Source organism: Zobellella sp. An-6 (assembly GCF_052487945.1).
Genome location: NZ_CP199259.1, coordinates 55,001 through 168,399 on the forward strand (window position 1 = coordinate 55,001; position 113,399 = coordinate 168,399).

The 113,399-nt window shown below is 62.7% G+C and carries 97 protein-coding genes, 1 tRNA gene, 3 rRNA genes and 1 pseudogene (2 of these 102 running past the window's edge); 63 read left to right on the forward strand and 39 right to left on the reverse strand.

Annotation, left to right across the window (positions count from 1 at the left end):
• The 7 genes from ACT7DK_RS00230 to ACT7DK_RS00260 all read left to right on the forward strand — a co-directional run.
• Positions 1–2,721 (forward strand): 23S ribosomal RNA (locus ACT7DK_RS00230) (it extends 170 nt beyond the left edge of the window).
• Between the two features lie 80 nt (positions 2,722–2,801).
• A 5S ribosomal RNA gene (gene rrf, locus ACT7DK_RS00235) occupies positions 2,802–2,916 on the forward strand.
• A gap of 9 nt (positions 2,917–2,925) precedes the next feature.
• A tRNA-Thr gene (locus tag ACT7DK_RS00240) sits at positions 2,926–3,001 on the forward strand.
• A gap of 16 nt (positions 3,002–3,017) precedes the next feature.
• A 5S ribosomal RNA gene (rrf, locus tag ACT7DK_RS00245) occupies positions 3,018–3,132 on the forward strand.
• Positions 3,133–3,437: 305 nt separating this feature from the next.
• Positions 3,438–4,859 (forward strand): cytochrome c oxidase accessory protein CcoG, encoded by a 1,422-nt coding sequence (ccoG, locus tag ACT7DK_RS00250; RefSeq protein WP_445395169.1) that lies wholly within the window; start codon positions 3,438–3,440, stop codon positions 4,857–4,859.
• Positions 4,860–4,907: 48 nt separating this feature from the next.
• A complete protein-coding gene (locus ACT7DK_RS00255) occupies positions 4,908–5,876 on the forward strand; it encodes a serine/threonine protein kinase (RefSeq protein WP_445395171.1) in 969 nt (322 codons plus the stop codon).
• A 40-nt stretch (positions 5,877–5,916) separates the two neighbouring features.
• Complete coding sequence (locus tag ACT7DK_RS00260) at positions 5,917–6,519, forward strand: thiol:disulfide interchange protein DsbA/DsbL (protein ID WP_445395173.1); 603 nt, start codon at positions 5,917–5,919, stop codon at positions 6,517–6,519.
• 56 nt (positions 6,520–6,575) lie between these two features.
• Here ACT7DK_RS00260 and ACT7DK_RS00265 read toward each other — a convergent pair whose 3' ends face one another.
• Both ACT7DK_RS00265 and ACT7DK_RS00270 read right to left on the reverse strand, forming a co-directional pair.
• Positions 6,576–6,866 (reverse strand): hypothetical protein, encoded by a 291-nt coding sequence (locus ACT7DK_RS00265; protein ID WP_445395175.1) that lies wholly within the window; start codon positions 6,864–6,866, stop codon positions 6,576–6,578.
• 66 nt (positions 6,867–6,932) lie between these two features.
• Positions 6,933–8,444 (reverse strand): YifB family Mg chelatase-like AAA ATPase, encoded by a 1,512-nt coding sequence (locus tag ACT7DK_RS00270; RefSeq protein ID WP_445395177.1) that lies wholly within the window; start codon positions 8,442–8,444, stop codon positions 6,933–6,935.
• Between the two features lie 381 nt (positions 8,445–8,825).
• Here ACT7DK_RS00270 and ilvG point away from each other — a divergent pair, with 381 nt between their 5' ends.
• The 7 genes from ilvG (at position 8,826) to ACT7DK_RS00305 (ending at position 17,384) form a co-directional block, all read left to right on the forward strand.
• Positions 8,826–10,475 carry an acetolactate synthase 2 catalytic subunit gene (gene ilvG / locus ACT7DK_RS00275; RefSeq protein ID WP_445395179.1) on the forward strand — a complete coding sequence of 550 codons (1,650 nt, stop codon included), beginning with the start codon at positions 8,826–8,828 and terminating at the stop codon, positions 10,473–10,475.
• Positions 10,472–10,732: an acetolactate synthase 2 small subunit gene (ilvM, locus tag ACT7DK_RS00280; RefSeq protein WP_445395181.1), complete on the forward strand. Its 261-nt coding sequence runs from the start codon at positions 10,472–10,474 to the stop codon at positions 10,730–10,732. The genes ilvG and ilvM overlap by 4 nt, the downstream gene beginning before the upstream one ends.
• Before the next feature lie 11 nt (positions 10,733–10,743).
• Complete coding sequence (locus ACT7DK_RS00285) at positions 10,744–11,667, forward strand: branched-chain amino acid transaminase (RefSeq protein ID WP_445395183.1); 924 nt, start codon at positions 10,744–10,746, stop codon at positions 11,665–11,667.
• Positions 11,668–11,731: 64 nt separating this feature from the next.
• Positions 11,732–13,582: a dihydroxy-acid dehydratase gene (ilvD, locus tag ACT7DK_RS00290; RefSeq protein ID WP_445395185.1), complete on the forward strand. Its 1,851-nt coding sequence runs from the start codon at positions 11,732–11,734 to the stop codon at positions 13,580–13,582.
• A gap of 5 nt (positions 13,583–13,587) precedes the next feature.
• Positions 13,588–15,141, forward strand: a complete 1,554-nt coding sequence (gene ilvA, locus ACT7DK_RS00295; RefSeq protein WP_445402239.1) for a threonine ammonia-lyase, biosynthetic — start codon at positions 13,588–13,590, stop codon at positions 15,139–15,141.
• A gap of 540 nt (positions 15,142–15,681) precedes the next feature.
• The gene (locus ACT7DK_RS00300) at positions 15,682–16,521 is read left to right on the forward strand and encodes an urea transporter (protein WP_445395187.1); all 840 of its coding nucleotides are present in this window, start codon (positions 15,682–15,684) and stop codon (positions 16,519–16,521) included.
• The gene (locus tag ACT7DK_RS00305) at positions 16,518–17,384 is read left to right on the forward strand and encodes an NAD(P)-dependent oxidoreductase (protein ID WP_445395189.1); all 867 of its coding nucleotides are present in this window, start codon (positions 16,518–16,520) and stop codon (positions 17,382–17,384) included. Before ACT7DK_RS00300 ends, ACT7DK_RS00305 begins: the two co-directional genes overlap by 4 nt.
• A gap of 51 nt (positions 17,385–17,435) precedes the next feature.
• Here ACT7DK_RS00305 and ACT7DK_RS00310 read toward each other — a convergent pair whose 3' ends face one another.
• Genes ACT7DK_RS00310 through hemC form a run of 4 tightly spaced genes read right to left on the reverse strand, consistent with a single transcriptional unit; the run spans position 17,436 to position 21,381 of the window.
• Positions 17,436–18,605, reverse strand: a complete 1,170-nt coding sequence (locus tag ACT7DK_RS00310) for a heme biosynthesis HemY N-terminal domain-containing protein (protein WP_445395191.1) — start codon at positions 18,603–18,605, stop codon at positions 17,436–17,438.
• A 10-nt stretch (positions 18,606–18,615) separates the two neighbouring features.
• The gene (locus tag ACT7DK_RS00315) at positions 18,616–19,713 is read right to left on the reverse strand and encodes a uroporphyrinogen-III C-methyltransferase (RefSeq protein ID WP_445395193.1); all 1,098 of its coding nucleotides are present in this window, start codon (positions 19,711–19,713) and stop codon (positions 18,616–18,618) included.
• Positions 19,700–20,455: a uroporphyrinogen-III synthase gene (locus ACT7DK_RS00320; RefSeq protein WP_445395195.1), complete on the reverse strand. Its 756-nt coding sequence runs from the start codon at positions 20,453–20,455 to the stop codon at positions 19,700–19,702. The genes ACT7DK_RS00315 and ACT7DK_RS00320 overlap by 14 nt, the downstream gene beginning before the upstream one ends.
• Positions 20,452–21,381: a hydroxymethylbilane synthase gene (gene hemC, locus ACT7DK_RS00325; protein ID WP_445395197.1), complete on the reverse strand. Its 930-nt coding sequence runs from the start codon at positions 21,379–21,381 to the stop codon at positions 20,452–20,454. Before hemC ends, ACT7DK_RS00320 begins: the two co-directional genes overlap by 4 nt.
• A gap of 195 nt (positions 21,382–21,576) precedes the next feature.
• On the opposite strand from hemC, the gene ACT7DK_RS00330 reads away from it, so the two are divergent.
• Positions 21,577–24,084, forward strand: a complete 2,508-nt coding sequence (locus ACT7DK_RS00330) for a class I adenylate cyclase (protein ID WP_445395199.1) — start codon at positions 21,577–21,579, stop codon at positions 24,082–24,084.
• Here ACT7DK_RS00330 and cyaY read toward each other — a convergent pair.
• Positions 24,081–24,392 carry an iron donor protein CyaY gene (cyaY, locus tag ACT7DK_RS00335; protein WP_445395201.1) on the reverse strand — a complete coding sequence of 104 codons (312 nt, stop codon included), beginning with the start codon at positions 24,390–24,392 and terminating at the stop codon, positions 24,081–24,083. The genes ACT7DK_RS00330 and cyaY overlap by 4 nt on opposite strands.
• A 72-nt stretch (positions 24,393–24,464) precedes the next feature.
• Between cyaY and lptM the strand changes: the two genes are divergently transcribed.
• From lptM to ACT7DK_RS00375, 8 genes are all read left to right on the forward strand, one after another.
• Positions 24,465–24,587, forward strand: a complete 123-nt coding sequence (lptM, locus tag ACT7DK_RS00340) for an LPS translocon maturation chaperone LptM (RefSeq protein WP_445395203.1) — start codon at positions 24,465–24,467, stop codon at positions 24,585–24,587.
• 11 nt (positions 24,588–24,598) lie between these two features.
• On the forward strand, positions 24,599–25,855 hold the full coding sequence (gene lysA / locus ACT7DK_RS00345) for a diaminopimelate decarboxylase (RefSeq protein ID WP_445395205.1): 1,257 nt from the start codon (positions 24,599–24,601) through the stop codon (positions 25,853–25,855).
• A gap of 9 nt (positions 25,856–25,864) precedes the next feature.
• Positions 25,865–26,692, forward strand: a complete 828-nt coding sequence (gene dapF / locus ACT7DK_RS00350) for a diaminopimelate epimerase (RefSeq protein WP_445395207.1) — start codon at positions 25,865–25,867, stop codon at positions 26,690–26,692.
• Entirely contained in the window at positions 26,689–27,372 is a 684-nt protein-coding gene (locus ACT7DK_RS00355) for a DUF484 family protein (RefSeq protein ID WP_445395209.1), read from the forward strand. Before dapF ends, ACT7DK_RS00355 begins: the two co-directional genes overlap by 4 nt.
• Positions 27,359–28,318 (forward strand): tyrosine recombinase XerC, encoded by a 960-nt coding sequence (gene xerC, locus ACT7DK_RS00360; protein WP_445395211.1) that lies wholly within the window; start codon positions 27,359–27,361, stop codon positions 28,316–28,318. The genes ACT7DK_RS00355 and xerC overlap by 14 nt, the downstream gene beginning before the upstream one ends.
• A 367-nt stretch (positions 28,319–28,685) precedes the next feature.
• Positions 28,686–29,393 carry an HAD-IA family hydrolase gene (locus ACT7DK_RS00365; protein ID WP_445395213.1) on the forward strand — a complete coding sequence of 236 codons (708 nt, stop codon included), beginning with the start codon at positions 28,686–28,688 and terminating at the stop codon, positions 29,391–29,393.
• Positions 29,394–29,585: 192 nt separating this feature from the next.
• Positions 29,586–31,754 (forward strand): DNA helicase II, encoded by a 2,169-nt coding sequence (uvrD, locus tag ACT7DK_RS00370; protein ID WP_445395215.1) that lies wholly within the window; start codon positions 29,586–29,588, stop codon positions 31,752–31,754.
• Positions 31,755–31,788: 34 nt separating this feature from the next.
• Entirely contained in the window at positions 31,789–32,061 is a 273-nt protein-coding gene (locus ACT7DK_RS00375) for a YecH family metal-binding protein (protein WP_445395217.1), read from the forward strand.
• Positions 32,062–32,092: 31 nt separating this feature from the next.
• Here the strand turns inward: ACT7DK_RS00375 and ACT7DK_RS00380 are convergent, their stop codons facing one another.
• The 4 genes from ACT7DK_RS00380 to ACT7DK_RS00395 form a co-directional block, all read right to left on the reverse strand.
• Complete coding sequence (locus ACT7DK_RS00380) at positions 32,093–32,722, reverse strand: LysE family translocator (protein ID WP_445395219.1); 630 nt, start codon at positions 32,720–32,722, stop codon at positions 32,093–32,095.
• A 62-nt stretch (positions 32,723–32,784) separates the two neighbouring features.
• Positions 32,785–33,573, reverse strand: a complete 789-nt coding sequence (locus tag ACT7DK_RS00385; RefSeq protein ID WP_445395221.1) for a helix-turn-helix domain-containing protein — start codon at positions 33,571–33,573, stop codon at positions 32,785–32,787.
• Between the two features lie 4 nt (positions 33,574–33,577).
• Positions 33,578–34,498 carry an EamA family transporter RarD gene (rarD, locus tag ACT7DK_RS00390; protein ID WP_445395223.1) on the reverse strand — a complete coding sequence of 307 codons (921 nt, stop codon included), beginning with the start codon at positions 34,496–34,498 and terminating at the stop codon, positions 33,578–33,580.
• A gap of 100 nt (positions 34,499–34,598) precedes the next feature.
• Positions 34,599–35,063 carry a thioesterase family protein gene (locus ACT7DK_RS00395; protein WP_445395225.1) on the reverse strand — a complete coding sequence of 155 codons (465 nt, stop codon included), beginning with the start codon at positions 35,061–35,063 and terminating at the stop codon, positions 34,599–34,601.
• Between the two features lie 120 nt (positions 35,064–35,183).
• Between ACT7DK_RS00395 and recQ the strand changes: the two genes are divergently transcribed.
• Entirely contained in the window at positions 35,184–37,010 is a 1,827-nt protein-coding gene (recQ, locus tag ACT7DK_RS00400) for a DNA helicase RecQ (RefSeq protein ID WP_445395227.1), read from the forward strand.
• A 92-nt stretch (positions 37,011–37,102) separates the two neighbouring features.
• Here recQ and ACT7DK_RS00405 read toward each other — a convergent pair whose 3' ends face one another.
• Positions 37,103–37,402, reverse strand: coding sequence for a c-type cytochrome (locus tag ACT7DK_RS00405; RefSeq protein ID WP_445402241.1), 300 nt, complete (start codon positions 37,400–37,402; stop codon positions 37,103–37,105).
• 119 nt (positions 37,403–37,521) lie between these two features.
• Between ACT7DK_RS00405 and ACT7DK_RS00410 the strand changes: the two genes are divergently transcribed.
• The 3 genes from ACT7DK_RS00410 to ACT7DK_RS00420 all read left to right on the forward strand — a co-directional run bounded on the left by ACT7DK_RS00410 (position 37,522) and on the right by ACT7DK_RS00420 (position 40,061).
• Positions 37,522–38,955, forward strand: coding sequence for a protein adenylyltransferase SelO (locus ACT7DK_RS00410; RefSeq protein ID WP_445395229.1), 1,434 nt, complete (start codon positions 37,522–37,524; stop codon positions 38,953–38,955).
• A 2-nt stretch (positions 38,956–38,957) separates the two neighbouring features.
• Positions 38,958–39,224, forward strand: a complete 267-nt coding sequence (locus ACT7DK_RS00415) for a DUF3630 family protein (RefSeq protein ID WP_094039449.1) — start codon at positions 38,958–38,960, stop codon at positions 39,222–39,224.
• A 177-nt stretch (positions 39,225–39,401) separates the two neighbouring features.
• On the forward strand, positions 39,402–40,061 hold the full coding sequence (locus ACT7DK_RS00420) for a 7-cyano-7-deazaguanine/7-aminomethyl-7-deazaguanine transporter (RefSeq protein WP_445395231.1): 660 nt from the start codon (positions 39,402–39,404) through the stop codon (positions 40,059–40,061).
• A gap of 190 nt (positions 40,062–40,251) precedes the next feature.
• Here ACT7DK_RS00420 and ACT7DK_RS00425 read toward each other — a convergent pair whose 3' ends face one another.
• Both ACT7DK_RS00425 and elbB read right to left on the reverse strand, forming a co-directional pair.
• Complete coding sequence (locus ACT7DK_RS00425) at positions 40,252–40,827, reverse strand: hypothetical protein (RefSeq protein ID WP_445395233.1); 576 nt, start codon at positions 40,825–40,827, stop codon at positions 40,252–40,254.
• 241 nt (positions 40,828–41,068) lie between these two features.
• Positions 41,069–41,716: an isoprenoid biosynthesis glyoxalase ElbB gene (gene elbB, locus ACT7DK_RS00430; RefSeq protein ID WP_445395235.1), complete on the reverse strand. Its 648-nt coding sequence runs from the start codon at positions 41,714–41,716 to the stop codon at positions 41,069–41,071.
• A gap of 311 nt (positions 41,717–42,027) precedes the next feature.
• Here elbB and polA point away from each other — a divergent pair, with 311 nt between their 5' ends.
• The 9 genes from polA (at position 42,028) to mnhG (ending at position 52,080) form a co-directional block, all read left to right on the forward strand.
• Positions 42,028–44,769 carry a DNA polymerase I gene (gene polA, locus ACT7DK_RS00435; protein ID WP_445395237.1) on the forward strand — a complete coding sequence of 914 codons (2,742 nt, stop codon included), beginning with the start codon at positions 42,028–42,030 and terminating at the stop codon, positions 44,767–44,769.
• Between the two features lie 485 nt (positions 44,770–45,254).
• Positions 45,255–46,085, forward strand: a complete 831-nt coding sequence (gene thiD, locus ACT7DK_RS00440; protein ID WP_445395239.1) for a bifunctional hydroxymethylpyrimidine kinase/phosphomethylpyrimidine kinase — start codon at positions 45,255–45,257, stop codon at positions 46,083–46,085.
• Between the two features lie 294 nt (positions 46,086–46,379).
• Positions 46,380–48,677 carry a putative monovalent cation/H+ antiporter subunit A gene (locus tag ACT7DK_RS00445; protein WP_445395241.1) on the forward strand — a complete coding sequence of 766 codons (2,298 nt, stop codon included), beginning with the start codon at positions 46,380–46,382 and terminating at the stop codon, positions 48,675–48,677.
• Entirely contained in the window at positions 48,674–49,117 is a 444-nt protein-coding gene (locus ACT7DK_RS00450) for a Na+/H+ antiporter subunit B (RefSeq protein WP_445395243.1), read from the forward strand. The genes ACT7DK_RS00445 and ACT7DK_RS00450 overlap by 4 nt, the downstream gene beginning before the upstream one ends.
• A complete protein-coding gene (locus ACT7DK_RS00455; RefSeq protein ID WP_445395245.1) occupies positions 49,117–49,464 on the forward strand; it encodes a Na+/H+ antiporter subunit C in 348 nt (115 codons plus the stop codon). The genes ACT7DK_RS00450 and ACT7DK_RS00455 overlap by 1 nt, the downstream gene beginning before the upstream one ends.
• Positions 49,461–50,963, forward strand: coding sequence for a Na+/H+ antiporter subunit D (locus ACT7DK_RS00460; protein ID WP_445395247.1), 1,503 nt, complete (start codon positions 49,461–49,463; stop codon positions 50,961–50,963). Before ACT7DK_RS00455 ends, ACT7DK_RS00460 begins: the two co-directional genes overlap by 4 nt.
• Positions 50,960–51,433 (forward strand): Na+/H+ antiporter subunit E, encoded by a 474-nt coding sequence (locus ACT7DK_RS00465; RefSeq protein ID WP_445395249.1) that lies wholly within the window; start codon positions 50,960–50,962, stop codon positions 51,431–51,433. The genes ACT7DK_RS00460 and ACT7DK_RS00465 overlap by 4 nt, the downstream gene beginning before the upstream one ends.
• A 4-nt stretch (positions 51,434–51,437) precedes the next feature.
• Positions 51,438–51,713 (forward strand): cation:proton antiporter, encoded by a 276-nt coding sequence (locus tag ACT7DK_RS00470; RefSeq protein ID WP_106729725.1) that lies wholly within the window; start codon positions 51,438–51,440, stop codon positions 51,711–51,713.
• The gene (gene mnhG / locus ACT7DK_RS00475; protein ID WP_210433629.1) at positions 51,703–52,080 is read left to right on the forward strand and encodes a monovalent cation/H(+) antiporter subunit G; all 378 of its coding nucleotides are present in this window, start codon (positions 51,703–51,705) and stop codon (positions 52,078–52,080) included. Before ACT7DK_RS00470 ends, mnhG begins: the two co-directional genes overlap by 11 nt.
• A gap of 42 nt (positions 52,081–52,122) precedes the next feature.
• On the opposite strand, the gene ACT7DK_RS00480 is transcribed toward mnhG, so the two are convergent.
• Both ACT7DK_RS00480 and ACT7DK_RS00485 read right to left on the reverse strand, forming a co-directional pair.
• Positions 52,123–53,271 (reverse strand): response regulator, encoded by a 1,149-nt coding sequence (locus tag ACT7DK_RS00480; RefSeq protein ID WP_445395252.1) that lies wholly within the window; start codon positions 53,269–53,271, stop codon positions 52,123–52,125.
• 224 nt (positions 53,272–53,495) lie between these two features.
• The gene (locus ACT7DK_RS00485; protein ID WP_445395254.1) at positions 53,496–54,497 is read right to left on the reverse strand and encodes a 4-hydroxyproline epimerase; all 1,002 of its coding nucleotides are present in this window, start codon (positions 54,495–54,497) and stop codon (positions 53,496–53,498) included.
• Between the two features lie 137 nt (positions 54,498–54,634).
• Between ACT7DK_RS00485 and ACT7DK_RS00490 the strand changes: the two genes are divergently transcribed.
• The 11 genes and pseudogenes from ACT7DK_RS00490 to ACT7DK_RS00540 all read left to right on the forward strand — a co-directional run.
• Positions 54,635–55,945 carry an NAD(P)/FAD-dependent oxidoreductase gene (locus ACT7DK_RS00490; RefSeq protein WP_445395256.1) on the forward strand — a complete coding sequence of 437 codons (1,311 nt, stop codon included), beginning with the start codon at positions 54,635–54,637 and terminating at the stop codon, positions 55,943–55,945.
• Positions 55,946–55,975: 30 nt separating this feature from the next.
• Entirely contained in the window at positions 55,976–57,439 is a 1,464-nt protein-coding gene (nhaC, locus tag ACT7DK_RS00495; RefSeq protein ID WP_445395258.1) for a Na+/H+ antiporter NhaC, read from the forward strand.
• 67 nt (positions 57,440–57,506) lie between these two features.
• Positions 57,507–58,382, forward strand: a complete 876-nt coding sequence (locus ACT7DK_RS00500) for a dihydrodipicolinate synthase family protein (RefSeq protein ID WP_445395260.1) — start codon at positions 57,507–57,509, stop codon at positions 58,380–58,382.
• A gap of 10 nt (positions 58,383–58,392) precedes the next feature.
• Positions 58,393–59,877 carry an aldehyde dehydrogenase gene (locus ACT7DK_RS00505; RefSeq protein WP_445395262.1) on the forward strand — a complete coding sequence of 495 codons (1,485 nt, stop codon included), beginning with the start codon at positions 58,393–58,395 and terminating at the stop codon, positions 59,875–59,877.
• Positions 59,878–60,028: 151 nt separating this feature from the next.
• Positions 60,029–61,621 carry an ABC transporter substrate-binding protein gene (locus tag ACT7DK_RS00510; protein ID WP_445395264.1) on the forward strand — a complete coding sequence of 531 codons (1,593 nt, stop codon included), beginning with the start codon at positions 60,029–60,031 and terminating at the stop codon, positions 61,619–61,621.
• A gap of 98 nt (positions 61,622–61,719) precedes the next feature.
• Positions 61,720–62,730: an ABC transporter permease subunit gene (locus tag ACT7DK_RS00515; protein ID WP_445395266.1), complete on the forward strand. Its 1,011-nt coding sequence runs from the start codon at positions 61,720–61,722 to the stop codon at positions 62,728–62,730.
• Positions 62,731–62,733: 3 nt separating this feature from the next.
• Complete coding sequence (locus ACT7DK_RS00520; protein WP_445395268.1) at positions 62,734–63,636, forward strand: ABC transporter permease subunit; 903 nt, start codon at positions 62,734–62,736, stop codon at positions 63,634–63,636.
• A gap of 33 nt (positions 63,637–63,669) precedes the next feature.
• Positions 63,670–65,322: an ABC transporter ATP-binding protein gene (locus ACT7DK_RS00525; protein WP_445395270.1), complete on the forward strand. Its 1,653-nt coding sequence runs from the start codon at positions 63,670–63,672 to the stop codon at positions 65,320–65,322.
• A 44-nt stretch (positions 65,323–65,366) separates the two neighbouring features.
• Positions 65,367–66,593: a M24 family metallopeptidase gene (locus ACT7DK_RS00530; protein ID WP_445395272.1), complete on the forward strand. Its 1,227-nt coding sequence runs from the start codon at positions 65,367–65,369 to the stop codon at positions 66,591–66,593.
• Positions 66,594–66,796: 203 nt separating this feature from the next.
• Positions 66,797–67,081 carry a group II intron maturase-specific domain-containing protein gene (locus ACT7DK_RS00535; RefSeq protein WP_445395274.1) on the forward strand — a complete coding sequence of 95 codons (285 nt, stop codon included), beginning with the start codon at positions 66,797–66,799 and terminating at the stop codon, positions 67,079–67,081.
• Positions 67,082–67,174: 93 nt separating this feature from the next.
• Positions 67,175–67,381 (forward strand): annotated as a pseudogene (locus ACT7DK_RS00540) (transposase); the annotation flags it as partial.
• 97 nt (positions 67,382–67,478) lie between these two features.
• Here ACT7DK_RS00540 and rsuA read toward each other — a convergent pair.
• The 3 genes from rsuA to yihA are packed head-to-tail and all read right to left on the reverse strand — an operon-like array spanning position 67,479 to position 69,517.
• Positions 67,479–68,165: a 16S rRNA pseudouridine(516) synthase RsuA gene (gene rsuA, locus ACT7DK_RS00545; protein WP_445395276.1), complete on the reverse strand. Its 687-nt coding sequence runs from the start codon at positions 68,163–68,165 to the stop codon at positions 67,479–67,481.
• A 16-nt stretch (positions 68,166–68,181) separates the two neighbouring features.
• Positions 68,182–68,838 carry a GntR family transcriptional regulator gene (locus tag ACT7DK_RS00550; protein WP_445395278.1) on the reverse strand — a complete coding sequence of 219 codons (657 nt, stop codon included), beginning with the start codon at positions 68,836–68,838 and terminating at the stop codon, positions 68,182–68,184.
• Between the two features lie 37 nt (positions 68,839–68,875).
• Positions 68,876–69,517 (reverse strand): ribosome biogenesis GTP-binding protein YihA/YsxC, encoded by a 642-nt coding sequence (gene yihA / locus ACT7DK_RS00555; RefSeq protein WP_445395280.1) that lies wholly within the window; start codon positions 69,515–69,517, stop codon positions 68,876–68,878.
• A gap of 142 nt (positions 69,518–69,659) precedes the next feature.
• Here yihA and ACT7DK_RS00560 point away from each other — a divergent pair, with 142 nt between their 5' ends.
• The 5 genes from ACT7DK_RS00560 to hemN are packed head-to-tail and all read left to right on the forward strand — an operon-like array spanning position 69,660 to position 73,376.
• Complete coding sequence (locus tag ACT7DK_RS00560; protein ID WP_094039418.1) at positions 69,660–70,277, forward strand: c-type cytochrome; 618 nt, start codon at positions 69,660–69,662, stop codon at positions 70,275–70,277.
• A 50-nt stretch (positions 70,278–70,327) separates the two neighbouring features.
• Positions 70,328–70,990 (forward strand): class I SAM-dependent methyltransferase, encoded by a 663-nt coding sequence (locus ACT7DK_RS00565; protein WP_096780196.1) that lies wholly within the window; start codon positions 70,328–70,330, stop codon positions 70,988–70,990.
• The gene (gene yihI / locus ACT7DK_RS00570) at positions 70,987–71,535 is read left to right on the forward strand and encodes a Der GTPase-activating protein YihI (protein ID WP_445395283.1); all 549 of its coding nucleotides are present in this window, start codon (positions 70,987–70,989) and stop codon (positions 71,533–71,535) included. The genes ACT7DK_RS00565 and yihI overlap by 4 nt, the downstream gene beginning before the upstream one ends.
• Positions 71,532–71,990 (forward strand): DUF2489 domain-containing protein, encoded by a 459-nt coding sequence (locus ACT7DK_RS00575; protein WP_445395285.1) that lies wholly within the window; start codon positions 71,532–71,534, stop codon positions 71,988–71,990. The genes yihI and ACT7DK_RS00575 overlap by 4 nt, the downstream gene beginning before the upstream one ends.
• Positions 71,991–72,005: 15 nt before the next feature.
• The gene (gene hemN, locus ACT7DK_RS00580) at positions 72,006–73,376 is read left to right on the forward strand and encodes an oxygen-independent coproporphyrinogen III oxidase (RefSeq protein WP_445395287.1); all 1,371 of its coding nucleotides are present in this window, start codon (positions 72,006–72,008) and stop codon (positions 73,374–73,376) included.
• 20 nt (positions 73,377–73,396) lie between these two features.
• Here hemN and ACT7DK_RS00585 read toward each other — a convergent pair whose 3' ends face one another.
• Entirely contained in the window at positions 73,397–74,431 is a 1,035-nt protein-coding gene (locus ACT7DK_RS00585; RefSeq protein ID WP_445395289.1) for a substrate-binding domain-containing protein, read from the reverse strand.
• Between the two features lie 339 nt (positions 74,432–74,770).
• Between ACT7DK_RS00585 and ACT7DK_RS00590 the strand changes: the two genes are divergently transcribed.
• From ACT7DK_RS00590 to ACT7DK_RS00600, 3 genes are read left to right on the forward strand one after another with little or no spacing between them, the layout of a single operon-like run.
• A complete protein-coding gene (locus ACT7DK_RS00590) occupies positions 74,771–76,129 on the forward strand; it encodes a uracil-xanthine permease family protein (protein WP_106729745.1) in 1,359 nt (452 codons plus the stop codon).
• A gap of 49 nt (positions 76,130–76,178) precedes the next feature.
• Positions 76,179–77,597: an amidohydrolase family protein gene (locus ACT7DK_RS00595; protein ID WP_445395291.1), complete on the forward strand. Its 1,419-nt coding sequence runs from the start codon at positions 76,179–76,181 to the stop codon at positions 77,595–77,597.
• Positions 77,594–78,301 (forward strand): sulfite exporter TauE/SafE family protein, encoded by a 708-nt coding sequence (locus tag ACT7DK_RS00600; RefSeq protein ID WP_445395293.1) that lies wholly within the window; start codon positions 77,594–77,596, stop codon positions 78,299–78,301. The genes ACT7DK_RS00595 and ACT7DK_RS00600 overlap by 4 nt, the downstream gene beginning before the upstream one ends.
• Positions 78,302–78,566: 265 nt before the next feature.
• Here ACT7DK_RS00600 and add read toward each other — a convergent pair whose 3' ends face one another.
• The 3 genes from add to glnL all read right to left on the reverse strand — a co-directional run bounded on the left by add (position 78,567) and on the right by glnL (position 82,129).
• Complete coding sequence (gene add, locus ACT7DK_RS00605; RefSeq protein WP_445395295.1) at positions 78,567–79,571, reverse strand: adenosine deaminase; 1,005 nt, start codon at positions 79,569–79,571, stop codon at positions 78,567–78,569.
• 83 nt (positions 79,572–79,654) lie between these two features.
• Entirely contained in the window at positions 79,655–81,082 is a 1,428-nt protein-coding gene (gene glnG, locus ACT7DK_RS00610) for a nitrogen regulation protein NR(I) (protein WP_445395297.1), read from the reverse strand.
• Positions 81,083–81,091: 9 nt separating this feature from the next.
• Entirely contained in the window at positions 81,092–82,129 is a 1,038-nt protein-coding gene (gene glnL, locus ACT7DK_RS00615; RefSeq protein WP_445395299.1) for a nitrogen regulation protein NR(II), read from the reverse strand.
• 254 nt (positions 82,130–82,383) lie between these two features.
• Here glnL and slyA point away from each other — a divergent pair, with 254 nt between their 5' ends.
• From slyA to ACT7DK_RS00630, 3 genes are all read left to right on the forward strand, one after another.
• Positions 82,384–82,830, forward strand: a complete 447-nt coding sequence (gene slyA, locus ACT7DK_RS00620; protein ID WP_445395301.1) for a transcriptional regulator SlyA — start codon at positions 82,384–82,386, stop codon at positions 82,828–82,830.
• A gap of 4 nt (positions 82,831–82,834) precedes the next feature.
• On the forward strand, positions 82,835–83,884 hold the full coding sequence (locus ACT7DK_RS00625; protein WP_445395303.1) for an HlyD family secretion protein: 1,050 nt from the start codon (positions 82,835–82,837) through the stop codon (positions 83,882–83,884).
• A gap of 258 nt (positions 83,885–84,142) precedes the next feature.
• Positions 84,143–85,156: a DUF2955 domain-containing protein gene (locus tag ACT7DK_RS00630; protein ID WP_445395305.1), complete on the forward strand. Its 1,014-nt coding sequence runs from the start codon at positions 84,143–84,145 to the stop codon at positions 85,154–85,156.
• An 88-nt stretch (positions 85,157–85,244) separates the two neighbouring features.
• Here the strand turns inward: ACT7DK_RS00630 and glnA are convergent, their stop codons facing one another.
• Positions 85,245–86,654 carry a glutamate--ammonia ligase gene (gene glnA / locus ACT7DK_RS00635; RefSeq protein ID WP_445395307.1) on the reverse strand — a complete coding sequence of 470 codons (1,410 nt, stop codon included), beginning with the start codon at positions 86,652–86,654 and terminating at the stop codon, positions 85,245–85,247.
• Between the two features lie 334 nt (positions 86,655–86,988).
• On the opposite strand from glnA, the gene typA reads away from it, so the two are divergent.
• From typA to ACT7DK_RS00660, 5 genes are all read left to right on the forward strand, one after another.
• Entirely contained in the window at positions 86,989–88,815 is a 1,827-nt protein-coding gene (typA, locus tag ACT7DK_RS00640; protein WP_445395309.1) for a translational GTPase TypA, read from the forward strand.
• A 136-nt stretch (positions 88,816–88,951) separates the two neighbouring features.
• Positions 88,952–89,854 (forward strand): virulence factor BrkB family protein, encoded by a 903-nt coding sequence (locus tag ACT7DK_RS00645; protein ID WP_445395311.1) that lies wholly within the window; start codon positions 88,952–88,954, stop codon positions 89,852–89,854.
• Positions 89,854–90,813 carry a prolyl aminopeptidase gene (gene pip, locus ACT7DK_RS00650; RefSeq protein ID WP_445395313.1) on the forward strand — a complete coding sequence of 320 codons (960 nt, stop codon included), beginning with the start codon at positions 89,854–89,856 and terminating at the stop codon, positions 90,811–90,813. Before ACT7DK_RS00645 ends, pip begins: the two co-directional genes overlap by 1 nt.
• Positions 90,810–91,247: a D-aminoacyl-tRNA deacylase gene (dtd, locus tag ACT7DK_RS00655; protein ID WP_445395315.1), complete on the forward strand. Its 438-nt coding sequence runs from the start codon at positions 90,810–90,812 to the stop codon at positions 91,245–91,247. Before pip ends, dtd begins: the two co-directional genes overlap by 4 nt.
• Before the next feature lie 65 nt (positions 91,248–91,312).
• Positions 91,313–92,203 (forward strand): bifunctional GNAT family N-acetyltransferase/hotdog fold thioesterase, encoded by an 891-nt coding sequence (locus tag ACT7DK_RS00660; RefSeq protein WP_445395317.1) that lies wholly within the window; start codon positions 91,313–91,315, stop codon positions 92,201–92,203.
• A 98-nt stretch (positions 92,204–92,301) separates the two neighbouring features.
• Here the strand turns inward: ACT7DK_RS00660 and ACT7DK_RS00665 are convergent, their stop codons facing one another.
• The 15 genes from ACT7DK_RS00665 to ACT7DK_RS00735 form a co-directional block, all read right to left on the reverse strand.
• On the reverse strand, positions 92,302–94,338 hold the full coding sequence (locus ACT7DK_RS00665) for an AsmA-like C-terminal region-containing protein (RefSeq protein WP_445395319.1): 2,037 nt from the start codon (positions 94,336–94,338) through the stop codon (positions 92,302–92,304).
• A 67-nt stretch (positions 94,339–94,405) separates the two neighbouring features.
• Positions 94,406–96,478: an ATP-dependent DNA helicase RecG gene (recG, locus tag ACT7DK_RS00670; protein ID WP_445395321.1), complete on the reverse strand. Its 2,073-nt coding sequence runs from the start codon at positions 96,476–96,478 to the stop codon at positions 94,406–94,408.
• Positions 96,479–96,573: 95 nt separating this feature from the next.
• Entirely contained in the window at positions 96,574–97,923 is a 1,350-nt protein-coding gene (pssA, locus tag ACT7DK_RS00675) for a CDP-diacylglycerol--serine O-phosphatidyltransferase (protein ID WP_445395323.1), read from the reverse strand.
• Positions 97,924–98,068: 145 nt separating this feature from the next.
• Positions 98,069–99,859 carry an aminopeptidase P family protein gene (locus tag ACT7DK_RS00680; RefSeq protein WP_445395325.1) on the reverse strand — a complete coding sequence of 597 codons (1,791 nt, stop codon included), beginning with the start codon at positions 99,857–99,859 and terminating at the stop codon, positions 98,069–98,071.
• Positions 99,860–99,982: 123 nt separating this feature from the next.
• Positions 99,983–100,891 carry a DMT family transporter gene (locus tag ACT7DK_RS00685; RefSeq protein ID WP_445395327.1) on the reverse strand — a complete coding sequence of 303 codons (909 nt, stop codon included), beginning with the start codon at positions 100,889–100,891 and terminating at the stop codon, positions 99,983–99,985.
• Positions 100,892–100,966: 75 nt separating this feature from the next.
• Positions 100,967–101,185 (reverse strand): hypothetical protein, encoded by a 219-nt coding sequence (locus tag ACT7DK_RS00690; protein ID WP_445395329.1) that lies wholly within the window; start codon positions 101,183–101,185, stop codon positions 100,967–100,969.
• 90 nt (positions 101,186–101,275) lie between these two features.
• Complete coding sequence (locus ACT7DK_RS00695; RefSeq protein WP_445395331.1) at positions 101,276–101,977, reverse strand: glutamine amidotransferase-related protein; 702 nt, start codon at positions 101,975–101,977, stop codon at positions 101,276–101,278.
• A 9-nt stretch (positions 101,978–101,986) separates the two neighbouring features.
• The gene (locus ACT7DK_RS00700; RefSeq protein WP_445395334.1) at positions 101,987–103,150 is read right to left on the reverse strand and encodes an iron-containing alcohol dehydrogenase; all 1,164 of its coding nucleotides are present in this window, start codon (positions 103,148–103,150) and stop codon (positions 101,987–101,989) included.
• A gap of 9 nt (positions 103,151–103,159) precedes the next feature.
• Positions 103,160–104,551: an aldehyde dehydrogenase family protein gene (locus ACT7DK_RS00705; RefSeq protein WP_445395338.1), complete on the reverse strand. Its 1,392-nt coding sequence runs from the start codon at positions 104,549–104,551 to the stop codon at positions 103,160–103,162.
• Between the two features lie 16 nt (positions 104,552–104,567).
• Positions 104,568–105,938, reverse strand: a complete 1,371-nt coding sequence (locus ACT7DK_RS00710) for a glutamine synthetase family protein (RefSeq protein WP_445395340.1) — start codon at positions 105,936–105,938, stop codon at positions 104,568–104,570.
• Between the two features lie 85 nt (positions 105,939–106,023).
• Positions 106,024–107,460 carry an ethanolamine permease gene (gene eat, locus ACT7DK_RS00715; RefSeq protein WP_445395342.1) on the reverse strand — a complete coding sequence of 479 codons (1,437 nt, stop codon included), beginning with the start codon at positions 107,458–107,460 and terminating at the stop codon, positions 106,024–106,026.
• Positions 107,461–107,654: 194 nt separating this feature from the next.
• A complete protein-coding gene (locus ACT7DK_RS00720; protein WP_445395344.1) occupies positions 107,655–108,617 on the reverse strand; it encodes a LysR family transcriptional regulator in 963 nt (320 codons plus the stop codon).
• Positions 108,618–108,732: 115 nt separating this feature from the next.
• Positions 108,733–111,810, reverse strand: coding sequence for a multidrug efflux RND transporter permease subunit (locus tag ACT7DK_RS00725; protein ID WP_445395346.1), 3,078 nt, complete (start codon positions 111,808–111,810; stop codon positions 108,733–108,735).
• A 12-nt stretch (positions 111,811–111,822) separates the two neighbouring features.
• Positions 111,823–112,944, reverse strand: a complete 1,122-nt coding sequence (locus ACT7DK_RS00730; protein ID WP_445395348.1) for an efflux RND transporter periplasmic adaptor subunit — start codon at positions 112,942–112,944, stop codon at positions 111,823–111,825.
• 29 nt (positions 112,945–112,973) lie between these two features.
• On the reverse strand, positions 112,974–113,399 hold the 3' portion of the coding sequence (locus ACT7DK_RS00735; protein ID WP_445395350.1) for a TetR/AcrR family transcriptional regulator. The gene runs 141 nt beyond the window's last position; only the last 426 of its 567 coding nucleotides appear in the window; its start codon lies off the right edge, out of view; its stop codon occupies positions 112,974–112,976.

Consider the following 113,399-nt stretch of genomic DNA (forward strand, 5'->3'; position numbering starts at 1 on the left):
TGCGAGGCGAACCGGGAGAACTGAAACATCTAAGTACCCCGAGGAAAAGAAATCAACCGAGATCCCCTTAGTAGCGGCGAGCGAACGGGGGCCAGCCCTTAAGCAGCATTGGCGGTAGTGGAACGGCCCTGGAAAGGCCGGCCATAGTGGGTGATAGCCCCGTACACCAAACCGCCCTTGTTGTGAAATCGAGTAGGACGGGACACGTGTTATCCTGTCTGAACATGGGGGGACCATCCTCCAAGGCTAAATACTCCTGACTGACCGATAGTGAACCAGTACCGTGAGGGAAAGGCGAAAAGAACCCCTGTGAGGGGAGTGAAATAGAACCTGAAACCGTGTACGTACAAGCAGTGGAAGCCGACTTGTTCGGTGACTGCGTACCTTTTGTATAATGGGTCAGCGACTTACTTTTAGTAGCAAGGTTAACCGTATAGGGGAGCCGTAGGGAAACCGAGTCTTAACTGGGCGATGAGTTGCTAGGAGTAGACCCGAAACCCGGTGATCTAGCCATGGGCAGGTTGAAGGTTGAGTAACATCAACTGGAGGACCGAACCCACTAACGTTGCAAAGTTAGGGGATGACCTGTGGCTGGGGGTGAAAGGCCAATCAAACCGGGAGATAGCTGGTTCTCCCCGAAAGCTATTTAGGTAGCGCCTCGGACTTATACTACTGGGGGTAGAGCACTGTTTGGGCTAGGGGGTCATCCCGACTTACCAACCCCATGCAAACTCCGAATACCAGTAAGTACTATCCGGGAGACACACGGCGGGTGCTAACGTCCGTCGTGAAGAGGGAAACAACCCAGACCGCCGGCTAAGGTCCCCAAGTTCTGGTTAAGTGGGAAACGAGGTGGGAAGGCTCAGACAGCCAGGATGTTGGCTTAGAAGCAGCCATCATTTAAAGAAAGCGTAATAGCTCACTGGTCGAGTCGGCCTGCGCGGAAGATGTAACGGGGCTAAACCAGGCACCGAAGCCGCGGATTCAGAATTTATTCTGAGTGGTAGGGGAGCGTTCTGTAAGTCTGCGAAGGTGTGTCGTGAGGCATGCTGGAGATATCAGAAGTGCGAATGCTGACATGAGTAACGATAAAGGGGGTGAAAAACCTCCTCGCCGGAAGACCAAGGGTTCCTGTCCAACGTTAATCGGGGCAGGGTGAGTCGGCCCCTAAGGCGAGGGCGAAAGCCGTAGTCGATGGGAAACGGGTTAATATTCCCGTACTGACACACATTGCGATGGGGGGACGGAGAAGGCTAGATGGGCCAGGCGTTGGTAGTCCTGGTGAAAGGGTGTAGGTGGTGCGTTTAGGCAAATCCGGACGCACAACACTGAGACCCGAGACGAAGTCACCACGGTGACGAAGTCATTGATGCCCGGCTTCCAGGAAAAGCCTCTAAGCTTCAGATGTGTGTGAACCGTACCCCAAACCGACACAGGTGGTCGGGTAGAGAATACCAAGGCGCTTGAGAGAACTCGGGTGAAGGAACTAGGCAAAATAGTACCGTAACTTCGGGAGAAGGTACGCTGGAGCGGGTGAAGTCCCTTGCGGATGGAGCCTGAGCCAGTCGCAGTGACCAGGTGGCTGGGACTGTTTATCAAAAACACAGCACTGTGCAAACTCGTAAGAGGACGTATACGGTGTGACACCTGCCCGGTGCCGGAAGGTTAATTGATGGGGTTAGCCGCAAGGTGAAGCTCTTGATCGAAGCCCCGGTAAACGGCGGCCGTAACTATAACGGTCCTAAGGTAGCGAAATTCCTTGTCGGGTAAGTTCCGACCTGCACGAATGGTGTAACCATGGCCACGCTGTCTCCACCCGAGACTCAGTGAAATTGAAATCGCCGTGAAGATGCGGTGTACCCGCGGCTAGACGGAAAGACCCCGTGAACCTTTACTATAGCTTGGCACTGAACATTGACCCTACATGTGTAGGATAGGTGGGAGGCTGTGAAGCGGTGACGCCAGTTGCCGTGGAGCCGACCTTGAAATACCACCCTTGTATGTTTGATGTTCTAACTTAGTCCCCTTATCGGGGATGAGGACAGTGCCTGGTGGGTAGTTTGACTGGGGCGGTCTCCTCCCAAAGCGTAACGGAGGAGCACGAAGGTTGGCTAAGTACGGTCGGACATCGTACGGTTAGTGCAATGGCATAAGCCAGCTTAACTGCGAGACGGACAGGTCGAGCAGGTGCGAAAGCAGGTCATAGTGATCCGGTGGTTCTGAATGGAAGGGCCATCGCTCAACGGATAAAAGGTACTCCGGGGATAACAGGCTGATACCGCCCAAGAGTTCATATCGACGGCGGTGTTTGGCACCTCGATGTCGGCTCATCACATCCTGGGGCTGAAGTCGGTCCCAAGGGTATGGCTGTTCGCCATTTAAAGTGGTACGCGAGCTGGGTTCAGAACGTCGTGAGACAGTTCGGTCCCTATCTGCCGTGGGCGTTGGATGATTGAGGGGGGTTGCTCCTAGTACGAGAGGACCGGAGTGAACGAACCGCTGGTGTTCGGGTTGTCATGCCAATGGCACTGCCCGGTAGCTAAGTTCGGAATCGATAACCGCTGAAAGCATCTAAGCGGGAAGCGAGCCCCGAGATGAGTCATCCCTAGAGCTTCGAGCTCTCTAAAGGGCCGTCCGAGACTAGGACGTAGATAGGCAGGGTGTGGAAGCGTAGCGATACGTGCAGCTAACCTGTACTAATGACCCGTGCGGCTTAACCATACAACACCCAAGAAGTGTGAGACCTTGCAGGTCGAGAACGAATTCATCAAAAGACAGCTTTTCCGGATTACCAGTTTATGCCTGGCGGCGATAGCGTTGTGGTCCCACCTGACCCCATGCCGAACTCAGAAGTGAAACGCACCCGCGCCGATGATAGTGTGGCAGCTGCCATGTGAAAGTAGGTCACTGCCAGGCACCCATTTCGCTGATATAGCTCAGATGGTAGAGCGCACCCTTGGTAAGGGTGAGGTCCCCAGTTCGATTCTGGGTATCAGCACCATGATTTTGAAGTTTTGTTTGACTGCGATAGCGTTGTGGTCCCACCTGACCCCATGCCGAACTCAGAAGTGAAACGCATCCGCGCCGATGATAGTGTGGCAGCTGCCATGTGAAAGTAGGTCACAGTCAAACACCTATCCCGAGCCCCGCCTTTGCAGCGGGGCTTTTTCATTTCTACCTGCGCACGTTTTTTCCTGTTGGCACGGACGCTTAACTGATCGCTGTCATGGTGTAAGGCTGGCGTAATGGCCTACCATGATTGCCCCGGTTCAGGGAAACCGATACCGACTCGGAAAAGAGTGATAAAGATCACCTTTTTATATTAGGTTTTGCTGCAAAATGCCGCATAACTCGTATTTTATCTGCAAGTTAACGGGAGGTTACATCCTGTGGGCAGGTAATGCGGTCGCAGTCAGTCAGAGCAATCATGTGAGCATATGAACGATAAAAACCAACAGATTGACATCAAGGATGTCACCGGGGCCGTGCGCTCCCATCGGCCGACGGACGAAGGCCATATCTATGTAAGGGCACAGAAGGGACAGTGGCAGCGGCTGCGCAAGCTGATGGGCTGGTTTTTCATGCTGTTGTTTATCGCCGGTCCCTGGTTGAACTGGGATGGCCGACAGGCAATCCTGCTGGATATTGAGCATCAGCGTTTCCATATTTTCGGTTCCACCATCTGGCCCCAGGATCTGACCCTGCTGGCCCTGCTGTTTATGGTGGCGGCATTCGGCCTGTTTTTTATCACGACTTTTCTGGGTCGGGTCTGGTGCGGTTATCTCTGCCCGCAGACGGTGTGGACTTTCCTCTTTATCTGGTTTGAGGAAAAGCTGGAAGGCAGTGCCAACAAGCGCCGGCAGTTGGACAAATCGGCCTGGGGCTTCAACAAGCTATGGCGTAAAACCGCCAAGCACCTCGCCTGGCTGACGGTTTCCCTGTTTACCGGCTTTACCTTTGTCGCCTACTTCGTACCGGCGGCGGAGCTGGGCATGGGCTTACTGACCTTTTCGGCCAGTTTTTGGGCGGCCTTCTGGGTGCTGTTCTTCGCCTTCTGCACCTACGGCAACGCCGGCTGGATGCGGACCATAATGTGCACCCATATGTGTCCCTATTCCCGGTTCCAGTCGGCCATGTTCGACAAGGATACCTATACCGTCAGCTATGATAGCGAACGGGGCGAGAAGCGGGGGCCACGTGCTCGCAAGGCGGATCCCAAGCAGTTGGGATTGGGCGACTGTATCGACTGCGACATGTGTGTGCAGGTGTGTCCCGCCGGTATCGATATACGCGATGGCCTGCAGTACGAATGTATCAACTGTGGTGCCTGCGTGGACGCCTGCGATCAGACCATGGAGCGGATGGGTTATGCCAAGGGCCTGATCAGCTACACCACCGAACACAAGCTGCGCCACAAGGAGACCCATGTAGCACGGCCCAAGTTGATCGGCTATGGTGTGGTCATGGCGGTGATGCTGGCCGCCTTCGTGTACATGGCATCCAGTATCATGCCGATGGGCATAGAAGTGATCCGGGATCGGAACCAGCTGTACCGCGAGACTACCGAAGGCTTGGTGGAAAATACCTATACTCTGAAAATCATCAACAAGACCCTGGAGCAGGAAACCTATCAGCTGAGGGTTGAAGGCATGGATGATCTGGAGTGGATAGGCCCGAGCGAAGTGACGGTGCAGGCGGGTGAAGTGCTGAGCCTGCCTATCAGCCTGTCGGTGGATCCCTACCTGTTGTCGTCCCCGGTCGGCGATATCACCTTCGTGATGAGCCGCAAGGGGAGCAATCCCGATGATCGCAAGGCCAGCCTGCAGACTGAGAGCAAGTTCTTCAGCTCCGCCCGCTGACCCTTATGGCCGCCGTTACCTGACGGCGGCTTTTTTCCTTGGAGTGATATGAACTACTACCAGCTTACCCCCGATGTGATCACCGATGCCCTCGCCAGCGTTGGCATTTATGTCGATTCGGGACTGATGGCGCTGAACAGCTACGAAAACCGCGTTTACCGCTTCAAGAATGATGAGCAGGGCGTCCTGGTGGCCAAGTTCTACCGTCCGCAGCGTTGGAGCCGATCGCAAATCCTGGAGGAGCACGACTTCCTGCAGGCTCTGGCCACCGCCGGGGTGAGGGTAGCGGTACCGCTGTGCCACGAGCAGGGCTCCCTGTTCGAATATCAGGGGATAGAGTTTGCGGTATGGCCGGCGGTTGCGGGACGCCAGTTCGAAGCGGACAGCCTGGAGCAGCTCGAGGCACTGGGCGAACAACTGGCTCTGTTGCACCAGGTCGGCGAGCGCTTTGCCCTCCAGTCCAGGCCGACGCTGTCGACCGACGACTATTTGCGGCGGGCATACAGGGTGCTGGAGGGTGAGGCCGAGCTGCCCGCCCGCTTGCGGTCAGATTTCCTGGTCTTGTTGCGGCGGGTCGTTGAGCGTGCCGCCGAATTGTACCGGCCGCGCAAGCAGCTGACCCTGCATGGTGACTGTCATGGCGGCAACCTGCTCTGGCGCGACGGGCCCTGGCTGGTCGATTTCGATGACTGCCGCCGGGGGCCGGCGGTGCAGGACCTGTGGATGATGCTCAGCGGCAGCCGGCAGGAGCAACTGGTGCAGCTGGACACCCTGCTGGCCGGCTATGAAACGGTGCGCGAGTTCGATGCGGCGGAGCTGGCCCTGATTGAACCGCTCCGTGCCATGCGCATGGTGAACTACATGGCCTGGTTGGCGGCCCGTTGGTCCGATCCGGCCTTTCCGGCCAACTTTCCCTGGTTTAATACCGAAGGCTACTGGCAGCAGCAGCTCGGCACCCTGGAAGAGCAGTTGTTGCGCCTGGAGGAGCCGCCATTATCCTTGACGTCCTGGAGCTGATTACTTACCTTGAAACGGCCTTTACTGAATGGGATTGTGTATGAAAAAGTTAGTTTTTGCCTTGCTGACTCTGTTGCTGGCTCCCCTGGCCTCTGCCGCGCCGGAATTCAAGGAAGGGGTCGAGTATACGGTGGTGAAGGAAACGGCCAGTAGCAAGCCGGAAGTGACCGAGTTCTTCTCCTACGTTTGTCCCCATTGTTACAGTTTTGAACCGCTGATGAACAAGCTGGCGGAGCGGGTCCCCGAGGCCGACCTGAAGAAAGTACCGGTATCCTTCCTGGGGCGGGAAATGGGGCCGGTGCTGCAGCGGGCCTATGGCGCCGCCGTGCTGCTGGAGGTTGAGGACAAGCTGACCCCGGCGCTCTTCGATCAGATCCACCGCCAGAAGAACATGCCCGCTGACATGGACGACATCAAGGCGATTTTTGTCGCACAGGGCGTCGAAGAAAAAGCCTTCGACGGGGTGATCAACAGCTTTGCCTTGAATGGCATGGTGGCCCAGTACGACAAGGCGGTCGAAAACTTCAACGTACGTGGGACTCCGACCATAGTGGTCAAGGGAAAATATCAGCTGAACATGGGCGAAATCGGTTCGGAAGACCGGTTCTACCGCGTCGTGGAATACCTGTTGTCGGCTGATTGAACCGGATCCCGAGTATCCATTGCTACAAAAAGGCTGCCGAATGGGCAGCCTTTTTGTCAGGGCGTTTTGTGCTTGGCCGGGGGGAGGGTATGGATCCGGGACGCGCCATCCTGATGTTGCCAGTGTTCGCTGGGGAGGTGGAACAGATAGAACTTCTCCCTGTGGGTATCGGTGACAAAGCCCATTCCCTTCAGGGCCAGCTCGTAATGAATGTCCGTGATAAATTCGTGGGTGAAGCGCTGCCGTCCCGATAGTGTGGCCACGTCCTCCTTGGTCAGGTAAACACCCTGTTTCCTGTCCTTGAATTGCCCGTACAGCCAGCCGGCAAACTCCTTGGCACTCTTCATATTGCTTTTCCTGTTATGACACCGCCCTCGTTAATCTATCTCAGTTCCTTATCCAAGGGAATCGACTCACTGTTGCAGCCGGTGCAGCAGCTTGTCCATGGCCCTGTAGCCCAGTGCTTCCACCAGATGATGGCGGGCGATGTTCGGCTCGTCCGCTAAGTCGGCGATGGTCCTGGCCACCCGGATCAGCTTATGCCAGGCTCGGATCGACAGTTTCATCCGATGCAGGGCCTGCTCCAGGAAGATGGCATCCTCCCGGACCAGGGGGCAAAACCGCTCCAACTCGGCGGTACCGAGTCGGGCATTGCTCTTGCCGGCCCGGGCCAGCTGTCGGGCCCGGGCCGCCAGCACGCGATCGCGCACCTGTGCCGAGCTTTCCGCTGGGGGACGCGGGCGGCTGAGCTCGCCGGGTGGCAGCAGCGGTATCTCTACCGACAGATCGAAACGGTCGAGAAAGGGGCCGGAGACCTTGCTCAGGTAGCGGAGTATCTGCTCGGAAGAGCTGCGGCTGCGGCCATCTTCGTAGTGACCGCAGGGGCTGGGATTCATGGCCCCGATCAGTTGGAAGCGGGCGGGAAAGGTGACCCTGTGGGCGGCGCGGGAAATGCTGACGTTGCCGGTTTCCAGCGGCTCGCGCAGGGCGTCCAGCACCCGCCGTTCGAACTCGGTCATCTCGTCGAGGAAGAGCACGCCGTGGTGGGCCAGGGAGATTTCGCCCGGTTTGGGGTAGCTGCCGCCACCGACCAGGGCGACCGCCGAGGCGGAATGATGCGGCTGGCGGAAGGCGCGCTGGCGCCACGCCTTGGGATCCAGGCCGATACCACTGATCGAGCGCACGGCGGCCGCTTCAAGCGCTTCTTCCTCCGACATCGGCGGCAGCAAGCCGGGCAAGCGCCCGGCCAGCATGCTTTTTCCCGTCCCCGGTGGGCCGAGCAACAACAGGTTGTGTTCACCGGCGGCGGCAATTTCCAGGGCGCGCTTGCCGCTTTCCTGGCCGATGACGTCGCTGAGATCGGCGGATGCCGTTTCCATCGTGGCTGGGACCGGCGCGGGAGCGGCGAGTTCGCCCTGCTGCCGCAGCCAGGCGGTAATGGCCAACAAGTGCGGAGCCAGCCGTGCGGGACAGGGGATGATGACACCGGCTTCGCCGGCATTGTCGTCGGGGAGTATCAGTTGGCGCTGACTGTCGCGGGCGGCGAGCACCGCCGGCAGGGTGCCCCGGACCGCCCGCAACTCGCCGGTGAGGGCCAGCTCTCCCAGAAACTCCAGCTGAGTGAGCTGGCCGGCCGGTATCTGCTCCGATGCGGCGAGAATGGCGATGGCGATAGGCAGATCGAAACGGCCCCCTTCCTTGGGCAGATCGGCGGGGGCCAGGTTGACGGTGATGCGCTTGGCGGGAAACTCGAAACCCGAATTGAGCAGGGCACTGCGCACCCTGTCCCGGGCTTCCTTGACGGTGGTTTCCGGCAGGCCGACGATGTTGAAGGCCGGCAGACCGTTGGCCAGGTGGGCTTCGACGGTGACCAGCGGCGCGGTAACGCCCAGGCTGGCGCGGGCAAAAACGACGGCGAGTGACATCCCGGTCTCCATGGTTTTTTATTTTGAACGGTGGTTTTATTTTGGTTTTTTATTCTTGTTTTTATGGGGCGAAACTGGGGTCCCATTTGATTTTGTAAACAATAAAGTCTTGTCTAGTGTAGGGCATTATGCTAGTTCTATAGGCCTGTCGGGTCGGGATGTTCCGGTCCGCCTCTTATTTTTATGGTCGGTATATGAATCTGTTCGTGCGTTTCGTCAGCATTGTCGTGGTCCTAGTGGTGATTATTAAATCACCGCTCGGGGCACTGTGGTCTGACGAAACGTAGAACAACCGGCAGACAACAACGCAAAACCCCCGAGCGACCCGCTCGGGGGTTTTTTTTTAACCGGCTTTGGCAGCAATACAGGGACAGCAACAAGATGAACGGCGCACAGTACATTGTTCAGGCATTGAAACAACAGGGGGTAACCCAGATCTTCGGCTATCCCGGCGGCGCCATCATGCCGCTCTATGATGCCCTCTACGACGGTGGCGTCGAGCACCTGCTGTGCCGCCACGAGCAGGCGGCCGCCCTGGCGGCGGTGGGCTATGCCAGAGCCAGTGGTCAGGTGGGGGTGTGCATGGCCACCTCGGGCCCCGGAGCCACCAACCTGATCACCGGTCTGGCCGATGCCATGCTCGATTCCATTCCCGTGGTAGCCATCACCGGCCAGGTGCCCATGGCGGCGATTGGCACCGATGCCTTCCAGGAGGTGGACGTGCTGGGGATGTCCCTGTCCTGCACCAAGCATTCCTATTTGGTGGAGAACGTCGATGATCTTGGCGATATCATCGCCGAAGCCTTCGAGGTTGCCCGCTCCGGCCGCCCCGGCCCCGTGCTGATCGACGTGCCCAAGAATATCCAGGTGTCCCTGGTGGAGCCCAAGCCGGCATCTCCCTTCGTGGCCGAGCCCAATCCCTTGGATCAGGAGGCGCTGGCGCAGGCCAGGGCGCTGCTGGCGGCAGCCGAGAAGCCGGTACTCTACGTGGGGGGCGGTGTCGGCATGGCCGGCGCCGAGGCGGAGTTGCGCGCCTTTGCCCGCGCTTGCCGGCTGCCGACGGTGACCACGCTGAAGGGCATCGGCACCCTGGATCCGGACGATGAGCTGTTTTTGGGCATGTTGGGAATGCACGGTACAAAAGCCGCCAACCTGGCGGTCCAGCAGAGTGATCTGCTGATCGTGGTCGGCGCCCGTTTCGACGACAGGGTCACCGGCAAGCTGGATGCCTTCGCGGTCCATGCCAAGGTGATCCACCTGGACAAGGACGCTGCCGAATTCGGCAAGGTGCGCCATGCCCACGTGGGCATGGATGCCGAGTTGCGGGAAGTGCTGCCCCTGCTGGGCCGGGGCGAGTTGGATATCGATGGCTGGCGTGAGCAGTGCCGGCGGCTCAAGGCCGCCCACGGCTGGCGCTACGATCATCCGGGCGAGGCCATCTACGCCCCGCTGATGCTCAAGCAACTGAGCGAGGCTTTGGACGACAATGCCATGGTCAGCTGCGACGTGGGCCAGCACCAGATGTGGGTGGCCCAGCACATGCGCTTTACCAGCCCGCGCAACCACCTGAGCAGCGCCGGCCTGGGCACCATGGGCTTCGGCCTGCCCGCCGCCATTGGCGCCAAGCTGGCCCGTCCGGAGCACACCTCGGTACTGGTGTCCGGCGACGGTTCCTTCATGATGAATGTGCAGGAGCTGGGCACCCTCAAGCGGGCCCAGTTGCCGGTGAAGATGGTGCTGCTCGACAACCAGCGCCTCGGCATGGTGCGCCAGTGGCAGGAGCTGTTCTTCGACGGCCGCTACAGCGAAACCATCCTCACCGACAACCCGGATTTCGTGGCCATGGCCGCCGCCTTCAATATCCCCGGTGAAACCATTACCCGCAAGGAAGAGGTTGAGCCCGCCATCCAGCGCATGCTGGCCTCCGACACCGCCTACTTGCTGCATGTCCGTATTTCAGAGGAAGAAAACGTCTGGCCCCTGGTGCCGCCGGGCGTCGCCAACGACCAGATGATGGAGAAACAAGCATGAACCAGCACAATTTGCACATCGAAACCCAGTTCCGCCCGGAAGTGCTCGAACGGGTACTCCGTATCACTCGCCACCGTGGTTTTCGGGTGGACGACATGGAAATGTCCACCTCGGCCGATTGTCAAAGCGTTAATATTAGAGTTACTGTCAGTAGCGAGAGGCCTATCCAGCTTTTGAGCCGCCAGCTTGAAAAACTGATGGACGTGACCCGTGTCGAGGCGCGGTCAATGGAACAACGACTCAGAAAAACGGCTTGAGGAAAACAATAATGTCGACCGCCAACTACATCTGGTTCAATGGAGATATGGTGCCCTGGGACAAGGCCCAGGTACATGTGATGACCCATGCCCTGCATTACGGCTCTTCGGTGTTCGAGGGGATCCGGGCCTACAACACCCCCCAGGGACCGGTGATCTTCCGCCTGGAAGAGCACGTGCAGCGGCTGTTCGACTCCGCCAAGATCTACCGGATGAACATTCCCTACACCAAGGTCGAACTGATGGATGCCTGCCGCGAGGCGGTGGCCAAGAACGGGCTGGACAGCGCCTACCTGCGGCCGCTGGTGTTTATCGGCAACGTCGGCATGGGCCTGAATGCGCCCAAGGACGTGCCCTGCGAAGTGATCATCGCCGCCATTCCCTGGGGCGCCTATCTGGGCGAGGAAGGGCTGGAAAAGGGGGTGGACGTCTGTGTGACTTCCTGGAACCGGCTGGCGCCCAATACCATGCCCACCGGCGCCAAGGCGGGCGGCAACTATTTGTCTTCCCAGCTGATTTCCGGTGAGGCCAAGCGCCATGGCTACGCCGAGGGCATCTCCCTGGACGTGCACGGCCACCTGAGCGAAGGCGCCGGTGAGAACCTGTTCCTGATCAAGAAGGGCGTACTCTATACCCCGCCGGTTACCGCCTGTATCCTGCCCGGCATCACCCGCGACACCCTGATGGCCCTGGCCCGCGAGGCCGGCTATGAGGTGCGCGAGGAAGCCATTTCCCGTGAAGCCCTGTATCTGGCCGACGAGATGTTCATGACCGGCACCGCCGCCGAGGTGACCCCGGTACGCAGCGTGGACGGCATCAGCCTGGGCGAGGGCAAGCGTGGCCCCATCACCGCCGAACTGCAAAAGGCCTTTTTCGGTCTGTTCGACGGCAGCACCCGGGACAAGTGGGGCTGGCTCACCCCGGTAAAAGATTAATCGCATACGGAAAAGGGGCGCGTCGGGCGCCCCTGATGTTCCCACCTTATTTCAGGAGAAAGCAATGCCAAGGTATCGTTCCGCCACCACCACCCACGGCCGCAACATGGCCGGCGCCCGCGCCCTGTGGCGCGCCACCGGCATGACCGAAGAAGATTTCGGCAAGCCGATCATCGCCGTGGTCAACTCCTTCACCCAGTTCGTGCCCGGCCATGTGCACCTCAAGGATTTGGGGCAACTGGTCGCCCGGGAAATCGAGGCCGCCGGTGGGGTGGCCAAGGAGTTCAACACCATAGCGGTGGACGACGGCATCGCCATGGGCCACGGCGGCATGCTCTACAGCCTGCCCAGCCGGGAGCTGATCGCCGATTCGGTGGAGTACATGGTCAACGCCCACTGCGCCGATGCCATGGTGTGTATCTCCAACTGTGACAAGATCACCCCCGGCATGCTGATGGCCGCGCTGCGCATCAACATCCCGGTGATCTTCGTGTCCGGCGGCCCGATGGAAGCGGGCAAGACCAAGCTGTCCGACCAGATCATCAAGCTGGATCTGGTGGACGCCATGATCCAGGGCGCCGATCCCACCGTGTCCGATGAACAAAGCGAGCAGATCGAGCGCAGTGCCTGCCCCACCTGCGGCTCCTGCTCCGGCATGTTCACCGCCAACTCCATGAACTGCCTGACCGAGGCCCTGGGCTTGTCCCAGCCCGGCAACGGCTCCCTGCTGGCCACCCACGCCGATAGGGAGCAGCTGTTCAAGACCGCCGGCCACCGTATCGTCGAGTTGACCAAGCGTTACTACGAGCAGGAGGACGCCTCCGCCCTGCCACGCAATATCGCCACCAAGGCGGCCTTCGAGAACGCCATGGTGCTGGACATCGCCATGGGCGGCTCCACCAATACGGTACTGCACCTGCTGGCCGCCGCCCAGGAGGCGGACGTGGACTTCACCATGGCCGACATCGACCGGCTGTCCCGCCAGGTGCCCCAGCTGTGCAAGGTGGCGCCGTCCACCCAGAAATATCACATGGAAGACGTGCACCGGGCCGGTGGCGTCATGGGCATACTGGCCGAGCTGGCCCGGGCCGGCCTGCTCAAGACCGAAGTCAACACCGTGCTGGGCATGACCCTGGCCGATCAGCTGGCCCGCTACGACATCATGGTGACTCCCGATGAGGCGGTGAAGACCATGTACCGGGCCGGTCCGGCCGGCATCCGTACCACCAGGGCCTTCAGTCAGGACTGCCGCTGGCCGACCCTGGACGACGACCGCGCCGAGGGCTGCATCCGCAGCATCGATCACGCCTACAGTCAGGAAGGCGGCCTGGCGGTTTTGGCTGGTAACCTGGCCCTGGACGGCTGTATCGTCAAGACCGCCGGCGTGGCCGACGACAACCTGACCTTCCGCGGCCCGGCCCGGGTCTTTGAGAGCCAGGACACCGCCGTGGCCGGCATCCTCGGCGGCGAGGTCAAGGCCGGCGAGGTGGTGGTAATCCGCTACGAAGGCCCCAAGGGTGGTCCCGGCATGCAGGAAATGCTCTACCCCACCACCTATCTCAAGTCCATGGGCCTGGGCACCAAGTGCGCCCTGATCACCGATGGCCGCTTCTCCGGTGGTACCTCCGGCCTGTCTATCGGCCACGTGTCGCCCGAGGCCGCCAACGGCGGCACTATCGGCCTGGTGCAGGACGGTGACATCATCGACATCGACATCCCGGGGCGCAGCATAGTGCTGGATGTGCCCGAGGATGAGCTGGCCGCCCGCCGTGCCGCCATGGACGCCAAGGGCGAACAGGGCTGGCGCCCGGTCGACCGCGAGCGGGAAGTATCCTTCGCCCTGCGCGCCTACGCCTCCCTGGCCACCAGCGCCGACAAGGGTGCGGTGCGCGATCGCAGCAAGCTGGGAGGTTGATGTCCATGGCACAGCCGGCATTGAAAGAGGCCGCCGCACCCCGTTCGGCGGCCGAATACCTGCGCAGGATACTGCTGTCGCCGGTGTACGAGGCGGCGCGGGTGACGCCGCTGTCGCCGCTCAAGAAGATTTCCGAGCGGCTGGGGCACCCTGTCTCGCTCAAGCGGGAAGACATGCAGCCGGTGCATTCTTTCAAGCTGCGGGGTGCCTACAACAAGATTGCCCAGCTCAGCCCCGAGCAGCAGCAGAAGGGGGTGATCGCCGCCTCGGCCGGCAACCATGCCCAGGGGGTGGCCCTGTCCGCCGCCAAGCTGGGCATCGACGCCACCATAGTGATGCCGGTGGTGACCCCCGACATCAAGGTGGAGTCGGTGCGCCGCTTCGGCGGCCAGGTGGTGCTGCATGGCAACAACTTCGACGAAGCCTATGCCCACTGCCTGGAGCTGGCCCAGGCCCGGGGCCTGACCCTGATCCCACCCTTCGATGACGAGGACGTGATCGCCGGTCAGGGCACCATCGGCCGCGAACTGCTGGAGCAGGACACCCGCCTGACCCATGTGTTCGTACCGGTGGGCGGCGGCGGCCTGGCCGCCGGGGTGGCGGTGTACATCAAGCAGCTGCTGCCCCAGGTCAAGGTGATCGGGGTCGAGGCCGAGGGCTCCGCCTGCCTCAAGGCGGCGCTCAAGGCCGGGGAGATCGTGAGCCTCGATCGGGTCAGCATGTTCGCCGACGGGGTGGCGGTGAAGCGCATGGGCACCGAGACCTTCCGCCTGTGCCGGGAATACCTGGACGGGGTGGTGACCGTCAGCTCCGACGAGATCTGCGCCGCCCTCAAGGATATCTTCGAGGACACCCGCGCCATCGCCGAGCCGTCGGGGGCGCTGTCGCTGGCCGGGCTGAAGAAGTACAGCCAGGCCGGGGACTATGCCCACGCCCGGATGGCGGCCATCCTCAGCGGGGCCAACGTCAACTTCCACTCCCTGCGCTACGTCTCCGAGCGCTGCGAGCTGGGCGAGAAGCGGGAAGGGGTGCTGGCGGTGACCATTCCGGAGCGCAAGGGCGCCTTTCTGGAGTTTTGCGAGGTGCTGGGCAACCGCATGGTGACCGAGTTCAACTATCGCTATTCGTCGGAAGACAAGGCGGCGCTGCTGGTGTCGGTGCGGCTGTCCGACGGCGATCGGGAGCTGGCGCAGATCATGGCGGAGCTGGAGCAGGCCGGGTACCCGGTAGCCAACATGACCGACAACGATCTGGCCAAGTCCCATGTGCGCTATATGGTCGGCGGCCGTCCACCCAAGCCGTTGCAGGAGCGGTTGTACAGCTTCAAGTTCCCGGAGCAGCCCGGCGCGCTGATGCGCTTTTTGCGCACCCTGGGCACCCACTGGAACATCAGCCTGTTCCACTACCGCAACCACGGCGCCGAATACGGCCGGGTGCTCTGTGCCTTCGAGCTGCCCGACGCGGATCTGGCTTCGTTCGAGAGCCACCTGGCCGAGCTGGGCTACACCTGGTACGACGTCACCCAGGATCCCGCCTACCGGTTTTTCCTGGCGCATTAAACCGAGGGCTCCCGATGGGGGCCCTCTGCTTGATGACTAGAGCACCGGTCAGTTTAAAAATTAACCGGTTGGCTATTTGTTGTCTGTTGCAACGTAGAAAAGAGTCAACAGGGCCACCTCCGCCGACACGCCGCAAGTACGTCCATGTAGGCTCGCACCTGCCATCCCTGGCAGGTGACGGTCGGCGGTGGCCATCCCTGTTGCCTCTTTCCAGCCCCGGCGGAGCCCCCATGGATGGATTTACGGCATGCCGGAGGAGTAGCACCCTTTGGCCGAGGGCCTCTGTCTCGCCAGAATCAACAGTGCCTTCTGGCGTATCATAAGCCGCCTAAGTTTTAAACTATATGGTGCTCTAGCGTCGTCTGATTGTGGTGTCAGCAGGCGCCACCGGGACGATTGGGAGGGCTGTCAACAAACCGGGATTCCTGTCGAGAGTCAACTTAACTCATCCGCAACATTGTTCACAGTAATGTATTGATCAATGTCGGTCCTCCTGCTCTAATTCTCGCCGTTCCCTTTTCCTGTGCAGGAGTGTCCTCGATGGCGCTGTTGTCCGCGATGCTGGCCGGTATCAGCCAGATCTATTTTGTGAATCACCTCCTGGCCGGCCTGCTGATGCTGCTGGCGGTGGCCTGGGTCTCGCCCTGGATGGCGCTGCTGATGCTGCTGGCGGTGGCCGCGGCTACCCTATTGGCCCGCTGGCGGCGCTGGGAGCCGGCGGCCTGGCGGGACGGCCTGTTCGGCTTCAACGCCGCCCTGGTGGGGTTGGCCATCGGCCTGTTCGCGCCGCCCAGCCCCTGGTTACTGGCGCTGGCGATCCTGGGGGGTGCCCTGAGCGCCGCCATCTACGCCGGCCTGCGCCGGCTGGCCGGCATTCCCTGGTATACACTACCCTTCAATTTGCTGGTGCTGCCCTGGCTCTATCTCAAGGGAACCCGGCTGATCGAGGTGCCCGAGGGCCACCAGTTTGCGTTGTCGGCGGTGGGGCAGGTGGTGTTTCTGCCCGACAGCCTGTCGGCCCTGCTGATCTGTGCCGGCCTCTCGCTGGCGGGGGCCGGGCTGTTGTGCTGGGCGGTGATCGGCGGGGTGCTGGCCAGCCTGGTCGCCTGGGGGGTGGGCGTCAACAGCGATGTCATCACCTTCGGCCTGGCCGGCTACAACGGGGTGCTGGTCGCCATCGGCCTGTATTGGCACCGACTGGCGCCGGGCTGGATCCTGGCCGGCATTGTCGCCGCCGGGCTGATGAGTGGCCTGATGCTGCAATTGGGCCTGCCGATGCTGACCATGCCCTTCGTGCTGAGCTGCTGGCTATGTCTGGCATTGCGCCAAGGGATCTGCTATCAGGAAAATAAACGCATTCGCGATAGGGAGAAGGCATGAAACTGGGATTTATCGGGATCGGGCTGATGGGCCAGCCCATGACGCAACGGCTGCTGCAGGCGGGCTTCGAGGTGCGGGTATGGAACCGCAGCCCGGACAAGCTGGCGGCGGTGAAGGCGGCCGGCGCCATCGAAGCGGCCAGCATCGCCGAGCTGGTGGAGCAGGTGGATCTGGTGCTCTTGTGCCTGGCCAACACCGCGGTGGTGGAAGAGGTGGTGTTCGGTGCCGGCGGCGTGGCCGGCCATGGCCGTGCCGGTCAGCTGCTGGTGGACTTTTCCAGTTCGGATCCGGAGGCGACCAAGGCCTTCGCCACCCGGCTGCAGGCCGCTTGTGGCATGGGCTGGGTGGACTCGCCGGTATCCGGCGGCGTGGCCGGGGCCGAGGCCGGCACCCTGGCCATCATGTGTGGTGGTGAGGCGGCGGACATCGAGCGCATTCGGCCCGTGCTCGCCCCTCTGTCCCAGCGGGTTACCCACATGGGACCGGTCGGCGCCGGCCAGGTCACCAAGGTGTGCAATCAGATGATAGTGGGCTGCAACCTGATGGTGCTGGCGGAGATGATGGCGCTGGCCAAGGCTTGCGGGGTGGCGGCGGACAGGATCCCCGAGGCCCTGGCCGGCGGCTTCGCCGACTCCAAACCCATGCAGCTCACCGGCCCGCTGATGGCGGCGGAGTCGGATCCGGATCCCAAGTGGCATGTGCGTACCCTGCTCAAGGATCTGGACATGGCGGTGGCCCAGAGCCAGCGTGCCGGCAGTGCTACCCCCATGTCCGGGCTGGCCGCCCAGCTGATGCGCCAGCACGGCGGGCAGGGCTACCTGGAGCGGGATCCCGCCACCCTGATCAGGCTATACAAGCCGTAATTAAAAAGGGAGCCGCTGTGGCTCCCTTTCTGGTTCAGGCCGGCGGCCGGATCACAGCGCCAGGCTATGGCGGTAGTAGTCGTTGGCCTTGGTCAGATCCTTGCGTTTTTCCGCCAGGCCGGCCAGCAGCACATAGTCGCGGGCGCTGGGCTTGAGCGCCACCGCCTGTTGCAGGTGCTCTTCGGCCTGCTCGGGTTTGCCGTCCTTCAGGTACAGCTGGCCCAGGGCGGAGTGCAGCTCGGGCAGGCTTTCCTTCTTCGCCTTCTTCTCCAGGGTGCTGAGCAGCGGATGGTAGTCGCCCAGCTGCAGCCGGGTCAGGCAGGCCAGCAATTGGGGATCCGTCTGTTTGTCGAGCCCCTCCAGCAGCAGTTGCTGGGCTTCCTTATGGGCCTTGAGTCCGATCAGGCGGTCGCACAGGGGCGCCAGTATGGCGGCCCGGTATTTTTCCTTGCGCGGCAGTGCCTGCCACAGCGTGATCAGGCCCTCGCTGCCATCGTTGCTGGCGGTGCTGTCGAACCAGCCGGCGTAGGCCTGCTGCCGTAGCGCCTGTTTTTCGTCGGCGTCGAGCAAACCTTTGCCGGCCAGCGCATCCAGGGTGGCCAGCAGTGGCTGCCACTCGCCGGTGGCTTGATAGACATCCTTTTGCAGTTTGAGGATGGCCGGTTGGGCGCCGTATTCCTGCTCCAGCTGCCGGACCCCGGCCAGGGCTTGTTCGTACTGGCCCTGCTGGTACTGCAGCCGGGCCTGGGTGATGCCCACCGCCAGGCCGGCGCCCGGGCTCTGCTCCTGGGCCTGGCGCAGGTAGTCGTCGCGCTTCTCTTCAAGACCCTGGGCCTGGGCGGCGGTGGCGGCGTTCAGGTAGTTGAGCAGCGCCAGGTCGTTGCCCTTGGTGCCCTTGACCAGCATCTTCTCGGCGGTGGCGTAGTCTTCCGCCACCAGCGCCTGCATGCCGCTCTGGGTGTAGCTCAGCGCCTTGCGCCGGCGACGGCCCATGAACCAGCCGCGAGTGCGGTGGCTCAGGCCGAAGAGGCGGCCGAGCAGCCATTCGATGAACAGCAGCAGCAGGTAGAACAGCACCGCCGCCACCAGGAAGACGGTGACCGTGGTTTCGATGGTGTAATTGCCGGCGGCCACCAGCACATAACCCTGGCGGCCGGTGAGCTCCGGCCCTATCACCAGGCCGGCCACCAGTATGGCGACGATAATCGCAAGACGTATCATGGTCTCCCCCTTACAGGCCGGTCAGCAGGCGTTGCAGCCGATCGTCCAGCAACTGCTGCAGGCGATCCTGGGCGGTGAATTGCTCGGGATAGTCAACATCGATCTGCTGGCCGCCGAGCTGGTCAATTTGCTCGAGCATGAACTGGCGCACGCTGTCGTCGGCGAAATAGTCCTGCAGCCATTGCCGGGACTGGGCGAGGGCGCTGTCGTACACTTCCTGCTGCTCGCGATAGACCGCCAACTGGGCCTGCAGCAGCTTGCCCTTGAGGTTTTCACTCAGGTACCAGTGCTGCTGGGGTGACAGCAGGGCTTCGACGTTGCCGTCGCGGCGGCGCACCGTCACGAAGTCGTCGCTGAAACTGGCCCAGCTCTTCTTCAGGTTTTCCTTCCAGTCACCGATGTCACCGGACAGGGTGAAGTCCGGCTCCTCGGCCCGGGCCATGATCACCCCGGCGAGTTTGAGCTTGTCGACCTGCTCGTGGATGCTGTTGAGCTTGATCACCAGCCCCTCCCGGTCGACCTTCTGCACCGACTTGATGCCGGCGATGTCTTCCGCCAGGGCCTGGCGGATGGGGATCAGGGAAGGATCGTTGAGGGCGGCCAGGCGCTCGTCGGCGTTGGCCAGCATCATGGCGGCGGCCACCACGTCCTGTTCCAGCCACATCTTGCGGCCGGCCATGCGCACCAGGTATTCGGCTTCTGCCAGCATCCAGTCGTTGGGTCGCTTGTTGTCCAGATCCAGCACCTTGCGTGACAGGCCGTCGAGCTGCTCGGCGGTGGTGCTCTGGCTGTTGATGACGGCGTTGAGCCTGGCGTCCTGCTCGGCTTTGGCGGCCTGCAGGGCGCCTTGCTGCTGGGCCAGTTCGGCCTGCAGCCGGTTCAGCTGCTCGGTCTGGGCCACCGCCTGGTTGTGGCCGTGCCAGTACAGGCCGGCGGTCAGTCCCAGGGCCAGGACGATGGCGACGATGGCCAGTCCCTTGGCGGTGGAAGAAGATGGCTGCGCTTTGGCGGGCGCCGGCGTGGTATCGGCCTGGGCGGGCTCGGCCGCGACGGGGGTGTCGACGCTGCCGGTCAGGGTATTGTCTTGGTTGTCTTTATTGTCTGTCATTCCGTTTCCTCTCATCCAGGGCGGCAATCAGCGCCTGGCTGGATGCACCTTCTGCATTAATGACCTGAGTGAATCCCAGCTCCCTGGCGCTGTCCGCCACCCGGATGCTGGGCACAATCAATAAACGGCTTAGCAGCCACTCCTTTGCCTGGGCGGTCGCCAGCTGGAAAACATGCGTGAGCAGGCCACCGCTGGTGACGATAATACTGTCGACCCCCGCGCTCTGCCAGTTTTTCACCAGGCTGCCGTCCGGATCGGGGCGGTAATGGCGGCGATAGACCTCGCAGTAGTCCACCTGGGCACCGCGTTCGGCCAGGGTGGGGGCTATCAGGTGGCGGCCGCCGTCGCCGCGCAGGATCAGTACCCGGCAACCCGCGAGCCGCTGCAGCCCGGGCAGGGAGATGATGCCTTCGGAACGGGGGTCTTCGGGCACGGTGATGCCGGTGACGCCCGCGGCGGCCAGGGCCCGGCCGGTGGTTTCGCCGACGGCCACGTAGCCACAGGCGGGCCAGGCCAATCCCTGGCGTTTCAGCACATTATCGGCGAAAGTCACCGCCGGTACGCTGACCGCTATCACATAATCCCGGGGCGACACGGTGCCGAGCAGCTCGGGCAGGCGGGGCAACTCGGCTCCTTCACCGAAGCTCAGCAGCGGGCTGGCCACCGGCCTGTGGCCAGCTTCGGCCAGAGCCCGGCACAGGGCCTGATTCTGGGGCTCGGGGCGCACCACCAGCGGCGTCATGAGCGATACACCTCGTCCAGTATCTTGTCGGCGCCGCGGGCCAGCAGTCGCTTGGCCAGCTCGGAGCCCAGGGCTTCTCCCTGGCTGGCCAGGCCGGTGATCTCGTCGAAGATGATCTGGCTGCCGTCGGGCTTGCCGACCAGACCACGCAGCCAGAGCTTGTCTCCTTCCAGTTCGGCGTAGGAGCCGATGGGTACCTGGCAGCCGCCTTGCAGACCCTGGTTCATGGCCCGTTCCGCCACTACCCGCAGCCGGGTGGGATGGTGATCCAGGGGCGCCAGCAGGGCGAGTAGTTCGGGGTCGTCCAGCCGGCACTCGATGCCCACGGCACCCTGGCCGTTGGCGGGCAGGCTCTCGTCCGGGCTCAGCAGGCAGGCGATGCGATCCTCCAGCTCCAGCCGCTTGAGGCCGGCGGCGGCGAGGATGATGGCGTCGTATTCGCCGTCATCCAGCTTGCGCAGCCGGGTCTGCACGTTGCCGCGCAGGGTCTTGACCACCAGGTCCGGACGGCGGGCGCGGATCTGGCACTCCCGGCGCAGGCTGGCGGTGCCGACCACGGCGCCGGCGGGCAGCTGGTCCAGGCTCTGGTAGCGATTGGAGACGAAGGCATCGCGCGGATCTTCCCGCTCGCAGATCACGGTCAGGCCCAGGCCGTCGGGGAATTCCACCGGCACGTCCTTCATCGAGTGCACGGCGATGTCGGCCCGGCCGTCCAGCATGGCCTGCTCCAGCTCCTTGATAAACAGACCCTTGCCGCCGATCTTGGACAGGGGGGTATCGAGCAACACATCACCCTGGGTAGTCATGGGCACCAGCTCGACCTGGATGTGCGGATGCAACTGCTCCAGCCTATCCTTGACATGATTGGCCTGCCACAGGGCCAGCAGGCTCTTGCGGGTGGCGATGCGGATGATGCTGTTTGCCATTTGAGTCTCTTCCTTTGTCCATTAATGCGTCGATATTATCATTCCTGCCGGCGTATTTCAGGGAAGAAAGCTGCGTAGTCAGGATGTTGCGAAAATGTGTCATGGTAGATATTGTTCATTTACTGGCTAATTGTTACCATGATCACACTTTTGACCTGTTCCGGGTCTGTGTCGGTCCAACGAAGGCCTGTACCCTTGCACGCGAATTTTCACCGGCTCGTCGAGCGATGTGACCAGTTTAACCAGCAGAAGCAGGCTCGCGCCCTGGCGGTGATGAGTCGCTACGGCCAGCAGGTATTCCAGTTGCTGCCGGTGCTGTTGCACTACCATCATCCCCTGTTGCCGGGTTACCTGCCCGGGGACGTGCCTGCGGGTGTCTGCCACTTCCAGCCGAATGCACGCCAGCAGGAATTCATCGACGAGCTGTGCCTGGCGGCCAACGGCCATCAAGGTCTGCACAACGAACGCCGGGAAATCTTCGGGCTCTATTCCATGGGCAGCACCTCGTCCATCGGCCAGTGCCGCCATTCGGATCTGGACGTTTGGGTCTGCTACTCCCACCAGATGGCCGCGGAACGGGTCGAATTGCTGCAGCAGAAGTGCCTGCTGATCTCCAAATGGGCGGAGCAGCGCCAGGTGGAGCTTAATTTGTTCCTGATCCCCGACAACAAGTTCCGTACCGACAACCAGCAGTGGGTGCAGGGCGAGAGCTGTGGCAGCGCCCAGCACCTGCTGCTGCTGGACGAGTTCTACCGCAGCAACCTGCGCATCGCCGGCAAGCGGCTGGTGTGGATGTTCGCCCCGGGCAAACTCGGGCCCAAGTACGATCAGTTTGTGGCCGAGCAGTTCGCCAACGGCACCCTCAACACCGACGAATGGCTGGACCTGGGCGGCTTCGCCCGCATCCCGGCGGAGGAGTATTTCGGCTCGGCCCTGTGGCAGCTGTACAAGGGCATCGACTCGCCCTACAAGGCGGTGCTGAAAACGGTACTGATGGAAGCCTACTCCCACGAGTACCCGGATACCCAGCTGCTGTGCCGCCACCTCAAGGGACACTTCCAGTCCTCGGAGGTGCTGGACGAGTACCAGGACCACTACATGCTGATGCTGGAAAAGGTGACCGGTTATCTCAAGTCCATCGGCGACGAGAAACGGCTCGATCTGGTGCGGCGCTGTTTCTACCTCAAGGTGTCGGAAGGACTGCACCGTACCCATGGCAACGACGCCCAGTACGCCTGGCGACGGAAGCTGATCAACCGGCTGGTGGCGACCTGGGGCTGGCCGGCGGACAAGCTGGCCCGGCTCGACGATCGGGCCCACTGGAAGGTGGAGGAGGTCAAGGCCGCCTACGGCGAGCTGCTCGAGGCCCTGATGCAGAGCTACCGCAACCTGATCCAGTTCGCCCGCCGCAACAACATCAGCGAGTCCATCAACCCGGAAGACATCGGCATACTGTCGCGCAAGCTCTACGCCGCCTTCGAGAACCTGCCGGGCAAGGTACAGTTGATCAACCTCAAAATCGCACCGGATCTGAGCGAGCCCGACATCAGCCTGGTGCAGGTGCCGGAAGGACGGGCCAACCCCGCTGGCTGGTATCTGTACAAGTGCGGCCTGGCCCCGGGGGACATCATCGGGCGCAGCCCGCTCGAGTTCAGCGGTTATGTCGGCAAACTGGTGGCCTGGACCCATTTCAACGGCCTGCTGGTGCCCAGCACCCGGCTGCACCTGTTCAACCAGAACACCGATCTGAGCCGGCGCCACCTGCAGGAATTCTGTGGTGATCTGGCGCGTATCTTCCCGGTGCGGACTCCGGCACCGACCAACCTGGCCCTGAGCCGGCCCTGCGAGGTGCGCAACCTGGGCATCTTCCTCAATCTGGAAAACGATCCCACCGCCCGCTGGCGCAACAGGGCCATCGAGTTCAGCGCCAAGACCAGCGATCCCTTCAGCTTTGGCCATCAGCTGGAGAACCTGGTGGGCTCGGTGGATCTGATCTACCGCAACTCCTGGGACGAGATCCGCACCCTGCACTTCAAGGGGCCGACCGCCGTGGTGGACGCGCTCACCACCATCCTCGGCAAGATGCACCAGGACGCCAATGCCCCCGAGAGCCTGGACGTGCATTGCTACAGCCTGAATTTCCGCAGCCTGATCCGGACCCGCTTCGAGCAACTGGTGAAGGAATGCATCGGTCTGCGTCTGGCCCGCGGCCAGGGCAGCACCATCAAGACCCTGGTGTTGGGCGGTGACAAATACGGCATCTTCTTCGAGCGGCGCGGGGTCAGTGTGCAGAAGATGGAAAACGCGGTGGACTTCTACCGCCACCTATCCAGCCAGAAGCAGTCCCGCCACGCCCTGCGCCTGGATCAGCAGGACGACAAGGCCGTGCCGGACATAGTGGATGCCTACGCCAGTGAAGGCCTGATGCAGTTCTTTTTCGAGGACAGCGGCGACGGCTACAACCTCTATATCCTGGACGAGGCCAACAGGGTCGAGGTATATCGCCAGGTATCGGGCAGCAAGGACGAACTGGTGCAGAGCATCAACCGCTTCTACACCTCCCATCAGGAGCACGGGGTGGGGCAGAGCCATTTCGCCAACTTCAACCTGCCCCAGTATTATGAAATCGTGTCCGCCGACGGCCGGCCACGGGTACTGCCCTATCGCACCGTCAAGGACGACCCCCGGGCCTGTTTGAATTAAAGCGCGAGTTCGGCACCGCCCTGGCGCCTGGCCTGCAGGCTGACCCAGCCCAGCAGCTCGTGGCCCTGGCGGTTGTCGATCCACTGGCCGTCCCTGTAGGCGAAGTGATGGCCGTTCTCCCGGGTGGCCAGCCAGATCTGGTGGAGCGGCTCCTGGCGGTTGATCACGAACTTGACCCCGTTCTCGAAGGTGAGGGTCATGACGCCACCCACGGTTTCGCATTCGATGTCCTCGCCGCTCTGGTCGATACACTCTTCGATATGCCGGTAAATGGCGTCCGCCAAGGCATGGAATTCACTGTCTTTCATCGCCCGCTTCCTATTGCTTTTGAGAATCTGAATGCGATTATAAGAGCCCTAGACCATATTCACAGTCATACGATGAACAAATTCAAGCTGACCGCGCTGGTCGCCCTGGCCTTGAGCCTGGCGGGCTGTGGCCTCAAGGGCCCCCTGACCCTGCCCGATGCCGAGCAGGAGCGACCCCAGGTTGAGCAGTCGTAAAGGAAACTACCTTGGATTACTTTAATTATCAGGACGATGGCCGCCTCTATGGCGAGGCCTGCGATCTCACCCGTCTGGCCGAACAGCACGGTACTCCCCTCTATGTCTATTCCCGCGCCACCCTGGAGCGCCACTGGAAGGCCTTCGACCAGGCCGCCGGCGAGGTGGATCACCTGATCTGCTACGCGGTCAAGGCCAACTCCAACCTGGCGGTGCTGAACGTGCTGGCGCGGCTGGGCTCGGGCTTCGACATCGTCTCCAAGGGGGAACTGTGCCGGGTGATCGCTGCCGGCGGCGACCCGCGCAAGGTGGTGTTCTCCGGGGTGGGCAAGCGGGTTGACGAAATCCGTTTCGCCCTGGAGCAACGGATTTTCTGCTTCAACGTGGAGTCGGTGGCCGAGCTGGAGCGCATCAACCGGGTAGCGGGCGAGATGGGGGTCAAGGCGCCGGTTTCCATCCGGGTCAACCCGGACATCGACGCCGGCACCCATCCCTATATCTCCACCGGTCTGAAAGAGAACAAGTTCGGCATTCCCATCGACCAGGCCAGGGACATCTACCGGCAGGCGGCGGCCCTGCCCCACCTCGAGGTCAACGGCGTGGACTGCCATATCGGCTCCCAGCTGACCGAGCTGGCGCCCTTCCTCGAGGCGGTGGACAAGCTGCTGGTGCTGATCGACGGCCTGGCCGAGGACGGCATCCATATCCATCACCTGGACGTGGGCGGCGGCCTGGGGGTGCGCTACGACCAGGAAGCACCGCCCGAGCCCAGCCGCTACGCCGAGCAGCTCAAGGCCCGCCTGCAGGACCGCAACCTGACCCTGGTGTTCGAGCCGGGCCGGGCCATTGCCGCCAACGCCGGCGTGCTGCTGACCCGGGTGGAGCACCTCAAGCCGGGCGAGGCCAAGAATTTCGCCATCGTCGACGCCGCCATGAACGATCTGATCCGCCCGGCCCTGTACAGCGCCTGGCAGGCCATCATTCCGGTTGATTCCACCCTGCAGCGGGAGCCGGCGGTTTACGACGTGGTGGGCCCGGTGTGTGAAACCGGCGACTTTATCGGCAAGGAGCGCACGCTGGCCATCACCGAGGGCGATCTGCTGGCGGTGCGTTCCGCCGGCGCCTATGGTTTTGTGATGGCCTCCAACTACAACAGCCGTCCCCGGGCCGCCGAAATCATGGTGGACGGGGATCAGGCCTTCGTGGTGCGCGAGCGGGAACAACTGACCGAGCTGTGGCGGGGCGAGAGCCTGCTGCCCGGCGCCTGAGGAGCAAGCGTGATCCACTTTTCCAAAATGCAGGGGCTCGGCAACGACTTCATGGTGGTCGATGGCGTCACCCAGAAGGTGTTCTTCAACCCAGAGGTGATCCGTCAGCTCGCCGACCGTCACTTCGGCATCGGCTTCGATCAGCTGTTGCTGGTGGAGCCGCCCTACGATCCCGAGCTTGACTTCCACTATCGCATCTTCAACGCCGACGGCTCCGAGGTGGAGCAGTGCGGCAACGGCGCCCGCTGCTTCGCCCGCTTCGTACGGCTCAAGGGACTGACCAACAAGGACAGGATCAACGTCAGCACCCAGAAGGGCAACATAGTGCTGCAGCTGGAGAAGGACAACCAGGTCACCGTCAACATGGGGGTGCCCGAGTTCGAGCCGGCCAATATTCCGTTCAAGGCGCAGAAGGCGGAAAAAACCTACCTGATCCGGACCGAGGAGCAGACGGTGCTGTGCGGCGCGGTGTCCATGGGCAACCCCCATTGCGTGCTGGAAGTGGACGACATCGACACCGAGCTGGTGGCTACCCTGGGCCCCGAGCTGGAGAACCACGAGCGCTTTCCGGCCCGGGTCAACGTCGGCTTCATGCAGATCCTCAACGCCCGGGAGATCCAGTTGCGGGTGCACGAGCGCGGTGCCGGCGAGACCCTGGCCTGCGGCACCGGCGCCTGCGCGGCGGCGGTGATGGGCATGAGCTGGGGCAAACTGGCCGACCGGGTGCAGGTGCGCCTGCCCGGCGGCACCCTCACCATCGGCTGGAAGGGGCCGGGCAAGCCGGTGTACATGACCGGCCCGGCGGAACACGTCTTCGACGGACAGATCAGCCTATGACCGACAGAACCCAACTGGCCGAGGCCGGGCTGGATGAAAGCCGCATCGCCGATTACCTGGCCGCCCGGCCGGATTTCTTCCTGCGCCACCGGGGCCTGCTCGAGCAGCTGCACCTGCCTCACGAGCAGCGGGGCAGCGTGTCCCTGGTGGAAGCCAAGCTGGAGCGCCAGCGCCAGCGCATCCACGCCCTGGAAGAGGAGATCACCCAGTTGATGACGGTGGCCGGGGAAAACGAGCGCATCTTCCGGGTGTATCTGGATCTCTATCCACGCCTGTTCGAGTGCCACAGCCTGGCCCAGATCGAGCAGTGCGTGGGGCGCACCCTGCGGGAGCAGCTGCGGGTATCGGCGGTACGGCTGGTGCCGGACGCCCGCTGGCGCGACCTGCCCCAGGCCCAGCCCGGCGAGCAGCTGGAGCGGTTGTACCGGGAGCGGATGGCGGGCCGGGACGTCTACCTGGGCCGGCTCGGCAAGGACGAGAAGCAGCGGCTGTTCGGCGACGCCCTGGTCAATTCCTGCGCCCTGATCCGCCTGGGGCGGCAAGGAGAAATGGGGCTGCTGGCCTTCGGCAGTGCCGACAGCGGCCACTACCGACTGGGCATGGACACCCTGATCATCCGCCAGCTCGCCGACTTCCTCGCCCTGCTGCTGCCCCGGCTGGTGGCCGATGGCGAGGCCTGAGCCGGCCGCGCCTGAACCGGCCGCGCCTGAACCGGCCGCGCCTGAACTGGCCGCGGCCATTGCCGACTTCCTCGAATACCTGCGGGTAGAGCGCCAGCTGAGCGCCCATACCCGCGATGGCTACGGCCGCCACCTGCACGCCATGGCCGGTCAGCTGGCCGAGCTGCGCCTGACCCGATGGCGGGAGCTGGCCGTGGCCCAGGTGCGCGGCCTGGCCACCCGTATGCACAAGCGGGGGCTGTCGCCCCGCTCCATCGCCGCCCAGCTCAGCGCCCTGCGCAGTTTCTGCGACTGGCTGATCCTGAAAGGGGAACTGTCCGCCAATCCCGCCAAGGGGGTCGGCGCCCCCAAGCAGGGCCGGCCCCTGCCCAAGAACCTGGACGTGGACGAGCTGCACCAACTGATGAACCTCGACGAGTCCGACCCCCTGGCGGTGCGGGACAGGGCCATCATGGAGTTGCTGTATTCTTCCGGCCTGCGCCTGGACGAGCTGGTCGGCCTCAACCTGGGCGACGTGCAGTTTGCCGAACGGCAGCTGCGGGTGATCGGCAAAGGCAACAAGGAGCGCATCCTGCCGGTGGGGCGGATGGCGCTGGAGTGGCTGGAGAAGTGGCTGGCGGTGCGCAATGAGCTGGCCGGGCCGGACGAACCGGCGCTGTTCGTGAGCCAGCAGCGCCGGCGCATTTCCCATCGCAGCGTGCAGCTGCGCCTGGCCAAGCGCGGGCAACAGCAGGCGCTGTCGAGCCATGTCCATCCCCACAAGCTGCGGCATTCCTTCGCCACCCATATGCTGGAGTCCAGCGGCGACCTGCGCGCGGTGCAGGAACTGCTGGGCCACGCCGATCTCGCCACCACCCAGATCTACACCCACCTCGACTTCCAGCACCTGGCCAAGGCCTACGACCAGGCCCACCCCAGGGCCAAAAGGCGCAAGGAAGAGGAATAGTAATGCCTTCCGTCCAAGTGACGACTTGTCTGTAGTGGCGTGCAGAAGAGGTAACAGGGCCACCTCCTCCGACGCGCTGTGAATACATCCATGTAAGCTCGCACATGCCGAATGTCGCGGAAACCGTCGGTATCGCCGCGCTGCGACTTGTCACTGGCAACCCGGTCGCGGCGATACCTCCGGTGCAAGGCGCTTCGCGCCCCCTGGTATGTGACGGTCGGCGGAGGTAATCCCTGTTACCTCTTTCAGACCCCGGTATTGCCTGTGGATGGTGCCGCGAGCATGCTTCGATAAACCCCCAATTTCCAGGACTCGTCCCCGGTTTTTTGGTTAGAATCCCCCCATCTCCCTTTACCCGGAATCCAGGATGCGCTTTTACAAACGACTCGGCCCCGTCAAGGTACTCAGCTTCGATCTGGACGACACCCTGTACGACAACGTGCCGGTGATGGCGGCGGCGGAAGCCTGGCTGCTCGACGCCCTGAAGCAGGATCACCCCGAGTCGACCCTGCTCGGCAAGGAGCAACTGGCCGCGATCAAGCGGCAACTGCTGCAGGAGCGGCCCGCACTGGCCCACGATGTGAGCGCCTGCCGGCGGGCGGTGTTGACCGAGGGCCTGCTCCGCCAGGGCGTGGCCGGGGACAGGGCCAGCCTGCTGGCCGAGGAATATTACCAGGGTTTTCTGGCCGAGCGTGGCCGCATCCGGGTGCCCGAGGTCACTCACCGCGTGCTGTCGGCATTGGGCAAGAAATACCGGCTGGCGGTGATCACCAACGGCAACCTGCCGCTGGAGCGCACCGAGCTGGCCCCCTATTTCGAGGTGGTACTCAGGGCCGGACCCGACGGCCGCATGAAGCCGGCACCGGATCTGTTTAACCGGCTGGCGGAGCGGGCTGACGTGAGCCTTTCCGAGATCCTGCATATCGGCGACCATATCAACACCGATGTGGCCGGCGCCGTACGCAGTGGCTGCCAGGCGGTGTGGCTCAACGACAACGGCCGCAGCGAAGCGGATCTGCATTGTCTGCCCCAGGTGGCCCTGGAGCGGTTGGAGCAGCTGCTGGAGCTGTTATAATCGCCGACATATCGTAATGCCGGTCAGCCTCTGTGCTATCGGAACAGAGGGTGGCCACGCCAACACGCAGCAAGTACTTCCCTGTATGCTCGACGATGGCGTCCATGCCATCGACGGTTGGCTTAGTCCATCCTCTGTCCCTCTCTGACTGTTCGGTGTTGCACTCGATGAGAGAACGAGACAGGAGCCAAGATGGATGTATCCAGCCTGCTTGACGGCATGAACGACAAGCAACGCGAGGCGGTGGCCGCCCCTTCCCAGAACATGCTGGTGCTGGCCGGGGCCGGCAGCGGCAAGACCCGGGTGCTGGTGCATCGCATCGCCTGGCTGATGCAGGTGGAGCAGGTGCCGGCCTCCGCCATACTGGCGGTGACCTTCACCAACAAGGCGGCCGCCGAGATGCGCGGCCGGGTGGAGCAACTGCTGGGCGGGCGGCTGTTCGGGCTCTGGCTCGGCACCTTCCACGGCCTGGCCCACCGGCTGCTGCGCGCCCACCACCTGGACGCCAACCTGCCCCAGGACTTCCAGATCCTCGACTCGGACGATCAGCTGCGGCTGCTGCGCCGCGTCCTCAAGAGCCTGAACCTGGACGAAAAACAGTGGCCGCCGCGCCAGGCCGCCGGCTTTATCAACGCCCGCAAGGACGAGGGCCTGCGCCCGGGCGACATCCAGGTGCTCAACGATCCGCTGCAGAAAACCTACCGCCAGATCTACCAGGTCTACCAGGACACCTGCGACCGGGCCGGGTTGGTGGACTTCGCCGAGCTGCTGCTGCGGGCCCACGAGTTGTGGCTGCACAAGCCGCACATATTGCAGCACTACCAGGACCGCTTCCGCCATATCCTGGTGGACGAGTTCCAGGACACCAACAGCATCCAGTACGCCTGGCTGCGGATGCTGGCCGGCGACCGCGCCAGGGTGATGATAGTGGGCGACGACGACCAGTCCATCTACGGCTGGCGCGGGGCGCGGGTGGAGAACATCGCCCGCTTCCTGGCCGATTTTCCCGGCGCCGGGACCATTCGCCTGGAGCAGAACTACCGCTCTACCGGCACCATCCTCAAGGCCGCCAACACCCTGATCGCCAACAACGCCGAGCGCATGGGCAAGGAGCTGTGGACCGAGGGCGCCGAGGGCGAGCCCATCGCCATCTACAGCGCCTTCAACGAGGTGGACGAGGCCCGCTTCGTGGTGGAGCGCATCAAGCAGTGGCGCCAGCAGGACGGAAGCTTAAGCGACACCGCCATCCTCTACCGCAACAACGCCCAGTCCCGGGTGCTGGAAGAGGCGCTGATCCAGGAGCGCCTGCCTTACCGCATCTACGGCGGCCTGCGCTTCTTCGAGCGGCAGGAGATCAAGGACGCCCTCGGCTACCTGCGCCTCATCAACAACAGGGGCGACGAGGCCTCCTTCGAGCGCATCGTCAACACCCCCACCCGGGGCATCGGCGAGCGCACCCTGGGGCTGATCCGCGACGCCGCCCGGGACCGCCAGCAGACCCTGTGGCAGTCGGCCTGGGCGCTGGTGGAGGAAAAAATCCTCACCGGCCGGGCCGCCTCGGCGGTGAGCCGCTTCCTGGCGCTGATCAACCAGCTGGAGGACGATACCCGGGGGCTGCCGCTGCATGTGCAGACCGACCGGGTGATCGAGCTGTCCGGGCTCAAGGCCATGTACCTGGCGGAAAAGGGCGAGAAGGCCCAGTCCCGGGTGGAGAACCTGGAGGAGCTGGTCAGCGCCACCCGCCAGTTCAGTCCGGCGGAGGAGGACGAGATGTCGCCGCTGTCGGCCTTTTTGTCCCACGCGGCTCTGGAGGCGGGCGAGGGCCAGGCGGATCAGTTCGACGACGCGGTGCAGCTGATGACGCTGCACTCGGCCAAGGGCCTGGAGTTCCCGCTGGTGTTTATGGTGGGGGTGGAGGAGGGCATGTTCCCCAGCCAGCTGTCGGCGGAGGAGAGCCGCCGGCTGGAGGAAGAGCGCCGGCTGGCCTACGTGGGCATGACCCGGGCCATGCACAAGCTCTATATCAGCCATGCGGAGAGCCGCCGGCTCTACGGCCGGGAGATGTTCCACCGGCCCAGCCGTTTCATCAAGGAGCTGCCCGCCGACTGCCTGGAGGAGATCCGGCTCAAGGCGAAAGTCACCCGGGCCCTGCCCAACGGCCGCTTCAGCCAGGACCGGGTGCAGGAGACCTTCGACCAGACCGGCTTCCGCCTGGGCCAGCGGGTGCTGCACCCCAAGTTCGGCGAGGGGGTGGTGCTCAACTTCGAGGGCGCCGGCGCCCAGAGCCGGGTGCAGGTCAACTTCGACGACGGCGGCAGCAAATGGCTGGTCACCGCCTATGCCAGGCTGGAAGCGGTCTGAGTTTGATGTCGATCAGCGTCGGGAGCAGGCGGCCATGGTAAAACAGCGCCGTTTGTTCAATCCGGAGATCGAGATGACCCACGCCCACGACTTGCTGCACGCCCTGCTGGCCCACGCCCGGCCGGTGCCCGCCGCCGATATCCACGCCTTCGCGGCCGAACGCTTCGGCGAGGCGGCCCGTTTCTGCACCTGCTCCCACCAGGATCTGAGCCTGGACGAACTGTTGCCCATCATGCAGGCCAAGGGCAAGCTGGTGCTGACCGAGCAGGGCTGGCAGCTCAACTTCGCCGAAGTCTGCGCGCACTGACCCTTTCGGGCCGGCGTTTGGCCGGCCCGCCCTAGCTTCTCGCCAATTCACCCGCCACCAGCCAGAGGATGGAGCCGGCCACGCCGCAGAACAGCAGGCCGCACAGGGCGTTGACCGGCCGGCTCCAGGCCAGCAGCCGGGCCTGCACCTTAAGCGACGACAGCCACCAGGCCAGGGCCAGGAACCACAGCAGGCTGAGCAGGAACAGCTCCAGCACCAGCAGGCCGCGGGTCAGCCAGCCCACCTCGGGCCCGACCAGGGCGGCGAGCAGGCCGATAAAGAACACCAGCGCCTTGGGGTTGAGCAGATTGGTGCTGAAGCCGGCCCAGAAGCCCCGCTCCGGCAGCCCGGCTGCAGCGGTGAGCCTGTCCGCCGCCGGTGTCAGGGATGCCTTAAGCGCGCCCCAGCCCAGCCAGCCCAGGTAGGCGGCGCCGGCCAGCCGCACCAGGCTGAACAGCAGCGGCTGGCCCTGGATCAGCAGGCTGATGCCGGTGAGGCTGAGCAGGCTGTGCACCAGTATGCCGGCGGCGATGCCGCTGGCCGCGCCCAGGGCGGCCCGGCGCCGGGCCGAGAAGCGCAGCATCAGCGCCAGGTCCGGCCCCGGGCTGGCCAGTGCCACCAGGTGAATGAATCCTATGGTGAGAAGAAGGGAGGTGTCCATGTGCGGCTCCGGTGAGGGGGATGCTCACAGCCTAGGGTGCCGGCGGCCCGGCGGCTTGTAACTTATTGCATCTGGGCGCGGAAGCGGGCCGGGGTGATGCGGTAGGCGGCCACGAAGGCGCGGTGGAAGTGGGCCTGATCGAAAAAGCCCACCGCCAGGGCGGTGTCGGCGACGGCGCGACCTTGGGCCAGGTGTTTCTTGGCGGCCTCCAGCCGCAGCCGCCGGAGGTAGGCGTGGGGTGTCATGCCCACGGCCGCCTTGAACCGGCGCAAAAACTGGAAGCGCGAGAGACCGGCGTCGGCGGCGAGTTGCTCCAGGGGATGGGGCTGGTCCAGCCCGGCCAGCAGCCGGTCGCGCAGGCGGCGGAGGCTGGCGGCCTCCAGCGGTCGTTGCTCCCGATAGGGGAAGAAGTCGGACAGCAGGGCCAGCAGCTGGCTTTCGGCCTCTTCCGGGGCCAGCGCCCCTTGCTCCAGTTGCCGATGCAACCCGAGGCTCTGTCGGTAGATTTGGGGTTGGTGCAGCAGGGGCCGGCCGAAGAAGGGCGGGGCCTGCTCCAGCTCCTCGGCCAGTGCGGCCATCAGCTCCGGGGCGAGGGAGAAGACCCGTACCCGAAAACCCAGCTCGCCGAAACAGCTGCCGTCGTGGGCGATGTCCGGGTTGAGCAGCGACAACTGGCCCGGCGCCAGCGGCGCCGAGCTGCCCTGGTGGATGAAGTTCTGCGCCCCCAGCTCGACCAGGCCGAGATGGTAATCGAGGTGGACATGGCGGCCGTAGCGAAAGGCCACATGATCCGCCAGGCACAGTTCCAGGCCGTCCAGGCCCGGATATTTCCAGTATTTGACGTCGCTCATCCCACTATTTTAGCGGCTCGGGGTCGCCGCTGTTTTGTAAAACATTGCGCCGCCGCTGGCGCAGGCCGTCCAGGGTGTAGATCACCAGGGCGGTCCAGATCAGGGCGAAGGTGATCACCTTGTCCCGGGTGAAGGGCTCGTTGTAGAGCAGCACCGCCAGCAGGAACATCAGGCTGGGCCCCAGGTACTGGAAAAAGCCGAGGGTGGACAGCCGCAGCCGCCGGGCGGCGCCGGCGAACAGCAGCAGCGGCGCCGTGGTGACCAGGCCGGCGGAGATCAGCCAGAGGTTCAGGGCGAGCGGGTTCTCGCCCAGGTGGCTGGTGGCGGTGTCGGCAACCCCCCACAGGTAGAGGGCGGCGGCGGGCAGCAGCACCAGGGTTTCCAGCATCAGGCCGGTAAAGGGATCCACCGGCACCTTCTTGCGGATCAGCCCATAAAGGCCGAAAGACAGCGCCAGCACCAGCGCCACCCAGGGCAGGCTGCCGAACACCAGTACCTGGATGAGCACGCCGGTGCTCGCCAGGCCCACCGCCAGCCACTGCAGGGGGCGGAAGCGCTCACCCAGGAACAGCATGGCCAGCACGATATTGAACAGCGGGTTGATGTAGTAGCCCAGGCTGGCATCCAGCATATGGTCGTTGTTCACCGCCCAGATAAACACCAGCCAGTTGAGGCCGATGGTAATCGACGACAACAACAGCATCAGCAGCTGGCGCGGTGCGCGCAGCAGGGCCCTGACCCGGGGCCAGTAGCCGAGGGCGCTGATCAGCGCCAGCAGCAGCAGGAAAGACCAGATCACCCTGTGGGTGAGGATCTCGAAGGCCGGCACCGCCGCCAGCTGCTTGAAGTAGAGGGGGGCGATGCCCCACAGGAAATAGGCGCCGAGGGCGAACAGGGCACCCTGGACGGCTTGGTCTTTGGCCATGGTCAAAAATCGGGTGAACGGATGGAAAGCCAGTTTAGCCACAGGACGGGCCGCCTGGCCAGTAGCAAATGTAACTGGTTGGTGCTTTCCCGCCGGTGATTCAGCCCACCAGGTAGGTGCCGGTGCCGAAGGCGATATGCTCGCCCTTCTCATTGTGCAGCTCCATACGGGCCACCGCTACCTTGCTGCCGGAGCGGATCACCCGGGCGGTGGCGATAAACTCCTTGCCCCGTCCCGGGCGCAGGTAGTCCACCCGCAGATCTATGGTGCCCAGTTTGGACAGCCGGGCCTTGAGGTGGGAGGGCGACAGGCTGTCCGCCTCGCGGATGCAGGCGGCGGCGACCACCAGGCCGCCGGCCACGTCCAGCAGGCTGGCGGTGACGCCGCCGTGCAGTATGCCCTGGTAGGGGTTGCCGACCAGATCGTTGTGCATCGGCAGCCAGACCTCGACCCCGTCCAGGCTGTAGTTACGCACCCTGAGACCGATCAGCCGATGAAAGGGCATCTGCTCGATAAAGAGATCGGCCACCTTGTTCAGGATAAGCTTGTGGGCAATGGCGTTCATGATAAATCCAGAGTTATTGCTCTAACCATGGTGCGACATTTTGTTAACCCGGGCAAGCGCGGTTTATTGTTGTCGTTCCCTGCTTTACAATGCCCGCTTCCTTTCAGCTAGCGGATGCCCATGACCCTCGTGCCCGAGCCTTCCGATGCCATCGCCATTCCCGACAGCCCGCTGGCGGTGCTGCAGCAGGTGTTCGGCTACCAGTCGTTCCGCGACGGCCAGCAGGAGATCATCGAGGCGGTGGTAGCCGGGCGCGATGCCCTGGTGATCAAGCCCACCGGCGGCGGCAAGTCGATCTGCTACCAGATCCCCGCCCTGCTGCGCCCGGGCCTGACGGTGGTGGTGTCGCCGCTGATCTCGCTGATGAAGGATCAGGTGGATACCCTGGTCGCCAACGGGGTGGCCGCGGTCTATATCAACAGCGCGCTCAGCCGGGAAGAGATGCTGCGCCACTTCGCCGGCCTGCGCCGGGGCGAGATCAAACTGCTCTATGTGTCGCCGGAGCGGTTGCTGCAACACGAATTCATGGAGCGGCTGGGGGAACTGGAGCTGGGTCTGTTCGCCATCGACGAGGCCCACTGCATCTCCCAATGGGGCCACGATTTCCGGCCCGAATACGCGGCGCTGGGCCGGCTCAAGCAGTGGTTCCCCCAGATCCCGGTGATGGCGCTCACCGCCACCGCCGACGAGGCCACCCGCCAGGACATGCTGGGCCGGCTCAACCTGACCGATCCGCTGATCCATATCGCCAGTTTCGACCGGCCCAATATCCGCTACACCCTGGTGGAGAAGTTCAAGGGCATCGACCAGTTGCTGCGCTACGTGGCGGAGCAGAGCGGCCAGTGCGGCATCGTCTACTGCTCCAGCCGCAAGCGGGTGGAGGAGGTGGCCGAGCGGCTGCTGGCCCGGGGTCACAGGGCCGCCAGCTACCACGCCGGGCTGCCGCTGGAGCTGCGCCAGTCGGTGCAGGAACGCTTTATCCGCGATGACCTGGACATCGTCGTGGCCACCGTCGCCTTCGGCATGGGCATCGACAAGCCCAACGTGCGCTACGTGGTGCACTACGACATCCCCAAGAACATCGAGTCCTATTACCAGGAGACTGGCCGGGGCGGGCGCGACGGCCTGCCGGCGGAAGCCTTGCTGCTGTACGATCCGGGCGATGTCGGCCGGGTGCGGCGGCTGTTGGAGAACAGCGACAACGAGCAGCAGCTGCAGGTGGAGCTGTACAAGCTCAACGTCATGGCCGCCTTCGCCGAGTCACTCACCTGCCGGCGCCAGGTGCTGCTCAACTACTTCGGCGAGTACCAGCGCGAGCCCTGCGGCAACTGCGACATCTGCCTGGATCCACCCAAGCGCTACGACGGTACCGAAGACGCCCAGAAGGCGCTGTCCTGCGTCTACCGGGTCGGCCAGCATTTCGGGGTCATGTACGTGGTGGAGGTGTTGCGCGGCGCCGCCACCCAGCGCATTCGCGAGCACGGCCACGACAAGCTGTCCACTTACGGCATCGGCAAGGACAAGAGTCAGGAGCACTGGGTCAGCGTGCTGCGCCAGCTGATCCACTCCGGCCTGCTCACCCAGAACATCACCCGCAACATGGTGCTGCAGCTGACCGAGGCGGCCCGGCCGGTGTTGCGCGGCGACATACGACTGGAACTGGCGGAACCCCGGCTGGTGCGGGTGCGTCAAAAGGACAAGGGCGAAAGCGGACTGAGCCGGGCCGAGGACAGGGCGCTGTTCAAGGAACTCAGGCAGTTGCGCAAGCAGCTGGCGGAAGAAGCGGACGTGCCGCCCTACGTGGTGTTCAGCGATGCCACCCTCACCGAGCTGGCCCGCTACCGGCCCAAGACCGAAGCGGAGCTGCTGGGTATCAACGGGGTGGGCATGCGCAAGCTGGAGCGCTTCGGCGCGGCCTTTCTGGCGCTGTTGCGTCGGCAGGGCTAGCGCCTGTTTACGATCTACCGCACTCGCCTGGCCATCGCTCGTGACGATCGCAAGCAGGCGCCAAGGCCCGCGTAACGCGGACCCTGCGGGTATTACAGACCGGCGTAGTAGGCGGCCAGGTCCTCAATGTCCTGGTCGGACAGCGGCTTGGCCATGGGAGCCATCACGGGGTCGTTGCGCTCGCCGTCGCGGAAGGCTTTCATCTGCTTAGCCAGGTAGGCGGCTTTCTGGCCGGCCAGGTTGGGGTAGATGTCCATGGCGGAAATCCCTTCGGCGCCGTGGCAGGCGGCACAAACGGCGGACTTGGCCTTGCCCGCTTCCGCATCACCGGCGGCAAAGGCAGGAGCACCGATCAAGGCCATCAGGGCGGCGGCTGTCATCAATTTCTTCATCATTGAACTCCGTTATTGTTGGTAGACGAATTGCTTCCGAGCTCCTTTACTGAGCCGAAGCAGTATAAGGTAAGCCAAGGTGAAAAATAAAACACGGCCGACGGCGGCAAGGTGAAAATGTGATATTAAGCAATCAATATGCAACTTTTGACTGGGCCGGCAGCCGGGTCGAGCCGACGCCGCTGCAAGAGCCCCGGCTGTTGCTGGTGAACCATGCCCTGGCCGAAGAGCTGGGCATGGCCTTGTCCGACCAGCAGTGGCTGGAGATCACCAGCGGTATCCGGCTGCTGCCGGACATGTCGCCCTTCGCCCAGGTCTATGCCGGGCACCAGTTCGGCGGCTACAGTCCCCGGCTGGGGGACGGCCGTGCCCTGTTGTTGGGCGAGGTGGTGGCGCCCGACGGCCAGCGCTGGGATCTGCACCTCAAGGGGGCGGGCAAGACCCCCTATTCCCGCTTCGGCGATGGCCGGGCGGTGCTGCGCTCCTCCCTGCGCGAATACCTGGCCTCCGAGGCCCTGTACCACCTGGGCATTCCCACCACCCGGGCGCTGTGCCTGGTGGGCAGCGAGGAGCCGGTGTACCGGGAGCAGGTGGAGCCCGGGGCCGCCGTGCTGCGCGTGGCCCAGAGCCACCTGCGTTTCGGCCATTTCGAGTATTTCTATTACAGCGGCGAGGCGGAGCGCATTCCCGCCCTGCTCGACTACCTGATCCAGACCCAGTGGCCGGATCTGAGCCAGGACCAGGCTGGCTACGCCGCCCTGTTCGAGCGGGTGGTGCGGCGCACCGCCACCCTGATCGCCCGGTGGCAGGCGGTGGGTTTCTGCCACGGGGTGATGAACACCGACAACATGTCGATGCTGGGCCTGACCCTGGACTACGGCCCCTACGGTTTCCTCGACGGCTACAATCCCGGCCATATCTGCAACCACTCGGATCATGCGGGCCGCTATGCCTACGATCAGCAGCCCTCGGTGGGCTACTGGAACCTGCAGCGGCTGGCCCAGGCGCTGTCGGGGCTGGTGCCGGTGGAGTCGCTGCGCCAGGCCCTGGACGGCTATGAACATGCGCTGCTGTCCAGCTTCTCCGAAACGATGCGACAGAAACTGGGGCTGGCGGCCTGGGAAGACGAGGATCCCGCCCTGTTCCGGGACATGTTCAATCTGATGGCGGCCCAGCAGGTGGACTACAGCTGCTGGTTCCGCCGGCTGGCGTTGCTGGCGCCGGAAGGGCCGGTTCCCGAGCCGTTGCTCACCCTGCTGAGCGACGCCGGCGCCTGGGACGACTGGTTCGGCCGCTACCAGGCCCGGCTGGCCCGGGAAGGCCGGGACCACGGCGACAAGGTCGCGCAGATGAACGCGGTCAACCCCAAGTACGTGCTGCGCAACCACCTGGCCCAGCAGGCCATCGAGCGGGCCGAGCGGGGCGACATGAGCGAGGCGGCGCTGCTGCTGCAGGTGCTGTCCCGGCCCTTCGACGAGCAGCCCGAATTCGATTACTACGCGGCCCCGGCCCCCGAGTGGGCCGGACAAATTTGTGTTTCCTGCAGTTCCTGATCATGAAGACATTGACCACCGACATTAGCCTGACCATGGAAAACTTTCCCGCCTGGGCCGAGCGCCTGGTGCGGGAGCTGGAGCTCGACCTCGTCGAGCGGGAGGAGGGGGCCGATTACCACCAGTGGCTGGTGGCCTTTGAAGGCAGCCGGCTGCTGCTGTGCTTCCAGCACTACGCGGATGCCGCCTGGCTGCAGCCGTTGGGCGAGCAGGACCAGGAGGCGGCCGACTGGCTGACGGCACAGTGGAACCGGGGCCTTTCCCGTTAGGGCGAGTTTATCTTTAAGTGAAGACAAAATCCCGGAGAGCGGCTAAAATGGCGCCGCTGCGCATCCCGGTGCTCAAAAACAAGGCGGTTGTCAATTTACGGCGCGGCCTTATACTGCGGCCTGTCCAGCCCGCACCGGGATGGGTTCCCTTACCCCATTGAACAAAAAGGTGAAAACGTGATTTCTCCCGCTCAATACCGCACGGCGCTGATCCGGCTGTCGCTGTTCCACGTCGCCATCATCGCCGCCAGCAACTACCTGGTGCAGCTGCCCTTTACCCTGTTCGGCTTCCATACCACCTGGGGGGCGCTCAGCTTTCCCTTCATCTACCTGGCCACCGATCTGACGGTACGCATCTTCGGCGCCGGCATGGCCCGGCGCATCATCTTCTACGTGATGCTGCCGGCGCTGGCCACCTCCTATGTGCTGTCGGTGCTGTTCTTCGAGGCCCGTTACCAGGGGCTGGCGGCCTTGTCCGAGTTCAACCTGTTCGTGGCCCGCATCGCCCTGGCCAGCTTTATGGCCTATGTGCTGGGCCAGATCATGGACGTATCGGTGTTCAACCGGCTGCGCCAGATCAAGGCCTGGTGGGTGGCGCCCACCTGCTCCACCATCTTCGGCAACCTGGTGGATACCCTGGCCTTTTTCAGCCTGGCCTTCTACCGCTCACCGGATCCCTTCATGGCGGAGCACTGGATGGAAATTGCCTGGGTGGACTATCTGTTCAAGCTGGTGTTCAGCCTGGCCCTGTTCGTACCCGCCTACGGCCTGCTGCTCAAGTACCTGAGCCACAAGTTCCTGGGCGAGCCACCAGCGCAGGTTCAGGCCCACTACTAAATCACTGCATCACTACCGGCAGCGACTGGGTTTCGCTAAGCAGAGCCTCCGCGCCAGGGGGCGAGCGGTTGGGTTGCGGGCCTGACCTAGCATCCAGTGAATGTTCGCAGCAGGCCAAAGCAGCGAGTGCTACATCGACCGGTGTCTGCGTGTGGGACCCGGTCGATGTAGCTCTATTAGGATCAGTTATTTAGAACTTGGCCACTGCTTCTAAATTGAGGGCTTCGGCGTAGGCGTTGAGCTCCTCTTCGGATATCCCCCGACCGCCGAGCTGGATCAGGGTGGTATTGGCAATCAGCATCTGCAGCTCCCGGTTGTCGCCTTCCTCCTTGACCATGGCGGTATGGCCCTGGATGCGTTTGACCTTGTAGCCGCCCATGGCCGCCATGCTGGGGTTGGTAAACAGCACGGCCATGGTTTGCAGCAGGGGAGAATCCTTGGTGATGGTGATGTCCAGGCTGGCGCCGTTCTTGCTGTAGCGGCGGGAGGCATTGATGCCGCCACCGAAAAAGGCGGCCGAACCGGCCTGGGTATCGACCTTGTCCGCCTGCCAGCCGGCCAGTGGTTCCGGGAACAGGGTGCCGAGCTCACCGGCCTGCTGCTGCCGGATCAGGGTGGCCACATAGTCAAACTGTGCCGCTGCCTGTGACAGCTCTCCCGCCTGGTAGGCCCGTTGTCCCTCGTCGATGGCCTGCTGAATCTCCCCGTCGTCGGCCTGCAGTGCCAGGGGGAACAAGAGCCCCGCCAGTATCCATTTCATGCCCATACAGTCGCCTCCTTGACCTGATGATACCCAGTGTAGCCAAGGACAACGTCAGGCTTCCCGAAGAAAGACAGAAAAAAGCGAGAAATTTGTTTGCAATTATAAATGATAACGATTATCGTTAACTTGCTTTCTGAAGATGACTTCCACTTCTGCTAGGTGTAGGTGAAGACAGCTTGCGAAGGCACGACATTGCTCACATTGCTTCCAGAGTTTTCAGGCCGGCGTTATGCCGGCCCTTTTTTTACATCTCCAGCAGGCGCTTCACCAGCTTGCCGATGCCGGTATCCGCTTCGGCGATGTGCTCGGCCAGCATGTAGGCGGGGGTGGAGAGCACCTTGTAGTGGCTGTCTTCCACCACGTCGGTCACGGCGCAACCGATGTGCTCGCCGCCCATGGCGGAGAAGGCCCCGGCCACGCCCGCATCCGTGCCTATGGTGCCCTTGACCCCGGCCGGATAGGCGTGGGGGATCAGCACCGGGGCGATGCAGCAGTAGCCGGCGGGCTTGCGGGCGGTGGCGAAGGCCTTGCAGGCGGCCAGCACCCCGGCGTCCACCCTGGCGTCGGGCCCCTTGAAGGCGAAGTCACACAGGTTCTTGGCAACGCCGAAGCCGCCGGGCAGCAACAGGGCGTCGAAGTCGGCGGCCTTCAGCTCGGACAGGGGCTTGATCTGGCCCCGGGCGATGCGGGCGGCTTCCTCCAGCACGTTGCGGCTGCCGGCCTGCTCCTCGCCGGTGAGGTGGTTCACCACATGATGCTGGGGCTTGTCGGGAGCGAAGCACTGGTAGCGGGCACCGTGGCGGGACAGGTGCAGCAGGCACAGCACGGCTTCGTGGATTTCCGCGCCGTCATAGACGCCGCAGCCGCTCAAGATAACGGCAACTTTTTTCATATGGCTCTCCTTTTGTCGGCTTTCAAAAGTGTGATCCAGCCCCGGGTGATCCCCCGGAACTGTGCTAGCATTAATTCCGGTCAACAATTGCGCAGATCTTCTTTGCTGCCGATTTTCCACATCCCAAGATCACTTATCAAGATCCCTATGTAAATTATAAGTCACTGATAAATATATTTTATTTTATTTCGCTCAGATCCGCTCACGATCCCTCTTTCACAGAGTTATCCACAGCTCGGCCGGGCTCCGTCGTGGTGTCCCCGGCCCTGCTGTGGCATGCTAGCGGCCAACGTACCAACGAGAAAGACACCATGGTTGCCATTCCTGCCAAACCCCTGATCCTGGTCGATGGATCCTCCTATCTGTACCGTGCCTATTTCGCCTCCCAGCAGGCCGATCTGCGCACCAGCGACGGCCGGCCCACCGGCGCCATCCGGGTGGTGACCAACATGCTGCGCAGCCTGCACAAGCAGTTCCCCGAGTCCCGGGTGGCGGTGGTGTTCGACGCCAAGGGCAAGACCTTCCGCAACGACATGTACGCCGACTACAAGGCGCACCGGCCGCCCATGCCCGACGATCTGCGCAGCCAGGTGGAGCCCATCCACGCCATTATCCGCGCCATGGGCCTGCCGCTGCTGATCGAGGACGGGGTGGAGGCGGACGACGTCATCGGCACCCTGGCGCGCCAGGCCACCGAGCAGCGGCTGGACGTGGTGATCAGCACCGGCGACAAGGACATGGCCCAGCTGGTGTCGGATCACGTGCTGCTGATGGACACCATGAAGAACAGTTTCATGGATCGGGACGGGGTGATCGAGAAGTTCGGGGTGCCGCCGGAGCGGATCGTGGATCTGCTGGCCCTGGTGGGCGACAAGGTGGACAACATCCCCGGCATGCCGGGAGTGGGCGAGAAGACCGCCCTGGCGCTGCTGCAGGGGCTGGGCTCCATCGAGGACATCGCCGCCAGCCCGGAGCGGATCGCGTCCTTGGGTTTCCGCGGCGCCAAGACCTTCGCCGCCAAGTTTCTCGAGCACCAGGAGATGGTGCGCTTGTCCCGGGAGCTGGCCACCATCAAGACCGACGTGGCGCTGGAGTTCGGCCCCGCCGAGTTGCAGCCGGGCGAGCCGGATCAGGAGGCCCTGGCAGTCCTCTACCGGGAGTACGAGTTCAAGACCCTGCTGGAAGAGCTGGAGCGGGGGGAAGGAGAGGCCGAGTCCGCCGAGCCGGCGGCGTCGGCCCCGGAGACCGACTACCAGCTGGTGCTGGAGCAGGCCGCGCTGGAGGCCTGGATCGAGCGGCTGCAGGCGGCGCCCTATTTCGCCTTCGATACCGAGACCACCAGCCTCAACTACCGGGATGCACGGGTGGTGGGCGTGTCCTTCGCGGTGGAGCCGGGCCGGGCCGCATATGTCCCCTTCGGACACGACTACCTGGACGTGCCGGCGCAGCTGAGCGAGGCGGCGGTGCTGGGGGCGCTCAAGCCGCTGCTGGAGGACGAGCAAAAGGTCAAGCTGGGGCAGAATCTCAAGTACGACATCAATGTGCTGAAGAACCACGGCATAGCACTGAAGGGCGCCCTGCTCGATACCATGCTCGAATCCTACGTGCTCAACTCGGTGCAGACCCGGCACGACATGGACAGCATGGCGGCCTTCTTCCTCAACCAGGATACCATTTCCTTCGAGTCCATCGCCGGCAAGGGCGCCAGGCAGCTCACCTTCAACCAGATCCCGCTGGAGCAGGCGGGGCCCTATGCGGCGGAAGACGCCGACGTGACCCTGCGGCTGCACCACCACCTGGCGCCGAAGCTGGCGGCCGAGCCGGAGCTGCAGCGGGTGTTCGAGACCATCGAGATGCCGCTGGTGCCGATACTGGCGCGCATGGAATACACCGGGGTGCGCATCGACAGCCAACTGCTGGCCATCCAGAGCGACGAGATCGCCAAGCGGCTCAAGGAGCTGGAGCAGGAGGCCCATACGCTTGCCGGCGAGCCCTTCAACCTGAGCTCCACCAAGCAGCTGGGCGAGATCCTGTTCAACAAGCTCGAGCTGCCGGTACTGAAGAAGACCCCCAAGGGGGCGCCGTCCACCGCCGAGGAGGTGCTGCTGGAGCTGGCGCTGGACTACCCGCTGCCCAAACTGCTGATGGAGCACCGGGGCTTAAGCAAGCTCAAGTCCACCTATACCGACAAGCTGCCGCTGATGGTCAACGAGCACAGCGGCCGCATCCACACCTCCTACCACCAGGCCAACGCCGCCACCGGCCGGCTGTCGTCCTCCGATCCCAACCTGCAGAACATCCCCATCCGCACCCCGGAAGGGCGGCGCATCCGCCAGGCCTTCGTGGCCGAGCCCGGCTACCGGCTGGTGGCGGCGGACTACTCCCAGATCGAGCTGCGCATCATGGCGCACCTGTCCCGGGATCAGGGCCTGCTCGACGCCTTCGCCAGGGGGCTGGATATCCACAAGGCCACCGCCGCCGAGGTGTTCGGGGTGGCGGTGGAGCAGGTGACCGGCGAGCAGCGGCGCCGGGCCAAGGCCATCAACTTCGGCCTGATCTACGGCATGAGCGCCTTCGGACTGTCGCGCCAGCTGGGCATTCCCCGGGCCGAGTCCCAGGCCTACATGGACATCTACTTCGAGCGCTACCCGGGGGTGCTGCGCTACATGGAGGAGACCCGGGAGCAGGCCGCCGAGCGGGGCTATGTGTCCACCCTGTTCGGCCGCCGCCTCTACCTGCCCGAGATCAATGCCAAGAACGGCGCCCGCCGCAAGGGTGCCGAGCGGGCCGCCATCAATGCCCCCATGCAGGGCACCGCCGCCGACATCATCAAGCAGGCGATGATCCGGGTGGACGCCTGGATCGCCGGACTGCCGGCGGACGAGGTGCGCATGCTGATGCAGGTGCACGACGAACTGGTGTTCGAGATCCGCGAGGACAAGGTGGACGCCTACAAGGACGAAATCCGCGCCCTGATGGAGCAGGCGGCGACCCTGGACGTGCCGCTGCTGGTGGAGGCCGGGGTGGGCGAGAACTGGGATCAGGCTCACTAAAATGATGGCTGACCAACAAAAATGTAAATATATTACGAAAGGTGCTTTTTTTATCCGCTCAGCTGTTGTACAGTTGCCGGCGTAGGGTACAGAGGTAAGGCGTTATGTCTTACAGACCTTTTATTTCACGTAATTGAATATGGCTGGCTAGGCCGCCCCTGGGCATTCCCGGGGGCATTTTTTTGTCCGCGATCCGCCATCATCCTCATGCATCCCCTTTTTCGGGGTGCCGATGCCCGTCTCATCATTGTATACAAGCAAACGTTTTTATGTTGCTTAATTACGTTATCCGTCCCGTTTTTTCTTGGCCTGCTGCGGCTGGTATTTGCCGGTGCCCGTCGCTATTATCGGTCGGAGTCAGTCGGGGAGCTCCGGAGCCGAGACGGCATTGCCGGACCCGCTGCACCTGTCAATGCTGGCGCAGGGAACCGGCGGGTGGCCAGGCCATGCCCGGGTCGCCCGCGCCACGGGAGGACCATAAGGACATGCACAGTACCAAGCCCGTCATTCTCACCATCGCCGGCTCCGACAGCGGCGGCGGTGCCGGCATCCAGGCCGACATCAAGGCGATCTCCGCCACCGGCGGCTACGCCTGCTCGGTGATCACCGCCCTCACCGCCCAGAACACCCGTGGCGTCAGCGCCGTGCATTCGGTGCCCCAATCGATGATCCGCGACCAGCTGGAGGCGGTGTTCGACGATCTGCCGGTGGCGGCGGTCAAGGTGGGCATGCTCGGTGACGACGCCACCATCCGCACCGTGGCCGAGGCACTGCGCCGTCACCGGCCGGCCCACCTGGTGGTGGATCCGGTGATGGTGAGTGCCAACGGCGATCCGTTGCTGGCCGAGGAGGCGGTGGCCGCGTTGCGCGACGAACTGCTGCCCTTGGCGGAGGTGATCACCCCCAACCTGCCCGAGGCGGCCCGCCTCGCCAATTGCGCCTTGCCGACCCGGCTGGCCGAGGTGGAGCCCCTGCTCGCCGGCCTGGCCGAGCTGGATTGCGCCGCCGTGCTGCTCAAGGGCGGTTTTTTGCAGCGGGAGCCGCGCAGCCCGGACTGGCTGCTGAGCGAGGGTGAGGTGCGCTGTTTCGATGCGCCCCGGGTGATGACCACCAATACTCACGGCACCGGCTGCACCCTGTCGGCGGCCCTGGCCTGCTACCTGGCCCAGGGGCTGGCCCTGGAGCTGGCGGTGGCGTCGGCCAAGCATTATATCGACAGGGCCATCGCCGCCGGTGCCGGGCTCCGGGTGGGCCATGGCCGGGGCCCGGTGGAGCATTTCTTCCGCGGCCTTGCCTCTGCCGAGGGCTCAGCCTGAAGCCGGTACCGGCGGCTTGTCGACTCGGCGTGGACTGGCTCAAATGGGTAAGGTTCAGGCTCGACAGGAAGGGCGAAAGCCGCGGCCCGCCCGGCCCCGGCCATCCCGCCTTTGCTTGCCTTTTGCCCGGGCGGCTTGTAGTATCGGTCGCCGTGAAAACCCAAAAATAATCAATTAACTTCTTGAAAGTTAATCCAAAAACTTTCTTACTATAGCCTGCGTACAGTGCCGTTTCTCCCCTCTTTTAGCTGATCCTGTCGCCTGGAAAAGGCATTGAAAGGAGGCGTTTTGCCTATGCTTGTCGCAGTTGTAGCGGGTTTTATCCTGGCCGCCCTGGTCCCCAGCCTGGCCCCCCTCGCCGGTCGCCGCATCGGCTGGGTCCTGGCCCTGTTGCCGGCCACGCTGTTCGGCTATTTCATCGGGTTCTGGCCCGAGGTCACCGGCGGCGAGGCGGTGCTGATCTCCTATTCCTGGATCCCCAGCCTCGATATCAGCCTCAACTTCCTGGTCGACGGCCTGAGCCTGATGTTTGCCCTGCTGATCAGCGGCATCGGCACCTTTATCCTGATCTACGCCGGCAGTTACCTCGAGGGCCATAAGGACATCCACAAGCTGCTGATGTACCTGCTGGCCTTCATGGCCTCCATGCTCGGCCTGGTGCTGTCCAATAACCTGGTTTCCCTGTTCGTGTTCTGGGAGCTGACCAGCATCACCTCCTACCTGCTGATCGGCTTCAACCACGAGCAGGAAAAGGCGCGCAAGGCGGCCCTGCAGGGGCTTATCGTTACCGTGGGCGGCGGCCTGGCGCTGATGACCGGGCTGATCCTGCTGGGCTACCTGGGCGGCAGCTTCGAGCTCAACGAATTGCTCGGCCAGGGCGAGGTGCTGCAGGGCCACCCCCTGTTCCTGCTCATGATGATCCTGATCCTGGCGGGCACCTTCACCAAGTCGGCCCAGACCCCCTTCCACTTCTGGCTGCCCAACGCCATGGCGGCGCCGACCCCGGTCAGCGCCTACCTGCACTCGGCTACCATGGTCAAGGCCGGGGTCTACCTGATGGCCCGGCTGCAACCGGCCATGGCCGGCAGCGAAGCCTGGCTCTACGCCCTGTCCCTGTTCGGCGGCGTCACCATGACGGTGGGGGCGGTGATGGCGGTGTGCAGCACCGACCTCAAGCGCATCCTGGCCTATTCCACCGTCATGGCCCTGGGCACCCTGACCATGCTGATCGGCATCGGCACCCCCTACGCGCTCAAGGCGGCCATGGTGTTCCTGCTGGCCCACGCCCTGTACAAGGGAGCGCTCTTTATGGCGGCCGGTACCCTGGACCACGAGACCGGCACCAAGGACGTGCGCGAGTTGGGCGGCCTGCGCGGCCTGATGCCCTGGACCGCCGCCTTCACCTGGGTGGCGGCCCTGGCCCTGGCGGGCATTCCGCCCCTGTTCGGCTTCATCGCCAAGGAGTTGATGTTCGAGGCGGCCCTGGGGGCGCCGGTGCTGTCCGGCCTGCTCACCGGCCTGGCGCTGATCACCGCCGTCTGCATAGTGGCGGCGACCGCCCTGGTGGCGGTAAAGCCCTTCTTCGGCGCCCTCCAGCCGACCCCGAAAAAGCCCCACGAAGCCCCCCTGGCCATGCGCCTGGGCTTCAGCGTGCTGGCCTCCCTCGGCCTGCTGCTGGGTTTGCTGCCGTTCCTGGCCGAGCCCCTGCTGCGGGCGGCGGTGTCCGCCGTGACCGGCACCCCCGTGCCCGATCTCGAACTGGCCCTGTGGCACGGCATCAACCTGCCGCTGCTGCTGAGTCTGACCGCCCTGGCGGCCGGTGCCCTGCTGTTCCGCCAGTGGATGCCGCTGCGCACGCGGCTGGCCGGCCTTGCCGCGCTGCCGGGCTATGGCCCGGAGCGGGGCTACGACAAGATGATGGACGGCCTGGTGCGGCTGGCCGGCTGGCAGACCCGGGTGCTGCAGAACGGCTACATGACCAACTACATCCTGACCATACTGCTCACCACCATAGCCCTGCTGGCCTACGCCTTCTGGAGCCGGGATGCCTTCGTCTACTCCCTGTCCTTCGAGGGAGTACGCTTCCATGAAGTCATCATCAGTATGCTGATGCTGGTGGCGGTGGTGTACGCCAGCGCCACCCACCTGCGGTTGGGCGCGGTGGCGGCCATAGGGGTGCTGGGGTTCGCCATGGCCATGATCTACGTCTTCTTCAGCGCCCCGGACCTGGCCATCACCCAGGTGTTGATTGAAACCCTGACCGTGATCCTGCTGGTGCTGGTGCTGTTCCGCCTGCCGGGCTTCCAGGATTTGTCCAGTCCCCGGGTGCGCTGGCGCGACGCCACGGTGGCGGGGACCTTCGGTATCCTGGTGGCCATGATGGTACTCACCGTCAACCAGTCGTCCCTGGGGGCCGGCATCAGCGACTACCTGGTGGCCAACAGTTACCCGGTGGCCCATGGCCGCAATATCGTCAACGTCATCCTGGTCGATTACCGGGCGTTGGATACCCTGGGCGAGATCTTCGTGTTGGCGCTGGCGGCCATAGGGGTGAACGCCATGATCCGCTTCCGCTGGGAGGACCAGAAATGAAAACCGAACTGAGATCGGACGCCTCGCTCATCCTGCAGACCGCGACCCGGCTGCTGGTGCCGTTGCTGCTGCTGTTTTCGGTGTTCCTGCTGCTGCGCGGCCACAACGAGCCGGGCGGTGGCTTTATCGCCGGCCTGGTGGCATCCAGCGCCTTCGCCCTGTACCTGTTCGCCTTCGACGCCAGCAGCACCAAGCGGCTGATGAAGGTGGAAAGCCAGCTGCTGATGGGCCTGGGCCTGCTGCTGGCCCTGTCGAGCGGCATGGTCGGCATGGTGCTGCACCATCAACCCTTTCTCTCCAGCCAGTGGTGGACCCTGTACGTGCCCGGCATCGGCGAGCTCAAGCTGAGCACGCCGCTGCTGTTCGACATCGGCGTCTACCTGGTGGTGATCGGGGTGGTGTCGACCATACTGCTGTCGCTGGCCAAAGTGGAGGAATAATGGAAAACCTGTTTGCCTTTGTGATCGGCGGCCTCTACGCCACCGCCCTGTTTATGATGCTCCGGCGCAGCATCGTCAAGCTGGTGATCGGCCTGATGATCCTCTCCAACGCCGCCAACCTGCTGATTTTCACCGGCGGCGGCCTGGTGCGGGGCGCGCCGCCGCTGATCCCGGAAGGCCTCTACCAGCCGGTGGGTCCCATCGCCGACCCGCTGCCCCAGGCGCTGATCCTGACGGCCATCGTCATCAGCTTCGGGGTGCTGGCCTTTGCCGTAGTACTGATCCACCGGGCCTATGAAGTCATAGGCGCCGATGACATGAACGAGATGAAGAGCACAGATTCGTGAACGCAGAAGTCATCATTCCCATCCTTATCCCCATGCTGGCCGGGGCCCTGACCCTGATCTGCTGGCGCTGGCGGCTGGTGCAGCGCTGGATTTCGGTCTTCTCCGGCGCCGCCCTGCTGGCGGCCGGCCTCTATCTGCTGGTGCAGGTACAGGAGCGGGGCATACTGGTCAGCACCATGGGCGCCTGGCCGGCTCCCTACGGCATCACCCTGGTGGCGGACCTGCTGAGCGTCATCATGGTGCTGGTGGCCGGCGTCATCGGCCTGGCGGTGGCGGTCTATTCCCTCGCCACCATGAGTCGCAACCACGAGGCCTTCGGCTACTACCCGCTGCTGCACCTGATGCTGTCCGGGGTGGTGGGCGCCTTCCTCACCGGTGACATCTTCAACCTCTACGTCTGGTTCGAGATCATGCTGGTGGCCTCCTTCGGCCTGCTGATCCTGGGAGGGGAACGCTCCCAGATGGAGGGAGCGCTCAAGTACGTGACCCTCAACCTGATCTCCTCGGCGCTGTTCCTCACCGCCGTGGGCCTGCTGTACGGCTACGCCGGCACCCTCAACATGGCGGATCTGGCGGTGCGCCTGGCCAACGGCAGCCAGCCCGGCCTGGTGACGGTGATCGCCATGCTGTTTCTGGTGGCCTTCGGCATCAAGGCGGCGGCCTTCCCGCTGTTCTTCTGGCTGCCGGCGTCCTACCACACGCCGCCGGTGGCGATTTCGGCGGTGTTTGCCGGCCTGCTCACCAAGGTGGGGGTCTATGCCCTGTACCGGGTGTTCAGCCTGATCTTCGTGCAGGATCTGGACTTCACCCACCAGACGGTACTGATGTGGATGGGCATCTTCACCATGCTCACCGGGGTGCTGGGGGCGGCGGCCCAGTTCGAGGTGCGCCGCATCCTCTCCTTCCATATCGTCAGCCAGATAGGCTACATGCTGGTGGGGCTGGCGCTGTTCACCCCCCTGGCCATCGCCGGCGGCGTTTTCTACATCTTTCACCACATCATCGTGAAGACCAACCTGTTCCTGATCAGCGGCGTCATGTACCGCTACCACGGCAGCTACGACCTGTCCCGGCTGGGCGGCCTGTACCGCTCGGCACCCTGGCTGGCGCTGCTGTTCCTGATACCGGCCATGTCGCTGGCGGGGTTGCCGCCGCTGTCGGGCTTTTTCGCCAAATACACGGTGATCAAGGCGGGCGTGCTGGCGGAGTCCTGGTTTATGGTGGCCATCGCCCTGATCGTGGGCCTGCTGACCCTGTATTCGATGATCAAGATTTGGGCCGAGGCCTTCTGGAAGGAACTGCCGGAGGATGCCAAGCCCCTGCGGGGCGGTTCGGATCCGCACCGCTACCTGCTCTACCTGCCGGTGCTGAGCCTGGCCCTGATCACCCTGGGGATAGGCTTCGGTGCCGAGTGGTTCGTGCAGTTGGCGATGGACACGGCGGCGCAGTTGCTGTCGCCGGCGCTGTATATTGAAGCGGTACTGGGGGGAAGCCAATGAGAGCCTTTGGTTGGAACATGCTGCTGGCCCTGTCCTGGGTCATCCTTTCCGGCACCTATACCATCAGCAACCTCTTTATCGGCATGGTGCTGAGCTACCTGGTGCTGGCCTACGTGGGGCGGGACAAGCCGATGTTCGCCCGCTACCTGGGCAAGCTGCCCAAGATAGTCAGCTTCGTGCTGTTCTTCATCTGGGATCTGATCAAGGCCAACGCCCGGGTAGCCTACGATGTGCTCACTCCCACCCACCTGATGCGGCCGGGGGTGATCGCCATTCCGCTGGATGTGAAGGATGACGGCGCCATCACCATGTTCGCCAACCTGATCACCGCCACCCCGGGATCGCTGGCGCTGGACGTGTCCAGCGACCGGAGGGTGCTCTATGTGCACCTGATGTACCTGGACGACGAGTCCCGCCAACTGGCGGAGTTCAAGGCCCTCGAGGCCCGTGTTATCGATTTGCTGGGATAAGCCTATGTTCGATCTTGCCCTTACCTTGTCTTTCGTGTTCCTGAGCCTGGGGCTGGTGCTGGCGACGGCCCGGCTGCTGCTCGGCCCGACCCTGCCGGATCGGGTGGTGGCGCTGGAGGTGATCGCCTCCATGACCGTCGGTTTTATCGTGCTCTACAGCGTGGCCTACGATACCCCGCAGTTTATCGACGTGGCCATCGTGCTGGCGCTGACGTCCTTTATGGCGGCGGTGGGCTTCGCCCGTTACCTGGAACGGGGAGGCCAGCGCGATGATGACTGAAATCATTACCAGCCTGTTCATGCTGCTCGGCTCCTTCCTGATGCTGCTGGCGGGGCTGGGCATCATCCGCATGCCGGACCTGCTGACCCGGATGCACGCCACCAGCAAGGCCGGCGCCCTGGGCGCCGGCCTGATGGCCTGCGGTTTTGCGGTGTATTTCCAGGAGGCGAGCGTGGTGGTGCGGGCGCTGGCGGTGGTGGTGTTCGTGATCATGACGGCGCCGGTGGCGGCACATGTGCTGGCCCGGGCCGGTTACTTCGTGGGCATCAAGCTGTGGGAAGGCACGGTGAAGGACGTGATCAAGGAACGCTACGATCTCAAGACCCACCAGCTCGGCAGCTCTTCGCGCAAGCGGGAAGAAGACTGAACAAGGGCAGGGGAGGCGGAATGCCTCCCCTGTTGCTTTATCTCAGGGGTGGAGGGACGGGCGCTGCCAGCGCTCCGGCTCCAGTCCTACCCGCCGCATCAGGCGCCGGACTTCATCCTGCTGCTGTTGCCCCGCTACCGTCATGGCCGCCAGGTACATCAGCAGGGGGCCCCGGTCTGTGCTGTTTTTCTTCAGCAGATGGACGGCGCCGATCAGTTCGCGCAGGGGCAGACGCCATTGTATCTTGACCCTGTTGCCGTAATCGGCGGCCCAGCGGCCCAGGCTGTCTTCTATCTGTTGCTCCGATAGCGTGCCCCCCTGCCGGATAAAATCCTGCAGGGTGCGGATCACACCCAGTTCGCCCACCCGGCTCAGCAACCCCGCCATATGGAAGGCGCCGCCCTCCAGCCCCAGGCTGATCGCCATGGCCCGGGCGATGGCGGCCACCTGCTCGGCCTGCTGCAGATAAAAGCTGGCGCGTTCGGCCAGGCGGGGATCGGTGAGGGAGCGGGAAATGTCCAGGGACAGGGCGAAGGCCTGGTTGAGCGCCATCTCCACGCCCATGGCGGTGATGGCGGCCTCCAGCTTGTCGATGGGCTTGCCGGCCCGGCCCAGGGAGGCGCTGTTGGCGATATCCAGCAGCCTGGCCGAGAGCGTGGCCTGGCCTCGCCAGTGCCGGGCCAGCTCGGCCGGAGACAGCTCCTGGCGCCGTTCCATCAGGGCCAGAACGTCCTCCTGCTCCAGATCCGTGGGTAGTCGTATGGTGCCCTCTGTCGCCTCGGCCAGGTGGCGGTCGAGGGAAGGCGGGACGGCGCGGCCGGAGGGGGCTTCCGTCTTCAGTAGGGGCTGGAGCCGCTGGTGCAGCAGGGCCACGTCGAAGGGCTTGGCGATAAAGCCGTTGATGCCGAGGCGGGCGGCGGCGAGCACCGTTTCCTTGTCGGAACGGGCGCTGATCATCAGTATGGGCAGGTGCTTGTCCTGGGTGCGGATGCGGCGGACCAGGGTCAGTCCCGGGCCGTCGGGCAGGCTCCATTCGCTGATCACCAGGGCCGGGGAATAACGGTGCCAGGCCTGGACGGCCTCTGCGATGGTGCCGCAGAGCTGCACCCCGAGGCCCGGTGCCAGCCCCATGACCACGGTTTCCAGCAGCTCCGCCGTGGGGGCATGGTGTTCAAGGATCAGTACGTTCATGGATGGTGTCGTATAACAAGTAGGGGACATTCCCTTGGCCCACGAGGCGTCGAGTATAGCGACTCGAGGGCAACGGCACTATACCCATAAGGCCAAAGAGGCGCCGGGCTGCATCCGTTGCGGCGGCTTGTGCAGTGGGATTTAACACTGCTTATGCGGATTTGTTTTTTCTTACGTGGCTCAGACCAACGGACATCTGGCAAAGTGATGTCCGTTGGTCTGGTTTATTTCACTTCAAAACCATAAGCGTAGGGATCTTCACTGTCGACCCAGATGGTGTTGTGGCCAGTGACTCGGGCCCACCCCTGGACGCTGGGCATGATGGCCGGATAGTCACCCACCCTGGCTTCGGTTTCCACCCGTCCGACAAACAGGCTGCCGATAATGCTTTCGTGGATAAACTCTTCTCCAACCGCGAGCCTGCCTCTGGCCACCCACTGTGCCATTCGGGCGCTGGTGCCTGTGCCGCAGGGGGATCTGTCGATCGCCCGGTCACCATAAAACACCGCATTGCGGGCATGGGCTCCCGGTTGCGTCGGCTGCCCCGTCCACATCACATGACTGGCACCGCGTACAGTTGAATCTAGCGGGTGGACGCAATCCACGACCTTGTTGATCGCCTCTCGCACCTTGGGTGAGTAATACAGCACCTGATCGGCGCTAAAGGCTTCCAACCCAGGGAAGTTGGCCTGGGGATCGACAATGGTGTAGTAGTTGCCGCCATAAGACACATCCACCGTCAACTCTCCCAAGCCTTCCACTTCTATTGTGATATCCCTGTGCGCCAGATAACTGGCGACATTATAGATACGAACTTTCTCCACCTTGTCGCCATTTTGTTGGTAGTCGATACGAATTTGCCCGGCGGGTACGTCGAGGATCAGCTGGCCCGGAGTTTTTGGCTTGAGCAGGCCGTGTTCGATGGCGCTGGTCACCGTGCCTATGGTGCCGTGGCCGCACATAGGCAGGCAGCCACTGGTCTCGATAAACAGGATGGAGGCGTCGGCCTGGGCGCTGCAGGGAGGGTAGAGGATGGAGCCCGACATCATCGAGTGTCCTCTGGGCTCGAACATCAGCGCCTGGCGGATCCAGTCATGGTGGGCCAGAAAATCTTGTCGTTTCTCGCTCATGGTTGCGCCTTGCAGGGCCGGGTATCCCCCTGCCACCAGCCGTACCGGATTGCCGCAAGTGTGTGCGTCTATACAGAAAAAAGTGCCTTCACGCATGGTTTATCTCTCCTTGTACTGTCATGGACTAATGAGATCCAGATCGGGTTTTTGAATATGAGTATTCAAGAACTCTGGCGTCCAGATATAAATTGTATATTTTATACAATCAAGGAATTTGGTGAAGGGATAGTCAGATGCAAGACCTGAATCACGATTTGGTGGTTATTGGTGGTGGAATTATCGGCGTTACCTGTGCCTGGCAACTGACCCAGGCGGGTTACAAGGTATTGCTGCTGGAGAAGGACGCAATCGGGCGGGGTGCCTCATTCGGCAATGCCGGCCATATCGCTACCGAGCAGGTCTTGCCGCTGGCTTCGCCTGCGGTGTTGCGGCAGCTACCACGCATGCTGCTGGATCCGCTGGGGCCCCTGCACCTGGACTGGCGCTACCTGCCCCGCATTGCGCCCTGGCTGTGTAGGCTGGTGGCCAACATGCGTCCTCAAACGCAGCGCACCAGCAGTGCCGGATTGCGTCTGTTGAATGAAGCAAGCCTGCCGGCCTGGCGGCAGCTGTTGCAATTGGCGGGATTAAGCCAACTACTGAAGGATGCTGGCTCTCTGCTGGTGTGTGAAAGCGACTCGGCGTTTGCCGAACTGCATCATCATCTTGAGGTACTGAGTAAAATCGGCGTCGAGGCCGAACCCTGGTCGACGTCTCGGTTGCACCAGCAGGTGAGCGGACTGGTGCCGACGGTCAAGGGCGGCCTGTTTTTCCCTGACACCGCTCATGTGACCGATCCCTATCGGCTGGTCAGACAGCTGTTTGAGCAGGCACAAGCCAAGGGGCTGGAGCAGCGGCGGGCCGAGGTACACGGCGGACGCTGGTTGGCCGATGGCATTGAGCTGCACACCAGCAGCGGACCTCTGTCTGCGAAACGGGTGCTGATTGCGGCCGGTGCCTGGGCTGCACCTCTGGTCAAGGATTTGACTGGCATCAGGGTGCCCCTGGATACCGAACGTGGCTATCACATGATGCTGCCGGGTGAGCTTGAACGGCTGCCGATGGCCGTCAGCTCCTTCGAGCGCAAATTCATCATGACCCCCATGTCGGGCGGATTACGCCTGGCGGGGACGGTAGAGTTCGCAGGCCTGCAACGAGCGCCTGACTATCGGCGGGCCTGGGGGCTGGTTCGCCATGCAAATGCTCTGTTTACGCAGCAGTTGGCTGTGCGGGACGCCACGCCCTGGATGGGATGTCGTCCCTCCCTGCCCGACTCACTGCCGGTCATCGACCGACTCGGCCCGCAAGGCCGGTTGTTGCTGGCCTTTGGCCATCATCATCTGGGACTGACGCAAGCGGCCATCACTGCCCAATTAATTCTGAGCCTGCTGTCGGGTAATGTTCCCGAGCTCAATCCAGTTCCCTTCCGTTTGGCACGGTTTGGAAAACTTCCACCCTCACATACCTTGCATAACACCGTTTGCCTGCCCGGTTCAGAGTCTTGACCGGATCAAGGCAACAACAGGAGAAAGTATATGGATATTACTCAGCAAACTCCGTCGGCCCGGGTGCGCCTGCCCAACAAGTTTGAAGTGTTGGGTCTGCTGGCAGCTTTTATCGGCGTCATGTATTTATTTCTGAACGTGTGGGCCCTGCCCATACAACTGGCACTGTTCGTGTCCTGGTTCCTGGTTATCGGGCTTGGTGTTCGTTTAGGGCTAGGCTATGAAACCATTCAGAAAGGCTTGTTGAAAGGGATCCACAACGGTATGGAAGCCGTGCTGGTGCTGATCACCGTGGGTGCGCTGATCGGCACCTGGATCGCCGGGGGCATAGTGCCCAGCATCATCTATTACGGCCTGTCGGTCATGAGCCCCAGCATCTTTCTGTTTGCGGCCTTTATTATCTGCGCCCTGACCTCGCTGGCCACAGGTACTTCCTTTGGTACCGCGGGTACCGCTGGTATTGCCATGATGGGCATAGGCTACAGCTTCGGCATTCCGATGCCACTGGTAGCCGGCGCGGTTATTTCCGGTGCCTATGTGGGTGACAAGCTGTCTCCCTTGTCCGACACCACGGTAATGACGGCATCCCTGTGTCGGGTTGATCTGATCGACCACATCAAGTCCATGTTGTATGTCAGTGCTCCTTCCGCTTTGATTGCCAGCCTGCTGTTCCTAGGGGTGGGCTACTTCTATGTTGACGGGGCCGTCGACACCAGCCGGGCAGATGCGGCCATGGTGGCCCTGGCCGAGCAGTTCAACATCAGCTGGTACCTGTTATTGCCGACGGTGGCGGTGATTACCCTGCTGGCTATGCGCAAGCCGTCCATTCCGGTGATCAGTTTCGGCGCTGTGCTGGGCATTGTCTGTGCCGTGCTGTTCCAGGATATGGCGGCGTTGGATGCGGTCAACACCGCCTATTTCGGCAATGCCATGAGTTCAGATGTCGACTTCCTCAACACCCTGCTGAATCGCGGCGGTATCGAGTCCATGTTCGGTGTTATCGCCCTGGTGCTGTTTGCGCTTGGACTGGGCGGACTGATGGATCGCATTGGTATTCTGACCGTTATCTGTAACGGTTTCCTGTCCTGGGCCAACAATGCCGGCAGACTGACCTTGTCGACCCTGCTGGGTGGTTTCTTCGGTAACTTCTTCGGTGGTGCGGCCTATGTGTCGCTGATCACCGCCAGCACCATCACCGAGAAAAACTATGACAAGCAGGGTATCGACCGTCGGGTACTGTCCCGTAACGCTGAGGCCGGCGGTACTGTGACCACGCCCATGGTGCCCTGGTCCGATGGTGGTGTCTTTATGGCCACCACCCTGGGAGTCAGCACCCTCAGCTATCTGCCGTTCCTCTGGTTCCATTTCCTGGTGCTGATCATTTCGCTGATTTACGGCTACGCCAACATTGCGGTCTGGCGCACCACTGCGACCAGCCCGCAGCCTGCCGCTGAATCCGAAGACAGCCTGGCGCTGGCAAAGGCGTCTTCATAACCCCTTTTTGTCGCTCGTTTTTTCGGGCCTGTGCTCAGGCCCTTTTATCACGATAAGGATATGCATAATGAAAATTGAAGGTGTAATGGTTCCGGTTGTTACTCCGTTCGCTCAGGACGGTCAGATCGATTACCCGGCGCTGACGGCGCTGCTGGCCCACCAACTGGACGCCGGCGTTACTGGTATCGTCGCCTGCGGCACCACTGGCGAGTATTACGCCCTGAGCCAGGCCGAGCGCCGTGAGCTGATGGCCTTTATCGCCAGGGAAGTGGGTGACAAGGCGCTGCTGGTCGCCGGTGTTAACGACACCCACTCGGCGGGATCCATTGCCAAGGCGCGGGAGGCGAAGGAGCTGGGCTATCAGGCGCTGATGCTGGCTCCCCCCATCTACTGTCTGCCGGAGCAGGACGAAATTATCGCCCATTACCAGACCGTGAGCCGCGAAGTGGACATGCCCATCATCATGTACAACTTCCCGGCCCGTTCCGGCGTGGAGATTGGCATCGAGGCGGTCAAGGTGCTGGCCCGGGATCCCAATATCGTCGGCATCAAGGAAAGCAGTGGCGATTTCACCCGTGCCATCACCCTGCTCAACCTGGGACTGGAAGACTTCGAAGTGGTCTGTGGTTCCGATGACCAGGGCGCCGATTACCTGTTCTGGGGCGCCCGCTCCTGGATCGGTGGTGGCGCCAACTATCTGGCCGCCGATCACGTCAACATGATCGAAGCGGCCAAGGCCGGCGACTGGCAGCAGGTAAGGAGCATCATGGCTCGCATCCTGCCTGTGCTGCAGAACATGGAATCCGGTGGCTATAACCAGAAGGCCAAGCTGGGCTGCGGCCATATCGGTTATCCGGTGGGTCCGGTCAGGGCGCCCCTGTATCCAGTGAGCCGGCAGGATGAAGAGGATTTTCTGGCCCTGCTGACCCAGGCGCTGAAATAAGGAGGCTGACATGTCAGTACAAGTGCAAAACGTCTTTGCCAGGGCCAGGCAGGGAGAACTGCGGGCCGAGGCCATCATCGTCGGTTATACCCCCGGTAATCAGACCCTGGAGACCCGGGATCCTTTTGATGAATCGGTTATTGGTCAGGTTGAAGCCTGTACCGAAGAGCAGGTGAACTTGGCGGTGGCTGCCGCCCGGGCCAGCTTTGAGCAGGGCGAGTGGCGCAAGCTGGCTCCGGCCGATCGCAAGCAACGGATGCAGGCCTGGATCGCGTTGCTGGAGCAACATCGGGAAGAGCTGGCGGCACTGGATTGTGTCGATGGCGGCAAGCCGATCACCGAATGTCTGAATACCGATATTCCGGAAACCATCAATACCCTGGCCTGGTACGCAGAAGCGGTAGACAAGGTATTCGGCAAGGTGGCGCCGACCGGGGATGACATCCTAGGGCTGGTGGTCAACGAGCCCATCGGTGTGGTGGCCGCCGTGCTGCCCTGGAACTTTCCGGCGCAGATGTTCGCCTGGAAGGTGGGGCCGGCTCTGGTGACCGGTAACTCGGTGATAGTGAAACCGGCCGAACAGACCTCCCTGAGTGCCTGGCGCATGGTGCAGCTGGCCCATCAGGCGGGGATCCCGGAGGGAGTACTGCAGCTGGTAACCGGGCTGGGTGAGCAGACCGGTATGCCGCTGGGCCTGCATCCGGATGTGGATATGGTGTCTTTCACCGGTTCGACCGAGGTTGGCCGTCTGTTTCTGCAGTACTCGGCCCAGAGCAACCTGAAAGAAGTGGTGCTGGAATGTGGTGGCAAGAGCCCGCAGCTGGTGTTCGATGACGTGGAAGATCTGGATGCCATCGTTGACGATGTGCTGGCGGCGGCCTTTTGGAACATGGGTGAAAACTGCAGTTGCGGATCCCGCCTGCTGGTGCAGAAGGGCATCAAGGAGCCCCTGCTGGACAAGCTGTGTTCCCGTTTGTCCGGCTGGAAGCTGGGTGATCCCAAGGACGCGGATACCAAGGTTGGCCCCATGGTAGAGCCGGTTCACTTCAGCAAGGTGAAGGCCATGGTTGAGCAGGCCAGAGAGCAGGGGGCCCGGTTGCGTTACGGCGGCAATACCCCCGACCTGGGGGCCGGCCTGTTTGTGGAGCCGACCATTTTCGATGACGTCCGGTCTGACATGACCCTGTTCCGGGACGAGGTGTTCGGCCCGGTACTGGCGGTAACCGAATTCACCAGCGAAGAAGAGGCGGTGTCGTTGGCCAACCAGACCCAGTACGGCCTGGCCGCCTCCCTCTATACCAGCAATATTGGGCGGGCCCATCGGGTTTCCCGGGCGTTGAAGGCGGGCACCGTTTCCATCAACTGCTTCAGCGAAGGTGATATTACCACCCCCTTCGGCGGTTACGGTCAGTCCGGTTTTGGCGGTAGAGACAATGGCCTGGAGGCCATGGAGCAATATCTGCAAAAGAAAACCATCTGGTATAACCAGAAGTGAATACATAATTAACAGCGTGGTGCCAATACAAACTGGCACCACGCAAGTTCCTATATGTAAAGGTTATTTGTTTCTTGTTGTTAACGCGTGAACGTTTATTGTCATACGGTTGCTTTTTTATTTCACTGATAAAGATAATAGAGGGATCTAAATGAAAAGGTTATTGGGATTGTCAGTTTTCTCAGCATTTTTTTTATCTACAGGGTCAGCGCACGCTGCAAAAACACTGGTCTATTGCTCGGAAGGTAGTCCGGAAATATTTAATGCTGCCTTGGTGACATCTGGTACAACTCTGGATGCAAGCTCAAGACAAATATATAACAGGCTGGCTGAGTTTGAAACTGGAACTACAAATGTTATTCCTGGTTTGGCCGAGAGTTGGTCGGTAAGTGATGATGGAAAGGAATATACCTTCTTTTTGCGTAAGGGGGTTAAGTTTCATACGACAAAGTATTTTTCACCCAGCCGTGATTTTAATGCAGATGATGTGCTTTTCACCTTTAATAGACAGTTGCAAAAAGAACACCCATATCACACCGTCAATGGAGGGACATATGAGTATTTTGAGGGTATGGGCATGGGGGAACTTATTAAAGATATTGTTAAGGTAGATGACTATACGGTTAAATTCATACTTAACCGGCCTGAATCCCCATTTATCGCCAACCTAGCAATGGACTTTGCATCTATCACATCTGCTGAATATGCGGAGCAGCAAGCGGCGGCTGGTGATAAAGAAACTTATGATCATCTCCCAGTAGGAACTGGCCCCTTTCAGTTTGTGAACTATAAGAAGGATGCAGTAATTCGTTACAAGGCTAATCCCGATTACTTTAAGGGCAAGACGCCAATAGATAAACTGATTTTTGCCATCACACCTGATTCAACAGTCCGTTTTCAAAAGCTGAAGTCCGGTGAGTGTCATGTAACATTGAATCCTAATCCAAATGATTTGGATGAAATGAAGAAAACAGATGGTTTGACGGTGTTGCAGCAGGAAGGCTTGAATGTCGGGTACCTTGCATACAATAATGACAAGCCTCCCTTTAATAACCCAGAGGTAAGGCGTGCTCTCAACATGGCAATTAATAAGAGCGCTATTATTGAATCTGTGTTTAATGGTGTAGCTCAAGTTGCCAAAAACCCCATCCCACCGACCATATGGTCTTACAATGAAAACACTGTTGATGATCGGTATGACCCTGTAGCAGCAAAGACAATTCTAGAAAGTGCAGGCGTCACCAATTTGAAAACGAATATATGGGCCATGCCGGTACAGCGCCCATATAACCCCAATGCTCGACGTATGGCTGAAATGATCCAGGCGGACTGGAAAAAGGTGGGGATAGATGCAGAGATAGTCACCTACGAGTGGGGAGAGTATCTTAAACGCTCCAATAACGGTGAGCATGATACCATATTACTAGGGTGGACTGGTGACAATGGAGATCCAGACAACTTTATGAATGTACTGCTTAGTTGTGAGGCGGCTAAGGCTGGCGCCAATAGAGCTCGGTGGTGTAATGCAGATTTTGACGATCTTTTGATGAAGGCCAAGCAGTCTTCAAATGTCGAGGAACGCACCAAATTATATGAAAAAGCCCAGTTGATATTCAAGGAGGAGGCCCCGTGGGCAACCATAGCACACTCTCTTGTGTCTCAGCCTGTTCGTAATGAAGTGAAGAATTTCAAGATTGATCCCTTAGGTGGAAATTACTTTTACGGTGTAGATCTGAAAGAATAGATTGGTGTCTTTAAGCTCCGTTGTTCTCTGTAGTGACAATGGAGCTGCTTTAATTTTAAATGGGTTCATAATATCCCCTGTTAGGGAGATTGATTACTATGCTTGGTTTTATCTTACGTAAGTTGCTAATAATAATCCCCACATTTATTGGTGTTACGCTGGCTTCATTTTCATTTATTCGCCTTATTCCCGGTGATCCTATTTTGGTTATGGCAGGGGAGCGAGGTGTATCTGCAGAGCGATATGCTGAGCTGGCGGCCAGGTTTGGCTATGATCAACCTTTGTATATTCAGTACTTTGATTATGTTGCTGGTTTGTTACAGGGTGACTTTGGTACGTCATTAATCTCTAAAAAACCTGTGCTGCATGAGTTTTTCTCACTATTTCCTGCCACAGTTGAATTGTCTTTATGTGCGTTATTATTTGCTTTGGCTATAGGTATACCGGCAGGTGTTATTGCTGCAGTAAAAAGGGGATCTATTTTTGATCATGGCCTTATGGCAATATCGCTGACAGGTTTCTCCATGCCTATATTTTGGTGGGCATTACTGTTAATTGTTTTTTTCTCGGGAAACCTTGGCTGGACACCTGTATCCGGTCGTCTTAGTGTCGAGTACTGGGTCGATGATATAACAGGATTCATGTTAATTGACAGCTTACTCAGTGATGAAGAGGGGTCTTTTCGTTCAGCACTTCACCATCTCATTCTTCCTACCATCGCTCTGGGTACCATACCAATGGCTGTTTTTGCTAGGCAGACACGCTCGGCGATGCTGGAAGTGATGGGAGAAGATTATATTAAAACGGCACGAGCAAAAGGGTTAAGCTCGTACCGAATTACTGTCAAACATGCCTTGCGGAATGCACTTATCCCTATCCTTACCGTCATTGGACTATCAGTGGGTGTATTACTTGCGGGAGCTATTCTGACTGAAACTATTTTCTCCTGGCCGGGAATTGGAAAGTGGATGGTCGACTCTGTTTTTCGTCGGGACTACCCAGTCATTCAGGCGGGTTTATTGTTAATCGCTGGAATAATGATGCTTGTCAATCTGAGTGTTGACCTATGTTATGGAATAATTGACCCTAGAATCAGACAGCAGAGATAAAAAATGACTACTTTGACAGCCTCAAGTGAAAATGTAGGATGGAAGTTGTTGGTAATTAACTTCTGGCATCAGTTTAAAAAGAATAAAGGTGCCATGATCGGTCTTTACTTCATGATGGGTATCATGTTGCTGGCGTTGTTTGCCGATCTTATTGCTCCTCATTCTCCTATTGAACAATTTCGTGACCATATATTACTTCCCCCGGCATGGCAGGAGAGGGGAAACTGGAGCTTTATTCTAGGCACTGATGCTGTTGGTCGTGATCAGTTATCTCGACTTATCTTTGGTGCTCGTTACTCTTTTTATATTGGTTTTATTGTTATTGGTATATCCCTTTTTTTCGGTGTGATACTGGGTATCATGGCCGCTTTTTTCAGAGGGTCTATCGATAACCTGATAATGAGAGTAATGGATATACTGTTGGCCTTCCCGAGCCTGCTCTTTGCTCTTGTATTGGTAGCCATACTTGGTCCCAGTTTGACCAATGCTATGATAGCGATTGCCATTACCTATATGCCCCATTTTGTTCGTATATCCAGGGCTCAGGCTATATCAGAGCTTAATAAAGATTATGTTTTAGCTAGTCGTACCATGGGGGCGGGGGTTGGTCGTTTGATGTTTATTAATGTTTTGCCAAATTGTACTGCTCCCCTCATCGTGCAAGCTACATTAAGTTTTTCAACCGCTATTCTGGATGCCGCGGCTTTGGGCTTTCTCGGTATGGGAGCTCAGCCGCCAGCACCAGAGTGGGGTACCATGCTGGCAGACTCAAGGGAATTTATACTTAGTGCTTGGTGGTTGATTACTTTGCCTGGAGTAACAATCCTTGCAACTGTGCTTTCTATTAACCTGATTGGTGATGGCTTGCGAGATGCACTGGATCCTAAGATGAAACGTTCAATTTGAAAAATATCCTAATGACGAAAAGAGAGTGTTGTTATGAGTAAAAAAGCTGTCTTAAGTATACGTGATTTGGATATTGCTCTGCCGAGTGATGCCGATCGTGCCTATGCGGTGGAAAGTGTAAGTTTCGATGTGTTTCCCGGTGAAATTCTCTGTATTGTCGGTGAGTCAGGTTCAGGGAAATCCATGTCCTCCAATGCGATTATGGGGCTGCTCCCTGCTCCTCATGTAAAAGTTGTTCGTGGCAGCATCTTGCTAGAAGATAAAAATTTGTTGGATCTAAGTGAACAGCAGATGCAACAGGTACGTGGCAGCCGCGTTGGCATGATTTTTCAAGAACCGATGACTGCACTTAACCCAGTAATGAAGGTTGGTGAACAACTTGAAGAGGTGCTGCTGGCTCATGGTCGTTACAATCAGATAGAGCGCAAAGAGAAAGTTATCGAAATGCTGAAAGACGTAGGTCTGCCAGAGCCGGATGTGATTGGAAAAAGTTATCCCTTTTCACTTTCTGGCGGTCAGCGTCAACGAGTGATGATTGCAATGGCCCTGGCGTTGGAGCCGGCAATACTAATAGCGGATGAACCCACTACTGCTCTGGATGTGACGACTCAGGCTCAGATACTTAAACTAATAAAAGATCTGCAGGCCAAAAAAGGAATGGGTGTAATTTTTATTACTCATGATTTTGGTGTTGTTGCCGAAATTGCAGATCGAGTTATTGTGATGCAGAAAGGGAAAATGGTTGAAATAGGATCCGCAGAAAAAGTTCTGAATAACCCTCAGCATGAATACACTCGTAAACTTATTTCCTCTGTCCCTAAACTGCAACCAAGAAAAGTAAATGTTGATGAGTCAGAGGTGGTTATTAGTGTTCGAAACCTTTGTAAAACATATACAACCAAAGGCGGTTTTTTTGGAAATCCAGGACGAACTGTTAGTGCATCAAAAAATATATCATTTGATATAATGAAAGGCGAAACATTGGGGCTCGTTGGCGAATCCGGGTCAGGAAAGTCTACCGTCGGGCGCTCTATTATCAGATTACATGATACAGATAGTGGAGAAGTTATATTTAACGGAGAAAATATTCTGGGACTAAGTCCCAAAAAAATGATGCCAATACGCCAGCAAATACAGATGATTTTCCAAGACCCATATGCCTCTTTAAACCCAAGAAGAAAAGTGGGTGACATTTTATCCGAAGGGCCGGTTATTCACGGTGAAAATAAACATTCAGCTTATAATCGAGCAAAAGAATTACTACAGCTGGTGGGCCTGGATGAGTCAGCATTGAAGCGTTATCCCCATGAGTTCTCTGGTGGTCAACGTCAAAGGATTGGCATTGCCAGGGCTTTGGCTATGCAGCCGAAACTTATTATCGCAGATGAGTCTGTTTCGGCGCTGGATGTTTCAGTTCAAGATCAAGTGCTAGAGCTGCTAGATATGATAAAGAAAAAAATGCATTTATCTATGTTGTTTGTTACTCATGATCTACGTATTGCTGCAAAGGTCTGTGATCGAATTGCAGTGATGAAGCTGGGTGAGATAGTTGAATATGGCACTACAGAGGAGGTATTCAACTCACCCAAGCACAGCTATACAAAGTTACTTTTGAGTTCAATACCAGGAAAAAGTTGGGATATGGTTGCATCTTCAGAATGCGAATTTGGCTCTTTTCCTGCTTAGTGTTAACTTTGTATTTTTTAATGAAATTACCATAAGGGTGTTATATGACAATTGGGGTCGGTGGATCTAGCTTCGAATACGAGTTGGATAAATTAAGTGATATGACGGCGGGAGTAGAGCCGATAATTATCGAAGAGTACCAGGCTCGAATAAAAAAGGCCCAGCGTTTGATGCAGGAGCAGGGTATTTCTGTTACTTATATTAATGCAGGCACTAATCTTTATTACTTCACTGGAACTCGCTGGAGTGCCAGTGAGCGCATGGTTGGTGCTTTCCTTCCTGCACAAGGGGAACCGTTCTATATTGCACCTCATTTTGAATTGGATACCTTGAAACAGTTTATGCTGATAAAGGGGGAAGTAATAACGTGGCAAGAGCATGAGTGCCCTTATGCTCGAAGTATTGAAGCCCTCCATTATATGGGTATACATGAAGGTAAGCTAGGAATTGATGAGTCAACGGCGTTCTTCATCAGTAACGGTCTGGATACTCAGGCAAGTGATTTCGAGTTGGTGAGTGCTAAAGACATTACCGCTGGCTGTAGATCGATTAAGTCTTCAGCCGAGATCGCTTTGATGCAGCGGGCCAAGGATATGACGCTGGAGGTACACAAAGCGGTAGCCAGAATATTATATGAAGGCATCAGTACTCAGGAGGTAATAAAATTTATAGATTTGGCTCACCGGAAGGTTGGTGCTCCAGGTGGATCTTATTTCTGTATTGTTTTATTTGGTAAAGACTCCTCATTTCCACATGGTGTAAAGAGCCCCAAAGCACTTGAAAAAAATGATGTGGTACTCATAGATACAGGCTGTCAACTTGAGGGATATATATCCGATATTACACGTACTTATGTTTTTGGTACGCCTAATCAGCGTCAACGAGAAATGTGGGAGCTTGAAAAGTCGGCACAAGAGCATGCCTTTCAGGCTGCTCGTATCGGCGCGCCCTGTGCAGCTGTTGATATTGCTGCCAGAAATTATCTGGCCAGCCAGGGAATGGGACCGGGTTATCAAACTCCGGGTTGCCCTCATAGAACCGGTCATGGGATTGGCCTAGATATCCATGAGTGGCCATATCTTGTTAGGAGTAATCAAACATCACTGGCTGCGGGTATGTGTTTCTCTAATGAACCTATGCTGGTTGTTCCTGATGAGTTTGGTATCCGCTTGGAAGATCATTTCTATATGACCGAAGACGGCCCTAGGTGGTTTACTCAGCCATCGGCATCAATCGATGATCCATTCGGATATGAGCAAGAATTGTCCTGATTATGTAGATTTTTACTTGACAGAGTGAGGGGGACGTAGCCATCCTCATCATATGATTTGGGTGTAGTGACCCCACCGAATTTTAGCAATGCTTCGTTCATTGGGCACAATCAGTCAATGAACGCACCGGCAGTGAGCTGATAGCCATCGACGGCAAGACCTTGCGGGGCCAACCTGCTGCAAGCAGAGATGCGCAAAAGGGTATGATTAAGAAGATAAGGATGCTGGGTATACGAAAGCGAAAAGATTTAAGCCTTACTGATATAGCCAGGTGGATAAATCCAATCATAACCGGTTGGATAAATTACTACGGCTGTTTTTATCGCTCAGAGTTATATAGAGTCTTTCGTCAAATCAACATAGCGTTGGTTTGGTGGGCAAGACATAAGTATAAGAAGCTTCAGCGGCGAAAACGAGGGCAGGAAAATTTATGGATAATATTGCTGATACTCATTGCCACCTGTTCGCGCATTGGCGAGGAGGAATGAAAGGAACGATGGTTTAATGGGGGGCGAACGAGCCCATAGGCTCACGTTCCGTTCTGCGAGGGGCTGTGGGGGAAGTTCCCACGGTCTACTCTCCTGTCAATGAAGGAAGACAACTGCCCCATTTATCGCAAGAATGCCGCCGAAATCCTGGCTGGCTTCCGGCACATGGCGCTGAACATGCTATGTTCTGATACCTCGAAAAAGGCCAGTATCAGGCGAAAACAGAAGATGGCAAGCATGAACAGTGCTTACCTGGAAAAAGTGCTTATTGCCGGGCCAGCATCGCTGGGCAAAAATTAAGCACTCATGCTCTCACCCTGCTATGGTGAGGCAGTTAAAAGTAGGCATAAAATATGACTGTATCAATAGGCTGTGTAATCCTTGGGTTGAACAATGATTACACGGATGCGATTTCTTCCTCAGTCAGATGTCGCCACTGTCCGGGCGCCAAGGTATCGTCCAGTGTGATATGCCCAATCTGCAACCGGTGCAGGCTCACTACCTTGTTGCCGACGGCGGCGAACATGCGCTTCACCTGATGGTATTTGCCTTCCTGTATGGTCAACAGCACCCGGGTGGGGGTGATGACTTCCAAGGTGGCGGGCAGGGTGGCTTTTTCTTCGCCATGGAGCATCAGGCCTGCGGTAAAGCGTTCGGCCACATTCTCTGCCAGTGGTTCGTCCAGATCCACCCGATAGACCTTGCTACAGGCTTTTTTCGGTGAGCGGATGCGGTGTGACCATTGGCCGTCATCGGTCAGCAGCAGCAGACCTGTGGTGTCCACATCCAGACGACCGACACACTGTAATTCCCGTTGCAGCTCCTCGGGCAGCAGTCGTAGTACGCAGGGATAATCTTCGTCCTGGGTGGCGCTGATATAACTGGCGGGTTTGTGCAGCATGATATAGCGGGGAGAGCTCAGCGTGAGTAACTTCCCTTGGTAACGAACCGCCTGCTTGTCAATCTGCATGTCGCCTTTTTTTACTATCACACCGTCTACTTCAACCTGCCCCTTATGGAGGGCCTTCTTGGCAAAAGAGCGGGTCAAATCGGTGGTTTCCGAAAGAAATCTGTCGAGACGCATTACACTTCCAATGTTGTTAGCAACCTTGTTGCTGTTGATGTAATAGGGCAACAATATCATCAGCTGCCGCGAGGATGTGGCGGCCCAGCAGAGCGCAGGCTGCCGGTATGTCGCCTGCCCGGCACAGCTCCAGTAATTCCCGGTGCTCTGCCTCTGCTTTTGCTACGCCGGCGGCATGCAACAGATGAATACGTATGTAACGGTCTGACTGGGTATTCAACTGAGTTATCAGCGCCATGGTTTCCGGCTTGTCTGCCGGAGCGTATAAGGCCCGATGGAAAGCAAAATTATAATCGCTCCAATGATCGATACGGCTGGAGGTATCGAGCATATGATCCAGCTCGACCAGCATAGCTTCAGCATTATCGAGTTGCTCCGTGGTCATCCTGGGGATGGCTGCAGCAAGGATATGGCATTCGAGCAATACCCGTAACTCGAACAGTTCCAGGATCTTGGGGGCTGACAGCTCGGTGGCGTAGGCACCCTTGTGGGCCTCGAATTCCACCAGGCCTTCCGCCTCCAGGGTAAGCAAGGCTTCCCGGACCGGTATCCGGCTGACGTTGAATTCCTTTGCCAAGGCATCCTGGCGCAGGGCCGAGCCGCCTTTTATTTCGCCGCGCAGAATTTTGGTTCTGATGGCGTCGGCCACAAATTGCGTTCTGGTTTTGTGCATATCATTCCTGGCAAAGGTAGTGTCGATAGGGTGGTGATTATGCTTGCTCGTCTGTGGGCATGATTTCATTATCGCCCTGCAGCAGCCATTCGGTGAGGACTTCCCTGGCCCGGTCGACGCCGGTGCCCTTGAGGGAGCTGAACGCTTCCACCCGGATGTTGCCGCCGAACACGGCCACCGCTTCGCGCACCTTGAGCACTTCCGCCTTGCGGGCGCCGGACTTGAGCTTGTCGCACTTGGTTAGCAGCGCCAGCACCGGCAGTCCGGAGTCGCTGGCCCACTGCAGCAGTTGCTGGTCGATGTCCTTCAGCGGATGGCGGATGTCCATCAGCACCACCAGGCCCTTGAGGCTGTCCCTTTTCTGCAGGTATTCCGACAGCGCCGCCTGCCACTTCAGCTTCATCTCTTCCGGCACCTTGGCGTAGCCGTAGCCGGGCAGGTCGATCAGCCGCTTGCCTTCGCTCAGCTCGAACACGTTGATCAGCTGGGTGCGGCCCGGGGTTTTACTGGTCCGTGCCAGGCTTTTCTGCTGGGTGATGGTGTTGAGGGCGGACGATTTGCCGGCGTTGGAGCGACCGGCAAAGGCTATCTCTACGCCGGTGTCGGCCGGCATCTGGTTGATGTTGGGCGCGCTGGTAATAAAGCGGGCGGTATTAAAATTTATCTGCTTGTTATCCAATATGAAATCCCCGGGGTTCTGAACCCGCCTTGCTTACTTTCTCGCAAAATCGTGTAGAATGGTGCCGTTTTTTAAGTCGCATTGTAACATGCCCTCGCCGGTATGTGATCTGGAAGCTCTTACAACGAGAAGTCGGAACGTCATGAAAAAAATTGTTTTCACGCTAGCCTTAATGCTCGGAGTGGTCGGCACAGCGCAGGCCCAGGGCGATGCCGAAGCCGGCAAAGCCAAAGCCGCCACCTGTGTGGCCTGTCATGGTAACGATGGCAACAGCCCGACCGATATGTACCCTAAAATCGCCGGTCAGCACGCTTCCTACCTGGAAAAGCAGCTGGTTGAATTCAAGGCCGCCGCCACCGGTGGTGTGGGCCGTGCCAACGCCATCATGGCCGGCATGGTGATGGGCCTGTCCGAGCAGGACATGGCCGACCTGGCCGCCTACTACGCCAGCGAAGCCATTACCCCGGTCGCCACCCCCGAAGAGGTGATCGAGGCCGGTGAGGCCCTGTACCGCGGTGGCGACCTGGAGCGCGGCATTACCGCCTGCATCGCCTGCCACAGCCCGCGCGGCGAGGGCCTGGAGTCCGCCAAGTTCCCGCGCCTGTCCGGCCAGCACCCGGCCTACATCAAGGCCCAGTTGCAAGCCTTCCGCAGCGGCGAGCGCGACAACGATCCCAACGGCATGATGCGCGACATCGCCAAGAAGCTGACCGACGCAGACATCGAAGTCCTGTCCCAGTACGTGGCGGGCCTGCGCTAAGCGCTTATCATCCAGGGGGGCCCGTGCCCCCCGGTTTTTCCGGTTCCTGCATGTCCGTTCGGTCGCAAGACGTTTCCTGCCCCCTCTGTGAGCATCCCCATACCTTTCCCTTCTGGGAGGACAAACAGCGCCGTTATGCCCGCTGCGAACGCTGCCGGCTGATCTTCGTCGAGCCTGGCTACCGGCTGGACGCGGCGGCGGAAAAAGCCATCTACGATCGGCATGAGAACCGGGTGGACGATGCCGGTTACCGGCGCTTTCTGAGCCGGCTGGCCGCCCCCCTGGTGGAGCGGCTCAGGCCCGGAAGCACCGGGCTGGACTTTGGTTGCGGGCCGGGGCCGGCCCTGGCCGCCATGCTGTACGAGGCGGGCTTTGCCACCACCACCTATGATCCCTACTATGCGGATTATCCCGAGCGGTTGGCGCAATGTTACGACTTTGTCACCTGTACCGAGGCGATAGAGCACTTTTACCAACCGGGGCGGGAATGGCGGCAACTGCTGGCCATGCTCGCACCCGGCGGCTGGCTGGGGCTGATGACCAAGCTGGCCCGCGACCAGGCGGCCTTCGCCAACTGGCATTACAAACAGGATCCCACCCATGTCAGCTTTTTCAGCCGGGACACCTTTCTCTGGCTGGCGGCACGGGACGGGCTCGGCATCGAATTCATCGGTGCCGATGTGATACTTCTGCACAAACCGGAGTCTGTATGACACGTATGAAAAAGACCCGCACCCCGGGTCAACTCGGTGCCCGCAAGGAAAGTCGGGAAAATGCCGAGCAAAGCAGGGAGCGCAAGCGCAAGGCCAAGCGCAAGGGGCTGGCCCCCGGCTCCCGCCACAATCAGGGCGGTGAATCCGGTGGCGGCGGTGCCGCCAGGGTGCAGAAGGATCCGCGCCTGGGCTCCAAAAAACCGGTGGCGTTGATCAAGGACGAGGCCAAGGCGGCGGCGGTCGCCAAGGTGGGAGTCGCGAGACCTAAGGCCCTGACTCCGGAGCAGGAACTGGAGCAACTGGAGAATAACGAGCGGCTCAACGCCCTGCTGGATCGGGTCGATGCCGGCGAAAAATTAGGCAAGGACGACGCGGCCTGGCTGGATCAGACCCTGGCCCGCCATCAGCAGCTGCTGGAGCAGCTCGGCCTGCTCGACGACGAGGACGAGGACGAGGAGCCGGAAGAAGGCGACGATCTCTGGATCCGCTTTATGGACGCGGACCTTGATCCCGCGCAATACCAGGATAAGGAAGATAAGTCATGATCTCACCCTGGCTGATGGCCGCCCTGTTGGGCGGCGTCATCATAGTGGGTCTGGCGGTGTACGCGGGAATCCTGCTGGCCCGGCTGAAGCAGCAGACGCAAAAGCGCGAACAGGCCATCCACCGGCGCAACAAGCGCATTCTCGACAGCATCCGGACCATCGCCATGGCGGTGCGCGACGATCAGTGCAACCTGTCGGAAGGGGCCATTCGCCTGACCAACCTGCTCAACACCCTGCAATTCAGCCGGCCGAAGGATTTTGCCCAGGACTATCCCGGCCTCTACGATCTCTATGACAGGGTCAAGGAGATGCCGACCCACGAGGCGCGCAAGCAGCTCAAGCGCAACGAACGCATGCGCCAGGATCTGCAGCGCGCTGGTTTCGAACAGGAGCTTGAGGCTCAGATAAAAATTGAGGTCGAACGGCTGGCCAGCCTGGAGCTGCCCGGTCGCTGACCCGGGGAGGAGGCAATGTCAGCAAGCATCGAGTGGGATCAGTCCCTCATCGAGAAATACAACTATTCGGGGCCCAGGTACACGTCCTACCCCACGGCCCTGGAATTCAACGAATCCTTCGGCATGGCCGAGTTCGAGGCCGCCGCCGGGCGCTATCCGGAACGGCCCCTGTCGCTCTACGTGCACGTGCCCTTCTGCCACAAGCTGTGCTACTACTGCGGCTGCAACAAGGTGATCACCCGCCACCAGGGCAAGGCCGACGTCTACCTGGACTACCTGGAGCGGGAAGTCGAGCGCCTGGCGCCTCTGTTCGCCGGCCGCACCGTGACCCAGCTGCACTGGGGCGGCGGCACCCCCACCTTTCTCACCGAACCGCAAATCCGCCGGCTGAACGGCCTGCTGCGCCGCCATTTCCGCTTCGCCGGGCGGGGCGAGTTCAGCATCGAGATCGACCCGCGGGAAATCGAACTGTCGGTGCTGGAGGTACTGAAGGAAGAAGGCTTCAACCGCATCAGCCTGGGGGTACAGGACTTCGACAAGGCGGTGCAGAAGGTGGTGAACCGGGAGCAGGACAACGACTTTATCAAGGCCCTGGTCAAACGCGCGGCCGAACTCGGCTTCGAGTCCACCAACCTGGACCTGATCTACGGCCTGCCGCTGCAGACCCCGGCCAGCTTCCGCCATACCCTGGAGCAGGTGGCGGCCATGAAGCCGGCCCGGCTGTCGGTGTTCAACTACGCCCACCTGCCCAGCCGCTTCGCCGCCCAGCGCAAGCTGAACGAGGCGGACATGCCCAGGCCCGCCCAGAAGCTGGCCATGCTGCAGGACACCATAGGCTACCTCACCGGCCAGGGCTACCAGTTTATCGGCATGGACCACTTCGCCCTGCCGGACGACAGCCTGGCGGTGGCCCAGCGCCGGGGCGAGCTGCACCGCAACTTCCAGGGTTACACCACCCAGGGCGACTGCGACCTGCTGGGGCTGGGGGTGTCCGCCATCAGCATGATCGGCGACGCCTATTCCCAGAACCACAAGGATCTCAAGCGCTACTACGGCCGGCTCGACCAGCTGGGCCACGCCCAGACGGTGGGCTATGCCCTGAACCAGGACGACCGGCTGCGCCGGGATCTGATCAAGACCCTGATCTGCAACTTCGAGCTGGAGGTCGCGCCCCTGGAGCGGACATACGGCATCCGCTTCGCCGACTACTTCGCCGAGGATATCGCGCTGCTGCAGACCTTCGTGGACGACGGCCTGGTGACGGTGGAGCCGGACGCCATCCGGGTGGCACCCAAGGGCCGGCTGCTGATCCGCAACATCTGCATGTGCTTCGACGTCCACCTGCGCCGCCAGGCCCGGATGCAGCAGTTCTCCCGGGTGATCTGAGCGGGAGGGGCGCCGACGGCTCAAGCATTATCGGACGAGGCCCTGACGATCAGCTCCGGGCTGGGGCCACGGACGATATCCGGGGCCGCCTTGCCGTTGATGTGCGCCAGCAGCAGGGAAATGGCCCGTGCCGACACTTCTTCCAGGTGCAGGTTGACCGCGGTCAGTGGCGGCTGGCACTTCTGTGCCCGCAGGCCGTCGTAGCGGGTGACCACCCTCACCTCTGCCGGCACCCTACGGCCGGCCTGTTGCAGCGCCCGGATGGCGCCCACGGCGAAGGCATCCACCGGGGCGCAGATGGCGTCCAGCGACGGGTGTTCGGCCAGCAGCCGGCGGCAGGCCTCGGCGCCGGCCTCTTCGCCGCCGGCTTCCTCGGCCTTGGCGATCAGGCAGGGCAGGCCGCGGGCGGCGGTGAAGTCGCGGTAGGCCTGCTCCACGTCCACGTAGGAGTGGCGCCGCTGCTGGCCGATCAGCAGGGCGATGTGGCGGGCCCCCTGGGCCGCCAGGTGTTCCAGCAACAGCCGGCCGGTGGCTCCGGCCTGCAGGTCCACGTAGGGCAGGGGGGGATCCGCTTCCGGCTGGCGGCCGATGGACACCACCGTGATGCCGCGCCGCCGCAGCTGGGTGACCTGGGGATCCTGGGCCACCGGCTCTATGATGATGGCGCCGTCCACGTCCAGCTCGTCCAGCAGCCCCCTGGCTTCCGCCAGCGGCGGCACCAGCACCAGGGCCAGGCCCTGCTTCAGTGCCGCCTCCGCCGCGGTGGCGGCGATTTCCATCATAAAGCCCAGGCGGGAAGGGCCGCCGGCCACCGCGAAGGGCATGGAGGAGAGCAGGGCGATGGAGTTGGTGCGGCCGGTGCGCAGACGCTGGGCCCGCAGGTTGGGGCTATAGCCCAGCAGGCGGGCCACGTCCTTGACCCGGGCCCGGGTCTGGGGATCCACCTGCCCCCGGTCGTTGAGGGCGTGGGAGACGGTGGTGCGGGACACGCCCGCCGCCTCGGCGACATCGGCGATGGTGAGGCGGCGCGGGCCGCCGTGTTTGGCTGAACTCATGGGGCCTCTGGGGGCTTATCGCGTATGCCGTCGAGTATACCCCCGGCCCCGGCCGGGAACCAAATCGATTCGGGTGCCGGCCCCGTCTCGGCCGGCCTGGCGAAAAAACCGGCTTGACAGGGAGCAGAACCTGGAATAACTTTTAACCAAATCGATTTGGGATTGTCGGTTGAGCGACCAAATCGATTCATCTCTGGAAACGTTGGCGAGAGATGGGAACCCGCGCCGGACATCATGGCGACGGGTTGTTTTTTATCCATCACCCAAATCGATTTGGGGGTGAGAGCAAGGAGCCGCCGGTACCCGCTGCCGGCGGCATATGGATGCAAGGAGAAGATCATGTCGGAAGTACACAAGGACGTCACCGCCCCGGTCGACGAAAAGCTGCCCCTGAAGACGCTGCTGGCGTTCGGATTGCAGCATGTATTGGTGATGGCGGCCTCGCCCATCGCCTCGGTGTTCCTGATGGCCACGGCGCTGGATTTTCCCCCGGAGCTGACCATCAATCTGCTGAGCGCCACTTTTATCATCTGCGGTATCGGCACCCTGCTGCAGTCCATCGGCTGGCGCGGCTTCGGCGCCCGGCTGCCGTTCATCATGCTGCCGGGCGGCGCGCCCATAGTGCTGTTCATCCTCATCGCCCAGCAGACCGACGTGGCCACCGCCTCGGGGGCGGTGATCCTGACGGCGCTGTTCTATTTCCTGGTGTTGCCCGTGTTCAAGAAGTTTTTGCGCTTCTTCCCCTCGGTGGTGGTGGGCACCATGCTGTTGCTGGTGGCCATCAACCTGGTGAAGATCTCGGGCTTCCTGATCGTCGGCAAGCCCGGCACCGAGGGCTTCGCCGCCCCGCTCAACCTGCTGCTGGCCTTCGCCACCATCGGCTTTACCGTGCTGTTCGCCCGGGTGCTGAGCGGCATGATGGGCCAGCTGGCGATCCTGCTGGGCCTGCTGGGCGGTACCCTGATGGCGGTGCTGTTCGGCGCCTTCCATGTCGAGCACCTGTCGCTGTTTCCCCTGTTCAGCCTGCCGTCGCTGCTGCCCTTCGGCATGCCCAAGTTCGATCTGCTGGCCTCGCTGCCGCTGATGATCTTCTGCATCATCTCCATGGTGGAGGCCACCGGCCAGACCATCGCCATCGGCGAGGTGGTGGACAAGAAGCTGGACCCGGAGAACGACGTGGCCAAGACCATCCGCGGCGACGCCGCCGTGTCCCTGCTCGGCGGTCTGTTCGGCACCTCGCTGATCATCACCAGCGGCGAGAACATCGGCGTGGTGCGGGCCACCGGCATCCGCTCCCGCTACGTCACCCTGGTCTCCGGCCTGATGCTGATCCTGTTCGCCCTGCTCGCGCCCCTGGCGCGGGTGATCCACGGCGTGCCCGAGGCGGTGGTCGGCGGTACCGGCCTGGTGGTGTTCGCCATCGTCGGCACCATGGGCATCGACATGCTGCGGCGGGTCGATCTGCGCCAGCATGCCAACATGTACGTGGTGTCGGTGGCGCTGGCGGTGGGCCTGTTTCCGATACTGGTGCCCGGCGTCTACAGCCAGTTCCCCTCCGGGCTGGCCTCCCTGCTGGGCAACGGCGTCGCCATGGGCGCCATCACCGCCGCCCTGATGAATGCCCTGTTCCACTACCTGGGCAAGGGGCCGGCGCCGGTCGCCGCGGCCGAAGACCACTCCCGGCTGCAGAGCCGCTGATCTACCCGGGCAGGCCTCGCGGCCTGCCCCAGCCAATAAAAGGACCATCATGAAGACGCAACTCAATCCCTCCCAGTTCGAACAACGCTGCCTGCTGGCGCCCGACTGGCTGCTGCTGGCGGACGGCCCGGTACGGGAGTACGCCATCCTGCTGGACGGTGAGCGCTTCGGCGCCGTCGGCCCCCTGGCCGAGCTGCAGGCGGCCCATCCGGAGCTGGCGGTGACCGCCCTGCCCGGCAAGCTGATCATGCCCGGTTTCGTCGATACCCACCACCACCTGACCCAGGCCTTCGGCAAGGCGCTGGTGTTCGGCGAGCCGTCGGAGATCTTCCGCCGGGTGTGGGTGCCCATGGAATCCGGCCTGAGCCCGGACATCCTCTACCTGACCGCCAAGCTGGCGGCGCTGGAGGCCCTGCGCGGTGGCTTCACCACCGTCTGCGACGCCGGCACCCGGGCCAGCGAGGGGCTGGACGCCATCGCCCGCGCCACCACCGAGGCGGGGCTGCGCTGCGTGCTGGGGCTGGTGTGCAACGACAGGCGTGGCAGCGAGGAACTGGCACCGGGGCCGATACTGGCGCGGGCCGAGCAACATATCGCCGGCTGGCAGGGCCAGCCGCTGGTGACCCCCTCGCTGGCCGTGCCCATCCCGGAGATCGCCACCGATGCCATGCTGCACCGGGTGTCGGCGCTCTGCGCCGAGGCCGGCATCCTGTTCCAGACCCACGTCAACGAACACCTGGTGGCGGTGGAGCGCTCCCTGGAGCAGCGCGGCCTGCGCCCGGTGGAGCACCTGCACCGGGCCGGGGCCCTGGGGCCCCAGGCGCTGCTCGCCCACGCCACCCTGCTCACCCCCGACGAGCTGATGCTGCTGCGCGACTCCGACAGCGCGGTCAGCTACAACCCGGTGGCCAGCGCCTGGAAGGGCAACGCCGTGGCCCAGGCCCAGCTGATGCACAGCCTGGGGATCCGCCTCGGCCTGGGTACCGACGGCACCCGCAGCGACGGCTTCCGGCTGCTGGACTACGCCGAGGCGGCCCAGCGTTTCGCCTTCGGCCTGGCGGTGGGGGACTCCTCCTGCGGCGGCGGCTGGCCCTGGCTGGAGCAGGGCACCCGTGGCGGAGCCAGGGTGCTGGGACTGAACACCGGCGAGATCGCGCCCGGCCGGGCGGCCGACTTCCTGCTGGTGGACCTGGAGGTGCCCGAACTGCTGCCGTCCTGGGACCTGTGCTGGGAGCTGGTGCGGCTGGCCAACCGGGATCAGATCCTGGGGGTGTTCGTGGCCGGCCGCCTGCGGCTGTGGCAGGGCTGGCCGCTGGACTGGGACGCCCGGGCCCTGATGCGGGAGGTGGACGAGCACGCCAAGGCGGTGGTGGCGCGGGCGCCGATCCAGAAAATCCATCCCGACTCGGGCCGGCACCGGCGGCAGTGGGAGGCGCAACGCCCGGGCCCCGGCGGACGCGCGTCATGAGCCCGGATGTTTTCGCCTGGGTCGCCCTGGCGGTGGCGGCGGGCGCCTTTGTCCAGGGCGCCACCGGCATGGGCTTTGCCCTGGTGGTGGCGCCGGTGCTGGGGTTGCTGGCGCCGGCGTTGCTGCCGATCAGCCTGCTGGTGCTGATGTTGCCGCTCAATGCCCTGATCGCCTGGCGGGAGCGCCACGCCATCGACCTGCGGGGCACCAAGTGGATATCCCTGGGCCGGGTGCTGGGCACCTTCGGCGGGCTCTGGGTGCTGGTGGTGCTGCCCCTGAACCAGCTCAACATCCTGATCGGGGTGTCCACCATAGCGGCGGTGTTGGTCAGCTGGCTGGCGCCGGCCTTTGCGCCGGGGCGCAAGGCCTTCGTGTCCACCGGGGTGATCACCGGCATCACCGAAACCGCCACCGGCATCGGCGGGCCGCCCCTGGCCCTGGTGTACCAGCATATGCCGGTGGCGACCCTGCGCGCCTCGGTGGCCCTGTGTTTTTTGATCGGCGAGCTGGTCTCGCTGCTGGTGCTGGCGCTCGACGGCCGGCTGCAGGCCGAACTGCTGCTGCCGGTGGGCTGGATGTTGCCGGCGCTGGCGGTGGGGCTGATCCTGAGTCAGCTGGTGCACCGCACCATCAACGCCCGTTTCCTGCGCCAGTTCGTGCTGGTGTTCGCCCTGGTATCGGGCGTCCTGGTGCTGTGGCAGTAAGATAAAGTCGTCTTTTCACTGGTATGAGCCGGCCAAAGGGCCAACTCCGCCGACACGCTTCAAGTACATCCCTGTATCGCTCGGCACATGCCGTCCATGGCATGTGACGGTCGGTGGAGCTGTTCCCTTTGTCCGTCTGTTTTGGTATGGGTGTTGCTTATTTAGGTAAGCTCACAGTTTTGTCAGTAGTCTGAAAGGCCTTGCCCGACGGGCAAGGCCGTTGCGGTCCGAAGCGTCGGCTAACTGGGCCTTTACTCTGCGGTTGTCACTCCCGATCGGCGCTGGCGGTGAGCAGGGCGGCCCTTTCCGCGGGGCTGATAAAGGCCATCTGCAGGGCGTTTTCCTGGCACTGGCGGGTCTGGGCGGCACTGAGGCCGGCGCGGGCCGCGGCATCGGTGTATTCGTGGCGCAGCTCTATACCTTCCACCGCCGGATCGTCGGTGTTGAGGCAGGCGAGCACGCCCTTTGCCAGGAAGCGGTGGATGGGATGGGCGGCGATATCCGCCACCGTGCTGGTCTGCAGGTTGGAGGTGAGGCAGGATTCGATGCCGATGCGGTGTTCGGCCAGGTAGTCGAGCAGGCGTTCGTCCTCCACCGCCTTGACGCCGTGGCCGATGCGCTCGGCGCCCAGCTCGCGGATGGCCTGCCAGATGCTGTCGCTGCCGGCCGCCTCGCCGGCATGCACCGTGATGCGCAGGCCGGCGTCCCGCACCCGTTTGAAGTGGTCGTTGAACAGTTCGCCGGGAAAGCCCAGCTCGTCACCGGCCAGATCCATCGCCACCAGCTTGTCCTTATGGGCCAGGCAGGCGGCCAGCTCCCGCTCGCAGGCGGCCTGGCCGAAGGTGCGGCTCATGATGCCGATCAGTTTCACCGGAATGCCGAAGTCGCGCTGGCCGGCGGCCACCCCGTCGATCACCGCTTCCACCACCCCCTGGGGATCCAGGTTGTGGCTCATGGCCATGTAGCCGGGGCTGAAGCGCAGCTCGGCGTAATCGATGCCGGCGGTCTGCAGATCCTCGACGTTCTCGTAGGCGACCCGGCGGCAGGCGTCGTAGCTGCCCAGCACCTTGACGCCCCAGTCCAGCTTGGCGAGGAAGGACACCAGATCCGGGGCGTTGTCCAGCACCTGCACATGGGGGCGCAGCCCTTCCAGAGTGGTGGCGGGCAGCACCATGTTGAAGGCCTGGCCCAGATCGAGAATGGTGGCGGGCCTGATGTTGCCGTCCAGGTGGCGGTGCAGGTCGAGCAGGGGCAGGCTGGGATCTATCATGGCGTCTTCCTTATCTGGTCAGTGACCCTTGCCGGGACCGCCGGGGCGGCCATCGGCAAGGGTCAACGGGGATTAACTGAATGCTAATCCTCTACCAGGCTGTCGTCACCATGCAACTCTTTTAACTTCCGGGTCAAGGTATTGCGGCCCCAGCCCAGCAGTCGGGCCGCCTCCTGCTTGTGGCCCTGGGTGTGGGCGAGGGCGCAGTCGAGCAGGATGCGCTCGAACTCGGGCTGGGCGTCGGCCAGCAGATCCTGCTTGCCCTTGGCCAGGGACTGCCGGGCCCAGTCCTGCAAGGCCTGGCGCCAGTCCTGGCTGCCGGCGTCCCTTTCCTTCTCCCGCTCCTTCTGCATCAGCTCCGGCGGCAGGTCGGCGATCAGCACCTCCTGGCCCGAGGCCATCACCGTCAGCCAGCGGCAGACGTTTTCCAGCTGGCGCACGTTGCCCGGCCAGGACAGGGACTGCAGGTAGACCTGGGTGTCCGGGTGCAGGCTCTTGGCCTCCACCGCCAGCTCCTTGGCGGCCCGGCCCAGGAAATGGCGGGCCAGCTTGGGGATGTCTTCACGGCGATCCTTCAGCGCCGGCATATGGATGCGGATCACGTTGAGCCGGTGGAACAGGTCTTCGCGGAAGTCGCCGTCTTCTACCTTCTTCTCCAGATCCTGGTGGGTGGCGGCGATGATGCGCACGTCCACCTTGATCGGCTGGTGGCCGCCCACCCGGTAGAACTGGCCGTCGGCCAGCACCCTGAGCAGCCGGGTCTGGATATCCAGCGGCATGTCGCCGATCTCGTCGAGGAAGAGGGTGCCGCCGTCGGCCTGCTCGAAGCGGCCCTGGCGCACGCTGTTGGCGCCGGTGAAGGCGCCCTTCTCGTGACCGAACAGTTCCGATTCGATCAGATCCTTGGGGATGGCGGCCATGTTCAGCGCGATAAAGGGATTCTGGGCCCGCGGACTGTGCTTGTGCAGGGCGTGGGCCACCAGCTCCTTGCCGGTGCCGCTCTGGCCGTTGATCAGCACCGAGATGGAGGAGCGGGCCAGGCGGCCGATGGCGCGGAACACCTCCTGCATCGCCTGGGCCTCGCCGATGATCTCGGGGGTGCTGAGGCTGTCCACCAGCGGGGCCTTGTCCTTGCTCCTGCTCTCCTTGAGGTGGGCCACGGCCCGCTGTACCAGGGCCACGGCGTCGTCGATGTCGAACGGCTTGGGCAGGTACTCGAAGGCACCGTGCTGGTAGGCGCTGACCGCGCTGTCCAGATCGGAGTGGGCGGTCATGATGATGATCGGCAGCTGCGGGGCTTGTTTGTGGATGGCGTTGAGCAGGGTCAGGCCGTCCATGCCGCCCATGCGGATGTCGGACACCACCACACTCGGCTTGCCCTGAGGCAGGGCCGCCAGCACGCTTTCTCCGTCGGCAAAACTCTGGCAGCGGAAACCCGCCTGGCCCAGCGCCCGCTCCAAAACCCAGCGGATAGAGCTGTCGTCATCGACTATCCATACCAGTTCAGCCATAAAGGTCTCCTATCGTCGTAACGGCAGATAGATAATAAATTCGGTGTGTCCGGGGCGGCTGTGGCTCTCGATCCGCCCCTTGTGTTGGTGGATCAGATCCTGGGCGATGGACAGCCCCAGGCCGGTGCCGCCCTCCTTGCCCGTGACCATGGGGTAGAACAGGGTGTCGCGCAGCTGCTCGGGGATGCCGGGGCCGTCGTCGATGATGCGGATCTCGGCCGCCAGCCGGTAACGGCGCCCCTGCAGCATCACCTGGAAGGCGGTGCGGGTCCGGATCTGGATATGACCCCTGTCGCCCAGGGCCTCGGCGGCGTTGCGCACTATGTTGAGGAAGGCCTGCTGCAACTGCTCCGGATCCATCTCGAAGTCGGGAATGCTGGGGTCGTAGTCGCGGCTGAGCTTGATGTCCTGGGGGATTTCCATCGCCACCAGCTGGCGTACCTGCTCCAGCACCGAGTGCAGGTTGGTGATCTGGCGCAGACCGGGGCGCTGCGGACCCAGCAGCCGGTCCACCAGGTTGCGCAGCCGGTCCGCCTGGGCGATGATCAGCTGGGTGAACTCCTTGAGCTCCTCCTGAGCCAGCTCCCGTTCCAGCAGTTGGGCCGCGCCGCGCAGTCCGCCGAGGGGGTTCTTGATCTCGTGGGCCAGGCCGCGCACCAGCTCCCGGGCCGCCTGTTGCTGGGCCCGCTGCTGCAGCTCCTGGCTGATCTTCTTCTGCTGATCGATAAGGCGCAGCTCGATCAGCGCCATGGTCTTGCCTTCGAGGCTGAAGGGGCTGACGCTGACATCGACCCAGCGCGGGGCGCCGTCGATCACCAGCTGCACCTCGCTGTCGGTAAAACCCTGCTCGCTCTCGATGCAGCGCTTGATGCGGCGGGTATCGAGGGAAATGTCCTCCACCACCTGATCGAGCTGCGCCTCCTGCAGCCGGCGCTTGCTCAGGGTGAGCAGCTGCTCGGCGGCGGTATTGGCGAAGTGCACCAGCAGGTTGCCGTCGACCACCAGCACGGCGGTCAGCAGGTTGTCGATGATCGTCTTGGTGCTCATCTGGGATTCCAACACCCTCTTGCCCTCGCTTCGGTGAGTTGCACCATGATAGTGCATAAATTCTATCCTATCCGGCTCGCCTTGCCGCCTGATGGTGCGTGCTGAGCGGCATGCTCCGCGCCGGTGCACCTAGATCAAGCTTACTGCATTAAACACTGCAAGAAGCTTGCCGACTTGAAAAAGTATGGAAAATGCCTTGAGCGATTTAGTTAGCGAGAGCATAATTAGCATGCTAATTAATTATCGAGGTGATTATGAAAACCTTAGGGATGGCGCTGGCCTGCCTGGTGCGGCAATGGCGCTGGGTGAACGACGAACGGCTCAAGCCCCTGGGGCTGACCCAGAGCCGCTGGATCACCCTCTCTTACCTCAAGCTGGAAGACGGCATACTGCAGCACCAGCTGGCGCGGCGGGTGGGGGTGGAGCAGCCCTCCCTGGTGCGCACCCTGGACGGGCTGGAGCAGATGGGGCTGGTGGAGCGCCGGCCCTGCCCCAGCGATCGGCGGGGCAAGCGGGTCTACCTCACCGCCGCGGCCGGCCCCGTGCTGGCGCAGATGGACGAGGTGCTGGACGAAACCCGCCGGCAGGTGCTGGCCGGCCTCAGCGAGCAGGAAATACGGGAGTTCAACCGGATGATTGAGCACCTCACCCAGAATCTGCAAGGGATCGGCAAGGACATTTCCGCAGCAACGACGGGGTAAGCCAGTGACGCCGGAGCAAAGTTTCAGCCGTTGGGTCCGGGTGGCCCTGGGCATTTTTATCCTCGCTTTCGGCTACTTCGTGCTGGCCGACAACTATGCCCCCATGACGCCCCGGGCCCAGGTGCAGCGCTATGTGGTGCCGGTGGCGCCGAGGGTGGCGGGCCAGGTCAGCCGGGTGTGGGTCGAAAACAACCAGCCGGTGGCGGCCGGCGATCTGCTGTTCGAGTTGGACGACAGCGACTACCGGCTGGCGCTGGAGCGGACCGAGCTGGCCCTGGGGCTGGCGGAGACCGAGCGGGAGCGGCAGCGGGCCGCGGTGCGGGCGGCCGGATCCCTGCTCGAGCAGCAACGGCTGCAGGCGCAGGAGCTGGAACGGGAAGCGGCGCGACTGGGACGGTTGCGGCGGGATGGCCATCTGTCGGTCCAGCAGCTGGAGCAGGCCCAGAACCTGGCGGCCCAGGCCCAGAGCGGGTTGGCGTCCGCCGAGGCCCGGCTGCAGGAGGCCCGCCAAGGGGCACGGGCGGCTGAGGTCGGCTTGCGCCAGGCGGAAAACGCCCGGGCCCAGGCGCGGCTGGCGCTTTCCCGCACCCGGGTGAGGGCGGAACTGGCGGGGCGAATCGGCAACCTGCAGCTGAAGGAGGGCATTTTTGCCCAGGCCGGCAGCCCGCTGCTGGCGCTGGTGTCGGAGCAGGCCTGGGTGATCGCGGATCTGCGCGAGAAGAGCCTGCGCCACGTTGCCGCCGGCACCCCGGTAGGCATCGTGTTCGACGCATTGCCCGGCGAGGTGTTCCGCGGCCATGTCGAGAGCATCGACAGCGGGGTGCGGGAGGGCCAGCAGGCGGCCGACGGTCAGCTGGCCCAGCCGGTGAGTTCGGACCGCTGGGTACGGGATGCGCAGCGGTTGCGCATACAGATCGGCCTGGATGCTCCCCTGCCGGCCCTGGCCACCGGCGCCAAGGCCACGGTGCAGCTGTTCCCGGCCAACAACTGGCTGTTCCGTGCCATGGGCCGGATCCAGCTGTGGCTGGCGAGCCAGTTGCGCTATCTCTACTAGAGCACCATATAGTTTAAAACTTAGGCAACACCTTTCCTCTTTGTCGGAGGCTTCGATGGCTTCTGACGAGGTGTAGGTTGTCGGCCAAAGCGCACAGCTCCTCCGGTACGCCGTAAGCCCATCCATGGGGGCTCCGCCGCGCCCTCCCTGGCGCGGAGGGCCGGCGGAGGTGGCCCTGTTGACTCTTCTCTACGTTGCAACAGACAACAAATAGCCAATTGGTCGATTTTTAAACTGAACGGTGCTCTAGGAGGAGCGATGGAACTGAGCGGAGACAGGCTGCGCGGCTGCCTGCGCATCGCCTTCGGCAGCGTCGCCGGCATGCTGGTGGCCAAGGTGATGGGCTGGAACTTCGGGGTCTTCTTCACCGTCTATCCCATGCTGTTGCTGGGCATGGTGCCGGTGCTGAACCGCTTTGTGGTGCTGCAGTTCGTCGGTTCGGCCCTGCTGAGTTCGCTGGAGATCATGCTGTTGCCGGGCCTGCTCGGGCACTGGCCGCCGGCCTATACGGCCGTGGTGTTCTGCCTCTTTTTGGGGCGTTTCCTGCTGATGGCCAGGGGGCCGCTGATGCTGTTCGGCGCCTCGGGCTGCGTCAGCCTGAGCATCATGCTGCACTTCGCCAGCTACCGGCAGTTCGATCTGGCGGACATGGCGGCGAGCAACATCGTGGCCGCGCTGCTGTCGGTGGCGCTGGCCTATGTGGCCTACGCCCTGTTGCCCAACCGGGCGCCGCCCCAGCCCAGGGCGCTGCCCGCCAAGAGCGACAATGTCATCCGCCACCAGGCGTTGCTGGGCGCGACGGTGGCGACCCTGAGCTTTGTGGTGTTCCAGAGCGTCGATCTGGTGGACTCCCTCTCGGCCCAGGTGGCGACGGTGCTGATCCTCTTTCCCATGAGCTTCGCCGGGGCGGTGCAGTCCGGCCGCTTGCGTTGCGCCGGCACCCTGCTCGGTTGCGCCCTGGGCATGCTGTTCCAGCTGCTGCTCTACGACCATTACCACAACCTGTTGCTGCTGGGGCTGGCGTTCTGGATCTGCGCCATGCTGTTCGCCCGGCTGCACGCCCGGGAGCCGATGCCGGGCGTCGGCTTCGCCGGCCTCACTACCATCGGCATCCTGTTCGGCCAGTACGTGACCCCCGAGCACGATCTCATGTTCAGCGCCCTCTACCGCTTTACTTCCATGACGGTGGCCATATTGCTGACCCTGTGCTGCATCTATTTGGTGCACAAGCTGCTGAACCTGTTTCCTTCGACCCGGCACCAGGTTCTGTGAGCCGTAAGCGGAAAGCTTGAAGCTGGAAGTAAAAACAAAAAAGGCCCGGTTTCCCGGGCCCTTTGACTTCCAGCTTATCGCTTCAAGCTTACACGGAGTAGTACAGGTCGAACTCCAGCGGGTGCACGGCCATGTTGAGCATCTCGGTCTCTTTGCGCTTCAGCTTGATGTAGGCATCGATGAACTCGTCGCTGAATACGCCGCCACGGGTCAGGAACTCGCGGTCCTTGTCCAGGCAGTCCAGGGCCTGATCCAGGGAGGTGGCCACGGTCGGGATCTCGGCGGCTTCTTCGGCCGGCAGATCGTACAGGTCCTTGTCCATGGCATCGCCCGGGTGGATCTTGTTCTGGATACCGTCCAGGCCGGCCATCAGCAGGGCGGCGAAGGCCAGGTAGGGGTTGGCGGCCGGATCCGGGAAGCGGGTCTCGATACGACGGGCCTTGGGTGAACCCACCAGCGGGATACGGATGGAAGCGGAGCGGTTGCGGGCGGAGTAGGCCAGCATGACCGGGGCTTCGAAGCCGGGCACCAGACGCTTGTAGGAGTTGGTGGACGGGTTGGTGATGGCATTCAGGGCACGGGCGTGCTTGATGATACCGCCGATGTAGTACAGGGCCAGTTCGGACAGGCCGCCGTACAGGTCGCCGGAGAACAGGTTTTCACCGTTCTTGGCCAGGGACTGGTGCACGTGCATGCCGGAACCGTTGTCGCCGACCAGGGGCTTGGGCATGAAAGTCGCGGTCTTGTTGAAGGCGTGAGCCACGTTGTGAACCACGTACTTGTAGATCTGGATTTCGTCGGCCTTCAGGGTCAGGGTGTTGAACTTGCAGGCGATTTCGTTCTGACCGGCGGTGGCCACCTCGTGGTGGTGCGCTTCGACCACCAGGCCCATCTCTTCCATGATCAGACACATGGCGGAGCGGATGTCCTGGGAGGAGTCAACCGGGGCAACCGGGAAGTAGCCGCCCTTCACGCCCGGACGGTGGGCCTTGTTGCCTTCTTCGTAGTCGCGACCGGAGTTCCACTTGGCTTCCACGTCGTCGATCTTGAAGAAGCTGCCGGACATGTCGGTGCTGAAACGCACGTCGTCAAACAGGAAGAATTCGGGCTCGGGACCGATCAGCACGGTGTCGGCAATGCCGGTGGACACCAGGTATTCCTCGGCGCGGCGGGCGATGGAACGCGGGTCACGGTCGTAGCCCTGCATGGTGGACGGCTCGAGCACGTCGCAGCGGATGTTCAGGGTGGCATCTTCGGTGAAGGGGTCCATCACGGCGGTGGAGGGATCCGGCATCAGCACCATGTCAGACTCGTTGATGGTCTTCCAGCCGCCGATGGAGGAGCCATCGAACATTTTGCCGTCTTCAAAGAAATCTTCGTTGATCTGGTTGACCGGAATGCTCACGTGCTGCTCTTTACCCTTGGTATCGGTAAAGCGCAGATCGATGAATTTGACATCGTGTTCCTTGATCATGGCCAGTACGTTTTCTGCTGACATGGATTTCGACCTCCAAAAATAATCATCCTAGGGTCTGATGAACAAATTCATCAGTTGCCAAAATACAAAGCGAAAACTGTGCCAAAATGCCAAATGCTTGTCACAGTTGTGTTTTATTCTGCCATGGCAGGGCCACCAAAGGTTGTTTTGCACCGTGTTGGTGCGGTAATGGATCTTTTTGGTGCATCCTGTCATTGGTACCCACCATCATGGTGCATCGGTTGCCCCTTGGGAAGCCGCCCCGCAGTAATTTTCAAATCTGCTAGGCAGATCCGGGGCGGCCGAGTAAAATGACCGACCATTTTTTACCCACCCCGGTATTTTTGAGGCAGGAATGTTAGAAAATCTACGTAATATCGCCATCATCGCGCACGTTGACCATGGCAAAACCACCCTGGTGGACAAGCTGCTGCAGCAGTCCGGCACCCTGGAAACCCGTGGTGAAGCCGAAGAGCGGGTCATGGACTCCAACGATCTCGAGCGGGAACGCGGCATTACCATTCTTGCCAAGAATACCGCCATCCGCTGGACGTCGCCCGAGGGCCAGGAATACCGTATCAACATCGTCGACACTCCCGGACACGCCGACTTCGGTGGTGAGGTAGAGCGGGTGATGTCGATGGTGGATTCGGTGCTGCTGCTGGTGGACGCCCAGGAAGGCCCCATGCCGCAAACCCGTTTCGTGACCCAGAAGGCGTTCGCCCAGGGTCTCAAGCCGATCGTGGTGATCAACAAGGTCGACAAGCCCGGCGCCCGCGCCGACTGGGTGATGGATCAGGTGTTCGATCTGTTCGACAACCTGGGTGCCACCGACGACCAGCTCGACTTCCAGGTGGTTTATGCCTCCGGCCTGAACGGCTGGGCCTCGCTCGACGCCGACAGCCCGGCCGAGGACATGACCGCCCTGTTCCAGACCATAGTGGATCAGGTGCCGCCGCCCGACGCGGATCTGGACGGCTCGCTGCAGATGCAGATCTCCCAGCTCGACTACTCCTCCTACGTGGGCGTCATCGGCATCGGCCGCATCAAGCGCGGCACCGTCAAGGTCAACCAGCAGGTGACCGTGGTGGGCGCCGACGGCAAGACCCGCAACGGCAAGGTCGGCCAGGTGATGGGGTATCTGGGCCTCAAGCGTCATGAAGTGACCGAAGGCAATGCCGGCGACATCGTGGCCATCACCGGCCTGGGTGAACTGAAAATCTCCGACACCGTCTGTGCCCAGGGCGCGGTCGAGGCGCTGCCGCCGCTGTCGGTGGACGAGCCCACCGTGACCATGACCTTCCAGGTCAATACCTCGCCCTTTGCCGGCAAGGACGGCAAGTTCGTCACCTCGCGCAACATCCTGGAGCGGCTGCAGCAGGAGCTGGTGCACAACGTGGCGCTGCGGGTGGAAGAAACCGGCGATCCCGACAAGTTCCGGGTATCCGGCCGGGGCGAACTGCACCTGGGGATCCTGATCGAGAACATGCGCCGGGAAGGCTTCGAACTGGCCGTATCCCGTCCCGAGGTGATCCTGAAGGAAGAGAATGGTGTCAAAATGGAGCCTTTCGAAACCCTTACCATCGACGTGGAAGAGAGCAGCCAGGGCTCGGTGATGGAGAAACTGGGCGAGCGCAAGGCCGAGATGACCAACATGGTGCCGGACGGCAAGGGCCGGGTGCGCATCGATTTCATCATTCCGGCGCGCGGCCTGATCGGCTTCCAGACCGAGTTCATGACCCTGACCTCGGGCTCCGGCCTGATGTACCACAGCTTCGATCATTACGGTCCGCACAAGGGCGGCAACATCGGCCAGCGCATCAACGGTGTGCTGATCGCCAACGCCACCGGCAAGGCCCTGGCCTATGCCCTGTTCAACCTGCAGGAACGCGGCCGCCTCTTTATCGAGCATGCCACCGAGGTGTATGAGGGCATGGTGATCGGTATCCACAACCGTTCCAATGACCTGACCGTGAACTGCCTCAAGGGCAAGCAGCTGACCAACATCCGTGCCGCCGGCACCGATGAGGCGCTGACCCTGGTGCCGCCGATCAAGATGAGCCTGGAGCAGGCCCTGGAGTTCATCGATGACGACGAACTGGTGGAAGTGACCCCCAACAACATCCGCATCCGCAAGAAACTGCTGACCGAGAACGACCGCAAGCGCGCCAGCCGCGCCTGATGGCAGCAATTGCAATAAAACAGGGCGCTGCGGCGCCCTTTTTCGTCCCTGCCTCCGGCCGGTGTATCTCCGACTGGCACTGCCCCCGCCTGATTTGCCACAATACCCCTTTGTTTTCAGCGAAACAGGATCATCCATGAGCAAGGTTGTCGCGCGTATCGCCCACCGCCTGCGTTTTATCCGGGACCATGGCCTCGACTTCGGCCGCTTCGTATGGAAGCGGGCCCAGCAGGACCGGCTGACGGTCACCGCCGGTTACCTGGCCTATATCACCCTGCTGTCGCTGGTGCCGATGATCGCCGTGGTGTTCGCCATGATGTCGGCCTTCCCCATGTTCGCCGAGCTGCGGGATACCATCCAGAATTTCGTGTTCGCCAACTTCGTGCCCGCCGCCGGCGACGTGGTGCAGCAGCATATCCAGGGCTTCGTGGACAACGCCTCGCGCATGACGGCGGTGGGAGTGGCGGCGCTGGCGGTGACCGCCATGCTGTTGATTTCCGCCATCGATCAGAATTTCAACCATATCTGGCGGGTCACTCAGCAGCGGCGCTGGTCGGTGGCCTTTTCCACCTACTGGATGATTCTGACCCTGGGCCCCATCCTGGCCGGTGCCAGCCTGGCGGCGAGCTCCTACGTGACCTCGATGCGTTTCTTCCAGGGGGACGACTTCCTCGGCCTGGGGGCCTGGCTGCTGAGTGCGCTGCCGTTCTTTTTGTCCACCCTGATGTTCGTGGTGTTCTACATGGTGGTGCCCAATACCCGGGTGCGCTTCAGCCATGCCATCTGTGGCGCCCTGGTGGCGGCGATCCTGTTCGAGCTGGCCAAGCGCGGCTTCGCCCTCTACATCACCCGCTTTCCGTCTTACGAAGCCATCTACGGCACCCTGGCCACCATTCCCATCCTGTTCGTCTGGGTCTACCTGAGCTGGCTGATTTCCCTGCTGGGGGCGGAGCTGACCGCCAGCCTCGGTGACTACGAGCACAGCCTGGGGCTAAGCTTTAAGGCAGACGACAGCGACCCGCAAGAGGACAAGGCCTGATGCGAACCCTGTATCCCCCCATTGCCGCCAACCGGCAGCAGTGGCTGCAGGTGTCCGAGCGACACCGGCTCTATGTGGAAGAAAGCGGCAATCCGCTCGGCATACCGGTGGTGCTGGTACACGGCGGCCCCGGGGCCGGCACCAGCCCGGAGCACCGGCGCTTCTTCGATCCCGAACGTTACCGCATCATACTGTTCGACCAGCGCGGCGCCGGGCAGTCAGAGCCCCATGCGGAGCTGGCCGACAACCACACCCAGGCGTTGATCGCCGACATGGAGCAGCTTCGCGAACACCTGGGCGTGGAGTCCTGGTTGCTGTTCGGTGGCTCCTGGGGCTCGACCCTGGCCCTGTGCTACGCCATCGCCCATCCCGAACGGGTGCTGGGACTGGTGCTGCGCGGCCTCTTCCTGGGACGGGAGCAGGATCTGCACTGGCTCTACCAGCCCGAAGGCGGTGCCGCCCAGCTGTTTCCCGATTATTACCGGGACTTTCTTACCCCCCTGGACGGCGATGCCCGCCACCTGCTGAGCCGCTACTACCGGCTGTTGACCAGCCACAACGAGCTGGCCCGGCTCAATGCCGCCCGGGCCTGGGCGGTGTGGGAAGGGCGGATCAGCACCCTGTTGCCCCGACCCGATGCGGAAAACCACTACGGCGAGGCCCACAGTGCCCTGGCGCTGGCGCGTATCGAGTGTCATTACTTTGTAAATCACTGTTTTGTTGAAGAAAATCATATCATCAGGGGGCTGGAGCGGATCCGACACCTGCCGGCGGTGCTGGTGCACGGCCGTTACGATGCCATCTGCAAGCCCGCCGCCGCCCTCAGCCTGAGCGAGCACTGGCCCGGATTGGTGCTGCAAATTGTGCCCGGGGCCGGACATTCCGCCTTCGAACCGGGTATCATAGACGCCCTGGTGAAAGCCACCGATCATATGGCGAAGGAGTTAATACAGGCATGATAGCCCTGATCCAGAGAGTCAGCTCGGCCTCGGTGACCGTGGCCGGCGAACGGGTGGGCGCCATCGGCCCGGGCCTGCTGGTGCTGCTCGGTGTCGAGCGGGACGATGACCAGGCCAAGGCCGACAAACTGCTGAACAAGGTGCTGAGCTACCGGGTGTTCGGCGACGAGCAGGGCAGGATGAACCTCAACCTGCGCCAGGCCGGGGGCAGCCTGCTGGTGGTGTCCCAGTTCACCCTGGCGGCGGACACCAACAGCGGCCTGCGGCCCAGCTTCTCCCGGGGGGCGGCACCGGCACAGGCCGAGCGCTGGTACGACTATTTCGTGATGGCGGCGCGGGATCAGGGGGTGGTCACCGAGTCGGGGCGTTTCGCCGCCGACATGCAGGTGAGCCTGACCAACGACGGCCCCGTCACCTTCTGGCTGCAGGTCTGAGCCAAATTGCACTCTGCCGCGGCAAGCGGCAAGATATCCGAAGATAACCATAACAGGAGCAGACCATGTATCGTGTGGTCACCCCGCAAACGGAAGCGGAACTTGAAGCCTATTACCAACTGCGCTGGCAGCTGCTGCGCAAACCCTGGCAGCAGCCCAAGGGATCGGAACGGGACGAGTTCGACGAATACGCCCACCACCGCATGATGGTGGACAAGGACGGCAAGCTGGTGGCCGTGGGCCGCCTCTATGTGAGCGGCGACGAGGCCCAGATCCGCTTTATGGCGGTGATCCCCGAGTGCCGGGACAAGGGCCTGGGCACCCGCATGGTGCAGGCCCTGGAGCAGGTGGCCCGCCAGGAAGGGGTGCGCCGGCTGGTGATGAACGCCCGGGAGGAGGCGGTGGCTTTCTACGGTCGCTGCGGCTTCACCGTGGTGGGCGAGGGGCCCATCAGCTTCGGCAAGATACCGCACCGGCAGATGATCAAGGCGCTCACCCCCATCCACCAGATCCGCCACTGTCCCGAGCTGTGCGACGAGCTGCAGCGCCAGTGGCACAGGCGCATCCCCATCAGCGAGAAGATGGGCATCAAGATCACCCAGTACACCGGCAGCAAGTTCAAGACCAAGGCCAACCTGACCGCCAACCTCAACCTGCACGAGTCCATGTTCGCCGGCAGCATCTACAGCCAGTGCGTGCTTACCGGCTGGGGCCTGATCTGGCTGCAGATGCAGGAATACGGCGTGAGCGGCGACATCGTTCAGGGCAGCGGCGAGATCAAGTACCTGACCCCGGTGTGGGACGAGCCTACCGCCGAGGTGCAGGGCCGGCTGCGTGAACAGCTGCTGCCGCTGAAAAACGGTGAGCGGGTGCGGGTGGAGCTGAACGTGACCCTGTACAGCGGCGATACCAAGGCCGCCACCTTCAGCGGCCGCTATGTGATACTGCCGCACTAAAGCTGGAAGCGATAAGCCGGAAGCTGGATGTTATGCTCCAGCTTCCAGCTTCCAGCTTCCGGCTTCCGGCTTCCGGCTTCCAGCTTCCAGCTTCCAGCTTACGGCTCCTGTGGCAGGTTACGCACCGCCTCGGTCAGCCGGCCGGGCAGGCCGGCGGCGGGGTAGGGAACGGGGCCGCGGTACCAGGGCTGGCAGGGCTCGGCCAGCGCCGGCTGGTGCAGCCGGAGTTTGGGCGCCCGCCAGCTTTCTTCCAGGCGGATGGCCAGCTCCCGGCAGCCCTGGTCGTTTATCGCCCCCAGCTCCAGATCCCAGCCGCCCGTCAGGTCCAGGCTGCCCCGCAGGGCCAGCAGGTGGCGCACGCTTTGCGCGGCGCTGCCATCCAGCCGCCAGCGACCCTGGCGGACCGGCCCCTTCAGTTCGGCACGATAGATAAAACCGTCGTGCTGCTCCAGATCCAGGATGGCCAGCGCCGGGTCCACGCCCCTGGGTTCGCTGTAATCCTCGCCGAGGCGGCGCCGGAGCCAGTCGTCCAGCCCCAGCCGCTCCACGAAGATATCCTCGCCCTCGAGGCGCAGCTCGCCGTCCCAGCTGGCGCGGTTGTGGAGTTCGCCGCCGAGTTCGGCCGACAGGTTCAGCCGGCCGGAGAAGCCGCGCTCCTTGCGCAGCCAGCTGCTCAGCCGGCGCAGGGCCAGCTCCTGTGCCGCCAGCCGCAGGCGGGCCTGGTGCGGCGGATAGATCGCCAGGCTGCCCTCGAGGCGGACCCGGCCGTCGAGGAATTCGCCGGCGAGCTCGTCCACCGTCAGCCGGGTATCATCCAGCCGGGCCTTGAAGCCGCCCTGGCGGCTGATCAGGCTGTCGTAGGCCCACTCGCTCCAGCCGCCTTCCAGCCGGGCCTGCTCGCTGAGCGGGCGCCACTGCTCGGCGGACCAGGCCAGGTCGGCAACGAACAGCTGGCCCCCGTGCAGGGACAGGGGCAGATCGGGATCCATGGACAGCAGCTCGGCCTGGCTCAGGTTCAGCTTGTGGATGCGCAGATCGGGCACCGGCCAGTGCATGTCGGGCAGCCATTCCAGCTTGCTGCCCGTCAGTTGCAGGTTGTCGATATCCAGCCGGCCCTGCTGCGGAAACCAGCCCAGCTCGGCCTCCAGGCTGCCCTGGTAGGCCTTGCCCTGCAGGCTGAGCCCCAGCCGCTCCCGGGTGCCGAGCAACTGGCCTTGGTGGGCGTCGATCCGCAACCAGTCCAGTACCGCCTCGTCGGCCTGCCAGTCGCCCCGGGCTTCGGGCAGGCCCTGTCCCTGCCATTCCACATAGCGGAAGTCGCCGTCGATGCCATTGGCGGTGAGCCAGGGGCTGGTGATGCTCAGGTCCTGGAGGTTGGCACGGTTGAGCAGCAGGGTCCAGCCCTCGGGCAGCACCGGTGCCTGGTCGAACTGCAGCTGGGTGTGGCTGAACTGGGGCTCGTTCAGGATCAGCTCCCGGCCGGCCGGATCCAGGCTGAGGCTGGCCTCGAACAGGCCGTCGAACAGCCGGCTGCGCAGGCTGTCGAGCTGCAGCCGGCCGCGGTGGATGCGGCCTTCCAGGCCGATGCGGGACATCTCCAGCCAGGGGTGGGACAGCTGGCGGACCTGGCCGCTCAGGGTCATGTCGGACCACCAGCGCCACTGCCCGTCGTGCCTGGGCTGCCAGCCGTTCAGCTTGAGGTTGACGCCCCGGGCTTCCCAGCCGTCCCAAGCCAGGGTCAGGTTCTTGGTGTTGAGCTCGTCGACGGTGATGGTGGCCAGGTTGTCCGGCAGGGCCGCCAGCTCGGTGGCCCGGTCGAGTCGGATCCGGCCGTCGTTCAGGTCGAGCACGGCGATGCGGGTCTGGCCCGCCAGAGGCGACAGCCGCGCGAGCTCCAGGTAGAGCTGTCTGGCCTGGAACCAGTCGCCCAGGCGCACGTCTTCCGCCAGCAGCTTGTAGGGATGCAGGGGGTTGAACTCCAGCCGGCCGATGGAGATATCCAGTTCGGTGTGTTCGTTAAGCCATTCCAGTACCGGTTTTTTCAGTTGGTTGGCATCGAAAAAGCTGAGCAGCAGCCAGCCGGCGGCTCCCAGCAGCAACAGGGCGAGCAACAGCTTCCTGGCCAGCTTTCTCATGGAACATTCCTTAAAAATCCGGGACTTGTATCATACATCGCTTGAGCCTGGGCGGAAATGTCCCGGCTCACACCTTGCCGTAATGATCACGCAGGCCGAGCCAGCGACGGATCAGCGGATCCACCAGTCCGGGATGGCGGTCGGCCAGGTAACGGGCCAGCCGTTGCACCTCGGGCAGCAGCGCCTGATCCCGCACCAGGTCGGCAATCCTGAGGTCGGCCAGGCCGGTCTGGCGGGTGCCGAGCAGCTCGCCCGGGCCGCGGATTTCCAGGTCCTTCTGGGCGATGACGAAGCCGTCGTTGGTGTCGCGCAACACCCCCAGCCGCTGGCCGGCGGTCTTGGTGAGGGGCGCGTGGTAGAGCAGCACGCAGTGGGAGGCCGTCGCCCCCCGGCCGACCCGGCCGCGCAGCTGGTGCAGCTGGGCCAGGCCGAGGCGTTCGGGGTTTTCGATGATCATCAGCGAGGCGTTGGGCACGTCCACCCCCACCTCGATGACGGTGGTGGCCACCAACAGGTCGATATCACCGTCCTTGAAAGCGGCCATCACCGCCTGCTTCTCCGCCGCCTTCATGCGGCCGTGCACCAGCCCTACCTTCAGCTCCGGCAACTGGGCGGTCAGTTCGCTGGCGGTGTCTTCCGCCGCCTGGCATTCCAGTACCTCCGACTCCTCGATCAGGGTGCAGACCCAGTAGGCCTGGCGGCCCTGCTCCCGGCACACCTGCCGCACCCGGGCCACCACCTCGTCGCGGCGGCCGTCGGGGATGGCCACGGTGGTGACCGGGGTACGGCCCGGCGGCAGCTCGTCGATGACGGAGGTGTCCAGATCCGCGTAGGCGGTCATCGCCAGGGTACGGGGAATGGGGGTGGCGGTCATGATCAACTGGTGCGGGTAATAATCGCCCTGGCTGCCCTTCTCGCGCAGGGCCAGGCGCTGGTGCACCCCGAAGCGGTGCTGCTCGTCGATGATCACCAGCTCCAGGGCGTTGAACCGTACCTGCTCCTGGAACAGGGCGTGGGTGCCGACCACCATGGCCAGCTCGCCGTTGGCGAGCCGCTCCAGCTGCTCGGCCCTGGCCTTGCCCTTGACCTTGCCCGCCAGCCAGCCCACCTGGATGCCGAGCGGCGCCAGCCAGGCGGCGAAGTTGTTGGCGTGCTGCTCGGCCAGCAACTCGGTGGGTGCCATCAGCGCCACCTGGCCCTGGTTGCCGATCACCTGCAGCGCCGCCAGCGCCGCCACCAGGGTCTTGCCCGAGCCCACGTCGCCCTGCACCAGCCGCATCATGGGCACGGTTTTCTGCAGATCGGCGCCGATCTCCGCCATCACCCGGCGCTGGGCGCCGGTGGGAGCGAAGGGCAACTGGCCGAGAAAGCGGTCGAGCAGCGGTTGTGGACAGGGCAGCGGCCGGGCGCGATGGGCCTGGCTCTGCTCCCGTACCTTGAGCACCGACAGGTTGTGGGCCAGCAGCTCTTCCAGCACCAGCCGGCGCTGGGCCGGATGCTGGCCCTGCTCGAGCTGGGACAGGGCGACGTCGGGCGGCGGCCGGTGCAGCAGGCGCACCGCTTCGTTCAGGCCGAGCTGGCGGTGGTAGAGGCCCTCGGGCAGCAGCTCCCGCAGCGGTTGCTGTTCGAGCAGGGCCAGGGCCTGATCGCTGAGCTGGCGCAGGGTCAGCTGGCGCAGCCCTTCGGTGGTGCCGTACACCGGGGTCAGGCTGGTCTCGGCGGTGATGGGCTGCTCGCCCTGCTGCAGGCTGTATTCCGGGTGGATGATCTCCAGGCCGTGGTGACCGGGGCGGATTTCGCCGAAGGCGCGGATGTGGGTACCGGCGGCGAGGCTGTTCTTCTGGGCGGCGGCGAAGTTGAAGAAGCGCAGGGTCAGGGTGCCGCTGGGGTCCCGCAACCGGCAGATCAGCATGCGCTTGCGGCCGTAGCTGATGTGGTTGTCGACGATCTCGCCCAGCACCGAAACGTGCATGCCCGGCCTGAGTTCGGCGATGGGCAGGACACGGGTACGATCCTCGTAGCGCAGGGGCAGGTGGAACAGCAGATCCTGCACCGTCTCCAAGCCCAGGCGGTGCAGCTTCTCCAGCATCTTGTCGCCCACTCCCTTGAGCAGGCTGAGGGACATGTGGTCCAGATTCATGGCGGGCCCGTACTGTAAATATTTACAGAGGATAGCAACAAGAGCCGGAAGCTGGAAGATGAACGGGGCCGGCTTCCGGCTTCCGGCTTTCAGCCTCAGAGCAGCCGCTTCAGCAGCACATTGGCGCGGGTGCGGGCGACCCGCTTCAGCAGCTTCTGTACCGGGGCCGGGTAGTCTTCCAGTTCCTCGATCTCGGAGAAGTGCTCCAGCCGCCGGCAGTGTTCCAGGATATTGGCCTGCTCCGCCTCGAAGCGGGCGCGCAACAACCGCTCCGGATCCTGCAGCAACAGGCCGTTTTCCAGGTCCAGGCCCCAGGCGCGGGGGTTGAGGTTGTTGCCGGTGATCATCGTGAGGTCGTCGTCCACGAACAGCCCCTTGAGGTGGTAGGAGTTGCGCTCGTGGTGCCAGAGCATGATGTTGAGCCGGCCCTGGTAGATGTAGGTCTGGTTGGCACGGGCGAAGCGGCGCAGGTTGGTCTCGTACAGGTAGGGCAGGCCGCCTATGGTGCGGAAGGCTTCCTCCGGCGGAATGTAGAAGTCGTTGGCGGTTTTGTCGCCGATCACCAGGGTGACTTCCACCCCCTTCTTCAGCAGTGCCCGGAGATCCTTGGCCAGGGGCTTGGGCAGGTTGAAGTAGGGGGTACAGATGAACAGCTTCTCCCGGGTGCCGCGCAGCAGGTGGCGGATGGCGCGGTTGAGCCGGTTGCCGAACTTGCCCAGGCCCGCCAGGGGGGTGACGGCCACCTGGCCGGCACGGCGGGTGACGTCGTCGAATTCGTAGCGGGCCCGGCGTATCTGCTGCTTGAAGTGGCGGAGGGCATGGCGCAGCTGGCGGGCGCGGGGAATGCCGGGCCGGCTCAGCAGTGGCACCGCCGGGTTGTCGCCGAACAGCCGGTCGACATAGTCGACCATGCAGTCCGCCAGCCTGGCGTCGGTGAGCTGGTGGTAGCGGTCGAAGCGGTACCTGTCCTGCTGGTGCAGGTAGATGTCGTTGAGGCTGGCGCCGGAATAGAGCACCACGTCGTCGAACACGAAGCCCTTGAGGTGCAGCACCCCCAGCAGTTCCCGGCCCTTGACCGGCACCCCGTAGACCGGGATGGGGTGCTCATGGCGGGCGGCGAATTCCTGGTACATCAGGTGGTTGCCGCCCTGGCCCTGGTGACCGATAAGCCCCCGCTGGGCGCGGTGAAAGTCCACATAGAGGCGCACGTCCAGCGCCGGATTGGCCTGTTTGGCCCGGTAGAGGGCGCCGAGGATTTCCCGGCCGGCCTCGTCGTCCTGCAGGTAGAGGGCCACCAGGTAGATGCGGGTCCGGGCAGAGGCGATCAGCTCCAGCAGCCGTTGCTTGAAGGCCCGGGCGGAGTACAGCACCTCCACCCGGTCGGCATCCACCGCCAGGGTGGGCAGTTGTGCCAGCAGTGTTCGGTAGTAATTGGCTAGTGGCATAGAAAAACCCGATTGATAAGGTTGCCGCTTAAGACAGTACTCAAACGACAAAATTCGGGGCAGTGTACCGAATTTTGAGGAAGGGCGGCAAATTACCGACGCTAGAAGCTGGAAGCTTCCGGCTTCTAGCTCCGGCGCAATGCCCTTACAGCGGCCGGGTGGCCTGCTCCAGCCAGGCCAGATCGTCCCCGGCGAGGCGGGGGCTGACTTTTTCCCACACCTGGGCGTGGTAGTGGTTCAGCCATTGCACCTGCTTGGGCTCGAGCCAGGCCAGGTCGAGCAGGCGGCGGTCGAAGGGCACCCAGGTGAGGTTTTCGAACTCGAACACCGGGATGTCGCCGTCGGTGTCGGCCGGGCGCACCACCTCGAGGTTTTCGCAGCGGATGCCGAAGGCGCCTTCCCGGTAGTAGCCGGGCTCGTTGGAGACGATCATGCCGGTGGTGAGCGGCACCATGCTGCCCTTGGGCGAAATGCGCTGGGGTCCCTCGTGCACGCTGAGGAAGTGGCCCACGCCGTGGCCGGTGCCATGGTCGAAGTTGTAACCCTGCTGCCACAGGGGCAGGCGCGCCAGGGCGTCCAGCTGCAGGCCGCCGGTGCCGGCGGGGAAGCGGGCGCAGGCCAGGTCGATATGGCCGCGCAGCACCAGGGTGAACAGCTTGCGCATCTCGGCGTCGGGCTCGGCCACCGCCACGGTGCGGGTGATGTCGGTGGTGCCGTCCAGGTACTGGCCGCCCGAGTCCACCAGGTAGATGGCGTCCTGTCCCAGCCGGCGCGGGCTGCCGTTGCTGTGCCGGTAGTGGCACATGGCGGCGTTGGGGCCCAGGGCGGAGATGGTGCCGAAGCTCGGCTCCACGAATTCGGGCAGCTCGGCGCGGAAGGCCTCCAGCCGGTCGGCCAGGGTGCCTTCGTCTTCCCGCTCCGGGTGGGGCTCGGCCAGGCGCCGGTCCAGCCAGGCCAGGAAGCGGCACACCGCCACGGCATCGCGCAGGTGGGCGGCGCGACTGCCGTGCACCTCCACCGGGTTCTTGCAGGCCTTGGGCAGCATGCAGGGGTCCTCGGCCAGCACCAGCTCGGCGCCGGCCTGCTCCAGCACCAGGGCGCTCCAGGCGTTGGCGGTGGCGGGGTCGAGCTGGACCCGGGCGCCGTTGGCGCCGAGGGTGGCCAGCGCCTGCTCCAGCTCGGCCATGGGGGCGAGGGTAACGTCCTTGCCGCTGTGGCCGGCCAGATCCAGGCCCTCGAACTTGGCGGGGTCGGCGAACAGCTGCACGGCACCGTTCTGGTGCAGCAGGGCGAAGCTCAGTACCGCCGGCAGGCAGGGGATGTCGCGGCCGCGGATGTTGAGCAGCCAGTTGATGGGCTCGGCCTGGGTCAGCAACTGGGCGTCCACCCCCCTGGCCTTGAGGGTTTCGGCGATGCGGTGGCGCTTGGCTTCGCTATGCTGGCCGCTGTATTCCTGGTCGAGCAGCAGGGCGGGGCGGCGTTCCGGCGCCGGCCGGTCGTGCCAGTGCCGGTCGATGGGGTTCTGCGCCAGCGGCACCAGGGTGATGTCTTTTTCCGCCAACCTGGCTTCGGCCGCCCGGTGCCAGCCCCGGCTGTGCAGTTTGGGGTCGAAGCCGACCCGGCTGCCCGCCTGCAGTTGTTCCGCTATCCAGTCGAGGAAGGGTTCGTTGACCAGGTGATGGAACTCGAACAGCGCCGGATCGCACTGGTGGCGCACCTGCACCGTGTAGCGGCCGTCCACGAACACCGCCGCCTTGTCGGCCAGCACCACGGCGGCGCCGGCGGAGCCGTTGAAGCCGCTGATCCAGTCCAGGCGTTCGGCATGGGGCGGTATGTACTCGCCCAGGTGCTCGTCGTCGTGGGGCACGATAAAGGCGTCCAGGCCCTGTTGCTTCAGGCTGTCCCGGACGGCGGCAAGGCGAGTGGCATAAGTCATGGCGGTTCCTTAACGCGAAGTGAATAGTTGCTTGATGGGCTGGCCCGCCGGCACCGGCCGGGCCGGGGTTTTTCAGGGAGCCCGGTTCATCCGAAATCGTACAGGGTTTGCTGTCCGTTCACTCTACTTCGCCCGGGATGGCTTGGCAAACCGGGGGCCGAGCCGGAGCTGCTGGATCAGCAGGGCCGCCACTATCATCACCAGCCCCACCACGGTGGCCGGGTAGATGGCCTCGCCCACCAGAAAACGCAGCAGCAGCAGGGAGGCGAAGGGGGAGATGAAGATCAGGTTGGAGATGCGGGCGGTGTTCTCCGCGTGTTTCATGGCCAGCAGCCACATCACGAAGGCGAAACCCATCTCGAACAGGCCCACGTAGATGGCGCCGACCCAGCCCTGCCAGGCGCTGAGGGCAAAGTCCGACCACAGGGCGGTGGCCAGCGCGATGAAGGGCAGGGCCAGCAGGAAGCTCAGGGTCAGTGCCACCAGGGCATCGCCCTGGCTACGGGTGTTAAGTATCCAGTAACCGGCCCAGATCACCGTGGACACCAGCGCCAGGGCCACCCCCAGGGGATCCTCGAAGTCCAGGCCGAGCAGGTCGCCCCGGGTGGCGATGACCATGGCACCCAGGTAGCCGAGCACGATGGCCACCCAGTCCTGGCCGCGGATCTTCTGGCCGAGGAAGGGCACCGCCAGCAGGGTGAGGGTGATGGCCCAGGTGTAGTTGAGGGTCTGCGCCTGCTGGGCCGGCAGCCGGTCGTAGGCCTGGAACAGGATCAGATAATAGAGCGCCGGGTTGAGCAGCCCCAGCAGCAGGTAGTAGCCGGGCCGGTCGCGCAGATAGCGGCCCAGGTACCTCAGCTTGCCCTGCACCGCCAGCAGGCCGAGCAGCAGCACCAGCGAGGTGGCGGTGGCCACCAGCAGCAGCTGGGCCGGAGAGAAGTAGCCGAGGGAGAGCTTGAAGGCGGTGGCCACGGTGGACCAGCAGGCCACGGCCCCCAGTCCGAACAGGTAGGCTTTTTTCTGATCTTTCATCTTGTGGGCGGGTCCGCGGGAGACTCAAGCCCCCAGTGTAGGTAATTAATGTCGGCAGGAGAAGAGGCGGCGCTTTCAGCCTTGGCCGGGATCTTTGGCCATGTCCTCGAAGGGACGGAGTTTTTCCCGCTCCAGCACCAGCTCCTCCAGGGTGTTTATCCGCTCGCGGAACTGCCGGTTGTCCGCCTCCAGCGTCCGCAGCCGCTCTTCCAGTTCCCCCTGGGCCCGGCCCTGGTTGATCAGCAGCGAGGTGATCAGCAGCCCCGCCCCCAACAGCAGTATCCACAGCAGCATGTCGCCCCCTTGGTTTGAAAAGGTCAGCTTACTATGTCAAGGGAGGCAAGAGAAAGGAAAGGGCCGCGCCGGCAGCCCTTGGGGGAGCCATCAGGATCTCATAAAGGCCAGTATCCAGCGGGCCAGCAACAGATCGTCCACTTCGGCGCCGAGCGAGGCCATGGCTTCCCGGTAGCGGTGGGGCGGAAAGCGCTCCTGCCGGGTGGCCATCAGATCGGCGGAGTAGGGCCGGCTGAACTCCGGGTGGCCCTGGATGCCGAGGAAGTGGTCCCGGTACTGCACCATGTAGAAGGGGCAGAAGGGGCTGCCGGCCAGCACCTCGGCGCCGGCCGGCAGCCGGCTCACCTGATCCTGGTGGCTCACCACCAGGTCCAGGGCGCGGGAAGGCGGCGTCATCCAGGGTTGGGTTTTGTCCACCTGGTTGAACGACACCCCTATGCCCCAGCCCTTGTCCGACTGCACCACTTCCCCGCCCAGGACCTTGGCCATCAGCTGGTGACCGAAGCAGATGCCCACCAGCTTGCGCCGCTCCCGGTACAGCAGGGTGACGAAGTCCGCCAGCCGGCTGACCCAGTCGTGGCCATCGTTGACCCCGTGACGACTGCCGGTGGTGATGTAGGCGTCGCAGGCCGCGGGGTGTTCCGGCAACTGGTGGTCCAGGGCGCGGTACACCACGAACTCCAGATCGTCGTCCACCGCCAGCAGCAGCCGGCGGATCATCTCGGGGTAGTTGCCGTGCCGGGGCTGAAGCTGCTCCAGCACATCGTCGCACTGCAGTATTCCTATCTTCATCGGGCCTCCTCAGCCGGCGCCGGTAATGGCCTGTCGGCAGAGCCGGGCGTATTGCTCGGCGCTGAAGGCGATAGGGTTGCTGGCGGCGGAGGGGTCCTCGGCCGCCATGGCGCCGATGCGTTCCGCCTGGTCCGGTGCAATGCCGATCTCGCCCAGGGTGGAAGGAATGCCGAGCTCGGCGCGCAGGGTCAGCACCCAGTCCATAAAGCCGTCGAAGCCGGCCTGTTCCAGCCCCAGGTAGCGGTTCAGCCGTTCGATCACCGGGGTGATCGCCTCCCGGTTGGCTTCGAGCACATAGGGCATCAAAATGGCGTTGAGCAGGCCGTGGTGGGCGTCGTACAGGGCGCCGATGGGATGGGCCAGGGCATGCATGGCCCCCAGGCCGCGCTGGAAGGCGGTGGCGCCCATGCTGGAAGCCACCAGCATCTGGCAGCGGGCCTCCAGATCCGAGCCGTCCCGCACCGCCCGCGGCAGGTACTGGTGGATCAGGCGAATGCCCTCCATGGCGATGCCTTCCGCCATGGGGTGGTAACCCGGGGCGCACAGGGCCTCCAGGTTGTGGGACAGGGCGTCCATGCCGGTGGCGGCGGTCACCTTGCCCGGCAGGCCGACGGTCAGCTCGGGATCCAGGATCACCAGGGCCGGCAGCATGGCGGGGTGGAAGATGATGCGCTTGATGTGGTTGGCCTGATCGGTGATTACCGCGGCGCGGCCCACTTCCGAGCCGGTGCCCGCGGTGGTGGGCACCGCCACCACCGGCGCCATGCCGTCCACCTTCACCCGGGTCCAGTTGTCACCCACATCCTCGAAATCCCACAGGGGCCTGTCCTGGCCGGCCATCAGGGCGATGGCCTTGCCCGCGTCCAGCGCCGAGCCGCCGCCCAGGGCGACCACGCCGTCGTGCCCGCCGGCCTGGAAGGCGGCCACCCCGGCGGCGACGTTTTCCCCGTTCGGGTTGCCCTTGATGGCGGAAAACACCGCCATCTCCAGCCCCTGCTCCCGGCAGGCGGCGAGGATGGCGGGCACCATGGGCAGGGCGGCCAGTCCCGGATCCGTCACCAGCAGCGGCGCCTTCATGCCGAGCCGGCGGCAGCCCTCGGCCAGCTCCCTGATGCGGCCCATGCCCACCCGGATCTGGGTGGGGTAATTCCAGTTGGCGACATAATGGTTCATGGCGGCTCCTCAGTGTGGCAATTTGATATGGAATGACTTGGGCCGGGTCAGGCTCTCGTAACCCAGCCGGGACAGGGTGCAGCCCCGTCCGGATTGCTTGACCCCGGTCCAGGCCAGGCCCGGGTCCAGGTAGTCGCAGCGGTTGATGAAGAAGGTGCCGGTGTGCAACTGTTCGCCAAGCGCAATGCCGGTGGCGACGTCCCGGGTGAAGATGGCGGCGGTCAGGCCGAAGTCGCTGTCGTTCATCAGGGCGACGGCTTCTTCGTCGGACTCGACCTTCTGGATACCGACCACGGGCCCGAAGGATTCCTCCGTCATCACCCGCATCCGGTGGTTCACCCCGGTGAGCACCTGGGGCGCCAGGTAGGGGGTGCCCGGCCGGTCGAGGGGAAAGTCCGCCGGGTCGATATGGGCGGTGGCCCCCTGCGCCACCGCCTCGGCGATCTGGCCGCGCACGAAGTCGGCGGCGCCGGCGCGCACCAGGGGGCCCAGGGTGGTGGCCGGATCGTCGGGCCGGCCCAGCCGGTATTCCCTGACCAGGGCCACCGCCTGCTCCACGAAGGCGTCGTACAGGCTCGCATGCACATAGATGCGCTCTATGCCGCAGCAGGACTGGCCCGAGTTGAAGAAGGCGCCGTCGATGGCGGTGGCCACCGCCTGGGCTAGGTCCGCGTCGGCCCGGACATAGGCCGGATCCTTGCCGCCCAGCTCCAGCCCGACGCCGATAAAGCGGCCGGCCGCCGCCCGCTCGACCGCGGCGCCGCCGGCCACCGAGCCGGTAAAGGCCACGTGGTCCACCTCCGGCGCCCGGATCAGGGCGCTGGTGTCGGCGTGGGACAGGTGCAGGTACTGGAACACGCCCCTGGGCAGGCCGGCTTCCTCGAAGGCCCGGGCCAGGCGTTCGGCGCACAGGGGGGTCTGGGCCGAGTGCTTGAGCAGCACGGCGTTGCCCGCCATGAGCGCCGGCATCACCGCGTTGATGGCGGTGAGATAGGGGTAGTTCCAGGGCGCGATCACCAGTACCAGGCCCAGGGGATCGCGCTGGATATACCGCTCGAAGCCCGGTTTTTCCGGCAGCCGTACCGGCGCCAGCGCCTCGCCGGCGATGTCGATCATGTAGCGGGCCCGCTCGGCCAGGCCGTCGACCTCGCCGCCGGCGTAGCGGATGGGGCGGCCCATCATCCAGCAGATTTCCTCGGCGATGGCCGCTTTCTCGGCCACCAGGGCGTCCACGGCCCGGTGGCACAGGGCCGCCCGCTCGGCCAGGGGCAGCCGGCGCCAGTGCGCCTGGGCCGCCTTGCCCAGGCGCAGGGCCTCGGCGATGTCATTCGGCCCGGCGAAGGGGCGTTCCACGTAGACGCTGCCGTCCACGGGGGAGAGGGTCTGTACCTTGTCGTTCATAGGGGCTCCCGTCGGCTCAGATGATTTCGAAATAGCGATCCAGTTCCCAGTCGGTGATGTGCTTGCGGAATTCCCGCTCTTCCCATTCCCGGGTGGCGGCGAAATGCTCCACGAAGGCATCGCCGAACAGCTCCCGGGCGGCTTCCGACCGCTTCAGCCGCTGGGCGGCTTCCCACAGGGTGCGCGGCAGCTGGCGCGACTCCGGCTGCTGCTCGGCGTAGGCGTTGCCCTGGATGGGATCATCGGGTTCCAGTTGGTGCCGGATGCCGTACAGGCCCGCGGCCAGGGCGGCGGCCAGCGCCAGGTAGGGGTTGGCGTCGGCCGCGCCCAGACGGTATTCCACTCGCTGGCTCTTGGCGCTGCCGGGGATCACCCGCAGCGCCGTGGTGCGGTTCTCTACGCCCCAGGTGGCCTCGGTCGGGGCCCAGAAGCCGGGGATCATGCGGCTGTAGCTGTTGACGGTGGGCGCTATCATGGCCAGGAATTCCGGCATCAGCTGCTGCTGGCCGGCGATGAAGTGGCGCTGCAGTCGGCTCATGTTGTGGGGCTGCTCCGGATCGTGGAAGACGTTGGCGCCCTGGCGGTCGTACAGCGACATGTGGATATGGCCGCTCTGGCCCGGGTAGTCGTTCGACCACTTGGCCATGAAGGTGGCCATCAGCTTGTTGCGCTGGGCCAGCACCTTGATGAAGGTCTTGAACAGGGCGCCCTTGTCGGCGGCCTGCTCGGCGCCGTCGACGGCGATGGCCGCCTCCAGCACCCCGGGGCCGGTTTCGGTATGCAGCCCCTCGATGGGAAAGTCCATCCGTTCGCCCAGGTCGATGATCTGGTGATAGAGATCGGCGTGCACCGAGTTGCGCAGCACCGAGTAGCCGAACCAGTCCGGGGTGAGGGGCTCCAGGTTGCGAAAGCCCTTCTGGCGCACCGACTCCGGGGTCTCCTTGAACATAAAGAACTCGTATTCCAGCGCCGCCCTGGCGCTGAATCCCATCTCGTCGGCCAGGGCCAGCACCCGGCGCAGGGTGCCGCGCGGGCAGATGGCTTCGGCATCGCCGGCGAATTCGCACAAGAACAGCAGCATGTTGTCCTCCAGCGGCAGTTCCCGGCAGCTGTGGGGCAGGATGCGCACCTGGGCGTCCGGGTAGCCGTTGTGCCAGCCGGTGTAGCTGACGTTGTCGTACAGCTGATCCTTGGAGTCCCAGCCCAGCACCACACTGCAGAAGGCGAAGCCCCCTTCCAGTGCCGAGAAAAACTTCTCCTTGCTCATGTATTTGCCGAGCAGTACGCCGTCCTGGTCGAAAATCCCCACCTTGACATGGCTGAGGCCGCGCTCTTCGACTATCCGGCGGGCCTGTTCGGCGGTGGTTACCTGTCTTGGGTCTAGCATGGTGTCTTACCTCGGTTCCTTGTCGGTCGGGGCGCCAAACTCACTCTGGCGCCGTCCGGACCCGGTCTGGCCGGGTCCGTCTGGGTTATTGCAATTCGGCCTCGGCCCGGGCAATGGCGGCGAACTCCTCTTCCGGCGCCTGGGCCACCAGCCGCTTGCGGCTGAAGAAAAAGAAGTAGCCGATCATCAAGATATAGAAGAGGGCCGACCACAGCGCCGCCTCCACGCTCACCACGAAGGTGGAGGCGAAGGCGACGACGGCCAGCACCAGGGCGATGCCGGTGGTGACGATGCCCCCGGGGGTGCGGTAGGGGCGTGCCAGTTCGGGCTCGCGCAGGCGCAGCACTATGTGGGACAGCATCATCATGGCGTAGGACAGGGTGGCGCCGAACACCGCCATGGTGATCATCAGGTCGCCCTCGCCGCTCAGGGACAGGATGAAGCCGAGGATGCCGGGCACGATCAACGCCAGGGTCGGCACCTTGCGTTTGCCGGTCAGCGACAGGCTGCGGGGCAGGTAGCCGGCCCGGGACAGGGCGAACACCTGGCGGGAATAGGCATAGATGATGGAGAAAAAGCTGGCGATGAGCCCGGCCAGGCCGACCAGGTTGACGAAGGCGGCCAGGCGGGAGTCGGCGCCGTAAACGGCCTGTAGGGCGCCGACCAGGGGCGCGCCGTGCCCCTGCATCGCATCGGCACCGGCGGCGCCCGGTGCGAGGAACAGCACGCAGCCGCCGAACACCAGCAGGATCAGCATGGCGGTGATGATGCCCCGCGGCATGTCCCGGGCCGGATCGCCGGCCTCTTCCGCCGCCAGCGGCACCCCTTCCACCGCCAGGAACAGCCACATGGCGAAGGGCAGGGCGGCCCAGATGCCCATGTACCCCTGGGGCAGGAAGCCGGAGGCCCCCGGGGCGTCCGGGTTGACGGCGATGGTGAACAGGTTGTCCCACTGGAAGTGGGGGATCAGCCCGAGAATAAACACCAGTATGGCCACCGCCGCCAGGGCGGTGATGCCGAGCATGATCTTCAGGGCCTCGCCCGCGCCCCACAGGTGGATGCCGACGAACACCGCGTAAAACAGGGCATAGACCAGGGGGCCGTCCCAGCCGAACAGCTCGTGCACGTAGCCGCCGATAAAGATGGCGATGGCCGCCGGCGCTATGGCGTATTCGAGCAGGATGGCGGTGCCGGTGAGGTAGCCGCCCCAGGGGCCGAAGGCCCGGCGGGCGAAGCTGTAGCCGCCGCCGGCGGTGGGCAGGGAGGAAGACAGCTCGGCCAGCCCCAGCACCATGCAGCTGTACATGATGGCCATCAGCAGGGTGGCCAGCAGCATGCCGCCGAAGCCGCCCTGGCCCAGGCCGAAGTTCCAGCCGGCGAAGTCGCCGGAAATCACGTAGGAGACCCCCAGGCCGGCCAGCAGGATCCAGCCGGCGGCGCCTTTCTTCAGCTGGCGCTTCTCCAGGTAGTCCCGGGAGACCGAATCGTAGGAGACCGCTGTGGTACGTTCAAACTCAGACATAACTCACCCTCATCCGTTGTGGTGTGTTCGTTGGGTCGAAGACAGGCAGACATCGAACCGACAACCCGCTGCATTCCTTGCGTGTCTTTCGCGTCGGGGGTCAGTCTAAAACGGGGTGAGAACCTTGCTCAACAAGCATCACTCACGCTGGCCGGCACACCATAAGTTTTATAAATAGTGTTTATTTTTCAATGTTATAGATCGCATATCTCGACGTTGTCTCCCAGCCAGGGCAGGTGCCCGGCCATGGCCGGCATAAATTCCTGCAGCAAAATCTGGCGGATATCGGAGGCGATGACCAGGGGCAGCTCGTGCAGCTCGTCCCGGCGGGTGACCAGGGTGAGGTTGCGGTAGAAATGGCCGCCGGGGATGGGCACGCAGCGTACCTGGGGCAGCCAGATCCCGCTCTGGAACAGGCACAGGGGGGTGGTGATGGTCCAGCCCAGGCCGGCGGCCACCATCGACAACACCGCGTAGCTGTTGTCCATCACCAGCCGGTGCGGCGGCTCGACCCGGCGGTAGCGCAGGTGGCGTTCGATGCGCTGGCCGATCAGGGAATGGGCGGGGTAGCGGACGAAGTCCAGCTGTTTGAGCAGGGTACCCAGTTGCCGGCTGTCGCCGCCGAACTCCTTGGGCAGCACCAGCACGAAGGGCTCGCGCAGTATGCGGTAGCGGCTCAGCTCGGGGTAATCCATCAGGGCGTCGTCGGAGATGATGATGTCCACATGGCGGGACAGCAGCGCCTCGCCGTGCATGTGGGACAGGCCCGTGGTCATGGACCACTGCTCGGTATGGCGCTTGACCGCATCGGCCAGGGGCTTGCCCACGGCGGTGGCCAGGGAGTCGACCAGGGCGATGCGCACATGGCGCAGCTTGTCGAAGCGACCCTTCTGCATGGCCTTGCTGGTGGCCTTGGCTTCCTGCAGCAACTGGCTGGCTCGGTCGTAGAAGAAGCGGCCGGCCCGGGTGATCTCCAGCGGCCTGACCGAGCGGTCCAGCAGCCGGGTGTTGAGGTTCTTTTCCAGGTTGGACAGGCTTTGGGAGATGGAAGACTGGGTCATGCCGAGCCGTTCGGCGGCGGCGGTCATATTGCCGCTGTCCACTATGTGTACGAACACTTCCAGCGCCCGCAGATCGAAACCGAAAGAGTGATGCATGGCCTTCTATCGTCGTTCCCTAACAGGGCTTCACTGTAGCCGCTGGCCCGGTCCGGGTCGATAAAAAACCAAAAGGGCCGCGCGAGGCAGCCCTTTGTCATAGGCACTTACCCGGTCAATGGTTGCCCAGCGCCTTGGGGGCCAGCTCTTCGTCGAACACCGGCAGCGGCTTGTGGCGGGAAGCCAGGAAGGTGTAGATCACCGGCAACACGAACAGGGTGAACAGGGTGCCGATGCTCAGGCCGGAGACGATGACGATGCCCATGCCGAAGCGGGAATAGGCGCCGGCGCCCACCGCAAACAGCAGCGGTATCAGGCCCGCCACCATGGCGGCGGTGGTCATCAGGATGGCGCGCAGGCGGATGCGGGCGGCGATGCGGATCGCCTCCGTCCTGTCCCGGCCTCGGTGCAGCTGCTCTTCCTTGGCCACCTCGCACATCAGTATGCCGTGCTTGGTGATGATGCCCACCAGGGTGATCAGGCCCACCTGGGTATAGATGTTCATGGTGGCCAGGCCCCAGGCCAGGGCGATCAGGGCGCCGGAAATGGCCAGGGGCACCGACACCATGATCACCAGGGGATCGCGCACGCTCTCGAACTGGGATGCCAGCACCAGGAAGATGATGAACAGCGCCAGCAGGAAGGTCATGTACAGGGCGTTGCCCTCGGTCACGAACTGGCGGGCGGCGCCCAGGTAGTCGTGGTTGTAGCCGGTGGGCAGCTGGGCGGTGACCTCCTGCTCCAGGAAGCCGATGGCGTCGCCCATGGACACGCCCGGCGTCAGCACGGCGCCGATGGTGGCCGAGTTCAGCTGGTTGTAGTGGGGCAGGGCGCGGGGCTGGGCCTCCATGGTGATGGACAGCAGGTTGGCCAGGGGCACCATGTCGCCGTTGTGGGCGCGCACATGGTAGTCCTTGATGGAGTCCGGGTTCAGCCGGTGCTCACGGGTCACCTGGGGGATCACCTCGTAGCTGCGGCCACCCAGATCCACCCGGTTGACGTAGGCGTCGCTCATCATGGTGGACAGGGTGACGGCGATGTCCTGCATGGTCACCCCGTAGGCGCCGGCCTTGTCCCGGTTCACCGCTATCTTCATGGTGCCGGAGTCGAACGCCAGATCCAGTTCGCTGTAGATGAACAGCGGGCTCTGGCTCACCTTCTGCAGCACGTCCGCCGCCACTTCATACAGGCTTTCGAAGCTGTTGGGGGTGGTCAGCACATACTGCACCGGCAGGCCGCTGGAGGCGCCGGGCAGCTCGGGGAACTCGAAGGCGCTGATGGCCACCGCCGGGATCTCCTGCAGCGGCGGGGTCAGGCGTTCGATCACCGCTTTCTGGGCATCCCGCTGGCTCCAGGGCTTGAGCACCGCCACCGCCAGGCCCTGGTTGGCATTGGGCACACCGGAAATGGTGAGCGAGGTGCTCATGGCATCGTCCTGGTTCAGCACCTCCACCGCCTTGCGCATGTTGTTCTCGATGTAGTCGAGGTTGGCGGTGTTGGGCGCCTTGGCCATCATCAGGAAGGCGCCGCGGTCCTCATTGGGCGCCAGTTCGCTGGGGATGAAGCTGAACAGCACCGGCAGCGAGCCGAACACCAGCACCGCGAAGGCGATCACCACCGGGCGCTTGCCCAGCACCGCGTCCAGCATGGCGGAATAGCGCTCGGTCAGCTTCTCCAGGGTGTTCTCCACCCCGCGCTCGAAGCGGTTGGGGTTGAGGTGGGGCTTGAGCAGCTTGGAGCACATCATGGGCGACAGGGTCAGCGCCACCACGCCGGAGATGAACACCGCGCCGGCCAGGGTCAGGGCGAACTCCTTGAACAAGGATCCGGTGATGCCGCTCATCAGGGCGATGGGGGCGTACACCGCGGCCAGGGTGATGGTCATGGTGATCACCGGCAGGGCGATTTCCCGGGTGCCGAGAATGGCGGCCCGGTAGGGATCTTCCCCGGCCTTGATATGGCGGTCGACGTTTTCCACTACCACGATGGCGTCGTCCACCACCAGGCCGATGGCCAGCACCATGGCCAGCAGCGTCATCAGGTTGATGCTGAAGCCGAACAGGTTCATCAGTACGGCCACGCCCACCAACGATAGCGGGATGGTGATGATGGGGATCAGCACCGCCCGGAACGAGCCCAGGAACAGGGTGATCACCACCACCACGATCAGCGAGGCCTCGAGGATGGTCTTGACCACTTCGAAGATGGACTCGTTGATGGCGTCGGTGGCGTCGTACAGCAGCTTCATCTTGATGGTGTCGGGCATGTTGCGCTCGAGGTCGGGCAGCATGTCGCGCACGTTGGCGGCCACGTCCAGCGGGTTGGCGGAGGGCGTGGGATCCACCCCGATGATCACCGCCGACTCGCCGTCGGCCAGGGCGCGCACCACGTCACGACTCTTCTCCAAGGACACCTGGGCCAGGTCGCGCAGCCGCACCACGGCGTCGTCCCGGGTGGCGATGACCAGGGATTCCAGCGCCTCGGTGCTGTCCACCTGGGAGTTGATGTCGCTGTTGTAGAGCATGAAATAGCCGGTGGACTGGCCGGCGGCGGCCTGGTAGTTGTTGGCCTGCAGCACCGAGAGGATCTCGGTGGCGGTGAGCTGGTAGGCGGCCATGCGCAGCGGGTCCAGCCAGATGCGCAGGGCGAACTTGGAGCCGCCGAACAGGTTGAGCTTGGCCACCCCGTCCACCGAGTAGAACTGGGGCCGGACCACCCGCTCCAGGTAGTCGTTGATCTCGGAGGAGTTGAGCCGCTCGCTGCTGAAGGAGATGTACATGATGGAGGTGGAAGCCCCCGTGGTCATCTCCAGGCTGGGATCTTCCGACTCCCGCGGCAGCTGCGAACGCACCGAGTTGACCCGGGCGAGAATGTCCGACAGGGCCGCGTTGGGATCGGTGTTCAGCTTCATCTGCACCGTGATCTGCGAGCTGCCCATGCTGCTGGTGGAGCTCATGAAGTCGATGTTGTCGGCCTGGGCGATGGCCTGCTCCAGCGGCTGGGTGATAAAGCCCTGCACCAGATCGGCGCTGGCGCCGTAGTAACCGGTGGATACCGTGATAACGGTGTTGGTCATCTCCGGGTATTCCCGCACCTGCATTTTCTGCAGGGCCTGCAGCCCCAGCAGCACGATCAGCAGGCTGATCGAGACGGCCAGCACCGGCCGCCGGATAAAGATATCGGTAAAGCGCATGAGGTTCTCCGCTTACAGCATGGGAATGGACTCGGGGGTATCCAGCGCATCGCTGTCTACCGGCCGGACCCGGCTGCCGTTGGACAGCCGGACCTGTCCCGACGTCACCACCCGTTCGCCGGCGTTGAGGCCGCTGGTCACCCGGGCGAACTCGGCCTCCCGGTCGGTCACTTCCACCACCCGCTGCCGGGCCACCAGCACGCTGTCGCCGTCGTCGGTCTGCTGTTCTTCCACCACGTACACGGTCTGGCCGTAGAGGGTGAAGTTGATGGCGTGCTGGGGCAGCAGTATCTGCTCGCTCAGCGGCGGCAGTTTGACGTCCAGCTTGGCGAACATGCCCGAGCGCAGCTTGCCGTCCTGGTTGGGGATGCTGGCCTGCACCTGCACCACCCCGGACTCCAGGTTGACCGCCGGTTCGATGGCGGTGATCTCGCCCTCGAAGGGGGTGTCCGGATAGGCATCCACGAAGATGTTCAGGGCCTGGCCCACTTCGATCTCGGCGAGCCGGGTCTGGGGAATGGTGAAGCGGATACGGAACTGGCTGATGTCCTCCAGCCGGGCGATGTCGGTGCCGGCGTTCAGGTACTGGCCGAGAAAGACGTTGCGAATGCCGGTGGTGCCGTCGAAGGGAGCGCGGATGGTGCGCCGCTCTATGGTGGCCCGGAGCGAGTCGATCTGTCCCTGCAGTTCGCGATAGCTGGCCTCGGCCTCGTCCAGCTGGCCCTTGGACACCGAGCCCCGGGCGAATAGCTGGCGCATCCGTTCCAGGTTGGCCTGCACCGAGGGCAGGCGGCCCTGGGCGCTGCGCAGGTTGGCTTTTTCCACGTCGGCGTCCAGCTCCACCAGCACGTCGCCGGTGTTCACCTGCTGGCCGGATTCGAAGTGGATGGCGCGGACGATGCCGGCGGACTCGTTGCTGAGGCTGATGCCCTGGATCGGCTCGATAAAGCCGATGGCGGCGATGCTGGGGGTCCAGTCCCGGGTTTCCACCTCGGTCAGCGTGACCGGAAAACTGGGCACCGGCATGTTGGCGAAATACTGGGCCATCATCTTCTGTTTGAACAGGTTAAAGCCGATAACGCTGCCGAAGATAAGGATCACTAGCAGCAGCATGGACAGGGTCCATCTCTTCATTTGGTTACTCCCGCGATTGTTTTTAAGTGTTAGCGTTTTAGAATGGCGTTCCAGCTGGCATCGATCAGCTGTTCGTACAGCTCTTCACTGAGTTCGATGCAGCCCTTGGCGTGCTTCTGGGACAGCAGCAGCAGGTTCTCCAGCGCCAAAAAGCCCAGCAGCTCTGCGGGAATATCCCGGAAGATCCCCGCCTCGCGGCCCCGTTCGAAAAACTCGAAAATAGGCTTGAAGTAGCGATCGTCCATCCGCTTGTCCTCTTCCCGATCGAACAGGGGGGAAGCTTCGTACTGCACCCGATAGAGCAGGCAGTCCGGGTTGTCCAGCAGGTAGTGGATACAGTTCAGCCACAGGGTGCGGAACTGCGGGTAACCGGGCTGGCCGAGATCGACGTCTTTCTGGATGGCCAGCGAAACCACCCGCATGCGCTCCTCGTGGACACAGCGCAACAGGGTTTC

What these genes read in the sequence shown, in the direction of transcription:
- ccoG (WP_445395169.1), top strand. Translation starts at nt 3,438, where the DNA reads ATGAACGATAAAAACCAACAGATTGACATCAAGGATGTCACCGGGGCC.
- ACT7DK_RS00255 (WP_445395171.1), top strand. Translation starts at nt 4,908, where the DNA reads ATGAACTACTACCAGCTTACCCCCGATGTGATCACCGATGCCCTCGCC.
- ACT7DK_RS00260 (WP_445395173.1), top strand. Translation starts at nt 5,917, where the DNA reads ATGAAAAAGTTAGTTTTTGCCTTGCTGACTCTGTTGCTGGCTCCCCTG.
- ACT7DK_RS00265 (WP_445395175.1), bottom strand. Translation starts at nt 6,866, where the DNA reads ATGAAGAGTGCCAAGGAGTTTGCCGGCTGGCTGTACGGGCAATTCAAG.
- ACT7DK_RS00270 (WP_445395177.1), bottom strand. Translation starts at nt 8,444, where the DNA reads ATGTCACTCGCCGTCGTTTTTGCCCGCGCCAGCCTGGGCGTTACCGCG.
- ilvG (WP_445395179.1), top strand. Translation starts at nt 8,826, where the DNA reads ATGAACGGCGCACAGTACATTGTTCAGGCATTGAAACAACAGGGGGTA.
- ilvM (WP_445395181.1), top strand. Translation starts at nt 10,472, where the DNA reads ATGAACCAGCACAATTTGCACATCGAAACCCAGTTCCGCCCGGAAGTG.
- ACT7DK_RS00285 (WP_445395183.1), top strand. Translation starts at nt 10,744, where the DNA reads ATGTCGACCGCCAACTACATCTGGTTCAATGGAGATATGGTGCCCTGG.
- ilvD (WP_445395185.1), top strand. Translation starts at nt 11,732, where the DNA reads ATGCCAAGGTATCGTTCCGCCACCACCACCCACGGCCGCAACATGGCC.
- ilvA (WP_445402239.1), top strand. Translation starts at nt 13,588, where the DNA reads ATGGCACAGCCGGCATTGAAAGAGGCCGCCGCACCCCGTTCGGCGGCC.
- ACT7DK_RS00300 (WP_445395187.1), top strand. Translation starts at nt 15,682, where the DNA reads ATGGCGCTGTTGTCCGCGATGCTGGCCGGTATCAGCCAGATCTATTTT.
- ACT7DK_RS00305 (WP_445395189.1), top strand. Translation starts at nt 16,518, where the DNA reads ATGAAACTGGGATTTATCGGGATCGGGCTGATGGGCCAGCCCATGACG.
- ACT7DK_RS00310 (WP_445395191.1), bottom strand. Translation starts at nt 18,605, where the DNA reads ATGATACGTCTTGCGATTATCGTCGCCATACTGGTGGCCGGCCTGGTG.
- ACT7DK_RS00315 (WP_445395193.1), bottom strand. Translation starts at nt 19,713, where the DNA reads ATGACAGACAATAAAGACAACCAAGACAATACCCTGACCGGCAGCGTC.
- ACT7DK_RS00320 (WP_445395195.1), bottom strand. Translation starts at nt 20,455, where the DNA reads ATGACGCCGCTGGTGGTGCGCCCCGAGCCCCAGAATCAGGCCCTGTGC.
- hemC (WP_445395197.1), bottom strand. Translation starts at nt 21,381, where the DNA reads ATGGCAAACAGCATCATCCGCATCGCCACCCGCAAGAGCCTGCTGGCC.
- cyaY (WP_445395201.1), bottom strand. Translation starts at nt 24,392, where the DNA reads ATGAAAGACAGTGAATTCCATGCCTTGGCGGACGCCATTTACCGGCAT.
- lptM (WP_445395203.1), top strand. Translation starts at nt 24,465, where the DNA reads ATGAACAAATTCAAGCTGACCGCGCTGGTCGCCCTGGCCTTGAGCCTG.
- ACT7DK_RS00355 (WP_445395209.1), top strand. Translation starts at nt 26,689, where the DNA reads ATGACCGACAGAACCCAACTGGCCGAGGCCGGGCTGGATGAAAGCCGC.
- xerC (WP_445395211.1), top strand. Translation starts at nt 27,359, where the DNA reads ATGGCGAGGCCTGAGCCGGCCGCGCCTGAACCGGCCGCGCCTGAACCG.
- ACT7DK_RS00365 (WP_445395213.1), top strand. Translation starts at nt 28,686, where the DNA reads ATGCGCTTTTACAAACGACTCGGCCCCGTCAAGGTACTCAGCTTCGAT.
- uvrD (WP_445395215.1), top strand. Translation starts at nt 29,586, where the DNA reads ATGGATGTATCCAGCCTGCTTGACGGCATGAACGACAAGCAACGCGAG.
- ACT7DK_RS00375 (WP_445395217.1), top strand. Translation starts at nt 31,789, where the DNA reads ATGGTAAAACAGCGCCGTTTGTTCAATCCGGAGATCGAGATGACCCAC.
- ACT7DK_RS00380 (WP_445395219.1), bottom strand. Translation starts at nt 32,722, where the DNA reads ATGGACACCTCCCTTCTTCTCACCATAGGATTCATTCACCTGGTGGCA.
- ACT7DK_RS00385 (WP_445395221.1), bottom strand. Translation starts at nt 33,573, where the DNA reads ATGAGCGACGTCAAATACTGGAAATATCCGGGCCTGGACGGCCTGGAA.
- rarD (WP_445395223.1), bottom strand. Translation starts at nt 34,498, where the DNA reads ATGGCCAAAGACCAAGCCGTCCAGGGTGCCCTGTTCGCCCTCGGCGCC.
- ACT7DK_RS00395 (WP_445395225.1), bottom strand. Translation starts at nt 35,063, where the DNA reads ATGAACGCCATTGCCCACAAGCTTATCCTGAACAAGGTGGCCGATCTC.
- recQ (WP_445395227.1), top strand. Translation starts at nt 35,184, where the DNA reads ATGACCCTCGTGCCCGAGCCTTCCGATGCCATCGCCATTCCCGACAGC.
- ACT7DK_RS00405 (WP_445402241.1), bottom strand. Translation starts at nt 37,402, where the DNA reads ATGAAGAAATTGATGACAGCCGCCGCCCTGATGGCCTTGATCGGTGCT.
- ACT7DK_RS00415 (WP_094039449.1), top strand. Translation starts at nt 38,958, where the DNA reads ATGAAGACATTGACCACCGACATTAGCCTGACCATGGAAAACTTTCCC.
- ACT7DK_RS00425 (WP_445395233.1), bottom strand. Translation starts at nt 40,827, where the DNA reads ATGGGCATGAAATGGATACTGGCGGGGCTCTTGTTCCCCCTGGCACTG.
- elbB (WP_445395235.1), bottom strand. Translation starts at nt 41,716, where the DNA reads ATGAAAAAAGTTGCCGTTATCTTGAGCGGCTGCGGCGTCTATGACGGC.
- polA (WP_445395237.1), top strand. Translation starts at nt 42,028, where the DNA reads ATGGTTGCCATTCCTGCCAAACCCCTGATCCTGGTCGATGGATCCTCC.
- thiD (WP_445395239.1), top strand. Translation starts at nt 45,255, where the DNA reads ATGCACAGTACCAAGCCCGTCATTCTCACCATCGCCGGCTCCGACAGC.
- ACT7DK_RS00445 (WP_445395241.1), top strand. Translation starts at nt 46,380, where the DNA reads ATGCTTGTCGCAGTTGTAGCGGGTTTTATCCTGGCCGCCCTGGTCCCC.
- ACT7DK_RS00450 (WP_445395243.1), top strand. Translation starts at nt 48,674, where the DNA reads ATGAAAACCGAACTGAGATCGGACGCCTCGCTCATCCTGCAGACCGCG.
- ACT7DK_RS00455 (WP_445395245.1), top strand. Translation starts at nt 49,117, where the DNA reads ATGGAAAACCTGTTTGCCTTTGTGATCGGCGGCCTCTACGCCACCGCC.
- ACT7DK_RS00465 (WP_445395249.1), top strand. Translation starts at nt 50,960, where the DNA reads ATGAGAGCCTTTGGTTGGAACATGCTGCTGGCCCTGTCCTGGGTCATC.
- ACT7DK_RS00470 (WP_106729725.1), top strand. Translation starts at nt 51,438, where the DNA reads ATGTTCGATCTTGCCCTTACCTTGTCTTTCGTGTTCCTGAGCCTGGGG.
- mnhG (WP_210433629.1), top strand. Translation starts at nt 51,703, where the DNA reads ATGATGACTGAAATCATTACCAGCCTGTTCATGCTGCTCGGCTCCTTC.
- ACT7DK_RS00480 (WP_445395252.1), bottom strand. Translation starts at nt 53,271, where the DNA reads ATGAACGTACTGATCCTTGAACACCATGCCCCCACGGCGGAGCTGCTG.
- ACT7DK_RS00485 (WP_445395254.1), bottom strand. Translation starts at nt 54,497, where the DNA reads ATGCGTGAAGGCACTTTTTTCTGTATAGACGCACACACTTGCGGCAAT.
- ACT7DK_RS00490 (WP_445395256.1), top strand. Translation starts at nt 54,635, where the DNA reads ATGCAAGACCTGAATCACGATTTGGTGGTTATTGGTGGTGGAATTATC.
- nhaC (WP_445395258.1), top strand. Translation starts at nt 55,976, where the DNA reads ATGGATATTACTCAGCAAACTCCGTCGGCCCGGGTGCGCCTGCCCAAC.
- ACT7DK_RS00500 (WP_445395260.1), top strand. Translation starts at nt 57,507, where the DNA reads ATGAAAATTGAAGGTGTAATGGTTCCGGTTGTTACTCCGTTCGCTCAG.
- ACT7DK_RS00505 (WP_445395262.1), top strand. Translation starts at nt 58,393, where the DNA reads ATGTCAGTACAAGTGCAAAACGTCTTTGCCAGGGCCAGGCAGGGAGAA.
- ACT7DK_RS00510 (WP_445395264.1), top strand. Translation starts at nt 60,029, where the DNA reads ATGAAAAGGTTATTGGGATTGTCAGTTTTCTCAGCATTTTTTTTATCT.
- ACT7DK_RS00515 (WP_445395266.1), top strand. Translation starts at nt 61,720, where the DNA reads ATGCTTGGTTTTATCTTACGTAAGTTGCTAATAATAATCCCCACATTT.
- ACT7DK_RS00520 (WP_445395268.1), top strand. Translation starts at nt 62,734, where the DNA reads ATGACTACTTTGACAGCCTCAAGTGAAAATGTAGGATGGAAGTTGTTG.
- ACT7DK_RS00525 (WP_445395270.1), top strand. Translation starts at nt 63,670, where the DNA reads ATGAGTAAAAAAGCTGTCTTAAGTATACGTGATTTGGATATTGCTCTG.
- ACT7DK_RS00530 (WP_445395272.1), top strand. Translation starts at nt 65,367, where the DNA reads ATGACAATTGGGGTCGGTGGATCTAGCTTCGAATACGAGTTGGATAAA.
- ACT7DK_RS00535 (WP_445395274.1), top strand. Translation starts at nt 66,797, where the DNA reads ATGATTAAGAAGATAAGGATGCTGGGTATACGAAAGCGAAAAGATTTA.
- rsuA (WP_445395276.1), bottom strand. Translation starts at nt 68,165, where the DNA reads ATGCGTCTCGACAGATTTCTTTCGGAAACCACCGATTTGACCCGCTCT.
- ACT7DK_RS00550 (WP_445395278.1), bottom strand. Translation starts at nt 68,838, where the DNA reads ATGCACAAAACCAGAACGCAATTTGTGGCCGACGCCATCAGAACCAAA.
- ACT7DK_RS00560 (WP_094039418.1), top strand. Translation starts at nt 69,660, where the DNA reads ATGAAAAAAATTGTTTTCACGCTAGCCTTAATGCTCGGAGTGGTCGGC.
- ACT7DK_RS00565 (WP_096780196.1), top strand. Translation starts at nt 70,328, where the DNA reads ATGTCCGTTCGGTCGCAAGACGTTTCCTGCCCCCTCTGTGAGCATCCC.
- yihI (WP_445395283.1), top strand. Translation starts at nt 70,987, where the DNA reads ATGACACGTATGAAAAAGACCCGCACCCCGGGTCAACTCGGTGCCCGC.
- ACT7DK_RS00575 (WP_445395285.1), top strand. Translation starts at nt 71,532, where the DNA reads ATGATCTCACCCTGGCTGATGGCCGCCCTGTTGGGCGGCGTCATCATA.
- hemN (WP_445395287.1), top strand. Translation starts at nt 72,006, where the DNA reads ATGTCAGCAAGCATCGAGTGGGATCAGTCCCTCATCGAGAAATACAAC.
- ACT7DK_RS00585 (WP_445395289.1), bottom strand. Translation starts at nt 74,431, where the DNA reads ATGAGTTCAGCCAAACACGGCGGCCCGCGCCGCCTCACCATCGCCGAT.
- ACT7DK_RS00590 (WP_106729745.1), top strand. Translation starts at nt 74,771, where the DNA reads ATGTCGGAAGTACACAAGGACGTCACCGCCCCGGTCGACGAAAAGCTG.
- ACT7DK_RS00595 (WP_445395291.1), top strand. Translation starts at nt 76,179, where the DNA reads ATGAAGACGCAACTCAATCCCTCCCAGTTCGAACAACGCTGCCTGCTG.
- ACT7DK_RS00600 (WP_445395293.1), top strand. Translation starts at nt 77,594, where the DNA reads ATGAGCCCGGATGTTTTCGCCTGGGTCGCCCTGGCGGTGGCGGCGGGC.
- add (WP_445395295.1), bottom strand. Translation starts at nt 79,571, where the DNA reads ATGATAGATCCCAGCCTGCCCCTGCTCGACCTGCACCGCCACCTGGAC.
- glnG (WP_445395297.1), bottom strand. Translation starts at nt 81,082, where the DNA reads ATGGCTGAACTGGTATGGATAGTCGATGACGACAGCTCTATCCGCTGG.
- glnL (WP_445395299.1), bottom strand. Translation starts at nt 82,129, where the DNA reads ATGAGCACCAAGACGATCATCGACAACCTGCTGACCGCCGTGCTGGTG.
- slyA (WP_445395301.1), top strand. Translation starts at nt 82,384, where the DNA reads ATGAAAACCTTAGGGATGGCGCTGGCCTGCCTGGTGCGGCAATGGCGC.
- ACT7DK_RS00630 (WP_445395305.1), top strand. Translation starts at nt 84,143, where the DNA reads ATGGAACTGAGCGGAGACAGGCTGCGCGGCTGCCTGCGCATCGCCTTC.
- glnA (WP_445395307.1), bottom strand. Translation starts at nt 86,654, where the DNA reads ATGTCAGCAGAAAACGTACTGGCCATGATCAAGGAACACGATGTCAAA.
- typA (WP_445395309.1), top strand. Translation starts at nt 86,989, where the DNA reads ATGTTAGAAAATCTACGTAATATCGCCATCATCGCGCACGTTGACCAT.
- ACT7DK_RS00645 (WP_445395311.1), top strand. Translation starts at nt 88,952, where the DNA reads ATGAGCAAGGTTGTCGCGCGTATCGCCCACCGCCTGCGTTTTATCCGG.
- pip (WP_445395313.1), top strand. Translation starts at nt 89,854, where the DNA reads ATGCGAACCCTGTATCCCCCCATTGCCGCCAACCGGCAGCAGTGGCTG.
- dtd (WP_445395315.1), top strand. Translation starts at nt 90,810, where the DNA reads ATGATAGCCCTGATCCAGAGAGTCAGCTCGGCCTCGGTGACCGTGGCC.
- ACT7DK_RS00660 (WP_445395317.1), top strand. Translation starts at nt 91,313, where the DNA reads ATGTATCGTGTGGTCACCCCGCAAACGGAAGCGGAACTTGAAGCCTAT.
- ACT7DK_RS00665 (WP_445395319.1), bottom strand. Translation starts at nt 94,338, where the DNA reads ATGAGAAAGCTGGCCAGGAAGCTGTTGCTCGCCCTGTTGCTGCTGGGA.
- recG (WP_445395321.1), bottom strand. Translation starts at nt 96,478, where the DNA reads ATGAATCTGGACCACATGTCCCTCAGCCTGCTCAAGGGAGTGGGCGAC.
- pssA (WP_445395323.1), bottom strand. Translation starts at nt 97,923, where the DNA reads ATGCCACTAGCCAATTACTACCGAACACTGCTGGCACAACTGCCCACC.
- ACT7DK_RS00680 (WP_445395325.1), bottom strand. Translation starts at nt 99,859, where the DNA reads ATGACTTATGCCACTCGCCTTGCCGCCGTCCGGGACAGCCTGAAGCAA.
- ACT7DK_RS00685 (WP_445395327.1), bottom strand. Translation starts at nt 100,891, where the DNA reads ATGAAAGATCAGAAAAAAGCCTACCTGTTCGGACTGGGGGCCGTGGCC.
- ACT7DK_RS00690 (WP_445395329.1), bottom strand. Translation starts at nt 101,185, where the DNA reads ATGCTGCTGTGGATACTGCTGTTGGGGGCGGGGCTGCTGATCACCTCG.
- ACT7DK_RS00695 (WP_445395331.1), bottom strand. Translation starts at nt 101,977, where the DNA reads ATGAAGATAGGAATACTGCAGTGCGACGATGTGCTGGAGCAGCTTCAG.
- ACT7DK_RS00700 (WP_445395334.1), bottom strand. Translation starts at nt 103,150, where the DNA reads ATGAACCATTATGTCGCCAACTGGAATTACCCCACCCAGATCCGGGTG.
- ACT7DK_RS00705 (WP_445395338.1), bottom strand. Translation starts at nt 104,551, where the DNA reads ATGAACGACAAGGTACAGACCCTCTCCCCCGTGGACGGCAGCGTCTAC.
- ACT7DK_RS00710 (WP_445395340.1), bottom strand. Translation starts at nt 105,938, where the DNA reads ATGCTAGACCCAAGACAGGTAACCACCGCCGAACAGGCCCGCCGGATA.
- eat (WP_445395342.1), bottom strand. Translation starts at nt 107,460, where the DNA reads ATGTCTGAGTTTGAACGTACCACAGCGGTCTCCTACGATTCGGTCTCC.
- ACT7DK_RS00720 (WP_445395344.1), bottom strand. Translation starts at nt 108,617, where the DNA reads ATGCATCACTCTTTCGGTTTCGATCTGCGGGCGCTGGAAGTGTTCGTA.
- ACT7DK_RS00725 (WP_445395346.1), bottom strand. Translation starts at nt 111,810, where the DNA reads ATGCGCTTTACCGATATCTTTATCCGGCGGCCGGTGCTGGCCGTCTCG.
- ACT7DK_RS00730 (WP_445395348.1), bottom strand. Translation starts at nt 112,944, where the DNA reads ATGAAGAGATGGACCCTGTCCATGCTGCTGCTAGTGATCCTTATCTTC.